Annotated in this window: 112 protein-coding genes and 5 pseudogenes (2 of these 117 cut by a window edge); 63 read left to right on the forward strand and 54 right to left on the reverse strand. The window is 68.2% G+C overall.

What is annotated here, in order from left to right; all coding sequences use genetic code 11:
- Both IGS68_RS30450 and IGS68_RS36390 read left to right on the forward strand, forming a co-directional pair.
- Positions 1 to 157 carry the final stretch of an IS1380 family transposase gene (locus IGS68_RS30450; RefSeq protein WP_201081947.1) on the forward strand. 1,190 nt of this gene lie to the left of the window's left edge, so only the last 157 of its 1,347 coding nucleotides appear in the window; the start codon falls outside the window, past its left edge; its stop codon occupies positions 155 to 157.
- Between the two features lie 265 nt (positions 158 to 422).
- Positions 423 to 647, forward strand: a pseudogene (locus IGS68_RS36390) (transposase); the annotation flags it as partial.
- Positions 648 to 774: 127 nt separating this feature from the next.
- On the opposite strand, the gene IGS68_RS30460 reads toward IGS68_RS36390, so the two are convergent.
- The 3 genes and pseudogenes from IGS68_RS30460 to IGS68_RS30470 form a co-directional block, all read right to left on the reverse strand.
- Positions 775 to 1,953 carry an IS256 family transposase gene (locus IGS68_RS30460; protein ID WP_201081951.1) on the reverse strand — a complete coding sequence of 393 codons (1,179 nt, stop codon included), beginning with the start codon at positions 1,951 to 1,953 and terminating at the stop codon, positions 775 to 777.
- Between the two features lie 59 nt (positions 1,954 to 2,012).
- Positions 2,013 to 2,474 (reverse strand): annotated as a pseudogene (locus tag IGS68_RS30465) (helix-turn-helix domain-containing protein); the annotation flags it as partial.
- A gap of 135 nt (positions 2,475 to 2,609) precedes the next feature.
- Positions 2,610 to 3,441: pseudogene (locus tag IGS68_RS30470) on the reverse strand (IS5 family transposase).
- Positions 3,442 to 4,062: 621 nt separating this feature from the next.
- Here IGS68_RS30470 and IGS68_RS30475 point away from each other — a divergent pair.
- Positions 4,063 to 4,224: a hypothetical protein gene (locus IGS68_RS30475; RefSeq protein WP_201081952.1), complete on the forward strand. Its 162-nt coding sequence runs from the start codon at positions 4,063 to 4,065 to the stop codon at positions 4,222 to 4,224.
- 38 nt (positions 4,225 to 4,262) lie between these two features.
- On the opposite strand, the gene IGS68_RS30480 is transcribed toward IGS68_RS30475, so the two are convergent.
- The gene (locus tag IGS68_RS30480) at positions 4,263 to 5,468 is read right to left on the reverse strand and encodes a mandelate racemase/muconate lactonizing enzyme family protein (protein WP_201081953.1); all 1,206 of its coding nucleotides are present in this window, start codon (positions 5,466 to 5,468) and stop codon (positions 4,263 to 4,265) included.
- Between the two features lie 156 nt (positions 5,469 to 5,624).
- Here IGS68_RS30480 and IGS68_RS30485 point away from each other — a divergent pair, with 156 nt between their 5' ends.
- Complete coding sequence (locus IGS68_RS30485; protein ID WP_201081954.1) at positions 5,625 to 6,509, forward strand: phytanoyl-CoA dioxygenase family protein; 885 nt, start codon at positions 5,625 to 5,627, stop codon at positions 6,507 to 6,509.
- A 101-nt stretch (positions 6,510 to 6,610) separates the two neighbouring features.
- Here IGS68_RS30485 and IGS68_RS30490 read toward each other — a convergent pair whose 3' ends face one another.
- From IGS68_RS30490 to IGS68_RS30505, 4 genes are all read right to left on the reverse strand, one after another.
- Positions 6,611 to 7,885: a TRAP transporter large permease gene (locus IGS68_RS30490; protein ID WP_201082849.1), complete on the reverse strand. Its 1,275-nt coding sequence runs from the start codon at positions 7,883 to 7,885 to the stop codon at positions 6,611 to 6,613.
- A gap of 38 nt (positions 7,886 to 7,923) precedes the next feature.
- Positions 7,924 to 8,448, reverse strand: a complete 525-nt coding sequence (locus tag IGS68_RS30495) for a TRAP transporter small permease subunit (protein ID WP_201081955.1) — start codon at positions 8,446 to 8,448, stop codon at positions 7,924 to 7,926.
- A gap of 52 nt (positions 8,449 to 8,500) precedes the next feature.
- On the reverse strand, positions 8,501 to 9,523 hold the full coding sequence (locus IGS68_RS30500; protein ID WP_201081956.1) for a TRAP transporter substrate-binding protein: 1,023 nt from the start codon (positions 9,521 to 9,523) through the stop codon (positions 8,501 to 8,503).
- A 202-nt stretch (positions 9,524 to 9,725) separates the two neighbouring features.
- A complete protein-coding gene (locus IGS68_RS30505) occupies positions 9,726 to 10,754 on the reverse strand; it encodes a LacI family DNA-binding transcriptional regulator (RefSeq protein ID WP_201081958.1) in 1,029 nt (342 codons plus the stop codon).
- Positions 10,755 to 10,852: 98 nt separating this feature from the next.
- Here IGS68_RS30505 and IGS68_RS30510 point away from each other — a divergent pair, with 98 nt between their 5' ends.
- From IGS68_RS30510 to IGS68_RS30520, 3 genes are all read left to right on the forward strand, one after another.
- The gene (locus tag IGS68_RS30510) at positions 10,853 to 12,034 is read left to right on the forward strand and encodes a mandelate racemase/muconate lactonizing enzyme family protein (protein WP_201082851.1); all 1,182 of its coding nucleotides are present in this window, start codon (positions 10,853 to 10,855) and stop codon (positions 12,032 to 12,034) included.
- Positions 12,035 to 12,151: 117 nt separating this feature from the next.
- Complete coding sequence (locus IGS68_RS30515; protein ID WP_201081960.1) at positions 12,152 to 13,324, forward strand: enolase C-terminal domain-like protein; 1,173 nt, start codon at positions 12,152 to 12,154, stop codon at positions 13,322 to 13,324.
- 64 nt (positions 13,325 to 13,388) lie between these two features.
- Positions 13,389 to 14,318, forward strand: coding sequence for a dihydrodipicolinate synthase family protein (locus IGS68_RS30520; RefSeq protein WP_201081961.1), 930 nt, complete (start codon positions 13,389 to 13,391; stop codon positions 14,316 to 14,318).
- A gap of 141 nt (positions 14,319 to 14,459) precedes the next feature.
- Here the strand turns inward: IGS68_RS30520 and IGS68_RS30525 are convergent, their stop codons facing one another.
- The 14 genes from IGS68_RS30525 to IGS68_RS30590 form a co-directional block, all read right to left on the reverse strand.
- Positions 14,460 to 14,669 carry a hypothetical protein gene (locus tag IGS68_RS30525; RefSeq protein WP_201081963.1) on the reverse strand — a complete coding sequence of 70 codons (210 nt, stop codon included), beginning with the start codon at positions 14,667 to 14,669 and terminating at the stop codon, positions 14,460 to 14,462.
- 252 nt (positions 14,670 to 14,921) lie between these two features.
- Positions 14,922 to 16,019, reverse strand: coding sequence for a CobW family GTP-binding protein (locus IGS68_RS30530; protein ID WP_201081966.1), 1,098 nt, complete (start codon positions 16,017 to 16,019; stop codon positions 14,922 to 14,924).
- Positions 16,000 to 16,320, reverse strand: coding sequence for a hypothetical protein (locus IGS68_RS30535; RefSeq protein WP_201081968.1), 321 nt, complete (start codon positions 16,318 to 16,320; stop codon positions 16,000 to 16,002). The genes IGS68_RS30530 and IGS68_RS30535 overlap by 20 nt, the downstream gene beginning before the upstream one ends.
- A gap of 30 nt (positions 16,321 to 16,350) precedes the next feature.
- Positions 16,351 to 17,250, reverse strand: a complete 900-nt coding sequence (locus IGS68_RS30540; protein ID WP_201081970.1) for a polysaccharide deacetylase family protein — start codon at positions 17,248 to 17,250, stop codon at positions 16,351 to 16,353.
- A gap of 54 nt (positions 17,251 to 17,304) precedes the next feature.
- The gene (locus IGS68_RS30545) at positions 17,305 to 18,309 is read right to left on the reverse strand and encodes an asparaginase (RefSeq protein ID WP_371821925.1); all 1,005 of its coding nucleotides are present in this window, start codon (positions 18,307 to 18,309) and stop codon (positions 17,305 to 17,307) included.
- A complete protein-coding gene (locus IGS68_RS30550) occupies positions 18,306 to 19,058 on the reverse strand; it encodes an SDR family NAD(P)-dependent oxidoreductase (protein WP_201081974.1) in 753 nt (250 codons plus the stop codon). Before IGS68_RS30550 ends, IGS68_RS30545 begins: the two co-directional genes overlap by 4 nt.
- A 9-nt stretch (positions 19,059 to 19,067) precedes the next feature.
- Entirely contained in the window at positions 19,068 to 20,501 is a 1,434-nt protein-coding gene (gene hydA, locus IGS68_RS30555) for a dihydropyrimidinase (protein WP_201081976.1), read from the reverse strand.
- A 30-nt stretch (positions 20,502 to 20,531) separates the two neighbouring features.
- Positions 20,532 to 21,290: an SDR family NAD(P)-dependent oxidoreductase gene (locus IGS68_RS30560; RefSeq protein WP_201081978.1), complete on the reverse strand. Its 759-nt coding sequence runs from the start codon at positions 21,288 to 21,290 to the stop codon at positions 20,532 to 20,534.
- A 17-nt stretch (positions 21,291 to 21,307) separates the two neighbouring features.
- On the reverse strand, positions 21,308 to 22,225 hold the full coding sequence (locus IGS68_RS30565; RefSeq protein WP_201081980.1) for an NAD-dependent epimerase/dehydratase family protein: 918 nt from the start codon (positions 22,223 to 22,225) through the stop codon (positions 21,308 to 21,310).
- A 29-nt stretch (positions 22,226 to 22,254) separates the two neighbouring features.
- Complete coding sequence (locus IGS68_RS30570; protein ID WP_201081982.1) at positions 22,255 to 23,922, reverse strand: ATP-binding cassette domain-containing protein; 1,668 nt, start codon at positions 23,920 to 23,922, stop codon at positions 22,255 to 22,257.
- The gene (locus IGS68_RS30575) at positions 23,919 to 24,767 is read right to left on the reverse strand and encodes an ABC transporter permease (RefSeq protein WP_201081984.1); all 849 of its coding nucleotides are present in this window, start codon (positions 24,765 to 24,767) and stop codon (positions 23,919 to 23,921) included. The genes IGS68_RS30570 and IGS68_RS30575 overlap by 4 nt, the downstream gene beginning before the upstream one ends.
- 14 nt (positions 24,768 to 24,781) lie before the next feature.
- Complete coding sequence (locus IGS68_RS30580; protein WP_203104332.1) at positions 24,782 to 25,822, reverse strand: ABC transporter permease; 1,041 nt, start codon at positions 25,820 to 25,822, stop codon at positions 24,782 to 24,784.
- 75 nt (positions 25,823 to 25,897) lie between these two features.
- Positions 25,898 to 27,529, reverse strand: coding sequence for an ABC transporter substrate-binding protein (locus IGS68_RS30585; protein ID WP_247881438.1), 1,632 nt, complete (start codon positions 27,527 to 27,529; stop codon positions 25,898 to 25,900).
- 67 nt (positions 27,530 to 27,596) lie between these two features.
- Positions 27,597 to 28,148, reverse strand: a complete 552-nt coding sequence (locus IGS68_RS30590; RefSeq protein WP_201081986.1) for an ureidoglycolate lyase — start codon at positions 28,146 to 28,148, stop codon at positions 27,597 to 27,599.
- A gap of 269 nt (positions 28,149 to 28,417) precedes the next feature.
- Here IGS68_RS30590 and IGS68_RS30595 point away from each other — a divergent pair, with 269 nt between their 5' ends.
- Together IGS68_RS30595 and IGS68_RS30600 are read left to right on the forward strand one after the other, a co-directional pair.
- Complete coding sequence (locus tag IGS68_RS30595; protein ID WP_201081988.1) at positions 28,418 to 29,116, forward strand: FadR/GntR family transcriptional regulator; 699 nt, start codon at positions 28,418 to 28,420, stop codon at positions 29,114 to 29,116.
- A 427-nt stretch (positions 29,117 to 29,543) separates the two neighbouring features.
- Positions 29,544 to 29,963, forward strand: a pseudogene (locus IGS68_RS30600) (transposase); the annotation flags it as partial.
- Between the two features lie 53 nt (positions 29,964 to 30,016).
- Here IGS68_RS30600 and IGS68_RS30605 read toward each other — a convergent pair.
- From IGS68_RS30605 to IGS68_RS30620, 4 genes are read right to left on the reverse strand one after another with little or no spacing between them, the layout of a single operon-like run.
- Positions 30,017 to 30,544 (reverse strand): MarR family winged helix-turn-helix transcriptional regulator, encoded by a 528-nt coding sequence (locus IGS68_RS30605; RefSeq protein ID WP_247881439.1) that lies wholly within the window; start codon positions 30,542 to 30,544, stop codon positions 30,017 to 30,019.
- Between the two features lie 56 nt (positions 30,545 to 30,600).
- On the reverse strand, positions 30,601 to 31,737 hold the full coding sequence (locus tag IGS68_RS30610) for a xanthine dehydrogenase family Fe-S subunit (RefSeq protein WP_201081990.1): 1,137 nt from the start codon (positions 31,735 to 31,737) through the stop codon (positions 30,601 to 30,603).
- Positions 31,737 to 32,567 (reverse strand): FAD binding domain-containing protein, encoded by an 831-nt coding sequence (locus IGS68_RS30615; RefSeq protein WP_201081992.1) that lies wholly within the window; start codon positions 32,565 to 32,567, stop codon positions 31,737 to 31,739. The genes IGS68_RS30610 and IGS68_RS30615 overlap by 1 nt, the downstream gene beginning before the upstream one ends.
- Positions 32,564 to 34,930, reverse strand: a complete 2,367-nt coding sequence (locus IGS68_RS30620) for a xanthine dehydrogenase family protein molybdopterin-binding subunit (RefSeq protein WP_201081994.1) — start codon at positions 34,928 to 34,930, stop codon at positions 32,564 to 32,566. The genes IGS68_RS30615 and IGS68_RS30620 overlap by 4 nt, the downstream gene beginning before the upstream one ends.
- 520 nt (positions 34,931 to 35,450) lie before the next feature.
- On the opposite strand from IGS68_RS30620, the gene IGS68_RS30625 reads away from it, so the two are divergent.
- The 13 genes from IGS68_RS30625 to IGS68_RS30685 all read left to right on the forward strand — a co-directional run bounded on the left by IGS68_RS30625 (position 35,451) and on the right by IGS68_RS30685 (position 47,834).
- Entirely contained in the window at positions 35,451 to 36,542 is a 1,092-nt protein-coding gene (locus IGS68_RS30625) for an ABC transporter substrate-binding protein (RefSeq protein ID WP_201081996.1), read from the forward strand.
- Between the two features lie 39 nt (positions 36,543 to 36,581).
- Positions 36,582 to 37,424, forward strand: coding sequence for an ABC transporter ATP-binding protein (locus IGS68_RS30630; RefSeq protein WP_247881440.1), 843 nt, complete (start codon positions 36,582 to 36,584; stop codon positions 37,422 to 37,424).
- The gene (locus IGS68_RS30635) at positions 37,421 to 38,221 is read left to right on the forward strand and encodes an ABC transporter permease (protein ID WP_201081998.1); all 801 of its coding nucleotides are present in this window, start codon (positions 37,421 to 37,423) and stop codon (positions 38,219 to 38,221) included. Before IGS68_RS30630 ends, IGS68_RS30635 begins: the two co-directional genes overlap by 4 nt.
- A 30-nt stretch (positions 38,222 to 38,251) precedes the next feature.
- On the forward strand, positions 38,252 to 39,091 hold the full coding sequence (locus tag IGS68_RS30640; RefSeq protein ID WP_201082000.1) for an alpha/beta fold hydrolase: 840 nt from the start codon (positions 38,252 to 38,254) through the stop codon (positions 39,089 to 39,091).
- Between the two features lie 31 nt (positions 39,092 to 39,122).
- Positions 39,123 to 40,448 (forward strand): amidohydrolase/deacetylase family metallohydrolase, encoded by a 1,326-nt coding sequence (locus IGS68_RS30645; RefSeq protein WP_201082002.1) that lies wholly within the window; start codon positions 39,123 to 39,125, stop codon positions 40,446 to 40,448.
- Positions 40,449 to 40,489: 41 nt separating this feature from the next.
- Positions 40,490 to 41,596 carry an ABC transporter substrate-binding protein gene (locus IGS68_RS30650; RefSeq protein ID WP_201082004.1) on the forward strand — a complete coding sequence of 369 codons (1,107 nt, stop codon included), beginning with the start codon at positions 40,490 to 40,492 and terminating at the stop codon, positions 41,594 to 41,596.
- Positions 41,597 to 41,603: 7 nt separating this feature from the next.
- Positions 41,604 to 42,458, forward strand: coding sequence for an ABC transporter permease (locus tag IGS68_RS30655; protein WP_201082006.1), 855 nt, complete (start codon positions 41,604 to 41,606; stop codon positions 42,456 to 42,458).
- Positions 42,459 to 42,463: 5 nt separating this feature from the next.
- Positions 42,464 to 42,796 (forward strand): Rieske (2Fe-2S) protein, encoded by a 333-nt coding sequence (locus IGS68_RS30660; RefSeq protein ID WP_201082008.1) that lies wholly within the window; start codon positions 42,464 to 42,466, stop codon positions 42,794 to 42,796.
- Entirely contained in the window at positions 42,793 to 43,665 is an 873-nt protein-coding gene (locus tag IGS68_RS30665) for an FAD binding domain-containing protein (RefSeq protein WP_201082010.1), read from the forward strand. The genes IGS68_RS30660 and IGS68_RS30665 overlap by 4 nt, the downstream gene beginning before the upstream one ends.
- Positions 43,662 to 44,141, forward strand: a complete 480-nt coding sequence (locus IGS68_RS30670; protein ID WP_201082012.1) for a (2Fe-2S)-binding protein — start codon at positions 43,662 to 43,664, stop codon at positions 44,139 to 44,141. Before IGS68_RS30665 ends, IGS68_RS30670 begins: the two co-directional genes overlap by 4 nt.
- 3 nt (positions 44,142 to 44,144) lie before the next feature.
- On the forward strand, positions 44,145 to 46,445 hold the full coding sequence (locus IGS68_RS30675) for a xanthine dehydrogenase family protein molybdopterin-binding subunit (RefSeq protein WP_247881441.1): 2,301 nt from the start codon (positions 44,145 to 44,147) through the stop codon (positions 46,443 to 46,445).
- Positions 46,442 to 47,347: an ABC transporter substrate-binding protein gene (locus IGS68_RS30680; RefSeq protein ID WP_201082014.1), complete on the forward strand. Its 906-nt coding sequence runs from the start codon at positions 46,442 to 46,444 to the stop codon at positions 47,345 to 47,347. The genes IGS68_RS30675 and IGS68_RS30680 overlap by 4 nt, the downstream gene beginning before the upstream one ends.
- Before the next feature lie 328 nt (positions 47,348 to 47,675).
- Positions 47,676 to 47,834 (forward strand): hypothetical protein, encoded by a 159-nt coding sequence (locus tag IGS68_RS30685; protein ID WP_201082015.1) that lies wholly within the window; start codon positions 47,676 to 47,678, stop codon positions 47,832 to 47,834.
- Between the two features lie 186 nt (positions 47,835 to 48,020).
- On the opposite strand, the gene IGS68_RS30690 is transcribed toward IGS68_RS30685, so the two are convergent.
- Genes IGS68_RS30690 through IGS68_RS30710 form a run of 5 tightly spaced genes read right to left on the reverse strand, consistent with a single transcriptional unit; the run spans position 48,021 to position 52,921 of the window.
- A complete protein-coding gene (locus tag IGS68_RS30690) occupies positions 48,021 to 49,172 on the reverse strand; it encodes an ABC transporter ATP-binding protein (protein ID WP_201082016.1) in 1,152 nt (383 codons plus the stop codon).
- A 1-nt stretch (position 49,173) separates the two neighbouring features.
- Positions 49,174 to 50,094 carry a polysaccharide deacetylase family protein gene (locus IGS68_RS30695; protein ID WP_247881442.1) on the reverse strand — a complete coding sequence of 307 codons (921 nt, stop codon included), beginning with the start codon at positions 50,092 to 50,094 and terminating at the stop codon, positions 49,174 to 49,176.
- A 36-nt stretch (positions 50,095 to 50,130) separates the two neighbouring features.
- Complete coding sequence (locus IGS68_RS30700; protein WP_201082017.1) at positions 50,131 to 50,928, reverse strand: ABC transporter permease; 798 nt, start codon at positions 50,926 to 50,928, stop codon at positions 50,131 to 50,133.
- Positions 50,928 to 51,773, reverse strand: a complete 846-nt coding sequence (locus IGS68_RS30705) for an ABC transporter permease (RefSeq protein ID WP_247881443.1) — start codon at positions 51,771 to 51,773, stop codon at positions 50,928 to 50,930. Before IGS68_RS30705 ends, IGS68_RS30700 begins: the two co-directional genes overlap by 1 nt.
- Positions 51,774 to 51,787: 14 nt before the next feature.
- A complete protein-coding gene (locus IGS68_RS30710) occupies positions 51,788 to 52,921 on the reverse strand; it encodes an ABC transporter substrate-binding protein (RefSeq protein WP_201082018.1) in 1,134 nt (377 codons plus the stop codon).
- Between the two features lie 269 nt (positions 52,922 to 53,190).
- Between IGS68_RS30710 and IGS68_RS30715 the strand changes: the two genes are divergently transcribed.
- The 8 genes from IGS68_RS30715 (at position 53,191) to IGS68_RS30750 (ending at position 59,398) form a co-directional block, all read left to right on the forward strand.
- Entirely contained in the window at positions 53,191 to 53,856 is a 666-nt protein-coding gene (locus IGS68_RS30715; RefSeq protein ID WP_201082019.1) for a TetR/AcrR family transcriptional regulator, read from the forward strand.
- On the forward strand, positions 53,849 to 54,592 hold the full coding sequence (locus tag IGS68_RS30720) for an SDR family NAD(P)-dependent oxidoreductase (protein ID WP_201082021.1): 744 nt from the start codon (positions 53,849 to 53,851) through the stop codon (positions 54,590 to 54,592). Before IGS68_RS30715 ends, IGS68_RS30720 begins: the two co-directional genes overlap by 8 nt.
- A gap of 61 nt (positions 54,593 to 54,653) precedes the next feature.
- Entirely contained in the window at positions 54,654 to 55,658 is a 1,005-nt protein-coding gene (locus IGS68_RS30725) for a dimethylarginine dimethylaminohydrolase family protein (protein WP_201082023.1), read from the forward strand.
- 37 nt (positions 55,659 to 55,695) lie between these two features.
- A complete protein-coding gene (locus IGS68_RS30730; RefSeq protein WP_201082025.1) occupies positions 55,696 to 56,148 on the forward strand; it encodes a hypothetical protein in 453 nt (150 codons plus the stop codon).
- A 28-nt stretch (positions 56,149 to 56,176) separates the two neighbouring features.
- The gene (locus tag IGS68_RS30735) at positions 56,177 to 56,632 is read left to right on the forward strand and encodes a hypothetical protein (RefSeq protein WP_201082027.1); all 456 of its coding nucleotides are present in this window, start codon (positions 56,177 to 56,179) and stop codon (positions 56,630 to 56,632) included.
- Between the two features lie 39 nt (positions 56,633 to 56,671).
- Positions 56,672 to 57,793, forward strand: coding sequence for an ABC transporter substrate-binding protein (locus IGS68_RS30740; protein WP_201082028.1), 1,122 nt, complete (start codon positions 56,672 to 56,674; stop codon positions 57,791 to 57,793).
- Positions 57,794 to 57,830: 37 nt separating this feature from the next.
- A complete protein-coding gene (locus IGS68_RS30745; protein ID WP_201082030.1) occupies positions 57,831 to 58,652 on the forward strand; it encodes an MBL fold metallo-hydrolase in 822 nt (273 codons plus the stop codon).
- Positions 58,649 to 59,398, forward strand: coding sequence for a class II aldolase/adducin family protein (locus tag IGS68_RS30750; RefSeq protein WP_201082032.1), 750 nt, complete (start codon positions 58,649 to 58,651; stop codon positions 59,396 to 59,398). Before IGS68_RS30745 ends, IGS68_RS30750 begins: the two co-directional genes overlap by 4 nt.
- Before the next feature lie 274 nt (positions 59,399 to 59,672).
- Here IGS68_RS30750 and IGS68_RS30755 read toward each other — a convergent pair whose 3' ends face one another.
- The 8 genes from IGS68_RS30755 to IGS68_RS30790 are packed head-to-tail and all read right to left on the reverse strand — an operon-like array spanning position 59,673 to position 66,557.
- The gene (locus IGS68_RS30755; protein ID WP_201082034.1) at positions 59,673 to 61,313 is read right to left on the reverse strand and encodes a complex I subunit 5 family protein; all 1,641 of its coding nucleotides are present in this window, start codon (positions 61,311 to 61,313) and stop codon (positions 59,673 to 59,675) included.
- Complete coding sequence (locus IGS68_RS30760) at positions 61,310 to 62,773, reverse strand: complex I subunit 5 family protein (protein ID WP_201082042.1); 1,464 nt, start codon at positions 62,771 to 62,773, stop codon at positions 61,310 to 61,312. The genes IGS68_RS30755 and IGS68_RS30760 overlap by 4 nt, the downstream gene beginning before the upstream one ends.
- Positions 62,770 to 64,230 carry a complex I subunit 5 family protein gene (locus IGS68_RS30765; RefSeq protein ID WP_201082045.1) on the reverse strand — a complete coding sequence of 487 codons (1,461 nt, stop codon included), beginning with the start codon at positions 64,228 to 64,230 and terminating at the stop codon, positions 62,770 to 62,772. The genes IGS68_RS30760 and IGS68_RS30765 overlap by 4 nt, the downstream gene beginning before the upstream one ends.
- Positions 64,227 to 64,535 carry an NADH-quinone oxidoreductase subunit K gene (locus IGS68_RS30770; protein WP_201082047.1) on the reverse strand — a complete coding sequence of 103 codons (309 nt, stop codon included), beginning with the start codon at positions 64,533 to 64,535 and terminating at the stop codon, positions 64,227 to 64,229. Before IGS68_RS30770 ends, IGS68_RS30765 begins: the two co-directional genes overlap by 4 nt.
- Complete coding sequence (locus IGS68_RS30775; protein ID WP_201082049.1) at positions 64,529 to 65,458, reverse strand: hydrogenase subunit MbhD domain-containing protein; 930 nt, start codon at positions 65,456 to 65,458, stop codon at positions 64,529 to 64,531. The genes IGS68_RS30770 and IGS68_RS30775 overlap by 7 nt, the downstream gene beginning before the upstream one ends.
- Entirely contained in the window at positions 65,448 to 65,744 is a 297-nt protein-coding gene (locus IGS68_RS30780; protein WP_201082051.1) for a cation:proton antiporter, read from the reverse strand. Before IGS68_RS30780 ends, IGS68_RS30775 begins: the two co-directional genes overlap by 11 nt.
- Positions 65,734 to 66,072 (reverse strand): monovalent cation/H+ antiporter complex subunit F, encoded by a 339-nt coding sequence (locus tag IGS68_RS30785; protein ID WP_201082053.1) that lies wholly within the window; start codon positions 66,070 to 66,072, stop codon positions 65,734 to 65,736. The genes IGS68_RS30780 and IGS68_RS30785 overlap by 11 nt, the downstream gene beginning before the upstream one ends.
- Positions 66,069 to 66,557: a Na+/H+ antiporter subunit E gene (locus IGS68_RS30790; protein ID WP_201082055.1), complete on the reverse strand. Its 489-nt coding sequence runs from the start codon at positions 66,555 to 66,557 to the stop codon at positions 66,069 to 66,071. Before IGS68_RS30790 ends, IGS68_RS30785 begins: the two co-directional genes overlap by 4 nt.
- 61 nt (positions 66,558 to 66,618) lie before the next feature.
- Here IGS68_RS30790 and IGS68_RS35800 point away from each other — a divergent pair.
- Both IGS68_RS35800 and IGS68_RS30795 read left to right on the forward strand, forming a co-directional pair.
- Positions 66,619 to 66,834: pseudogene (locus tag IGS68_RS35800) on the forward strand (hypothetical protein); the annotation flags it as partial.
- A 236-nt stretch (positions 66,835 to 67,070) separates the two neighbouring features.
- Positions 67,071 to 68,306 (forward strand): diaminopropionate ammonia-lyase, encoded by a 1,236-nt coding sequence (locus tag IGS68_RS30795; protein ID WP_371821926.1) that lies wholly within the window; start codon positions 67,071 to 67,073, stop codon positions 68,304 to 68,306.
- Positions 68,307 to 68,363: 57 nt separating this feature from the next.
- Here IGS68_RS30795 and IGS68_RS30800 read toward each other — a convergent pair whose 3' ends face one another.
- Entirely contained in the window at positions 68,364 to 69,194 is an 831-nt protein-coding gene (locus tag IGS68_RS30800) for an IclR family transcriptional regulator domain-containing protein (protein ID WP_201082057.1), read from the reverse strand.
- A gap of 175 nt (positions 69,195 to 69,369) precedes the next feature.
- Here IGS68_RS30800 and IGS68_RS30805 point away from each other — a divergent pair, with 175 nt between their 5' ends.
- The 7 genes from IGS68_RS30805 to IGS68_RS30835 all read left to right on the forward strand — a co-directional run bounded on the left by IGS68_RS30805 (position 69,370) and on the right by IGS68_RS30835 (position 75,477).
- Positions 69,370 to 70,338 carry a thiamine pyrophosphate-dependent dehydrogenase E1 component subunit alpha gene (locus tag IGS68_RS30805; RefSeq protein WP_201082059.1) on the forward strand — a complete coding sequence of 323 codons (969 nt, stop codon included), beginning with the start codon at positions 69,370 to 69,372 and terminating at the stop codon, positions 70,336 to 70,338.
- Between the two features lie 81 nt (positions 70,339 to 70,419).
- Positions 70,420 to 71,433 (forward strand): alpha-ketoacid dehydrogenase subunit beta, encoded by a 1,014-nt coding sequence (locus IGS68_RS30810; protein WP_201082061.1) that lies wholly within the window; start codon positions 70,420 to 70,422, stop codon positions 71,431 to 71,433.
- Positions 71,430 to 72,554: an acetoin dehydrogenase dihydrolipoyllysine-residue acetyltransferase subunit gene (locus IGS68_RS30815; protein ID WP_201082063.1), complete on the forward strand. Its 1,125-nt coding sequence runs from the start codon at positions 71,430 to 71,432 to the stop codon at positions 72,552 to 72,554. The genes IGS68_RS30810 and IGS68_RS30815 overlap by 4 nt, the downstream gene beginning before the upstream one ends.
- Before the next feature lie 54 nt (positions 72,555 to 72,608).
- The gene (locus IGS68_RS30820; protein WP_201082065.1) at positions 72,609 to 73,172 is read left to right on the forward strand and encodes a VOC family protein; all 564 of its coding nucleotides are present in this window, start codon (positions 72,609 to 72,611) and stop codon (positions 73,170 to 73,172) included.
- Between the two features lie 31 nt (positions 73,173 to 73,203).
- Complete coding sequence (locus IGS68_RS30825) at positions 73,204 to 73,881, forward strand: amino acid ABC transporter permease (protein WP_201082068.1); 678 nt, start codon at positions 73,204 to 73,206, stop codon at positions 73,879 to 73,881.
- Positions 73,882 to 73,885: 4 nt separating this feature from the next.
- Positions 73,886 to 74,599, forward strand: a complete 714-nt coding sequence (locus tag IGS68_RS30830; protein WP_201082070.1) for an amino acid ABC transporter permease — start codon at positions 73,886 to 73,888, stop codon at positions 74,597 to 74,599.
- Between the two features lie 59 nt (positions 74,600 to 74,658).
- Positions 74,659 to 75,477 (forward strand): transporter substrate-binding domain-containing protein, encoded by an 819-nt coding sequence (locus IGS68_RS30835; protein WP_201082072.1) that lies wholly within the window; start codon positions 74,659 to 74,661, stop codon positions 75,475 to 75,477.
- 47 nt (positions 75,478 to 75,524) lie between these two features.
- On the opposite strand, the gene IGS68_RS30840 is transcribed toward IGS68_RS30835, so the two are convergent.
- Positions 75,525 to 76,328, reverse strand: coding sequence for an SDR family NAD(P)-dependent oxidoreductase (locus IGS68_RS30840; RefSeq protein ID WP_201082074.1), 804 nt, complete (start codon positions 76,326 to 76,328; stop codon positions 75,525 to 75,527).
- Between the two features lie 121 nt (positions 76,329 to 76,449).
- Between IGS68_RS30840 and IGS68_RS30845 the strand changes: the two genes are divergently transcribed.
- Positions 76,450 to 77,682 (forward strand): M20 family metallopeptidase, encoded by a 1,233-nt coding sequence (locus tag IGS68_RS30845; protein ID WP_201082075.1) that lies wholly within the window; start codon positions 76,450 to 76,452, stop codon positions 77,680 to 77,682.
- A gap of 8 nt (positions 77,683 to 77,690) precedes the next feature.
- On the opposite strand, the gene IGS68_RS30850 is transcribed toward IGS68_RS30845, so the two are convergent.
- Complete coding sequence (locus tag IGS68_RS30850) at positions 77,691 to 78,434, reverse strand: SDR family NAD(P)-dependent oxidoreductase (protein WP_201082076.1); 744 nt, start codon at positions 78,432 to 78,434, stop codon at positions 77,691 to 77,693.
- A gap of 113 nt (positions 78,435 to 78,547) precedes the next feature.
- On the opposite strand from IGS68_RS30850, the gene IGS68_RS30855 reads away from it, so the two are divergent.
- Entirely contained in the window at positions 78,548 to 80,029 is a 1,482-nt protein-coding gene (locus IGS68_RS30855) for a gamma-glutamyltransferase (RefSeq protein ID WP_201082077.1), read from the forward strand.
- A 296-nt stretch (positions 80,030 to 80,325) separates the two neighbouring features.
- Here IGS68_RS30855 and IGS68_RS30860 read toward each other — a convergent pair whose 3' ends face one another.
- A complete protein-coding gene (locus tag IGS68_RS30860; RefSeq protein ID WP_201082078.1) occupies positions 80,326 to 80,661 on the reverse strand; it encodes a type II toxin-antitoxin system PemK/MazF family toxin in 336 nt (111 codons plus the stop codon).
- Entirely contained in the window at positions 80,658 to 80,870 is a 213-nt protein-coding gene (locus IGS68_RS30865) for an antitoxin MazE family protein (RefSeq protein WP_201082080.1), read from the reverse strand. Before IGS68_RS30865 ends, IGS68_RS30860 begins: the two co-directional genes overlap by 4 nt.
- 236 nt (positions 80,871 to 81,106) lie before the next feature.
- Between IGS68_RS30865 and IGS68_RS30870 the strand changes: the two genes are divergently transcribed.
- From IGS68_RS30870 to IGS68_RS30940, 15 genes are all read left to right on the forward strand, one after another.
- A complete protein-coding gene (locus IGS68_RS30870; protein WP_201082083.1) occupies positions 81,107 to 81,439 on the forward strand; it encodes a hypothetical protein in 333 nt (110 codons plus the stop codon).
- A gap of 158 nt (positions 81,440 to 81,597) precedes the next feature.
- Positions 81,598 to 82,671, forward strand: a complete 1,074-nt coding sequence (locus IGS68_RS30875; RefSeq protein WP_201082085.1) for an IS630 family transposase — start codon at positions 81,598 to 81,600, stop codon at positions 82,669 to 82,671.
- A 343-nt stretch (positions 82,672 to 83,014) separates the two neighbouring features.
- Entirely contained in the window at positions 83,015 to 84,661 is a 1,647-nt protein-coding gene (gene bchE / locus IGS68_RS30880) for a magnesium-protoporphyrin IX monomethyl ester anaerobic oxidative cyclase (protein ID WP_201082866.1), read from the forward strand.
- Positions 84,633 to 85,223, forward strand: a complete 591-nt coding sequence (gene bchJ / locus IGS68_RS30885) for a bacteriochlorophyll 4-vinyl reductase (protein ID WP_201082087.1) — start codon at positions 84,633 to 84,635, stop codon at positions 85,221 to 85,223. The genes bchE and bchJ overlap by 29 nt, the downstream gene beginning before the upstream one ends.
- Before the next feature lie 21 nt (positions 85,224 to 85,244).
- Positions 85,245 to 85,580, forward strand: a complete 336-nt coding sequence (locus tag IGS68_RS30890) for a hypothetical protein (protein WP_201082088.1) — start codon at positions 85,245 to 85,247, stop codon at positions 85,578 to 85,580.
- A gap of 39 nt (positions 85,581 to 85,619) precedes the next feature.
- Positions 85,620 to 86,525 carry a MurR/RpiR family transcriptional regulator gene (locus tag IGS68_RS30895; protein WP_371821961.1) on the forward strand — a complete coding sequence of 302 codons (906 nt, stop codon included), beginning with the start codon at positions 85,620 to 85,622 and terminating at the stop codon, positions 86,523 to 86,525.
- A gap of 48 nt (positions 86,526 to 86,573) precedes the next feature.
- On the forward strand, positions 86,574 to 87,230 hold the full coding sequence (locus IGS68_RS30900; RefSeq protein WP_201082089.1) for a cysteine hydrolase family protein: 657 nt from the start codon (positions 86,574 to 86,576) through the stop codon (positions 87,228 to 87,230).
- Positions 87,230 to 88,564, forward strand: a complete 1,335-nt coding sequence (locus tag IGS68_RS30905; protein WP_201082090.1) for a type I glutamate--ammonia ligase — start codon at positions 87,230 to 87,232, stop codon at positions 88,562 to 88,564. The genes IGS68_RS30900 and IGS68_RS30905 overlap by 1 nt, the downstream gene beginning before the upstream one ends.
- Positions 88,564 to 89,325, forward strand: coding sequence for an N-formylglutamate amidohydrolase (locus IGS68_RS30910; protein ID WP_201082091.1), 762 nt, complete (start codon positions 88,564 to 88,566; stop codon positions 89,323 to 89,325). The genes IGS68_RS30905 and IGS68_RS30910 overlap by 1 nt, the downstream gene beginning before the upstream one ends.
- 157 nt (positions 89,326 to 89,482) lie before the next feature.
- Positions 89,483 to 90,649, forward strand: coding sequence for an ABC transporter substrate-binding protein (locus tag IGS68_RS30915; RefSeq protein WP_201082871.1), 1,167 nt, complete (start codon positions 89,483 to 89,485; stop codon positions 90,647 to 90,649).
- Positions 90,649 to 91,398, forward strand: coding sequence for an ABC transporter ATP-binding protein (locus tag IGS68_RS30920; protein WP_201082093.1), 750 nt, complete (start codon positions 90,649 to 90,651; stop codon positions 91,396 to 91,398). The genes IGS68_RS30915 and IGS68_RS30920 overlap by 1 nt, the downstream gene beginning before the upstream one ends.
- Positions 91,391 to 92,098, forward strand: coding sequence for an ABC transporter ATP-binding protein (locus tag IGS68_RS30925; RefSeq protein WP_201082095.1), 708 nt, complete (start codon positions 91,391 to 91,393; stop codon positions 92,096 to 92,098). Before IGS68_RS30920 ends, IGS68_RS30925 begins: the two co-directional genes overlap by 8 nt.
- 4 nt (positions 92,099 to 92,102) lie before the next feature.
- The gene (locus IGS68_RS30930; RefSeq protein WP_201082096.1) at positions 92,103 to 92,993 is read left to right on the forward strand and encodes a branched-chain amino acid ABC transporter permease; all 891 of its coding nucleotides are present in this window, start codon (positions 92,103 to 92,105) and stop codon (positions 92,991 to 92,993) included.
- A gap of 7 nt (positions 92,994 to 93,000) precedes the next feature.
- On the forward strand, positions 93,001 to 94,029 hold the full coding sequence (locus IGS68_RS30935; protein WP_201082097.1) for a branched-chain amino acid ABC transporter permease: 1,029 nt from the start codon (positions 93,001 to 93,003) through the stop codon (positions 94,027 to 94,029).
- Positions 94,026 to 94,694 carry a cysteine hydrolase family protein gene (locus tag IGS68_RS30940; protein ID WP_201082098.1) on the forward strand — a complete coding sequence of 223 codons (669 nt, stop codon included), beginning with the start codon at positions 94,026 to 94,028 and terminating at the stop codon, positions 94,692 to 94,694. Before IGS68_RS30935 ends, IGS68_RS30940 begins: the two co-directional genes overlap by 4 nt.
- Here the strand turns inward: IGS68_RS30940 and IGS68_RS30945 are convergent.
- From IGS68_RS30945 to IGS68_RS30960, 4 genes are all read right to left on the reverse strand, one after another.
- Positions 94,646 to 95,479, reverse strand: coding sequence for a hypothetical protein (locus IGS68_RS30945; RefSeq protein WP_201082099.1), 834 nt, complete (start codon positions 95,477 to 95,479; stop codon positions 94,646 to 94,648). The genes IGS68_RS30940 and IGS68_RS30945 overlap by 49 nt on opposite strands.
- 256 nt (positions 95,480 to 95,735) lie before the next feature.
- Complete coding sequence (locus tag IGS68_RS30950; RefSeq protein WP_201082100.1) at positions 95,736 to 97,940, reverse strand: xanthine dehydrogenase family protein molybdopterin-binding subunit; 2,205 nt, start codon at positions 97,938 to 97,940, stop codon at positions 95,736 to 95,738.
- A gap of 40 nt (positions 97,941 to 97,980) precedes the next feature.
- On the reverse strand, positions 97,981 to 98,967 hold the full coding sequence (locus IGS68_RS30955) for an FAD binding domain-containing protein (RefSeq protein WP_201082102.1): 987 nt from the start codon (positions 98,965 to 98,967) through the stop codon (positions 97,981 to 97,983).
- Complete coding sequence (locus IGS68_RS30960) at positions 98,964 to 99,461, reverse strand: 2Fe-2S iron-sulfur cluster-binding protein (protein ID WP_201082104.1); 498 nt, start codon at positions 99,459 to 99,461, stop codon at positions 98,964 to 98,966. Before IGS68_RS30960 ends, IGS68_RS30955 begins: the two co-directional genes overlap by 4 nt.
- Positions 99,462 to 99,661: 200 nt before the next feature.
- On the opposite strand from IGS68_RS30960, the gene IGS68_RS30965 reads away from it, so the two are divergent.
- The 4 genes from IGS68_RS30965 to IGS68_RS30980 all read left to right on the forward strand — a co-directional run bounded on the left by IGS68_RS30965 (position 99,662) and on the right by IGS68_RS30980 (position 104,604).
- Entirely contained in the window at positions 99,662 to 100,435 is a 774-nt protein-coding gene (locus IGS68_RS30965) for a helix-turn-helix transcriptional regulator (RefSeq protein ID WP_201082106.1), read from the forward strand.
- 366 nt (positions 100,436 to 100,801) lie between these two features.
- The gene (locus tag IGS68_RS30970) at positions 100,802 to 101,422 is read left to right on the forward strand and encodes a (2Fe-2S)-binding protein (protein WP_201082108.1); all 621 of its coding nucleotides are present in this window, start codon (positions 100,802 to 100,804) and stop codon (positions 101,420 to 101,422) included.
- 3 nt (positions 101,423 to 101,425) lie between these two features.
- On the forward strand, positions 101,426 to 102,427 hold the full coding sequence (locus IGS68_RS30975) for an FAD binding domain-containing protein (protein WP_201082109.1): 1,002 nt from the start codon (positions 101,426 to 101,428) through the stop codon (positions 102,425 to 102,427).
- Complete coding sequence (locus IGS68_RS30980; RefSeq protein WP_201082110.1) at positions 102,424 to 104,604, forward strand: xanthine dehydrogenase family protein molybdopterin-binding subunit; 2,181 nt, start codon at positions 102,424 to 102,426, stop codon at positions 104,602 to 104,604. The genes IGS68_RS30975 and IGS68_RS30980 overlap by 4 nt, the downstream gene beginning before the upstream one ends.
- A 249-nt stretch (positions 104,605 to 104,853) precedes the next feature.
- Here IGS68_RS30980 and IGS68_RS30985 read toward each other — a convergent pair whose 3' ends face one another.
- A complete protein-coding gene (locus IGS68_RS30985; protein ID WP_201082111.1) occupies positions 104,854 to 105,759 on the reverse strand; it encodes a LysR family transcriptional regulator in 906 nt (301 codons plus the stop codon).
- A gap of 330 nt (positions 105,760 to 106,089) precedes the next feature.
- Between IGS68_RS30985 and IGS68_RS30990 the strand changes: the two genes are divergently transcribed.
- From IGS68_RS30990 to IGS68_RS31000, 3 genes are read left to right on the forward strand one after another with little or no spacing between them, the layout of a single operon-like run.
- Complete coding sequence (locus tag IGS68_RS30990; protein ID WP_201082112.1) at positions 106,090 to 106,329, forward strand: hypothetical protein; 240 nt, start codon at positions 106,090 to 106,092, stop codon at positions 106,327 to 106,329.
- Positions 106,311 to 106,505: a pentapeptide repeat-containing protein gene (locus tag IGS68_RS30995; protein ID WP_201082113.1), complete on the forward strand. Its 195-nt coding sequence runs from the start codon at positions 106,311 to 106,313 to the stop codon at positions 106,503 to 106,505. Before IGS68_RS30990 ends, IGS68_RS30995 begins: the two co-directional genes overlap by 19 nt.
- Before the next feature lie 52 nt (positions 106,506 to 106,557).
- On the forward strand, positions 106,558 to 106,920 hold the full coding sequence (locus IGS68_RS31000; protein ID WP_201082114.1) for a PilZ domain-containing protein: 363 nt from the start codon (positions 106,558 to 106,560) through the stop codon (positions 106,918 to 106,920).
- Between the two features lie 86 nt (positions 106,921 to 107,006).
- On the opposite strand, the gene IGS68_RS31005 is transcribed toward IGS68_RS31000, so the two are convergent.
- The 5 genes from IGS68_RS31005 to tnpC form a co-directional block, all read right to left on the reverse strand.
- A complete protein-coding gene (locus IGS68_RS31005) occupies positions 107,007 to 107,222 on the reverse strand; it encodes a hypothetical protein (protein WP_201082116.1) in 216 nt (71 codons plus the stop codon).
- Positions 107,223 to 107,249: 27 nt separating this feature from the next.
- Positions 107,250 to 108,011: an ABC transporter ATP-binding protein gene (locus IGS68_RS31010; protein WP_201082117.1), complete on the reverse strand. Its 762-nt coding sequence runs from the start codon at positions 108,009 to 108,011 to the stop codon at positions 107,250 to 107,252.
- A complete protein-coding gene (locus IGS68_RS31015) occupies positions 108,008 to 109,000 on the reverse strand; it encodes a FecCD family ABC transporter permease (RefSeq protein ID WP_371821962.1) in 993 nt (330 codons plus the stop codon). Before IGS68_RS31015 ends, IGS68_RS31010 begins: the two co-directional genes overlap by 4 nt.
- A gap of 44 nt (positions 109,001 to 109,044) precedes the next feature.
- On the reverse strand, positions 109,045 to 110,070 hold the full coding sequence (locus IGS68_RS31020) for an ABC transporter substrate-binding protein (protein ID WP_201082119.1): 1,026 nt from the start codon (positions 110,068 to 110,070) through the stop codon (positions 109,045 to 109,047).
- A 466-nt stretch (positions 110,071 to 110,536) separates the two neighbouring features.
- Positions 110,537 to 110,914, reverse strand: the 3' portion of a protein-coding gene (gene tnpC / locus IGS68_RS31025; RefSeq protein WP_201082120.1) for an IS66 family transposase. It continues 1,209 nt past the right edge of the window; 378 of the gene's 1,587 nt are visible here — the last part of the coding sequence; its start codon lies beyond the right edge, outside the window — the gene reads right to left on this strand; it ends in the stop codon at positions 110,537 to 110,539.

The following is a 110,914-nucleotide window of genomic DNA, read 5'->3' on the forward strand; positions in this document are numbered from 1 at the left end:
GGTCGCCCAGTTCGACACGTTGCGTCTGCGTTTGATCAAACTGGCGGCCCGGATCGTCGAGACCAGGCGGCAAATCCTCGTCCACCTGCCCACCGCCTGCCCGGAGCAAACTATCCTGAGCCTGCTTCTGGAGCGGGTTCCTCGGCTCGTCACCTGAACGCCGGGGCCGATTGCCCCACTCCCGCCCAACCCGCCAACCTCAAGACCTCTCACCATCATAGCGCCGCCCAATCGGCGCTACGGCCAACTCTTGCCTGCACAGCCAAAAATTGAAGAAGGGCAGAAAACGTCAGAAAGCTTTCCGGCTTGGCGCATAAATGCGGCTAATAGCCAGGTAAGAGCTGGCTCAGGAAATCTGAACATCGGGATAAGTGGAGTTTTTGCCTGAAAGCGGCCAGTATGCGTGCCGGACAGGAGAAGCAATGACAAGACGACAACGTCGGAACCACACACCGGCCTTCAAGGCGAAGGTGGCCTTGGCCGCCGTCAAGGGCGAGAAGACGCTGTCCGAGTTGGCGCAGCAGTTCGACATTCATCCCAACTAGATCACGCAGTGGAAGGCGCAGCTTCTCGACGGGGCAGCCGGGGTATTTGGATCGGACAGTCGCGGCGACAGTCAGGGGCCGGCGGTGGATCTGACGGTTCTGTCAGATCTCGGGGCGGCTTGCCGGGAAAGGGGTTGGCGGCTAGGTTCCGGGGCACGTTTTGCGAGACGAGAGAGCCACCATGAACGGGACTATCGGGAATTTCGTGCTTGGCGGGGCGGGTTCAGTATCAGGCGGTCATCGCCTTTGCGAACCGGTCGCCGAAGATGACAGCCATCTGGGCTTTGGCGGCCGTCCATTCCCGGGGCGGCATCTTCCAGTCTTTCTCCGCGCGGTTCAAGACGAGAAACAGGAGCTTCAGCGCGGCCTCGTCATTGGGGAAATGCCCCCTGGCCCGGACCGCCCGGCGCAGCTTTGAGTTCAATGCTTCAATGGCATTGGTCGTGTAAAGGATACGCCGGACCTCGCGCGGGAAGGCAAAGAAGGGGATGACCTCCGGCCACGCCCGCCGCCAAGCCTTGCCGATGGCCGCGTATTTTTCGCCCCAAGGCCCGGTCTCAAAGGCGGTCAGAGCCATCTCGGCGGCCTTGTCGTCGACAGCGTCGTAGACCGTCTTCAGGGCGGCGGCGATAGCCTTGCGGTCCTTCCAGGACGCAAACTCCATGCTGTGGCGCAGCAGATGAACGACGCAAGTCTGAACAATCGTCTCCGGATAGGCAGCCGCGATCGCCTCGGGAAAGCCTTTCAGCCCATCGACAACGGCCAGCAGGATGTCCTCCACACCCCGGTTCTTCAACTCGTTCAGGACGCGCAGCCAGAACTTGGCGCCGTCGGCCCGCACGCCGATGGCGACATGGATGGCCTTGTTGCGGACCAGACCTTCGTCGCGGATCTTGACCCGGATGGCATCCAGGAACACCAGGGGGTAGATCGCCTCCAGCGGCCGGTTCTGCCAGGCCGTCACCTCCTCGATCACCGCGTCCGTCACCGTGGAGATCAGGTCGGCCGACACCTCGATGCCATAGAGCTCCCGCAGGTGTCCCGTGATCTCCCGGGTTGACATGCCGCGTGCGTACATTGAGATGATCTTCTCGTCGAAGCCGGGGAAGCGCCGCTGGTACTTGCCGATCAGCGCCGGATCGAACGTCCCCGACCGATCGCGGGGAATGGACAGACCCATCGAGCCGCCATCGGTCAGCACCGTCTTGTGGCCGTAGCCGTTGCGACGGTTGCCGCTCTCATCTCCAGCCAGATGATGATCCAGCTCCGCCTTCAGCGCCCGCTCCGTCAGCGCCTTTTTCAGCTGGTCGAGCAGGCCGTTCTGGTCGAATGCCGTCTTCGCATCGGCTCCAGCCAGCAGCTGGTCAAGGATCGCGTCGGGAATAACAGGATCTTTGCGTCGGGCCATTCAGGGTCTCCTTCTGTTTCAGGATAACCCCGCCAAGCACGAAATTCCCGATAGTCCCGGTCGGTCTTGGGGTGGATCGGCCGGGGCTTCAGCCAGGAAAAGCCCATCCGGCGCAGCACGGCGTGCATGCCGCCCTGGCTGTAGTCGGCGCCGAAGTGCCGCAGCGACAACGCGCGGATATGGGACAGCCGGAACTCGACCACACCGTCGCGCTCGACCTGCGGACCGTCCGCGATCAGGGCGGCCAGTTCCGGGAGCAGTTCCTCGGCCAGCAGGCAGGGCCGCCCAGGCCGGGCACGGTCGCGCAGGCCCGAAACACCCGCTTCGTTGAAGCGGTGAACCCAGTCGCGCAGGGTCTGCCGATCCATTCCCCCGATGCGAGCGGCCTGTTCGCGGCTGACACCATCGAGCACCGCCGCCAGAGCCAGAAGCCGGCTGGATACCCGACCATCCCGCTCCAGACGGGCAAGGCGTCGCAACTCGCTGGCCTCGATGTCTCGTCGGATCGCAACAGCCACCATCATGTCCCTCCGCAGATCAATGCGGTGAAACCGAATCACAAACTGTCCGATCCCACAAGCCCCGGTAGAAGCCTCTCGCCAGAACGGTGCGGCCTCCTCAAGAGTCATCATTTACTGAATTCGGTATAAGAGTGCCTAACATAACCATCGTTCGACAAAGCGGAAGGTGATGAGGGCTGCGGCGAGGTGGTTGAAGGCGGCAAAGATATCGATCCGGCGTTCGTAGCGCACGGAGGTCCGCCGGAATTGGGCGAACCATGCCAAGGTGCGTTCGACCTTCCAGCGGTGCCGGCCCAGGCGCTCGGTGCTGTCGATGCCGCGCCGCGCGATCCGGGGAATGATGGCGCGTCCGCGCAACGCACGCCGGCAGCGCCGGAAATCATAGCCTTTGTACCGCTTTCAGCGTTAGCTAAAGCTCCCGCATGCAGCTTGGCGGGACGGCGGCGGGGCCGGCCGGCGCACTGGCGGATGGGCGGGATGGCATCGACGGTGGCCTCCAGCATCCGGCTGTCGTGGATGTTGGCGGCCGACAGGGTCACGGCCAGCGGGATGCCGTTGGCGTCGATGACGACGTGGCGCTTCGAGCCCGGCTTGCCGCGGTCGGTCGGGTTCGGCCCGGTCTCCCGGCCCCCCTTTTTGCCGGGACGCCGGCGCTGTCCAGCGCCGCCCGGCTCCAGTCGATCGCGTTGGCCTTGCCCAGCCGGTCCAGAAGAACGTGGTGCAACCTCTCCCAGACCCCTGAGGCCTGCCAGTCGCGCAGCCGCCGCCAACAGGTCATGCCCGAGCCGCAGCCCATCTCCTGCGGCAGCATCTCCCACGGAATGCCACTTCGCAACACGAACAGGATGCCGGTCAGCGCCGCCCGGTCATCGACCGGCGGCCGACCGCCTTTCGGACGGGGCGGACGGGACGGCAACAGCGGCGCCACGACCGCCCACAGCTCATCGCTGACAAGGGGTTTCGCCATGCCCGTCAGATAGGCGGCGTCAGCCTCTCATCAAGGTTTTGTTAGACGCTCTAAGCGGCAACGCTTCCTGATCGTCCATCTCGACCAGGGGCGCTCCTTCAACCACCAGCCAGACGATCAAGGGAGTTGCAAGGTCGGAGATGCGCAGCCTCTCGTAGAACGACGAGGAGGTGGAATAGCCACGATTTGCTATAACTGGTGCGGTGGGTACGTACACGACCAAACCTCTATGCATAACCTCTTGTATCATTAGTGGTAACGTTATACGAAGTTTGTCCGCACAACAATCCGTTTCAGTTGTGCAACTTTCCAAATGCACGACCTTTTTTTCGGAGAGATCGTGGTTAACTAACGTCAATTGGCTACAATCTGGTGATTACCACAGTCTGCGGATTCAGATGATCGCTCATGAGCGGCAAAGGCACCTTTGAGAGTCTGTTTGTAGACCTCAGGCGCTGATTTCCTGGGGCACAAGGCGGATGAGGCGGTGCGACAGGATTGGGATGAAGGCGATCTCAGCTATCGGGGCGAGCGGCTGTCCAAGACCGGCAAGGCATACGGCATTACCCTCCGACCCAGCGTCGGCGGTCATGGCGGAACCTTCATTCCGGAGGGTATTCGGTGGGTCCCGAGCGCTCGTTGGGCTGGATTAGCCGCTATCGCCGGTTGAGCATCATCTTCGAGCGGACCGAGGGGCATCTCGTCGCTTTCATCGAGATCGCCTTCATTCCAATCCTCTCCCGCCGCCTCATCCGTCTTGTGCCCCAGGAAATCGGCGCCTGACGCCTGCAAACAGACTCCGACATCGCGAGCTTCCTTTCTCATGCCGCCGTGCGCCGTACGGTCGCATCGGCTCGCCGCTGGATCTCCGGGATCAGCTTGGTGCCCAACCCCGGACCGGTCATCGGGTAGACCTGCCCGTTCTCGATCCGGGGCAGTTCCGTGACGAGTTCCTTGTACCAACCTGTGTAGTAGGCCCGCACCGTCTCCTGGATCAGGGCATTAGGCGCGTTCAGCGACAGGTGGACCGAAGCCGTCAGGACCACCGGTCCGGTGCAGTCGTGGGGAGCGATGGGCAGATGGTGGGCCTCGGCCATGGCGGCGATCTTCCGGGCCTCGGACAGGCCCCCGACCCAGCTGAGGTCGAGCATGATCACGCCGGCGGCGTTGCGTGCCATCAGGTCGCGGAAGGCGAAGCGGGTGGCCAGCGTCTCGCTGGCGCAGATCGGCACCCGGGTGACCGCCGCGAGTTGGGCAAGCGCGTCCATGTTGTTCATGCGGATCGGATCCTCGTACCAGAATGGCTTGAACTCGTCGAGCGCCCCCACGATGCGCTTGGCCGTCGGCAGGTTCCACAACGAGTGGAATTCGACCATCACATCCATGCGGTCGCCGGCCGCCGCTCGGATCTTCCCGAACGGCTCCAGCGCCCGCGCCAGATCGGCGTTGGAGATGTACAGTCCGTTGGACGCCTCGGCCGCCGGATCGAACGGCCAGATCTTCATGCCGGTGATGCCCTGGTCCAGCAGGCTGAGCGCCAGTTCGTCAGCCCGCTCCAGGAAGGCCTGAAGGTCCTCGTACGGTCCTTCGGAACCGGCCGACGGCAGTCCCCAGTTCCGGGTCAACTGGCCCTTGTTGCCTCGCACGTAACGGTATCCGGCGCAGGTGTTGTAGATCCGGATCGATGGCCGCGTCAGTCCGCCCAGCAATTGGTGGATCGGCTGGTCCACGGCTTGGCCGAAGATGTCCCACAGGGCGATGTCGACTGCCGACGCGCCGCGCATCTCGGCCCCGGTACCGGAAAACCCCAGATAGTTGCCGAGTAGCGTGCGGGAATGACGGTCGATCTGCAAAGCGTCGGCGCCGAGCAGGCGGGGTGCCGCGGTTTCGTGGATATAGGCCGCCACCGCGTCGGCGCCGAAGAAGGTCTCGCCCAGCCCGATCAGCCCCTCGTCGGTATGGATATGCAACCAGAGCAGGTTGGGAAACTCCGCGAGCTGGATGGTCTCGATCTCGGTGATCTTCATCGGCAAGCCTCCTTGGGGCTGTTTTTCGAAATGCGGGAACGATGATGCGCAATCCGCCTTGCCAGTCCGGATGATTGCTTTATGATAACGTTACCAAACAGGGATGTCATTAAAGCGGCGCGGGCATGTCGCGCCGGGTATCGGCAGGGAGGAACGATGATTTCGGAAACGGATATCCGCTCCTATGCGGACAACGGCTTCCTCGTGGTTCAGAATGTGCTGTCCGCGCAGGAGGTCGCGGCCTTGCGCGCGGTGACGGACGAGTTCATCGCCCGCTCGCGCGAGGTCAGCAGTCATGACGCCGTCTATGACCTGGAACCGGGCCACAGCGCCGCCGAGCCGCGGGTGCGCCGGATCAAGACGCCGCACCTGCAGCATGCGGTCTATGACGGCATCGCCCGCCATCCCCGCATCCTTGGAATCCTGCGGAAGCTGGTCAGCCCGGCGATCCGCTTCGACACGTCCAAGCTCAACGTAAAGGCGGCGAACTACGGAGCCGCGGTCGAATGGCACCAGGACTGGGCCTTCTATCCCCACACCAACGACGATCTGGCCGCGGTCGGCGTCATGATGGACGACTGCGAGGTGGAGAACGGCCCGCTTCTGTGCATTCCCGGAAGCCACCGCGGGCCGGTGCTCGACCATCATTCGGACGGCGAGTTCTGCGGCGCCATCGATCCGTCGGCGACGGAGATCGATTTCGGCGCGGCGGTTCCGCTGACCGGCCCGGCGGGAAGCATCAGCATCCACCATGTCCGGACGATCCACGGATCGGCCACGAACGTCTCGTCCAAGCCGCGCCGCCTGCTGCTCTTCCAGTACCGCGCCGCCGATGCTTGGCCGCTGGTCGGCTCCCAGCAGCCGTCCTGGGAGGAGTGGCAGGCGTTGATGCTGTGCGGCGACGACCCCCTGCTGACCCCGCGGTCGACCGCCGTGCCGGTCCGCCTGCCGCTGCCGCCATCGCGTCATCAGGGCTCCATCTACGAAAATCAGCGGACCTTGAAGAACGCCTATTTCGCCAAGTCCAAGGTGGCCGTCTGACCGGCGGCGGTTCATCGTCAACCGTCCCGGTGATCGGGTGGCAGGCGGTAGGGCCTCGACGCTGAGGATTCGAAGCTGCCGGGCCCCGCGGCCCGGCAGTCTTATCGCATCAGGCTCGGAAGCAGCGTCGCGATGCCGGGAAACAGCATGACGAGCATCAGCGCCGCGACCTGGAGCAGGATGAAGGGCAGCAGGCTGCTGAAGATCGTGTGCAGTTCGATCTCCGGCGGTGCGACGCTCTTCAGGTAGAAGGCCGCCGGGCCGAAGGGCGGGGTCAGGTACGACACCTGCATGTTCATGCAGAACAGAACGCCGAACCACACCGGATCATAGCCCAGCGCCTTGATCACCGGCACGAAGATCGGCATGGTCAGCAGGCAGATGCCGATCCAGTCCATGACGAAACCCAGCACCAGCAGAATCCCCATCATCACCAGCAGGATGCCGAACGGCGGGAGCGGAAGGTCTCCGATCGTCTGGCGCAGGTAGGTCGTGCCGCCCATGATGTTGTAGATGCCGATGAAGGCGTTCGCGCCCAGAGTGAGCCAGATGATCACGCCGACCGTGATCATCGTCCGCATGGCTGATTCCCGAAGCATCCTGAAACTCAGCTCGCCCCGAGCCGCCGCGGCGATGATGGCGCCCAGCGCTCCCACGCCCGCGGACTCGGTGACCGAGGCGATGCCGCCATAGATGCTGCCCAGCACCCAGATCACGACCAGGATCGGCAGGATCAGGCCTTTCAGCAGTTTCATCTTCTGCCGGAACGGAATATCCAGCTCCGCGCGCGGCGGGCGCGGGGCCAGCGCCGGGTTCAGGATGCAGCGGATCATGACATAGGCGATGTAGAACGCCGCGAGCAGCAGTCCCGGCAGCGCCGAGGCGAGGAACAGTTCGCTGATCGACACGCCGGCCGTCAGTCCATAGACGATCAGGACGACCGACGGGGGTATCATGGTGCCGAGCGACCCCCCGGCGCAGATGATCCCGATGGCGAGCTTCCTGTCGTAGCCCAGGCGCATCATCTGGGGCAGGGCGATCAGGCCCAGCAGGACGATCTCCCCGCCGATGATTCCGGTCATCGCCGCCATGACCACCGCGACCAGGGTCGTCTGCACCGCGACCCCGCCCGGCAGGTTCCCGGCGAACAGGCGCATCGCGTCGTACAGGTCCCTTGCTACTCCCGACCGCTCCAGGATGCAGGCCATCAGGACGAACAGGGGGATCGCCACGAAGACATATTCGTTGACGAAGCCATAGACGCGGCTCGCGACGAGCGGCAGCCCGGCGGGACCCAGCCAGGCCAGCGTGCAGCCGATCGCGAGGCTCATCGTGATCCACGCCAGGGGCACGCCGGCGATCATCAGGCCGATCATGATGGCGACGATGAGAAGGGAAATGGTTCCGATATCCACTAGATCGGCCCACCTTCTCCAGGGGTGCCCTTGCCGGCCGGCGCCACCGCGCCGCGACCGGTGAGTTCCCGGGCCACGAGGATCAGCAATTGAAGCAGCACGAGGACCGCCGCCACGGTGATCAGGGGCTTGATGATGGCCGGCGTCGGGGCATCCCAGGCACCGCCGGTGCGCTCGCCGATGGTGACGGCGCGCAGGCCGGACTTCCACGACGCCGCGATCAGGCCGGCCATGGCGAAGATGCCGACCAGATGGCCGAAGAGCTTCATCACCCGTTTGACGCGCGGCGGGACGACGTCCTGGAGGCTGGTCACCGCGATGTGCGCCTCGGCCTTGGTGACGGTGCCGCCGGACAGCAGATATCCGACGGCGCACAGGAGGATGGTGAGGTCGAAGGACCAGGATGTCGGGGAATTGAGGATGTACCGCATCAGCACCTCGTAGGCGATGACCGGCACCGAAAGCATATAGAACCACGCCACGACCCCACCGAGGAGGTCGTTCAGCCGTTCGATCCAGCGCATGGAGATCTCCCTGGAAGGGGAGCCCGGCCGTCGGGCCGGGCGGTCGGTACGGTCACTCCTGGAGCAGGCCGATCCCCTTCATGAATTTCACCTGCGCCGCGTAGGCCTTCTCTGCCAACGGATCGCCCTGCGCGTAGTCGCGCCACGCCTCGACCGCGATCGCGCGGAACTTGTCCCGCTCGGCCTGCGGCCAGTCCACCACGTCGATTCCCGCAGCGAGGTCGCGGGCGACGAGCTGGCGGTCGTTGATGTCGTTGCGCATGCGCAGGTCGTCGATCATCGCTCGGTACCAGACGTCGAGGATTGTCTTGTGCGAGTCGCTGAGCGCGTCATAGGCGGCCTTGTTGACCGTGAAATGGATCAGCGGCATGGAGTGGATACCGGGATAGACCGGGTGCTGGGCGATCTTGTTGAAGCCCAAGCTGTCGTTCATCGTGTAGGTCGAGAAGTCGGCCGCATCGACCACGCCCTTGTCGATGCCGGAGAAGGTCTCCGCCGCCGGCAGCACGACGACCGACGCGCCCGCGCGCTTGAAGACTTCCGATGCCAGCCCTTCCGGTGCCCGGACCTTCTTTCCTTTGAAATCTTCGACACTCCGGATCGGCACCTTGGCCACGAAGGCTTCGCGGGCGATCGGGCTGCATCCGATCACCTGGACAGTGCCGTCGGTAAACTTGTCGTAGGCTTCCTGAAGCAGTTCGCGGCCGCCGCCGTGGTAGCAGAACATGCTGATCTGCTCGGGGCGGTCATACCCGGCGATCAGGTCGCCGAGGATGGAGAACGCCTTGTTGCGTCCGGTGAAGTAGGTGGTGGCGGTGATGTCGCCCTGCAGGATGCCCTGTCCGATGGCGTCCATGGTCTCGTTGTAGGGGACGACCGATCCGACGGGCGTCAGCTCGATCGTCAGCTTGCCGTCGGTCATCTCCGCCAGCCGGGGCAGCCAGTACTTCTCGATATCCGTATAGAAGGATTCGCCGGCGGTCATCGATGTTTGGACACGCCAGGTCTCGGCCTGGGCCGAGATCGTCGTGGCCGCCAGGGCCATGACGGACGCCAGACACGCGACGGCAAACATGGAACACCTTGTTTTCGGCATTTTCCCCTCCCGTTATTTGTTGTTTGACGGCTTTGGTCGGCGCAGTTCCTCCCGCTGCTTTCCCTGCCGAACCGGATCGGGCCTGCCTGCCGGCCCGGATCAGGGATGACCGCGCCGTCTCGCTCGTTTCATCCTCAAAGATAACAATGGTAACGTCAACAATGAATATGGTGGAATGGTGTCAGCGGGAACTGCGCGGAGCCGGCCCGCAGGAGCTTCGAAGAACCACCTGCGAGGGGAGGATCACCTGCTGAGGAGCTGCGGCCTGGGTGGTCAGCCGGCGCAGCATCAGGTCGGCGGCCAATTGGCCGATTTCGTTGAAGTCGCGAACGATGCACGTGATCTCGGGGGTACAGACAAGGGCCATGTCGTCGGTATCGATGCCGATGACCGACAAATCGGCTGGCATCGCCCGGCCCAGGGAGCGCGATGCCAGGATCACGCCGCGCAGCAGGCGGTTGCCATCGGCTATGATGGCGGTCGGCGGGGTCGGCCCCTCGAGCAGCGTCAGGGCCGGTACGCTGCCGGCGGCGGTCGCTGCCGAAACCTGCACGACCGTCGCGCAGGATTCCGCGATCCCGGCCTCGGCCGCGGCGGTCCTGAAGGCGGTGGACCGCTCGATCACCGGCCGGATGCGCAACTCGGGTACCAGGAGGGCAATGCGTCGATGGCCGAGCTGGACCAGATAGCGCACGACTTCGCGCATCGCCGTGGCATGGTCGCAGATCACCGAATCGACCTCGGCGTTCAGCGGCAAGGTCCGGTCGAGCACCACCAAGGGCGTCTTGAAGCGGCGCAGGGCGGTCAGCAGTTCCGGGTCCGCCTCGTCGGACACGTACAGGACGACGCCGTCTACCTGCCTGGTCTGGAGCGCCGCCAGCGCCTTCGCCTCGCGCACCGGGTTGAGCGCGCTGCTGGCCAGAAGCATGCCGAAGCCGGCTTCCGCCAGCCGCCGTTCGGCAGCCTGGGCGACGGCGGCGTTCGGATAGTTGGTCAGGTCGGGCACCAGGAAACCGATCGTGCCGGTCAGGTTGGTCCGCATCGCCCGCGCCGCGAGGTTGGGCAGGTATCCCAGGCTGCGCATCGCTTCCTCCACGCGCAGGCGGGTGTCGGGGTGGACCAGCCCGGATCCGTTCGCCACCCGGGACACAGTGATGTTGGAGACGCCGGCCGCCTTGGCCACGTCCTTCAAAGTCGGGCGGTTCTGCATCCGGAAAACTGTCGCTTCTCGATGATGGGCAACCGGCGGGAAACGTTCCTGAAGCCGATCCTGCGGATAGCCGGTATTCAACAGCAAGGGTGAAGATGATGCAAATCGAAGCGGTGGATTTCTTCTATGTCAAGATGCCCGACGTGACGACGGAGGGCGACGGCAGCCAGGATGCGCTGCTCGTCAGGGTCGCGGCCGGCGGCCATGTCGGATGGGGCGAATGCGAAGCGGCGCCGCTGGTCTCCATCGCCAGCCTCGTCTGCCCGCGCAGCCACGGCGCCTGCCAGCCGGTCATCGCCTCGGTCCTGGGCCAGACGTTCGACACGGCCGCCGATATCGCCCGCATCGCCCGGCTGGTGAAGCGCAACAGCCTGGACCTGCTGCAGACCGACCACACGCTGTCGGGGATCGAGATCGCCCTGTGGGACCTGCTCGGCAAGCGTCGCCAGGAGCCGGTCTGGCGCCTCCTGGGGTTCGATCGCGCCTATGCCAAGAAGCCCTATGCTTCCGTCCTGTTCGGCGACACGCCGGAGGAAACCCTGGAGAAGGCCCGCGGCATCCGGGCCCGGAACTTTCAGGCCGCCAAGTTCGGCTGGGGCCCCTACGGTACCGGATCGGTCGACGCGGACCGCGACCAGGTCCACGCCGCGCGGGAGGGGCTGGGTCCCGACGGCATCCTGCTGATCGATGCCGGGACGGTTTGGGAGGACGACGTCCCAACCGCAGCCGCCAGGCTTCCCGCGCTCGCCGAAGCGAGGGCCGCATGGCTCGAGGAACCCTTCGTCTCCGGCGCGATCGAGGCCTATGCGGCGCTTGCCCGGCAGTCGACGGTCCGTCTCGCCGGCGGCGAGGGCTGCCATGACGTTCACATGGCCCGCCACATGATCGATGGCGCCGGTCTCGGCTTCGTCCAGATCGACACAGGGCGTATCGGCGGCATCGGCCCGGCCTTCGAGGTCGCGCGTTACGCCGCGGCCAAGGGCGTGACCTTCGTGAACCACACCTTCACGTCCAACCTGGCGCTCAGCGCGTCGCTCCAGCCGTTTGCGGGACTGGCCGGCCACGAGATCTGTGAGTACCCGATCGAAACCAAGCCGGTCGCGCGCGACCTGACGGTGGAACGGCTGGTTCCCGATGCGGACGGGATGATCAGGCTGCCCGACCGGCCCGGTTTGGGCATGGCGATCGACTTCGAGACCGTGCGCCGCTATCTGGTCGACGCGCGCATCGAGGTGGACGGCGCGACGCTCTACGAGACGCCGCCGGTGCCGGCCGATTGATCCGCCGGGCGCTTGCCGTTCGGCCAGGCTTATGATTACGTTACCATCAAGAAAATCATACCGGACGGCGCAGCCTCCACGAGGCTGCGATCGGGATCGGGGCGGGAGGGAGACCGGATGAAGATCATCGACGTGACCACGACCGTCGTGAACGCGGAGATGCGCAACTGGGTGTTCGTGAAGATCGCCACCGACCAGGGCCTGTACGGCTGGGGCGAGGCGACCCTGGAATGGAAAACCCGGGCGGTGGTCGGCGCCATCGATGACCTGAAGCCCATTCTGCTGGGCTGCGATCCCCGCGATATCCGGCAGAATGTGCGGGCGCTGGTCAAGCACGGCTTCTGGAAGGTGGGCGCCATCGGCATGACCGCGATCAGCGGCCTGGAACATGCCATGTGGGACATCTTCGGCAAGTCGGTCGGGCTGCCGGTCTGGCGCCTGCTGGGCGGCAAGGTGCGCGACCGGGTACGCATATACACCCATCTCGGCCTGGGCGACATGCGCGCCGTCTATGGCGCGCTGGAAGCGGACCGGCTCGCGGATTCGGCCGCCAGCCTCGTCGCGCTGGGCTATACGGCGTTCAAGGTCGTGCTCTCCCCCTATACCCACCATACCGTGACGGGCGAGGGACTTCGGCTGGTTGAAACGACCATGGCGGCCTTGCGCAGGACGGTCGGCGACGATGTCGAGATCATGCTCGATTTCCATGGCCGACCGGCGTCGGCAAAGGCTGCGCTGCAGTATGTGCGGGCGGTCGAGCCTTTCCGGCCGATGTTCGTCGAGGAGCCGATCCAGCCGGGCGACGTTCAGTCCCTGGCCGAGATCAAGCGGGCCGCCGTCTGTCCGATCGCGACCGGAGAGCGCCTGATCGGCCATGACGAGTTCGAGCCGGTCATTGCCGCCCGGGCGGTCGATATCGTCCAGCCGGACCTGAATCATTGCGGCGGCCTGCTCGAAGCGCAGGCCATAGCGGCTGCCGCGTCGGTCGCGAATATCGGCGTGGCGCCGCATAATCCCAATGGCCCGATCGCCGCCGCGGCGGCCCTGCATTTCGCAGTCGCCACGCCCAACCACGTGATCCAGGAAGTCATGGACAAGTCCGTTCCCTGGTACGACGAGGTGCTGGTGCAGACCCCCGTACGGCGCGAGGGCGCCTGGTGGCTTCTGCCGGACGCCCCGGGCATGGGCATCGAGGTCGATGAGGCGGCGGCGGCCCGCCATCCCTTCGAGCAGGAAGTCTTCGCATCCCTGGAGGCCGTGATGGACGACGGCACCATCGTCGACTGGTGATCCGCCGCCGCATCGTCCGCCGTACCTTTCCGCCGATCGCCAGTCCGTCGCCAGAGGAGTCGCCATGTCCACCATCCCAGGGACCGGTTCCGATACGCTCGCCGGCATCCATCCAATCCTGTACGCCTTCTTCAACGCCGACGGCACGCTCGACCGGGGAGCGATGCGCCGTCAGGTCGACGCCCTGATCGCGATGGGCGCGCACGGCATCGCCGTGCTGGGACTGGCGACGGAGGTCCGCAGCCTGACGCCCGCCGAGCGCCGCATGCTGATGGACTGGACCGCCGAGGATGTCGGCGGCCGGGTTCCCCTGGCGGTGACCATCTTCGAGCCCACGGCCGAGGCTCAGATCGCGGCGGCGCGTCACGCCCGCTCGGTCGGGGCGGACTGGCTGATCCTCCAGCCGCCGCCGGGTGGCGGCACACCCGAGGACGACCTGGTCAATTTCTTCAGCACGGTTGGATCAGCCGTCGATCTGCCGTTCGCCATCCAGAACGCGCCCGAATATCTGGGGGTCGGGCTGACCGCGCCGGGGTTGCGGACCTTGGCGTCGAGGTGCCCGCGGTTCCGCCTGCTGAAGGGCGAAGCGTCGGCCGTCGCCATCGCCGCCCTGATCCGGGAGACCGGGGGTCGGCTCACCGTTTTCAACGGCCGGGGCGGGTTGGAGATCGTCGACAATCTCGCGGCCGGCTGCGCCGGCATCATCCCGGCCCCGGACGTCGCCGATCGCCTGATCGGGATCCACGCCGCCTTCGCGGCCGGCGACGAGCACGGAGCGAGGGAGCGTTATGCCGAGATCCTTCCGGTGATCGTCTTCGTCATGCAATCGATCGATAGCCTGCTGATCTACGGCAAGCTGCTTGCTGCCCGGCGGCTCGGCCTGCGCCCCCCGGTCCAGCGGAACCCGGTCCAGCGGAACCCGGCGTTGAAGCCGACCGCCTTCGGCCTAACCTGCCTGGATCGCTGGACCAGTCAGCTCGGGCGGTTCGAGTAATGCCGCATTCAGTGTCTGTTTGTAGATGTCAGGCGCTGATTTCCTGGGGGGTGCAGGGCGCACCAAGCGGCGGGAAAGGATCGAAATGAAGGTGATCTCGATAAAAGCGATGAGGTGTCCCTCGGTCCGCTCCAGCAATTCTCATTTTTGGTTCTGAGAGGATTTTCGCCCGGTGAAATGGAGCGTCGAAAGGGTTGAAGGGCGAGGTCTGCCGGGCCGGGCCGATAAGAGGGGCTTGGCCCTGGGGTCGGCGATGGCCTCGAGCAGGGCCTGCCAGCTTGGAAAGACGAGGTAGGCTGTGATGGTGCGCAGGTGTTTGAAGAAGCAGTATTTGGCGCCGCGGGCGGCCACCGCGGCGCTCCAGGCGCGGACACACAGGGATGCCACGGTGTGGAACGCAAACGCGAGCAGGTTGAGGCTGACCAGCAGGTTGGACAGGGTATGCTGAACCGCGCCGGGATTCCCGGAGGCCGAGTTGGTTGAGTCATGCCGCCATCCCGAATGGCAACATGCTGCGACTCCTGGTCGGAGAGGTGGATCAGGCCGCGGCTCTTGGGTGGCCGAAGGTCTTGAAGCGCATGCTGCGTCGCCGCAAGCGCGTAATCAACCACCCACGTGTCGTTCGAGCGTCTCGCCCGGTCTACCGGCCCTGGCCTGCGGATCAGTGAAGGCGGTGAAGGATCTCTGCACGGTTGCAGGGTCCAAGCCCTGCGCAATGACGACGATCCGCGTGGCCGGAATGCCGTCGGGCCAGGCGCCGAGGTGAACCGGCTTGTGGATGAGATGTTGCACTCCCTGGACGACGACGGGAGTGTCCACTCCCCGGATCCATAGCAGTCCCTTGAGGCGAAGCACTTCCGTTCCGTGGCGGTTGAGCAGCATCGACAGCCAGAGCCCGAAGCGGGCCCAGTCGAGCGGCTTCTCCGCCGTCAGCAGGAACGCCCGGACGCCGCCGTGGCGGTTCACGTCAGGATGGCCGTGCCGGTGATGGTCTTCACCGAGCTCCGAGGCCAGCCAGCGTGCGACTTCGCCCCGGCGGGCTTCGGCGTCGTGGATGTCGTCAAGGAACAGCGACACGTCCGGCGTCCGGGATTCGTCGAGCCGGACCCTGTCCGCCGTCGGGTTCAGCGCGGCCAGGCGGCGTTCGACCAGATCGACTGTCCAGGCGTCCGCCAGATCGATCTTGGACAGGATGAGCCGGTCAGCAGCGGCGGCCTGGCGGACGGATTCCGGGTGTGCGTCCAGGTTCCGCTCGCCGTTGACGGCATCCACCACCGTCACGATGTTGCCGATCCGGAAGTGATGGCGCAACGCCGGGTCGGCCACCAGGGTCGCGACGATCGGCGCCGGGTCGGCCAGCCCGGTCGTCTCCAGGATCAGCCGGCCGAAGGCGGGCACCCGCCCGGCGGCACGCCGCCGGTCCAGGTCCAGGAGAGCTTCCTTCAGGTCGCCTCGGATCGTGCAGCAGATGCAGCCGCTCTTCAGGAGGACCACGTCCTCGTCGATCTCCTCGACCAGGAAATGGTCGATCCCGACCTCGCCGAACTCGTTGATCAGGACCGCCGAATCCCTCAGTTCCGGCCGGGCGAGCAGGCGCTTCAACAGCGAGGTCTTGCCGGAGCCGAGAAAGCCGGTGAGGATGTTGACCGTCACCGGCGGCGGCGCGCTGGCGGCCAAGGCGTCAGCCACGGCGGCCGGCATATTGCCGTGCCTCCATCGCCTCGATCACCGCCGGGTCAAGCGGGTCGCAGGTCCGTCCGGTGAGCCGCTCGGCCTCGGCCCAGACGGCGCCGAACTGTTCGACCACGGCGGACTTCCCGGTCCGGCCAGTCAGGGTGTAACGGTTCGCCCATTCCGTCAGCTTGAGCCCGTAGAGGGCAAGCACCTCGTTGGCGACGGCGGCGCGCCGCCTCCGCTCGGCCGATGGGGAAAGCGCCGCACCTTCCCCCAGGCCGTCGGTCCAGTGATCGGCAGCCCCGAACGTTCCGCACAACCCGCACATGGCTTCATCGCCTCCCGTATCCGCTTGCCGTCATGAGTGGGGCCGCGCCGTGCCGGACTTGGGGAACCGGCGGGCGAAGTCCTCGGCGATCGTCTCCATGGTCACGAACTTCACCCCGTCGTGGCCCTTCAGGTGGTCGAACAGCCGCTGGTGCATCTGAAGGACATGCGGCTTGCCCGAGACGTCGGGGTGGATCGTCAGCGGGAACACGGCATAGTCGTAGTTCTCGTACACCCAGTCGAACTGGTCGCGCCACGTCTGCTCGATGTCGCGCGGGTTGACGAAGCCGTGGCTGTTCGGCGCCGCCTTGATGAACATCATCGGCGGCAGGTCATCAAGGTACCAGGACGCCGGGATCTCGATCAGGTCAGTTTCCTCGCCGGAGACGTAGGGCTTCATCCAGGCCGACGGATGCTGCGAATAGTCGATCTTCGTCCACTGGTCGCCGACCGTCACGTAGTAAGGATGATGGTCGTTGTGCATCAGGGAATGGTCGTACTTGATCCCCTTCTTCAGCAGCAGCTCGTTCGTCTTGGAGCCGAACTCCCACCACGGCGCCACGTAGCCGCGCGGCGGCTTGCCCGACAGCTCGGCGATCAGGTCCACGCACTTGTCGAAGATCGCCTCCTCCTGAACGGGGGTCATGGCGATCGGGTTCTCGTGGCTGTAGCCGTGCATGCCGACCTCGTGCCCCGCGTCGGCGACGGCCTTCATCTGCTCGCGGAAGGTCTCGATCGAGTGGCCGGGCATGAACCAGGTGGTCTGGATGCCCCATTTCTCGAACATGCGCAGCAGCCGCATGCTGCCGACGCGCCCCGCGAAGACGCCGCGGGAGATGTCGCACGGGCTGTCCTCGCCGCCGTAGGAGCCGAGCCAGCCCGCGACGGCGTCCACGTCGATCCCGTAGGAAACCAGGATTTCTTTGGCCATCTGTCTGTTCTTCCCTGCAATTTGATGTCTGTTTCGAAAATACCGACGGCGGCTTCAGTCCCCGCGAAGCCGCATCTGCCGCCGGATCTCCTGCGGGTCCTTCCCCGCTCCCAACAGCAGCGCCAACAGAATCCGCGCCTTGATGCCGCTGAGGTCGCCGCAGAAGATCGCGCCGGCCGCCGCGAGGTCGGAGCCGCCGCCGGCGCCGTAGATCGGCTCGACCCGCCCCTGCGGAGAGCGTGAGGTGACGGCGACGGGGATGCCCCGGCCGATCGCCTCGACCGCGGCTTCCGTCACCTCCGGCGTCGCGTTGCCGCGTCCGAAGGCTTCCAGGACCAGGCCGCGGGCGCCGTTCGCGACCGCCGCCCGGACGAACGCCGCGTCGGAACCCATGACCAGCTTGATCAGGTCCACGCGGGCCTCGATCCCGTCGGCGGCGATCGGATCGTGCCGGATGGTGCGGCGGTGCAATCGGACGCGGCCGGCATCGACCTCGCCCAGCTTGCCGTGCTCCGCCGACGCGAAGGTGCCGAGCCGCGACGCGTGGGTCTTGGTCGCGTCCCGGGCCGCGTGGATCTCCTGCCCGAAGACGATCAGCGCGCCCAGCCCGCGGGCCTCGTCGCACGCGGCGACACGGATGGCATCGGCGAGATTGCGCGGGCCGTCCGAATCCGGCTCGTCGGCATGGAGTTGCGCGCCGGTGAAGACGGCCGGCTTGTCCGACCTAACGGCCAGGTCGGCGAGCCAGGCGCTTTCCTCCATCGTGTCGGTACCGTGCGTGACGACCACGCCGGCGACCTCCGGCTCCGCCAGGATCGCGTCGATCCGCCGCCCCAGCCGGAAAGCCATGGGCAGGTCTATGCGGTAGCTGCCGACATTGGCGAACTCCTCCGTCTTCACCTCGACATCGGGGGCGAGCGGTCCGAGCGAGGCGATCAGCTCACCGCCCGCGACGTTGCTGACGACGGACGCGTGCTCCGCGCTGTAGCGCGAGGCGATCGTTCCGCCGGTGCTGAGAACGACGACATGTGTCACCGGGTCTCTCTTCCCTTTCCTCAATACCGTCCGACGAGCAGGCCGCCGTCCACGACGATGACCTGTCCCGTGATGTAACGGGCGGCGGGCGATGCGAGGAACAACGCGACATCGGCAATTTCTTCAGGCTCGCCGACGCGGCCCATCGGGATGTAGTCGGCCGCGGCCTCCAGCCCGGCTGGACCGAGCGAGTGGACCTCCGACAGAGCCTGGGCGGTGCGGATGTATCCGGGTGCGATGCCGTTGACCCGGACGCCGTCGCGTGCCAGTTCGACCGCGAGGCCGCGGACCAGCCCGACCACGCCCGACTTCGCGGCGGAATAGTGGACGTGCTCGTTCCAGCCGTAGGCGACACCCATGATCGAGGACATTGCAATCACGCTGCCGCTGCGCCGCTCGCGCATGCCGGGAGCCGCCGCGCGCACGATCCTCATGACCCCGCCCAGGTCGATGTCGAGGGTGTGGTTCCACTTCTCGTCGGTCAGGTCCGCCAGCGGGACCTTGTGCGCGATGCCGGCATTGGCGACCACCACGTCGATGCCGCCATGGGCGGCAGTGACCGAGGCGACGATCGCTTCCGCCCCGGCGGTATCGCGCACGTCCAGCCGGTGGAACTCCGCCCGCCCGCCGGAGGCGACGATCCCGGCCGCAGCCTCCGCCCCCACGGCGTCGAGCACGTCGGTCAGGACGACATGATAGCCGGCGGCTCCGAAGGCTGTCGCCGTGGCACGGCCTATCCCGATGCCGGCTCCCGTTATCAGTACAGTCGGCATGATGTCACCTCAGATTTCACGGCCATGCGCAGGCACCGCATAGGGCGACAACCCTCGTTTCAGGAACCCGCCGTCGCCCGGTTCGCCGACGATCCGGCCCTCCTCCGCGACCAGCATGCCGCGGAGATACGTGGCGACCGGCCAGCCGGTGACCGCCATGCCCTCGTAAGGCGTGTAGTCGGCGCCATGGTGCATCAGTTCCTGCCGGATCGTTTCCTTGCGGTTGGGGTCCCACAGGACGAGGTCGGCGTCGAAGCCGGGCGCGATCGATCCCTTGCGCGGGTAGAGCCCGTACATCTTGGCGTGGTTGGTCGAGGTGAGCGCCACGAACTCGTTCAGGCTGATCCGTCCCTCGACCACGCCCTTCGAGTACAGGATCGGAAGCCGCGTCTCGACGCCGGGGATGCCGTTCGGCACCCACCGGAACGAGGTCCGCGCCTTGGGATTCAGCTTGCCCTGCTCGCCCTCGTAGTAGAACGGGCAATGGTCGGAGGAGAAGGTCTGGAACACGCCCGTGCGGATACCCTCCCAGATTGCCTCCCAGCTCGCGTGGTCGCGCGGCGGCGGGGAACAGACGTATTTGCCGCCGGTCTCGTCCATGTTGAGACCCTTCAGGTCGTCCGCCGTCAGCGCGATGTACTGGGGGCAGGTCTCGCCATAGACCTTAAGGCCCTTGCGCTGCGCCCAGCGGATCTGCTCCATCGGTTCGCGGCCGGAAACATGGACGATCATGACCGGCACGTCGGTCAGCTCGGCATGGCTGATGGCGCGATGCGTCGCCTCGCGCTCGACCGACTCGGGGCGCGAGACCGCGTGGTAGTAGGGCGCCTTCCTGCCGGCCTGCTCCAGCCGCTCGGTCATGAAGCGGATCGCGTCGTAGCCTTCGCAATGGACCATGACCAGCGCGCCGCAGCCCCGCGCGCAGTCGAACACCTCCAGCAACTGGCGGTCGTTCAGCACCAGGTCATCATAAGTCATGAAGACCTTGAACGAGGTGTAGCCGTCGTCCACCAGCGCCGGCAGCTCCTGGCCCAGGACGCTGGCGGTCGGGTCGCTGATGATCAGGTGAAAACCGTAATCGCAATAGCTCCTGCCGTCGGCCTCCTTGTGGTAGTCGGCGACGCTGGCGCGTAGCGACGCGCCGCGCGGCTGGAGCGCGAAGGGGATCACGGTGGTGTTGCCGCCGGCGATGGCGGAGCGCGTGCCGGTCTCGAACCCGTCCGCCATGGCGGGGCCGCCGAACGCCGGCTGGGCCAGGTGGACGTGGCTGTCGATGCCGCCCGGCATCACCAGCAGGCCGGAGGCATCGACCCGGGCCGCACCATCCTCCAGCCGGTCGGCGACGGCCGCGATCCGGCCGGACCGGATGCCAACGTCGGCCCTGACCGTGTCCGCAGCGGTCACGACGGTGCCACCGCGGATGACCAGATCGAAATCACTCATCACGAATCTCCCTTCAGTCCCGTTCCCGCGTCAGACCATCACGTCGCCGCCGTTGGGCGACAGCGTCTGGCCGGCATAGAAGGCGCCCGCCGGGGAGGCGAGCAGCAGTACGGTGGGGGCGATCTCCTCGACCTGCCCGAAGCGGCCGATCGGAAGCTGCGCCTTCTTCATGGCGCGCCATTCCTCGGTCAGCCCCATCAGCAGCTCCGTCTCGACCGGGCCGGGAGCGATCGCGTTGACCATAACGCCGTGGGGCGCCCCCTCGTAGGACAGCGCTCGGGTGAAGCCGACGATGCCCGCCTTCGCGGCGCAGTAATGCGCCAGGCCGGGAGCGCCCTTGTAGGCGAGCTGCGAGGCGAAATTGATGACGCGGCCGTAGGACCGTTCAACCATCCCCCCGAAGAAGGCATGGGTGACCAGGAAGGTGCCGCGCAGGTGGACGCCGATCATGCGGTCCCAGTCGGCGACGGTGATCCCGGTGAAGGGCTTGTCGCCGCCGATGCCGGCGCAGTTGACCAGGATGTCCACCTGCCCCAGCCGCTCCTTCGCCCAGGCAGCCATGGCCGCGACATCCGCCTCGTCCGCGACGTCGCAGTGCATTGCGTGGACGGTGAAGCCCTCGCCGTCGAGCCGGGCGGCCAGCGCCCCGGCGTTGGCCTCGTCGCGGTAGTGGCACAGCGCCACCTCGGCACCGTGGCGGGCGAACAGCTCGACCACGGCGGCGCCGATGCCGCGGCTGCCGCCCGTGACCAGCGCCTTCCGGCCGGCGAGACTGAAAATGGCCGTCATGTCCCTTTTCCTCCTGTTCAGGCGGTCGCCCGGCCGTGGAGCCAGTCCGCATAGGCGCGCACGCCCTGTTCGAATGTCATGTCCGGCCGGAAGCCGAGATCGCGCTCGACGGCGGAGATGTCGAAGCGGCGCTGCACATCGTCCACGGGATCGGCGCCCTCCCCCAGCTCGATGTCGGCATCCGGCAGGATGCCGCGGACGATCTCGCCGATCTCGGCCAGGGTCAGGTAGCTGCCGCCGGTGACGTTGTAGGTCCGGCGCGGGAGGTCCGGCTTGTCGAGCGCCATGACCAGCGCCCGGGCCGCGTCCTCCACATGGATGAACTGGCGGTGGAAGCCGCGCCCGAACGGGATGCGGGTCGGACGGCCTGCGAGCGCGTCCGTGATCATGGTCCGTACGACGCAGTCGGTCGTCCGGCGCGGCCCGTAGACCCAGGACAGCCGAAGGCTGACGCCGTCGACTCCGTACTGCTTCGCGTAAGTGGAGACGAGCTGCTCGCCCGCGACCTTGCTGGCGCCGTAGACGCTGCCGGGGATCATCGGCACGTCCTCCGGCACCGGGCCCTCCGGCGTGTCGCCGTAGGCGCTGGTGGAGGAGCAGAACACGAAGCGGGCGCCGTGGATGCGCGCGATCTCCAGCACGTTGGCGGTGCCGACGATGTTGACCTGGACCATGGAATGCGGGTTGTCGCGCGCCACCATGGGGCCGGAATGGGCTCCGCAATGGACGATGCCGGTGATGCGGTTCTCGACCGCGAGGGCGTGCAGGCGGTGCACGTCGCCGACGTCGCAGACCGTGACCGGCAGCCCGTCGGAAGTTGCGGACACGCGGTCGACCGGCAGGACGCGGCTGCCCCGGCCTTCGAGAAGGATACGGACGGCGTTGCCGATCAGGCCGGCGGCGCCGGTGACCAGGATCGTGGACTCGTCGCTCATGTCGTACTTGTTCCTTATGCCTGAGCCCCTCATGCCTGAGCCATCGCGTGGCGACTCAACGCGCGGGTGCGCTGCGCCTCGCTCTGTTCGATCGGAAGTTCGGCCGCCAGCAGGGCTTTGGTGTAGTCCTCGGCCGGGCGGGCGAAGATCGTCTCCGTCTCGCCGTGCTCGACGATCTTGCCGTTGCGCATCACGGCGACGTAGTGGGCCAGCGACCGGACGGAGTTGAGGTCGTGGGTGATGAAGAGCGCCGACAGGCCCATGTCCCGCTGGAGGTCGCGCACGAGGTCGATGATCTGGGCGCGGACCCGGATGTCCAGCGCCGTCGTCGGCTCGTCGAACACGACGAAGTCGGGACCGGTGGCAAGCGCGCGCGCGATGCCGATCCGCTTCTGCTCGCCGGCCGTCAACTGGTGCGGATACGCCGCCGCCAGCGACGCGGGCAGGCGCACCATGTCGAGCAGCTCGCGCACCCGCCTGGCGCGGGCGGCCCGGTCCATGCCGGGGCTGAGGCCGAGCGGCTCCGCGATCAGGTCCTCCACCGGCCAGCGCGGGTTGAGGGCCACGTAGGGTTCCTGGAACACCATCTGGATGCGCCGGCGGAGCGGCCGGAACCCGCGCTCCGACAGGGTCGTGGTGTCGGTTCCGTCGAACAGGATGCGCCCGCCGTCGGAGTCGAGCAGGCGGACCAGGCACTGTCCGGCCGTCGTCTTGCCGGAGCCGCTCTCGCCGACCAGGGCCAGCGTCTCCCCCGCCGCGACCGAGAAGGAGATTCCGTCCACCGCCCGGACGAGCTTGCCGTTGCCGACGGGGAAGGACTTCTCCAGCTTCTCGACCTCGAGCAGCGGCTTTGGCGGTGCGGAGGCGGCGGTGCCGAACGCCCCCATCGGAGTGGGCCGGACCCGCGCCGCGTCGAGCAGCACGGCGCTGTACTGCGCCTCCGGCTTCTCCAGGAAGCGGCCGGCCGGCTTCAGCTCGACGATCCGGCCGTCGCGCATGATGGCGATGCGGTCGCAGTAGTTGGCGACCACACCGAGGTCGTGGGTGATGATCACGGCGCCGAGGCCGAGGTCGCGGCACCGCTTGACCAGCAGGTCGAGCACCTGGACCTGGATCGTGGCGTCGAGACCGAGCGTCGCGTCGTCGGCCAGCACGATCTGCGGTTCCGCAATCATCGCCATGGCGATGACGACGCGCTGCGCCATGCCGCCCGAAAGCTCGTGCGGATAGGCGTGGGCGCGGCGTTCCGGATCGACGATGCCGACCCTGGCGAACAGGTCGACCGCCGCCTTCCAGGCGCCCCGGCGGCTGCCGCCCTTGTGCGCGCGAAGGACGCGGGCGACCTGGGCGCCGACCTTCTCGACCGGGTCGAGCAGCGCCTTGGCGTTGGTGCCGATCAGGGCGATCCGGCCGCCGCGAAGCTCGCGCTTCTCCCGCGGCGTCATGGACGGCACGGACCGGCCGGACAGGCGCACGTCACCGCCCGTGATCCGGCCGCCCTCGGGCAGCAGGTCGATCAGGGCCCGCGCGAGGACGGACTTGCCGGCCCCGGTCTCGCCGACGATGCCGAGCACCTCGTCGCGCCGCAGGGTGAAGCTGACATCGCTCAGGACCGTCCGGTCGCCGAACGCGACCCTCAGCTTTTCGACGTCCAGGAGGACGCTGGAATCGGGGGCGTGAGAATCGGGGGCGGTCATTGGCGGGTCCTCGTCGTCGGGTCCGACAGGTCCTTCACCGCGTCGCCCAGCAGGGCGAAGCACAGGACCGAAAGCACGATCGCGAGGCCGGGGAACAGCGACACCCACCAGACGCCCAGGATCATCTGCTGAGCACCGCTCGAGACCATCAGACCCCATTCCGGCGTCGGCATCCTCACCCCGGCGCCGATGAAGGACAGGCCGGCGGTCAGCAGGATCGCCATGCCGATGCTGATCGACACCTGGACGATGGCCGGGGTCAGCGCGTTCGGCAGGATATGCTGGAACATGATCGAGAAGTCGGTGGCGCCGCTGCACCGCGCAGCGCTGATGAAAGGCCGCTCGCGGAGCGACAGCACCTCGGCCCGGATCAGCCGGGCGAACATCGGGGTGAACAGCACGGCCAGGACGATCGCGACGTTCCAGATCTCCTGCCCCATCACCGAGACCAGCGCCATCCCCAGCACGAACACCGGAAAGGACTGGATGAAGTCGAACAGGCGCATCATCAGCGAGCTGACGATTCCCCGGTAGTAGCCGATCAGCAGGCCCATCGGCACGCCCAGGGCTAAGGCCAGCGCCACCGCCGAGATGCTGATCAGCAGGTTGATCCGCGTCGCGTGGATGATCCGCGAATAGATGTCCATGCCGGACACGTCGGTACCGAACCAGTGTTCCAGCGACGGCGGCTGGAGCGAACTGAGCGGGTCGGCCTCGACCGGCGAGTGGGTCGACAGCACCGGCGCGAACACGATGGCGGCGACCTGCAGGGTCAGCAGGACCAGTCCGGCCAGGGCCGCCGGGTGGCGCCTGAGATAGGGGAGAAGGCTGCGGAGGGAAGCCATGGCGGATGTTCTCCTCACACCTTGATCCGCGGGTCGGCCAGCTCGTAGAGGATGTCCACGACGAGATAGACGATCAGGATGAAGCCGGCCGCGACCAGCACGAAGCCCTGGAGCGCCGGATAGTCGCTGTTGATCACGGCCTGGACCGCGTACTGCCCCAGCCCGCCCCAGGCGAAGATGGTCTCGACCAGCACGGCGGCGCCGAGAAGGAAGCCGAACAGGAAACCGACCAGGGTGATCACCGGCGGCAGGCTGTTGCGCAGCGCGCTGCGGACGATGGCGCGCTGGGACAGGCCGCTCGCCCGCTGGTGCCGGATGAAGTCGCTTCGCCAGATGTCGTTGAAGCTGGTCTTGGTCATCTTCATCAGCGCGCCGGCATTGACGATGGTCAGCGTCAGGACCGGCAGCAGCAGCCGCCCGGCGGAGGACTGGAAAGCGGTCCAGTCGCCCGCGATCAGGCTGTCGATCGTGTAGAAGCCGGTGACGCCCGGCGGCGCGGAGACCATCGCGTCGATCCTCCCGAACGGAGCCGGCACGGCGCCGGCGAGGTAGAACAGGAAGAAGATCAGCAGCAGCCCGACCCAGAAATCCGGAATGGCCCCCGCCGCGAGGCCGTAGACCTGCGAGAACCGGTCGACGATTCCGCCGCGGTGGACGACCGACAGGACGGCGAGCGTCACGCCGACGATGACGGTAAGGATCATCGCATATGTGATGAGTTCCAGAGTTGCCGGAGCCCGCTCCATCAGGTCGACCGTCACCGGATTGGAGGTGAACAGGGAAACGCCGAGGTCACCGTGCAGAACATTGCCCATGTAGGCGATGAATTGCTCCCAGATGCTGCGGTCCAGGCCGAGCCTTTCGCGCAGCGCCGCAATGCTGTCCGGCGTGGCCGTGTTGCCCAGCATCAGCAGGGCCGGATCACCCGGCAGCATCCGCACCAGCAGGAAGGTCACGAGCATCACGCCGAACATCTGCGGCACGATCAGCGGCAGACGGGTGGCGACGATGCGCAAGGGACGCGGCAGGCCACGCCAGAAGCCTTGAAGGTTCATTGGTTCGCCAACTGGGATGCGGGGAGGCGAAGGCTGGGTCCAAGCCTCCGCCGGGCCGGTATCAGTGTGCCGTGCTCAGTTCTTGGTCCAGTCGAACCAGGCGTTGCCGTTGGGCGTGTACCAGGAATAGCCGCCCAGGTTGGACCGCGTCGCGACCTGATAGCCGGGATTGACCAGGAAGACCCAGGGCGCGTTCTCCACCGTGATCTGCTGGACCCGCTTCATGCCTTCGAGGCGCTTGGGCTCGTCGGTGCTGATCAGGGCCTGGTCGATCAGCTTGTCGACCTCGTCGCTTTTGAAGTGCGAATAGTTGATCAGCGAGGCGCTGTTGAGCCACAGGTTCGCGACGTAGGCGGCGTCGGGCACGATCGCCATGTCGCGGAAGAAGTACATGGGGATCGTGCCCTTGCTGTAGCGCTCGACCAGGGTCGAAGCCGGCAGCTTGGACAGGGTGATGTCCACGCCCGCCCTGGCGAAGGCCGACTTCAGGATGACGGCCATCTCCTCTTCGAGCTGGTCGCCGGTGCGATAACCCAGCTCGGTCTTGAAGCCGTCGGGGAAGCCCGCCTCGGCGAGCAGGCTCTTGGCCTTCTCGACATCGGTGGTATAGGTGAAATACTGGTCGGTGAAGCCGGGATAGATCTCGGAAATCGGGCTCCTGGTCGGCCGCGCCGTGTTGAAGTAGACCGCCTTCAGGATGTCGTCGCGCGGGACCAGGTAGTTGAGCGCCTGCCGCACCCGGACGTCGTTGAACGGCGGCGTGTCGTTGTTCATCTCGACACGGTGGATGTAGTTGCCGAACACCTTGTTGACCTTGACGTTCGGCATCTTCTCCAGCAGCACCAGCTCGCGCGGCAGCAGGTATTCGGCGACGTCGACGGAGCCGGCCTGGAGCGCCGCGACCCGGTTGGCCGAAGTCGGCATCTCGCGGAAGATCACCCTCTTCAGCTTCGGCGCGCCGCGGTAGTAGTCGGGGTTGGCTTCGTAGACGATCTCCTGGCCGGGCGAATACTTGGTCACCCGATAGGGACCGAAGGACGCGCTGTTGGTGGCGAGCCAGCGCTGCGCCCACGGATCGTCGGCCGTGACGTGCTTCCTGATCTCGACCGCATCCAGCATGCCCAGGTCGCTGTTGATCCACAAACGCTCGATCAGCGGCGAGGAATTGGGAATGCTGACCTTGACGGTATAGTCGTCGACCTTCGAGAAAGCGCTCTCGAACGACGTGATCTTAAGGATCTGGGTCATGTACCAGTGGAAGTTCGCCTTGAGGTTCCAGCCCCGTTCGAACGACCACATCACGGCGTCGGCGTTCAGCTCGTTCCCGGCGGCGCTCTTCACGCCCTTGCGCAGGTGGAAGGTGATGGACTTCATGTCCGGCCCGACCTCCCAGCTCTCCGCCAGGGCGCCGACGATCTTGCCGAAATCCTCGTAGGTGACGCCGTCCTCGCCCTTCTTGGGCGCATAGGCCAGCAGGCGCTCGTAGACATTGCGGCGCAGTTCGTGGACCGCCTCGGTCGGCGGATACTCCTGGTCCAGCGATTCCGGCGTCCGGGGACCGGCGACGACCAGCGTGGACTTGGCGTTCTGCGCCTGGGCGGGGGTGGCGGCGGGCGCCGACGCGAGCGCCAGCGACGCCGAGAACAGCAGGCCGGACAGAACCTTGGCGGACGGGTGCCACTCAAACATGGTGCCGAGATTTTTCATGAAGCTCCCCCTATAGTCGTTCGGTGGTGGTGCGGGGCGCGGCAGCCGCGGCCCGGTGAACGATCGCTCAAGACGGACCCGAGGCGGTTTCCGGGGAAACCACCACATCGAAAGGCTCGACGGCGGGGAAACGGCGATCGTCCGGAGTGCCGTCCTCGTGGATCAGCAGGACGAAGGTTGCGGGGTCCCCGAACGACGCCATGCCGATGTGCCAGACGCCCACATGATAGTTGATGCCGGTCGGATGGCTGACGCGGAACGCGGTCAGCGTCGACGGGTCCGGCTTGCCGGTGCCGTCGTCGTGGGCGACAACGACGATGTAGTCGCGGGCGTCCAGCGGAATGAACGCTTGGGCCGAGAACGGATGACACTCCATCTCGGATACCCGCAGTTCCGTCGGGACGGCGTCGCAGCGGACGAGCGCCACGTTCGTCCGTGCCTGCGGGCGCAGATTGCTGAATGTGGCCGCGAGATCGATCCGGCCCGTTTCCGCCGGCCCCTCCGGCAGATCACCGAACGGACCGAGTGCCTCGGCGGTAACCGTCCGAACCTGGCCAGTCCGGGTCGTGAAATCTTGGAACATATCGGAATCGGCCTTTTGCCTTACCGGTAAGACCACATAGCATCATCATATGCCGGTATGCGGCGCAATAAAAATCTGCACTATGCACAATGATTCTGCAGTATGCCCAAGTAAATAGCGCTTTCGGTCCATTTTCTAGGCGGTATCGTGGCAAACGAGCGGGACGATATGAGATCGGACCGGTCAGACCAATCAACGCGGCCGGTCCAGAAGCCTTGTGCCGGTTCCGCGCTTTGCGATATGGCTTTCTCCCTTTACGGGAATCAGGAATAGCAGGCTCGGTGAAAGGCAAGCTCGGTGAAGGAATGACTCCACTCAACGGGGCGCGAGCGCCGGTTCCGCAGACCATCGTGTGGCGCATCCAGGACATGATCCAGTCCGGCGAGATCAAGCCGGGGGAAAAGCTGCCCTCGCAGCGGGACCTCGCCGTCCGCTTCAGCATCAGCAGGGCGTCGCTCCGCGAAGCCATGAGCGTCCTGGAAACGCTGGGCTCGATCCGGATCGAGCCGGGACGCGGCGCCGTCGTCTGCGCCGAAGGCTCGCAACCCGGCTGGCGCTTCGGCAACCGCATCCCGAAGGAGGACGTGTTCCAGGTCCGTCTTCACGTCGAAGCCTATACGGCGGGTCTCGCCGCGCCGCGGATCACCCAATCGGAAGTCGATGAGCTGCGCAGGACGATCGGGGAGATGCGCACCTGCTTCGAGGAGGGTCAGTTGGAGGGCGTTGCCCGGACCGACCTGCACTTCCACACGGCGATCGTGACGGCGGCTGGAAACCGGGTCTTCACCGACATGTACCAGAGCTTTTCGGCGATGATCCTGGAAAGCCACCGGGCGCCGCTGACGGCTCGCGACCGATTGTACGAACCGGTGGCGGAGCATGAGAGCATCGTGGCCGCGCTGGAGCGGCACGACGCCGAGGGTGCGGTCTACCACATGCGCTACCACTTGATCCGGGCCGCCGGCCGCAGCGGCATCGACGAGGACCTGTGCAGGTCGTGGTAATACCCCGCTCCTCTCATATCGTAGGACCGCCCGCTCACGGATGAGCTGGCTCCCGGAACTGAGACAGGTGATTTCGTGAGAGGCCTGCTGTTCCGAAAAACAGAGGGTGTTGAGGTGAGGACGAGATCAATCTGAGCAATGGGACGATGTGAGATTTAAGGCCGATCGATTTCCGACATGATGATGCTGTGGTGCACGGGGGCCGAAGAGCACGGATTCCTCCCCTGGCTCGGTGATCTTCAAGCGGCGGGGACGGGGTCTGAGGTCGAGCATTCGGTTGAGGATGCTGACAGCGATGCGGGCTTCGGCTTCCTGCGCTGGCCGGTTGTGCGAGCGCAAAGCGTTGCGTTGGTGCACGGATGCGGCGGTTGCCCGTGCGTATGATGCTGGATAGAAGCAGGTCCTTTTCTGATCGCCCTGCCTGAGCATGCCGCACAAGTACAATGCCGACCGCCGCCACCGGATTCCGAGAACCCGCTACAAGGTGACGAACTGGCAAGCCTACGAGGCTGGCCTGCGCCAGCGCGGCTCGCTGACGATCTGGTTCACCGAGGACGCGATCGCCGCTTGGCAGGCACCGCGGCGGACCACGCCGGGCGGCCAGGCGCGTTACTCGGACCTTGCGATCGAGACAGCGCTGATCCTAAGAGTGGTGTTCCGCCAGCCGTTGCAGCAGACCGAGGGGCTGGTCGGTTCACTGCTCGGGCTGATGGGGCTGGACCTGCCGGTGCCGGACCATTCGACGTTGAGCCGGCGGGCCGGGACCTTGGCGGTGGCTCCTCAGCCCCGGGGGGCGAGCGGACCGGTGCACCTTCTGGTCGACAGCACCGGGGTGAAGCTCAGCGGGCCGGACGCAACGTGAAATGGCCGCCGGAAGTCCGCCGATCCAATGGTCCCTCGTCAGCTCAGCCGCAACGGGGCGCGTCCGACATCGTTGTTGGCGTCGACCAGACGCTTCAGGGTGTCGATGAATGCCTGCCGCTCGTGAGGCGGCAGGGCATCGATGGTGCGCAGATGGGCCCGGCTCGCCCCCTCCGCCAGCCGTTCCAGCGTCAGCCGGCCGGCGTCGGTGAGTGTCGCCAGCCTCATGCGCCGGTCGTCGGAGGCGATCCGGCGATCGATCAGGCCGCGCTTGCTGAGGCGGGCGAGCACGTCGGCGATGTTCGTCCGGTCCAGTCCGACGGCCTGCGCCAGCGCCGTCTGGTCGGCGGTGCCCAGGTGGTCAAGCGTCGTCAAGACGCTGTACTGGACAGGCGTTATGTTTTCCCCGGCGCATTCCTCCGCGAACAGGGCGACATGGATCTGGTGGAGGCGTCTGATCAGGAAGCCCGGCCGCTCGAAGATCGGCAGAGAGCGCCAGCGGTCGGGTGGCTCCGGTGTGTCGCTCTGGTCGGGCATGGGGGCGGAGGTGTCGGCGGGTGGTGGCATGTGACCGGCTTGCTCGTCGGGAGACGCACCATAGGCCATGGAAGCCGGCCGCACCATCACCACCCGATCGTCTTCCTGAGTCGTGCCAGCAGGGCGCCCAGGACCAGCCCGATGCCGCTGGCAGGACCCGCGGCGGCGGCGGGCTCTCCCCGGGCCAGCGCGGAGAAGTTGGCGGCGAAGTCCGACAGGAGCCTGTCGATCACGCCGGAAACGATCGCCGGCCGGCCGAACTGCGCCAGCGGCCCTTTCAGCCGGTAGGTCAGCTCCACCTCGACCCGGCTGCCGCCGTTGTCGTCCGGCAAGACGCGGAAATCCATCGCGCCGTCGGCCGACGACCGGCTGCGGGTGTCGCCGCCGCGCCCCCGGACAGTTCCGGATCGGGCGGCCTCGTCGAAGCCGACGGCCGCCTTGCCGGCGAACGCGGTGCGGATGGGACCGATCGCGACCGTGAAGGTACCGTCCAGCACGTTCTCCTCCGGCGGTCCGGCCAGCTTCGCTCCGGGCAGGCAGGCGACCACCGCGTCGATCCGCTTGACCAGTTCCCAAAGGCGGTCCGGCGGAAGGTCGAACGGGATCGAGCGTCCGAGCGTGACGCCGTCCTTGATCGCACCGGAAGCATCGAGGGGTTGGGATGCCGGATCGGGAGCCTGCGGGGGGGCCGTCCGGGTCCGCCCGGCGGCGACGGTCCGGGGTGCCGGTCCGGTCCGGGAGATCGGCTGGACCGGCGCCGGGACGGGGTCGGCCAGGACGTCCCGGATCGCCTCGACGATGCCGGCGTAGCCCGTGCATCGGCACAGATTGCCGGCCAGCTCCTCGCGGATGCGATCTTCGTCGGCGTCGGGCAGGCGGCGGACGATGTCGTAGGCGGTGACCAGCATTCCGGGCGTGCAGAAGCCGCATTGGAGCGCGTGGCGGCGCGAAAAGGCATCGCGCAGCCGTCCCATCAGCGGGTCTTCGTCGAAACTCTCGATCGTCCGGACCTCCGCGTCCGCGCAGGACGCGGCGAAGGTCAGGCAAGACCGGACCGGGCGCCCGTCCACCATCAAGGTGCAGGCGCCGCAGACCCCGTGCTCGCAGCCCACGTGGGTGCCGGTCAGCAACTGGTCCTCGCGCAGGAAATCGGCGAGATGGGTGCGCGGCTCGACCTCGGCCGAGACGGTCCGGTCGTTGACGCGCAGGGTGACGGCGTTCATCAGGCTGCTCCCCGGTGCGGCCGGCCGGCCGCGATGGCGATGGCCTCGCGCAGGGCGACGGCATGGAGGGCGAGTGTGCGGGCGGGCCGGTCGGGCAGGGCGCGCCGCAAGGCTTCCTCGGCGGACAGGGTTCCGGACAGCACGGCGCCGGCGTCGGGCAGCAGGATCGGCGGCCGCTCGATCGCGCCGGCCACCAGCCGGACTTCCCCGGTCCGGTCGTCGATCAGCACGGCGGCGCTGGCCTTGGCGAACTCGCCCACCTTCCGGGTGAACTTCCAATAGCCCCAGCGCGCCTGCGGGCCGCGCTTGGCGATGCGGACGCCGGTCAGGATCTCGCCCCGGCGGAGGGTCGTCGCGAAGGGGCCGGCGATGAAGGTCGCCAGCGGTTCCACCCGGACGGCGCCGGCCGGGTCGGCGACCACCGCTTCGGCCCCCAGGGCGGTCAGGGTGACCACCCAGTCGGCCGCCGGGTCGGCATGGACGAGGCTGCCTCCCAGGGTCCCGCGGTTGCGGACCGCCCGGTAGGCGATGCGTCCGGCGATCTCCCGCAGCCAGCCGCCGGTGGCGTCGGGGACGGCTCCGTCCTCGATCTCGGCATGGGTGACCGCGGCGCCGTAGAGGAGGCGGTCGCCCTCGTCGGTCACGGCGCGCAGGTCGGCGGCCCGGGAGATGTCGACCAGGTGCGCCGGGCGCGCCAGCCGCAGGTTCAGCATCGGTCCCAGCGACTGGCCGCCGGCGACGATCCGGGCCTCCGGCGACCCGTCCCCGGTCAGGGCCGCGGCTTCGGCGGCGTCACGGGCCGTCGTCAGGTCGAAGGGCGCGGGCTTCATGCCGCTTCTCCCAGGCGGGCCTTGCGCTCCGCGGCGTCGAGGGCCGCCATCACCCGTTCCGGCGTGATCGGCAGTTCCGCGACGCGGGCGCCGAGCGGCCGCAGCGCGTCGTTGACCGCGTTGGCGATGGCGGCGGGCGGACCGATCGCGCCGCTCTCCCCGATCCCCTTCTGGCCGTACCGGCTGAGCGGCGACGGCGTCTCCATGTGGAGGATGCGGATCGCCGGAACCTCGGCGGCACCGGGCAGGTGATAGTCGGCGAGGGTGGCCGCCATCGGCTGGCCGTCGGCGTCGAAGCGCATTTCCTCGAACAGGGCGGTGCCGATGCCCTGCGCCGCGCCGCCCAGCACCTGCCCGTCCACCACCATCGGGTTGATCAGCGTGCCGCCGTCCTCGACGATGACATAGTCGAGCAGCCTGACTTCGCCGAGCGCCAGATCGACCCGGACGGTGACGGCATGGCACGCATAGGAGAAGGTGCCGGTATCGCGGACCGTCCGGTAGCCCTGGGTCACCTCCAGGCCGCCGGGATCGACGTCGGGCGGCAGATGCTGGGGCGCCAGGTACCACAGGCGCGCGATCTCGCGCAGCGGGATCTCGCCGGCCCCCGCGCGTGCCACGCCGTCCGCCAGCACGACGTCGTCGGGAGCCGCCTGGAGCAGGTGTGCCGCGATGTGGCGGATGCGGTCGCCGAGCTTGGCCGACGCGGCGGCGACGGCGCCGCCCGCCATCACGATGCAGCGGGATCCCCAGGTGCCCGTGGAGTAGGGGGTCAGCGCCGTGTCGCCATGGACGACGCGGACCGCCTCGGGCCTGATTCCCAGCTCCTCGTAGGCGATCTGGGCCAGCGTCGTCTCCAGGCCCTGGCCGTGGCTGTGAACGCCGACGCGCACCTCAAGGCCGCCGTCAGGGGTCAGGCGGGCCGTCGCCTGTTCGAACCCAGGCACCATGGGAATGCCCCAGCCATGATAGACCGAGGTGCCGTGGGCGCCCTGCTCGCAGAAAACCGAGAATCCGACGCCGATCCGGTAGCGGTCGTCGCCCTCCATCTTCTGCCGCTGCCGGACGGCGGACACGTCGATCGCCTCGACCGCGCGGCGCAGCGCCTCGGGATAGTCGCCGCTGTCGAAATACTTGCTGGTGATGCTGGTGAAGGGCATTTCCGACGGTTCGACCAGGTTGCGCCGCCGGATTTCCCACGGTTCGATGCCCAGTTCCTCCGCCAGCCCGTCCATCAGAAGCTCCATCGCGAAGCAGACGCCGGTACGCGCGACGCCGCGATAGGGCAGGATGGGCGGCTTGTTGGTCGCGACCGACCAGGTGCGGCAGCGATAGCCGTCCATGCGATAGGGACCGGGCAGGATGCTGGCGACCTGCGCCGCCTCCAGGCAGGCCGAGAACGGATAGATCGAGTAGGCGCCGGAATCGACGATCGCCTCGCAATCGACCGCCAGCAGCCGGCCGTCGGCGGCGGCGTAGCCGGTGATCTCGTAATGGTGCTCGCGGCAGTTGGCGCCCCCCGTCAGGTGCTCCCGCCGGTCCTCGATCCAGCGGACCGGGCGCCGCAGCCTCAAGGCGAGCCAGGCGGCGCAGACCTCCTCGGTCAGCAGCACGCCCTTGTAGCCGAAGCCGCCGCCGACGTCGGGAGCGACGATGCGGATGCGGGACTGGTCGAGGCCGAGCGAGGCGGACAGGCCGGTCCGCACGATGTGCGGCATCTGCGTCGCGGTATACAGGACGAGCTGTTCCGCGTGGTTGTCCCAGACCGCCACCACGCCGCGCCCCTCGATCGGCGCCATGCATTGCCGGGCCGTCCGGCAGGTCCGCCGGACTACCGCCGCGGCTCCCCGGATCGCCGCGTCGAAGCCGGTATCCACGGCCGTCTCGAGGAAGACGTTCTCGTCCCAGTCGGCGTGAAGCAGCGGCGCGTCGGCGGCGCGGGCACGGGTCATCTCGGACACGGCGGGCAGTTCGTCGAACTCGACCGACACGGCCTCGGCCAAGTCCTCCGCCAGGGCGCGGGTGGAGGCCACGCAGGCGGCGATCGGCTCTCCGACGTGCCGCACCTTGTCGGCGGCCAGGATCGGCTGGACCGAACTCCTGAAGCCGCGCAGCCCGGAATCCGCCCGGATGCCCGTCACGCCGTTCAGGTCGGCCGCGACGAAGACATCCTCCGCGCCGTCCGCCGGCTTGGAGATCGAGCGGATGCGGCCATGGGCGACGGGGCTGCGGACGAAGGCGATGTCCAGCATGCCGGCCATCCGGATGTCCGCCACGTAGCGGCCCCGTCCCCGCAGGTAGCGATCGTCCTCCAGGCGCGTGATCGACGCGCCCACTCCGTAATCCGTTCCCTTGCCAGCCATGTCGCCGTCCCTGATTGCATCGCGAACGGGGCGGAATGACGCAACAGGCGTGCCAACGGGCCCGCGGCGATGGAGGCGCGCCGCTGCTGGAACCGAGTGGATCCGCATCGGCGGGAAAATACTCAGTATACTGACGAATGCCTTCGGGATGAGCATGGCGTGCGCAGAATTCGACCAGCCGGCAAAGCCGGGAAGAGGCTTGTGAATACTGGGATATCTCGATTTCCGACCGACAACAGGCGCGACCTACCGACGCATGCGGCCAAAAGCTGCACATTGTAAAGGCGCAAAGTATCGGTTCCGGCTGAGTCCGGATCTGTGAAATCGAGCAACGATGCGGGTCAAGGCGTCTGGCACGGTGATTGCGACGCCATCCGCCATGGACAAATCGGATGCCATGCAAGGTCTGGCCGGGGACAGGGTCGGCTGGTCTTCGACGGTATCGATTTGAACGATGACCTTTCCCGGCTGGAAAAGGCCCGATCCGACCCGAAAGAAAATAGACGAAGCGAGGTGCGATGTGCGCGAATTTACTTCAAGCAGGCGGGATGTACTGAAGGCTTTCGGCGCCATTGCTGCGACTTCCGCATTCATTCCCCGTCCATCCGGCGCGGCGACGCGCAAGGTCTCGCTGACCCTGCCCTGGGTCGCCGAAGGCGGAAACCTGTTCGCCTATGTCGCGAAGGCCAACGGCTACTGGGCAGAGGGCGGACTGGAGGTCGAGATCGCCCGCGGCTACGGCTCCCTCGCCGCGTCGCAGGCGGTCGGGAACCGCCAGTTCGACTTCGGGCTCGCCGCCGCGTCGGCCGGCATCCAGCAATCGGCGAAGGGCCTGCCGGTCGTCCAGCTGATGAATTGCGGCTATGACTCCACGATGGGCGTCTGCTTCCTCGAGGATTCGCCCATCACCAGCCTGCGGGGACTGGAGGGCAACCGGCTGGGCGCCACGACCACGTCGGGGGAATACCCGTTCCTGCCTGCCTTCGCGGCCAACGCGGGCTTCGACCTGTCGAAGGTCGAGATCGTCCAGGTCGATGCCGCGGTGCGCCAGCGCATCCTGATCGAGAAGCAGGTCGGCGCGATTTCCGGCTTCGCGGTCAGCTTCCTGCCGGTCTTCGTCGCCAACGGCATCAAGACGCGCTTCACGCTGTACAGCCAGTATGGCCTGAGCTTCTACAACAACGCGCTGATGACCCAGCCGCAGCGCCTCGCGGAGGAGCCGGACGTCTGCCAGGCGATGGTGACGGGCCTGGCCAAGGCGATCCGGTTCTGCCTGCTCCAGCCCGACCAAGCGCTCGACATCTTCTTCCGCCAGGTGCCGGAAGCGGGGCTGACGCCGACGGGGCGCATCCAGGCCAGGGTCGGGCTCGGCATCTTCCGCATGTCGATGATGAGCGACGTCCTGCGCTCCAACCCGATCGGCTACGCGGTCCCCGCGGACTACGAGAGCATGACCGACCTGGTGATGAAGCATCTGGCGGCTGCCGGGGATACCCGCCCAGCCGTCGACGCGACCATGACCAACCGCTTCGTCGGGGGCGAGAGCCTGACCCCGGCGGAATTCGAGACGGCGCTCGCCGGGACGCGCGAGTTCACCGCCTACTTCCAGTGAATAACTGCCAGCGATGGGGTTTCCGATATGACTGCGGCCATGCAGACGATGGCGCCGGACCGCGCGATCCGGGTCGAACAGGTCCGCAAGATCTACGACACGGGGCGGGAGCGCACCGAGGCCGTCAGCGGCGTCAGCTTCGGCGTGGAGCGGGGCGAGTTCGTCGCGATCCTCGGCCCCAGCGGCTGCGGCAAGAGCACCCTGCTGATGATGTGCGGCGGGCTGGAGAGCACGACCTCCGGCAGGATCGAGGTCGACGGCGCGCCGATGACCCAGCCCCGGCCGAGCATCGGCGTGATGTTCCAGGACGCCTCGCTGCTGCCTTGGAAAACGGTGCTGGAGAACATCCTGTTCCCGATCAGGATCCTGAAACGCCCGCGCGCCGAGTATGTCGAGCGGGCGCGGTCGCTGATCGACATGGTCGGATTGCACGGTTTCGAGGACAAGAAACCCCACCAGCTTTCCGGCGGCATGCGTCAGCGCGTCGCGATCTGCCGCGCCCTGGTCTATGATCCGGACATCCTGCTGATGGACGAGCCGTTCTCGGCCCTCGACGCGATCACCCGCGACGAGATGGGGGAGGCGCTGCTCGACATCTGGGAGCAGTATACGAAGACGGCGCTGTTCGTGACCCACAGCATCCGGGAAGCGGTCCTGCTGGCCGACCGGGTCCTGGTGATGACCCGCCGGCCCGCGACCATCGTCGAGGACATCCGCATCCCGTTCGGCCGTCCGCGGCCGCGCGACATCGTCGGCGCGCCGGAGTTCAACGAGATCTGCGTCCACCTGCGCTCCCTGATCGAGAGCGGGCAGGGCGCGAACGGCGTGGGGAGAAGGGCGGGCGACGGTCCCGTGCTCCAGCCCGGGCGGAGGGGAGCATGAGCATCACCGCGTCCCCGGCGGATCGTCCGTCACCGCTCCCGGCGATCCTCCGTCGCAATTTCCCCGTCATCCTGCCGGTCGCCACGGCGCTGGCGGTGCTGGTCGCCTGGCAGGCGGCGGTCATGCTGTTCGACGTCCCGCGGGTCATCCTGCCGGCGCCGACCGAGATCGGCGCGCATTTCCTGTCCAACCTGCCGATGCTGCTCGATCATGCCCGCAGCACCGGGCTGGAAGCCCTGGCCGCCTTCCTCCTGGCGACCGCGGCGGGGGCGACCATAGCCGGCTTCATGGCCGCCTTTCCGGTGGTGCGCGAGACGCTCCAGCCGAACTTGGTCGCCTTCCAGCTCGTGCCCAAGATCGCGCTGGCGCCGATGTTCGTGATCTGGCTGGGGATCGACACGCCCTCCCGCCTCGCCTTCGCGGTGTTCCTCAGCTTCTTCCCGGTCGTGATCTCGACCACGGTGGGCCTGTCCAACACCGACCCGGTGTCGCTTCGGCTGTGCCGGTCGCTGGCGGCGAGCCCGGTCCAGACCTTCTTCCAGGTCAGGGTCCCCTTCGCGTTGCCCTACCTCTTCAACGGCATGCGCATCGCCTCGACCATGGCGATCATCGGCGTCGTCGTCGCGGAGTTCATCTCGTCCCGGTCCGGCCTCGGCTTCTACATCCTCTACGCCTCGTCGCGGATGGAGACGGTCGGGATCTTCTCCGCGCTGCTGATGCTCTGCATCGTCGGCCTGGCGCTGTTCGGCGCCGTCGTCCTGGCCGAGCGGATCGTCCGCCGGACCTATCTCGCCTGACCGGCGATCACCTTCAAAGGAGAGTGTCGGATGACCGGCGTTCCGTTTCCTTTTCCGGCCCGCCTGCCGGCCGACCGGATCGCGATCGGCGACATCGCCCTGGCCGCCTGCGTCGCGGGCGCGGGCCGGCCGATCGTCTTGATCCATGGACTGGGCTGGGACAGGAACCTGTGGCTGCCCCAGGTCGAGCGGCTGTCCGCCCGGTACAAGGTGATCGCGGGCGATACCCGCGGCCACGGAGACAGCGACAAGCCGGCCGGCCCCTATTCGATAGACCTGTTCGCGTCGGACTGGGCGGCCCTGCTGGACCGCTTGGACGTTCGCGGCGCCTGCGTAGTGGGGTTCTCGCAGGGCGGGATGGCCGCGCAGATCCTGGCGGCCCGGCGACCCGACCTGATCTCGGCGCTGGTCCTGGTCAGCACGTCGGGACGCTTCCCGGATGCCGGACGGGAGAACATGGAGAAGCGCCTCGCGGCGCAGGCGGCCGAGGGGCCTGAAGCCTCCGCCCGGGTCGCCGCCGAAAGCATCTTCTCCGAAGCGTGGCGCGCGGGCCATCCGGCGGAGCTTGAACGGTTCGTCGCCTGGCGGGCGGGGCAGGACCAGCAGGCTTTGGCCCACGCGATGCGCGCGACCTACGGCTTCGACGCCACCCCGTTCCATGCCGGCATCGGCGTGCCGACGCTGGTGCTGGCCGGCTCCGCGGACGGCCTGACGCCGGCCGCGGGCATGCGCGACATCGCCGCCGCGATCCCCGGGGCCGCCTATGCCGAGGTGCCCGGCGCCGGGCACATGATCCCGATCGAACGGCCCGACGCGTTCGACCGCGCGCTCGACGGCTTCCTCGATACCCATTACCCGGCCGCAGGCTGACGCCGCGCCGGTCCAACTGGAGGATTCCACCATGGAAGGCAACACACAGACCGGCACCGTGGGAGCGCTGCCGGGCCGGATCGACCTGATCCTGACGGGCGGCCGGGTGCTCGATCCCGCCGCGGGGCTCGACGGCATCATGGATGTCGGGATCGGCGGCGGCAGGATCGTCGCCATCGCGCCCAGCGTTGAGGCGGGGGACGCGCGGCGCGTGTCGGTCGAGGGATCGGTCGTGACGCCCGGCATCATCGACACCCATGCCCACGTCTACCAGCATGTCAGCGGGGACTTCGGCCTCAATCCCGACATGGTCGGCGTGCGCTCCGGCGTCGCGACGGTCGTGGACCAGGGCGGGGCCAGCGCACTGACGATCGACGGCTTCCGGCATTTCATCGTCGATCCGTCCAAGACGCGGGTGCTGAGCTTCGTCTCGGCCTATCTAGCGGGCGGCCTGCTCGGGCACAAGTACGTGGACCTGTACGGTCCGACCGGCATCAATGTCGGCGCGATCGTCAAGGCGGCGACCGACAATCCGGACCTGATCAAGGGCATCAAGGCCCATGCCGAGCCGGGCGGCTATTCGCGCTGGGGGGTCGAGTCCCTCAAGCTCGCCAAGCAGGCGTCGCGCGAGTTGAAGCTGCCCGTCTACGTTCATCTCGGCACCCTGTGGCCGGAGAAGCCGGGCGTCTCGGTGGACGCGAAGGCGATCATCGAGGAGGTCGTGCCGCTGCTCGACCCCGGAGACATCCTGGCGCATCCCTTCACCCGCTATCCCAGCGGCTTCGTGGCGCCCGACGGCAGCATCCATCCGCTGGTGCGCGAGGCCCTGGCGATGGGTGTCAGGATCGATGTCGGCCGGGGCGCCCATTTCTCGTTCGACAATGCCAAGGCGGTTCTGGACGGCGGCATCCTGCCCCACACCATCGGGGCGGACCAGCATGGCTACAACGTCAAGCTGGTGGGCGAAAAGCGCTGGTACCGCGGCATCTTCTCGGACACCGACCTGGCGCCGGACGACGCGCCGGTGGACGACAGCCCCTATTCGACCCCGCTCGGCATGCTGCACGCGATGACCGAGCTGATGGCGCTGGGCGTCGGGCTGCCCGACCTGGTCCGCATGGCGACCGCCAATTCCGCCGACATGCTGGGCCTGTCCGGAGAGATCGGCGTGCTGCGCCCGGGCGCTCCCGCCGACGTGTCGGTCTTCCGCGTCCTGGAAGGGGATTGGATGCTGGAGGACTCCAACGGGGTCAAGGTCCGGACCGACCGCTTCCTGAAGCCGGAGATGGTGGTCCGCGCCGGCGAGATCATCCGCGCCGACAGCCCGATCATCCCCGAATTCGCCGACGCCGCCTGACCACCGCAGCCGCCTGACCACCGCAGAAGGAGCCAACCGCCATGACCCGCTTCACGCCTCCCCTTTCCCGCCGGACGCTCCTGAAATCCGCCGCCGCCGGCACGGCGCTGGCCGCGATGGCCGGCCCGCTGTCGGCGCCGGCCCTGGCGGCCAACCGGCCGGTCAAGTTCACGCTGGCCTGGCTCGCCCAGGGAACGACGCTCTACGTCTACCTGGCCAAGGCGAAGGGCTTCTTCAGCCAGCGCGGCCTGGACGTCGAGATCTCGCGGGGCTACGGCTCGCTGCCGGCGGCGCAGAGCATCGCGGCCGGGCAGTTCGACTATGGCATCGTGATCTCCACCCCGCTGATCCTGTCGATCGCCAAGGGCCTGCCGCTGAAGGCGATCGCGACGGTGGACTATGACGCGACCATGGGCATGGGCGTTCTCCAGGACAGCCCGATCACGGCCGCGAAGGACCTGACCGGCAAGAAGATCGGCGCCGTCCCGGGATCGGCGGAATACCCGTTTTTCCCCGCCTTCATGCAGAAGGCCGGCATGCAGATGAGCGACGTCGAGCTCGTCCATCTGGATAACAAGGTGCTGGAACGGGCGATGACCGAGAAGCAGGTCGCCGCCATCATGGGCATCGGCTCGTCCAGCCTGCCGGTCATGCTATCCAAGGGCATCCCGGTGCGCTGGCTGCTCTACAGCTCGGTCGGCATGCGGACCTACGGCCAGACCATCGTGACCCGTCCGGAGGTGCTGGAACGCGACCCCGCCGTGTCCGAGGCGGTCGTGGACGCGCTGATGGAGGCCGTCGCCTATTCCATGAAGAACCCGGAGGAATCGATGGAGATCTTCGCCCGCGAGGTGCCGGAGATCGCTCTGACCCAGAACGGCAAGGAGTTCGTGCGCATCGGCCTGGGCCTGGCGCACCATACCATCGCCCGCTCGGAGGCGATGGAGCATGGCCTGGGCTGGGGCGATCCCGCCGTGTACCAGGAGATGATCGACCTCGTCATGACCTACGCCGGCGGCGAGGGCATGACCCGGCCGACGGTCGAGCAGGTCTTCACCAACGATTTCGCGGGCGAGTTCAAGCTGGAGCAGCCGGAGTGGCAGTCGGTCCAGGCACGATCCGCCGAATTCGGCAAGCTGGTATCCTGAGCGCCCCATGGCGGTCGATGTCAGCCAGGCTGCCGGGCGGATCGGGCGGGCGGTGTTTCCCGCCCGCCCGATCTCCTGGCGTCCGCACGGTCCGGCGATCCGCCGCGTCGTGCTTCCTCTCGCCTTCGTCGTGATCGTGTTCGCCGCCTGGGAAGCGGCGGTCCGGCTCTCGGGCGTTTCCTCGATGATCATCGTGCCGCCGTCGGCGATCCTGGGCGTCCTGTCCCAGCACTACGCGATCCTGATGCAGCATGCCCTTCCGACCCTGACCGAAACGGTCCTGGGCTTCTCCCTGGCGTCGCTGCTGGGCATCGTGCTCGGTACCCTGATCGCCTCGTCGGAGCGTATGCGGCAGGCGATCTATCCCAACATGGTGCTGTTCCAGGTGATACCGAAGGTGGCACTGGCACCCCTGTTCATCGTCTGGCTGGGCATCGGGATGCCGTCGCGCCTCGCCTTCGCGGTGTTCATCGCCTTCTTCCCGGTGGCCGTCTCCACCGCCGCCGGCCTGTCCGGGACCAGCCCGGCGGCCTTGCGGCTGTGCCGGTCGCTGACGGCGAGCCGCTGGCAGACCTTCGTCCATGTCCGGTTTCCCTACGCGGTGCCCTACATCTTCGCCGGGCTGAAGGTCGGCGTCACCATGGCCGTGATCGGCATCGTGGTGGGGGAGTTCGTCACCGCGCAGGCGGGGCTCGGCTACATCATCATGTTCGCCTCCTCCGCGGCGGAGACGGCGCTCGCCTTCGCCGCCGTGCTGCTGCTGTGCGCGGTCGGCGTGATCCTGTACGGGGTGGTGGCCGCGCTGGAAATGGCGGTGATGCGCAAGCTGGACGCGCCGATGTCGGCCGGCGACGTGGTCTGAGCGGCATGGACCTCGCCGCCAGCCGCGACCTGGAGGAGGGCGGGGCGGTCCTGGTGGCGGTCGGCGCCGGGACGGAAGCGCGCCAGCTCATCCTGCTGCGCGTCGGCGGCGTCGCCGCCGCCTATGTCAACGCCTGCCCGCACATGGGGATCATGCTGGACTGGGTAGCCGAGCGGATCACCGCGCCGGGCCGGCGGTGGCTGCGATGCACGGCGCACGGCGCCCTGTTCCGCCGCGAGGACGGGGTGTGCGTCAGCGGCCCCTGTGCGGGACAGGGGCTCCTCCGCGTGCCTGTGACGGAGCGCGGGGGTCGGATCATGCTGGAGGAAGCGTCTTGACCACACCATCGAACCTTCCGGCCCCGCTGGTCGGCCTGCGTGGGCGCCGGCGGATCGCTCCCTTCGTCCTGGCGCGCCCGGGCGGCGTCGCCGAGGCGATCGCCCTGGGGCAGGCACCGGGTTCCGCCTGGATGGGGGGAGGCGTCGACCTGATGGACGGCCTCAAGCGGGGCATGCCGCTGGATCGGCTGGTTCCGCTCGGCGCGTTGGCCGAACTGGGGACGATCTCGCGGTGCGAGGACGGGGTGCTGCGCGTCGGGGCCTTGGCGACTTACCAGGACTTGGCCGACAGCGCAGTGGTCCGGGAGGCCGCGCCCGACCTCGCGGCGCTGATCGGCACCGTCGCCAATTTCCGGATCCGGAGCAAGGCCACGGTGGGCGGCAGCGTCATGTCCGGAAACGGGCAGTACGACCTCATGCCGGCGCTGCTGGCGCTGGATGCCGTCCTGGTTCTCGCCGGGCCGGACGGCGATGCCCGCATTCCGGCGGCCGCCCTTGTTCCGGACGAGCCGCGCCTGCTGCGGGCGGTCGAGATCCCGGCCGGGGAGGTCACCCGCCTGCGGGTCGACCGGACGCTCCGGCCCGCCGTCTGCGTCTTTCTGGGTCTCGCTTTCCATGGTGGCGCGGTGGTCCGGCTGCGGGCGGCGGTGTCCTGCGCCCATCCACGGCCCGTACTGGCGGAACTGGGACCCGATCGCGTCGCCGCCGCCGATCCGGCGCGGGATGCCGCGGCGCTGGCCGCTGAACTCGCCGCCGGTCTCCCTTCTCCGGTCGATGACGGGACGGCGTCGGCCTCCTACCGGCGCCGGGTCATCCCGATCCTGATCCGGCGCCTGCTGGAGGCATCTTCGACGGAGCCGCAGGCATGACCGGAACCAGCTTCGTCCTGAACGGCCGGGTTCTGGCCCTGGATGCACCAGACAATGCGGTGCTCGCGGACCTCCTGCGCGACGTGCACGGGCTTTACGGGTGCAGGATCGGATGCGACCAGGCCGTCTGCGGCGCCTGCACCGTGCTGGTGGACGGCGCGCCGATGGCGGCCTGCTCCACCTTCGCGTTCGAGGTGGCTGGGCGGGCGGTCGTGACGATCGAGGGCATGGCGTCCGCCGACGGCACCCTCGACCCGGTGCAGCGGGCCTTCGTCGAGGAACGGGGCTTCCAGTGCGGCTACTGCACGGCCGGGATCATCCTGACCGTGCGGGCGCTGCTGGACCGGGATCCCGACCCGGACGAGGCGGTCATCCGGTCCTGGCTGGGAGCCAATGTCTGCCGCTGCACCGGCTACTCCGCCATCATTTCCGCCGTGCGCGCCGCGGCCCGCCTGCGCCGCGAAGAGGGAGCCTGAGCGATGGACGGCCGTTCCAAGGTCACGGGGGAGGTCCGCTACGCGGTCGACGCGGCGCTGCCCGGCATGCGCCATGCCAAGCTGCTGCGCAGCCCCCATCCCCATGCCCGCATCCTGCGCGTCGATGCCCGCCGGGCGCTGGCGCTGCCGGGCGTCGTGTGCGTCGTCACGGGCGAGGACGCGGCCCGGATGCCGGACCCGCGCCACGGCTTCTCGGTCCGCGACCAGCCCGTGATCGCGATCGACAAGGTCCGGTATGTCGGCGATCCGGTCGCCGCCGTGGTGGCGGCGGACGAGATGACGGCGCTGGCGGCGCTGGAGCTGATCGATGTCGACTACCAGCCGCTGCCGCCGGTCCCGACGATGGAGGAAGCGCTGGCGCCCGGAGCGCCGCTGCTGTTCGACGAGCCGCATCCCGGTCCGCCGCTGGGGGTCGGCGCCGGATCCTGGAGCCGCAACGAGCCGGCGCCGAACGTGCTGTACGAATACGGCTATACCCGGGGTGACGTCGCTGCCGATCTGGCCGGGGCCGCCCACGTGTCCACCGACAGCTTCGCGGTCTCCCGCATCGGCCACTACTACCTGGAACCCTATTCGGGCGTGGCGCGGGTGGAGGCGGGGCGGGTGGAACTGTGGTCCTGCAACCAGGATCCTTTCATGATCCGCGCCGACATCGCCCGCATGTTCGGGCTTCCGGTCAATGACATATGCATCCATTCGCCCATGATCGGCGGCGGCTTCGGCGGCAAGAGCTACTGCAAGCACGAGCCCCTGATCGTGCTGATGGCGATGAAGGCGCGGGCGCCGGTGCGGCTGGCCCTGACCCTCGACGAAAGCCTGCTGACCCTGACCAAGCATGCCGGGATCCTGACGCTGACCACCGGCGTCGATGCCGCCGGAAGGCTGGTCGCCCGGCGGTCGGAGCTGCGCCTTGACGGCGGCGCCTACGCCGATGCCAGCGCCATGGTGGCGCTCAAGGCGGGATATCGCATCACCGGCCCCTATCGCTGGAAATCGGTGCTGACCCGGGCGTCGATCGTCCGCACCACGACCGTCCCGGCGGGGTCCTATCGCGGCTTCGGCGGCACCCAGGCCAGCTATGCCTCGGAATGCCAGATCGACATGATCGCGCGGCGGATCGGCATCGATCCCCTGGAATTCCGCCGGCGCAACCTGCTGGAGGTCGGCGAGCCGTTCGCCCCCGGCGACAGCGGCATGGACAGCGACCTGAGGCGCGGCCTGGACGAGGTCTGTCGGCGCATAGGGTATCATGAGCGAAGGAACGGCGGTCGGAGCGGCGGCGCCGGCCGCGGCATGGGGCTCGCTGTCGGCATCAAGGACGGCGGCGGCACCGGCAACCATGCCCAGGCCATCGTGACCGTCAGCCAGGCCGGAGACGTGACGGTCAGCGCAGGCACGACGGAGATCGGCCAGGGAGCCGCGACCACCCTGTGCCGGATCGCGACCCTGGCCCTCGGCCTGCCGCTGGCGAACGCGCGCTACGCCCCGATCGACACCGACCGCACCCCGCTGAACAACGGGACGCATGTCAGCTGCGGCACCACGGTCACCGGAACCGCGGTCCAGCGCGCGGCGGAGGATGCGCGCGCGCAGATCCTGGGGTTCGCCGCCGGGCATCTGCAATGCGGTCCGGAGGATCTGGTCCTGGACGGCTGGGCGGTGCGGCGGGGCGGGGAGACGTTTCCGCTGGGTCCCATGATCGCCTCCTGGTTCGGCGGGGTCGGCCATGTCTTCATCGGGCGCGGCGCGATGAAGGTGCCGTTCGACGAGCGATCCCCGGTGCGGGCCCGCAACCTGTTCTGGATGCCGAGCTGGGCCGGGGCGGAGGTCGAGGTGGACCGGGCGACCGGCCGCCTGAGGGTCCTGCAACTGGTCGTCGGCGCCGACGCCGGCCACGCGATCGATCCGGCCTCGTGCGTCGGGCAGATCGCCGGCGCGGCGCTCCAGGCGTTCGGGCTGGCCATGTTCGAGGAACTGCGGTATCGCGGCGGCGCGGTGCCGGAGAACGCCGATCCCCGGGCCTACCGGGTGCCGATGGCGGCCGACCTGCCGGACCGGTTCGACTGCTTCGTGGAGGAGCACGGGCTGGGTCCGGGGCCGTTCGGGGCCAAGGGATTGGGGGAGAGCGGGATGCTGGCGGTCGCCGCGGCCATCGCGAACGCGATCGAGGATGCGACCGGCGCCCGCGTGACGCGGATCCCCTTCACTCCGGAACGGGTGCTGGACGCGCTCGACCGTCTCGATGCGGACACCATGCCGGAACGGCGGAGTGCGGCCGAATGAAACTGGCGATCCCGGACCTTGTCTCACCCTCCTATTTCCCGGCCATCGCGGCGATCGAGCTGGGGCTCTGCCGCAAGCACGGGCTCGACGTCGCGCTGAAGGTGATATCGCCGGTAGACGCGGCCTATCGGGCGCTGCGCGACGGAACGGTCGATTTCGTCGGCGGCTCGTCCCATTCCGCCGTGTCGGCATTCCCCGACTGGCATGGCGTGAAGCTGATCTGCGCCCAGTCCCGGGGGCTTTACTGGTTCCTCGTCATGCGGGCCGACCTGGGCCTGGACCGGGGCGATGCCGCCGGGTTGCGACGATGCCGGATCGGCGCCGCGCCCTGGGTGCGGCTGACGCTGGAACGGCTGCTGGCCGCGTCGGGCATCGACGGCGTGACGATCGTCCCGATCCCCGGCGCCGCCGGCGCGCGGGTCAATTACGGCGTGACCGCCGCCCGGGCTCTGGCCGAAGGGCTGATCGACGGGTTCTGGGCGAACGGCATGGGGGCGGAACTGGCCGTCCGGAGCGGCGAGGGCATGGTGTTTCTCGATCCCCGGCGCGGCGACGGGCCGGCGGAGTGCTTCGATTACACGACCGCGACCGTGGCAACGACGGACCGCCTGATCGAACGGGCGCCGGAAGCCGCCATCGGCATGGCCCGCGCCGTCGCCGAGGCGCAGGCTGTGCTGCGCGACGATCCCCAGGTGGCGACCCGTATCGCCGGAGCGCTGTTCCCGCCTGCGGAAACCGGCTTGATCGCCGAACTGATCCGGCGCGACCTGCCGTTCTACGATACCTGCCTGCCGGAGCGCTCGGTCGCCGGCATGATCGCCTTTTCGCGGGAAGTGGGCATTGTGTCCGGTCCGATCCCATACGACAGGATCGTCGCGGTCAGTGTCCGGAAGGCGGTGTGAGAGTCTGTTCGCAGGCGGGACGCGCCGGCCGGTGCTGGCCGGGATGCTACATTGAGGTGAATAGGGCTGACGCGCGGGACGGCGGCGGGCTTTGTCTGCGGCCGTCGCCAACAGTTATCGGACCAGCCGCATATGGGCACCGCCGTCAGACCCGCCAAGCTTTCGCCGGCCTCCTGGGATGCGTTCTCCGACGTCGATGCCTTCGTCGACGCGGTGCTGGCGGAACTCGCGGCCATGGCGGCGGACGGCACCCCGCGGACCCGCTCCGTGCTGAAGCCGCCACTGGCCGGAGCGGCGCTGCGCCAAGGCGATCCTGGCGATCTGGTGCGTGGCATTTTGCGGACTGCAGTGGCGCGCCCTCGGCTTGCTGTGCGACATCCCGTTCGGCACGCTGTATACGCTGTTCGCCCGCTGGACCCGGCTGGGTCTGTGGCGCCGGCTGCTCGACCGCCTGATCCGCCTTGTCACCCAGCAAATCAGAGCATGACGTCTACAAACAGACTCTGAAACCCCGTATTCGCCAGATCAAGACCGATGACTGCCGCGGACATAGCGCGATCTCCCTGATGAGGGTGACCCATCCATCAGGCGGCACTATCTTGCCCGATGCGGAGGCCGTTCATCCCATCACGTCGAGGCGGGCCGCAGGCCAGCGCCGCTCGCCTTATCCGGATCACCGGTCCTCGACCAGCACGCCGCCATCCCAGGGCCAAGCCAGCGCCACCGCCTCGCCGGGCTTCCTCAATACCCCCGCCCCAAAGGCCGGCGTGTGAGCCTCCAGCACGCCGAGCGGCGTCTCGACCACGTGGATGTGCTGGCTGCCGACGAAGGCCGATGTCACCACGCGCCCCTCCACCCGGTTGAGGTCGCCCGCCGCCGTGTCCGGCGCCAGCACCGACAGCCGTTCCGGGCGGAGCGCCAGCAGCGCCGTCCGGGCCATCCGCGGCTCGCCGTCCCGCAGGCGGTGGCGCAGGCTGGCGCCGCCGATGTCGATCGTCAGGCAGCCGCCGGAGACCGGCCCGGCCTGTCCCTCCAGGAAGTTCGCCCGGCCGAGGAAGTCGGCGACGAAGCGGGTGGCCGGCGTGTTGTACAGCGCGTCGGGCGTGCCGGTCTGCTGGACGCGGCCGTCGCGCAGGATGACGATGCGGTCGGACATCGTCATCGCCTCCTCCTGGTCGTGGGTGACGTTGACGAAGGTCGTGCCCAGCCGCTGGTGCAGGCTCTTCAGCTCGAACTGAAGCTCCGCCCGCAGTTTCTTGTCCAGGGCCGACAGCGGCTCGTCCAGCAGCACCACCGCCGGATCGAACACGAGCGCGCGGGCCAGCGCCACCCGCTGCTGCTGGCCGCCGGACAACTGCCGCGGCATCCGTTCGGCGAAGGCCTGGAGATGCACCAGGTCGATCGCGCGCTCGACCCGCCGGTCCAGCTCGGCGCCCCGGATACCCCGCAGCTTCAGCGGATAGGCAATGTTTCCCCGCACCGTCATGTGGGGAAACAGCGCGTAACCCTGGAACACCACGCCGAAGCCGCGCTTCTCCGGCGGCAACCCGCCGACCGGTTGCCCGTCCAGCAGGATGTCGCCGCCGTCCGGATCGACGAAGCCGGCGATCGCCATCAGGATGGTCGACTTGCCCGAGCCCGATGGCCCCAGCAGGCTCAGGAACTCGCCCGAGGCGATGTCCAGCGACAGCCGGTCGATCGCGGCGACCGAGCCATACCGCTTCGTCAGGTCGCGGATCGACAGCGCGATCCTGGGCCTGCCGCGGGGGGCTTCCGTGGGCGAGGGAGGCGGCACCGGGTCTGGAACGCTCGACGTCACCGCCATGTCAGCCTCGGCTCGGCGTCACGAGATGATCGACCGGCGCCGCCCAGAACGGCACAGCGTCGGTCCGGGGCGTCCATTCGCCCCGATCCACCAAGCCCTGGACATGGGCCGCGATCTCGGTCATCGGCGCGAACCAGACATCGCCCTTGTCCATCATGTGCCGGATCAGCCGGGCCATCGCGTCGGCCCGCGCCAGCCGGCCCGAGACGAACGGGTGCCAGACCGAGATCCACAACCCGCCATAAGCCCAGGCCGCGTCGAACTCGGCGCGGAACACCTCCATGGCGCGCTCCGGCGCCTGGATCGGCATCATGTAGCCGAATTCCTTCATGTTGACGTACTGCACCCAGTCGTCCAGCGCGAAGTCGGAGGGCAGTTCGACCAGCGTCCCCTTGGACGATCCCAGCAGGTACGGCACGTCGTCGCCCAGCAGCGAGGCGTCATAGGTGAAGCCCCGTTCGACCAGCAGGTCGGGCGTGTGTTCCGACAGGGCGTAGGCCGGCGCCCGGTATCCCGTGGGGGGCGCCCCCACCACCCTGTCGAAGGCCTCCAGCGCGCGGTCCAGCACGCGCGCCTCGTCGCCGGGCGACAGGGTGTTGGGCCGCTCGTGCAGCCAGCCGTGATGGCCGATCTCATGCCCCGCCTCGACCAGCGCCTCGATCGCGCGCGGATAGGCCTCGATGCACCAGCCCGGCACGAACACCGTCTGCTTGATTCCGTAATGGCGGAAGATGTCGATGATCCGGGGGATCGCCACGAAGGGGCCGTAGCGCAGCGCCGACGAGGTCGCCAGCCGCGATGGCGCCGCCTCTCGGTGGTTCAGGTGCAGCAGGCTCTCCACGTCCATGTCGAACGAGAAGCACACGGCGCAGCGGGCGCCGTTGGGCCAGGGCGGCGGGTTCTGGATCAGGGGCGGAAGCATGGGGTCCTTCAAGTATTTCGGGCGGATATCTCGGGCTCAGGTGGTTCGGGCGGGACGGCGGAGCGTGACGACGATCGCGGCGAGGACTCCCAGCGCGGTCAGCGCCATCAGCACGACCGCCACCGCAGCAACCGTCGGATCGACGCTCTCGCGGATGCCGTCCCACATGCGGCGCGGCAGCGTGTAGACGGCCCGGCTCGACACGAACAGGGTGACGACGATCTCGTCCCACGACACGACGAAGGCGAAGACGGCGGCGGTCGCGACGCCGGTGCGGATGTTGGGCAGGATGACGTCGACCATGGTGCGCAGCGGCGTGGCGCCCAGGCTGCGGGCGGCCTGCTCCAGCCGTGCGTCCAGCATGGACAGCGATGTCGTGACAGCGATGATCACGTAGGGGATCGCCAGGATGGTGTGGGCCAGCACGACGCCGGCCCAGGTGTCGTAGAGCCCGATGGCGACCCAGGCGCGGTACAGCGCCAGCGCGCTGACGATCGGCGGGAAGATCATGGGCGCCAGCATGAGGGCGCCGACCAGCCCGGCAAGCCACGGCCTCACCCGCCACAGCCCGACGGCGCAGGCGGTGCCGAGGCAGACCGCCAGCACGGTGGAAGCCAGCGCCACGCCCAGGCTGTCGGCGATGCTGGACAGCCACGGCCCCGACGTGAACAGCGTCTCGAAGTGGCGTGGCGACCACGCTCCCTGGGGCAGCGCGATGAAGCGGCTGTCGTTGAACGCGACCGGGATGGTGACCAGTCCCGGCAGCAGCAGGAACAGGGCGATCACCCAGGCGACCGCGAAGATCATGGGCCTAGCCCAGCCCCGAAGATCCATCACGAGGCTCCCAGCATCCGGCGCACGCCGGTGACGCGGCTGACGATCGCGATCAGCGCCAGCGTCGCCACCAGCAGCACGACCGACAAGGCGGCGGCCAGGCCCCAGCGCAGCGTCTGGAGCACGGAGATGCTGACATACTCGCTCAGCATCACGACCCGGCCACCTCCCAGGATGGCGGGCGTGACGAAGAAGCCAAGGCCGAACACGAAGACCAGCAGACCGGCCCCGAACAATGCCGGCAGCGTCAGCGGCAGGTAGATGTCGGTGAAGGTTCGGAACGGCGACGCGCCGACGCTGCGCGCCGCCATCATCAGGCGGCCGTCGAGCCCCCGCATGGCGGCGAAGATCGGGAAGACGGCATAGGGCACCAGGTAATGGACCATGCCGATCACGACCCCGAGCTCGTTGCGCACCAGCGGCAGGGGTGCGGCGATCAGCCCCGATCCCAGCAGCGCCTCGTTGACGATCCCGTTGTTGCGCAACAGGATCAGCCACGCCAGCGCCCGCACCAGCACCGACAGCCAGAACGGCACCAGCACGCAGAGCAGCAGGGCCAGCCGCTGCCGCTCGCCCATGTGGGCCATGGCGTAGGCGACGGCGTAGCCCAGCGCGACCGCGATCGCCGTGGTCAGCCCGACGATCCGGAAGGTCGTCAGCAGGATGCGGTGGATGCTGTCGGTCGCCGCGACCTGCTCGTACCAGCGGAGCGTCGGCCCGTCCGGCCCGCCGAACGACAGCGCCACCAGCTGCCCGATCGGGATCAGGAACAGCCCGCAGACCAGCAGCGCCGCCGGCAGCAGGAACCCGACATAGGGCTCCCCGGACAAGGGCCTCTTCGCCACTTCGGCGTCCCCCGTCAGCCGGAGATGCCGTCGATCCAGCGTTCCACGGCCGCGTCGTAGTACATCTCGTACCACTCCTCGCTGCGGATCGCCTGGACCGCGACGTTGTCGGCGTAACCGGGATCGATCCGGCGCAGTTCGGGCGGCAGCATCGCGGAGGCCGCCGGGTTGGACGGGCCGTTGCCGAGCAGCTGGAGCAGCTTGATCTGCCGGGCGGGGTCGAGCATCGACGCCATGAACTTCTGCGCCGCCTCCGAGCCGGCCGGATTGCCTTTGGGGATCACGAAGGACGACGGGCAGAAGACGCCGTCGTTCCAGGTCCAGGTCACGGCGCCCTGGGTGTCGCGCTCCAGGATGCTGGCCCGCGTGTTCCAGATGTTGCCCATCACGACCTCGCCATCCAGGAACATCTGCTGGCTGCTGGCGCCGGATTCCCAATAGATCACGTCATCGCCCAGCGAGCGCGCCTTGGCGATGGCGCGGTCCAGGTCGGCCGGGTACAAGGCGTCCCGCTTGACGCCGTCGCCCAGCAGGCAGGCCTCCATGGCGCCCATCTGGTATTTCCACATGGTCCGCTTGCCGGGATACTTCGCGGTGTCGAAGAAGTCGGCGTATGTGGGCGGCTTGTCGGGGAACATGTCCTTCCGATAGGCCAGCACGAAGCTGTAGGTGTAGTTGGCGATGCCGTGCGGCCACGCCCAGCCGTCCCGCACCAGCGACTTGTCGACCACGCCGTAGTCGACCTCCTCCAGCAGGCCCTGCTTGCCCAGCTGGTTGCACAGGAAGCCGTCACCGTCGCAGATGTCCCAGCTCACCGAGCCGGATTCGACCATCGCCTTGATCTTGCCGGCCAGCGGGCTGCCGCCATCGACCCGCACCGGGATACCGGTGTCGGCGGTGAACGGCTTGCCCCAGGCCTCGCCCATGCCGGCCACGGCGTCACCGCCGAAGTTGCACAGCACCAGCTCCGCCGCCTTGGCCGCCGCCGGGCTGGACCCGAACGGCAGCGCCCCCAAGCCGGCGCCGACCGCCGGCAGGAGGCCGGCGGCGCCCAGCACCTTCAGGAAGTCGCGGCGGGCGAGGCGGCCGGCCCGCAGCGCGTCGGCGGCGATCTCGACCAGGTCGTCGTTGAATGTGGATCTCGTCATGTGAATTCCCTCATCTCCCAGCGGACGCCACCTGATCGACGCCCCGCGCGTGGTTCCCGACGGACGAACCCGTTCCCTGTGCCAGTTCCTTGCGCCGACCGGATCGCGAGCGTCCGGCGGGCTCCCCCCGTCGTGATCCGCGAGGGGTGTTTTCGGCGCCAATGCTCGGGTGGGTGCAATTTGAAGTCAAGTCTAAAAAAAGAGTCGACTCCAAGTTCGGCTCGCGTATCATCCCTCGTGTTGGCGGTGGATCGAGGGTGGTTTTTCCGATGGCTGGTCTGAGGGCGCGGCACCGGCAGGCCCGGGTCGAGCAGGTTCTGAACGTCGCGTCCGAGCTGTTCGCCTCCCGGGGCTACGAGACGACGCGGATCGAGGAGATCGCGGAATCGGCCCAGGTGGCGCCCGCCACCGTCTACAACTATTTCACGACCAAGGCGAACATCCTGACGACGCTGGCGGTGCGCCACGTCCGGGCGTCCCTGCCGGAACGGCGGGCCCTGGTGCGCGATCCGCCCGCCGATCCGATGGAGGCGATCCGGGCCTTCGAGAAGCTGCTGGCCGACCAGGCGCTGCGCACCCTCAGCCGGGAATGCTGGCGGGCGATCCTGTCCGCCCCGTACCGGGAGCCGCGCGGCACCGCCCATCGCGTGTCGCTGCGCTTCCAATGGCTGATCAAGCGCCACTACGTCCTGATGCTGACCGGCTTCCAGGAGCGCGGCACCATCAAGAAGGAAGTCGACCTGGAGGTGCTGGCCGATCTGGTGACCGCCATCGGCACCTATCACTTCAGCCGCCTCGTCTCCGACGACGCGATGTCGATCGACGACCTCAAGGAGGCGGTGGAACGGCACCTCGACCTCGTCTTCGCCGGGGTGATCGCCGAACCCGGGCCCAGGCCGAAACCAGCATCGAGGAGGAAGAAACGGGATGAGTGAATTCGCCGGCCGGGTCGCGATGGTGACGGGAGCGGGCAGCGGGATCGGCGAGGCGACCGCCCGCCTGTTCGCCGCCGCCGGGGCTCGGGTCATCGTCCAGGACATCGATCCGGAGCGCGTCGCCACCACCGTCGCCGCCATCAGGCGGGCAGGCGGCGAGGCGGTCGGGGCCGCCTACAGCGTCGCCGACGAGGACAGCCTGCGCCGCAGCGTCGAGGAGGTTGGCGGGGTGGATATCCTGGTCAACAACGCGGGCGTGCCGGGCTTCAACGCCGTCATCGAGGATATCGACCGCGCCGCCTACGAACGCCTTTTCGAGATCCACGTCTGGGGCACGCTGGCGGCGACCCGCGCCGTGCTGCCCGGCATGAAGGCGAAGGGTTACGGCCGCATCGTCAACATCGCCTCCAACCGCGGGCAGGTCGGGTTCGAGCGCTCCAGCCACTACGCCGCCGCCAAGGCCGCCGTGATCGGTTTCGCGAAGTCCTGGGCGCGCGAGTTCGCCCCCCACGGCATCCTCGTCAACGCGCTGGCGCCGGGTGTCGTCCGCAGCGGCATGACGCTCCGCTACGGCCAGGAGGCGCTGGACGAGGAGGCCCAGCTCAACCTCGTCAAGCGGTGGGCCGAGCCGGACGAGATCGCGGGCTGGATCCTGTTCGTCACCGGTCCGCGCGGCGGCTTCATGACCGGGCAGCTCGTCTGCCCCAACGGCGGCGATCCGATCGTCGGCATCTGAAATCCAGCACCTCCGGCTCCGCGCGGATCGCCGGAGCGACCGAACAAGGAAATCCCGTGCCATGAGCGTGATGACCGAGAACGATTGGCGCTATAACCAACTGATCAAGGTGTTCCCGTCCGAGGCCGAGCCGGCCTTCGAGGACCCGGCCCAGCTGACGCGCTGGTGGGGCAGGCCGTGGGGCTGCACCAACGATGTCGGACGCCTCCGCGTGGTCCTGATGCACCGCCCCGGCCCCGAGGTCGGGATCGTCGACACCTCCAAGCGCCTGGAGATGGGCGCCTTCGGCGACATCCAGGAAGGATGGTACTGGCGCGGCGCCCAAGGCCCCGACCTCGCGGGGATGCAGGCCCAGCACGACGCCTATGTCGCGGTGCTGAAGGCCGAGGGGGTCGAGGTCGTCATGCTCGACGGCCCGGCGCCCGGCCGGATGAAGTCCTGCTACACCCGCGACGCCGTGATCGGCGTCGGCGGCGGCGCCATCGTGACGCGCCTCGGGCCGCGCATCCGGCGGGGCGAGGAGGTCCCGGCGACGCGGACGCTGGCGGCGCTCGGCTGTCCCATCCTGCGGACGCTGTCCGGCACCGCCGTGGCCGAGGGCGGCGGCTTCGCCTGGCTCAATGACAGGACCGCCGTGTTCGGCGTGTCGTCGCGCGGCAACGAGGAGGGCGCCCTCCAGATCGAGGAGGTGCTGCGCTCGCAGGGCGTCGAGCTGATCCGGATCGACCTGACCGGCTACCGCCTGCACATCGACGGCGTCTTCCTGATGATCGCGCCCGATCTGGCACTGGTCAATCCGGCGCAGCTCCCCTTCAGCTTCCTGCAAAGGCTCAAGGCGCTCGGCATCGAGACGATCGAGGTCCACCATGAGGACAACCCCTGGATCATCAACGGTCTGGCGGTCGCTCCCCGGCGCCTGATCATCACGGAAGGGGCGTCCGGTTACACGCTCGACCGCCTCGCGTCCCGCGGCGTCGAGGTGATCACGGTCCGGTACGATCTGGTGTGCTCGGGCGGCGGCGGGCCGCACTGCTCGACCGCTCCCCTGATCCGCGATCCCGTCTGATCCCGCCGGCTCACCCCTGACACGCAAGGAGGGGCCGATGCCCTTGACCACCGCGGACCACGACCGCGTCGTCCGCTTCGTCGCCGCCAACCGCTTCCCGTTTCCGGGCCAGACCGATTGGCCCGTCGGCTACATCACCATCGCCAATTTCGGCTCCCACGTCATCGACACCCCGGACGGTCCGATCTCGCCCGACATCGTCATCCTGGACGAGCGGGGCGAGCCCTGCCGCCTGGGCGAGGTCGAGACCGTGATCGACGCCGCCGCCGTGGCGCGCTGGGCCGCCTGCTCCGCCATCGCAGACACCCTGAACGAGACGGGCGTCAGGAATCTCTTCGTCTACGTCCCGCGGGGCTTGGCGCCCGACGCGCTCCGCGAACTGGACCGCCACGCCATCTCGTTCGCGGGCCTGCGCGAGTGGGAGGTCGATGGCGACGCCGTGCGGGTGACACCCTTCCTGACCCGCGGCGACCGCTACGACCATCAATGAAGTGACCATCGATAGGACGACATCAGCCATGCCCAGCAGCCAGCACGACGCGGTCGTCCGCCACGTGGCGCGGACCCGCTTTCCCTTCCACGACCAGACCGACTGGCCCGCCGACTACGTCACGCTGACCAACGTCGACCGTCCGACCCGCTCGATCCCGTTCGAGGGCGCCGAGCACTTCCCGGACATCGTCATCGTCAACACCCAGGGCGAGGTCCGCGAGATCGGCGAGGTCGCGGAGACCCTGGACGACGCCCCGGTGGCGGCGTGGCGGACCTGTTCTCTGACGGCGGACAACCTGACGGAGACGGGCGAGCGCCACTTCTTCCTCTACGTCCCCGCCGGCCAGGAGGAGGCCGCCGTCGCCTTGCTCGACCGTCACGGAATCTCCTTCGCGGGCGTGCGCGGCTACGCGGTCGATGCCGCCGGCGCGGTCGCCATCGTGCCCCACGTCACCCGCGGCGATTCCAAGGACCACCGCTGAATTCCCAACGCTGACCCCCCTCACAAGGAGACCGGCCCCATGTCACTCAAGGCCTTCAAGCTGGACAGGCTCCAGATCGGACTGGACGACCTCAGGGCGGGGCGCATCGAGCGCCGCGATTTCTTCAAGCTCGCGGGCGCGCTGGGCCTGTCCGTGCCGCTGGCGGGGGCCGGCCTCGGTGCCGGTGACGCGCTGGCCCAAGCCAAGGAGATCGTCGTCTCCAACTTCGGCGGCGACGCCGCCACCTTCATGGCGGAAGCCTGGGGCGCCCCCTTCGCGAGGGACAGCGGCACGCCGGTCAGCATCGTCGGCGGCGCTCCGCTGCCCGGCAAGATCCGGGCCCAGGTCGACGAGCGCAACGTCATCTGGGACGTCTGCGACGCCGACGGTTTCATCGCCATCGATCTAGGGCGCAAGGGCTACCTGGAGCCGATCGACTACTCCGTCGTCGACAAGTCGATGATCCGCGAGGGCTGGGCCTGGGAGCACGGCATCGCCAATTACGGCTTCAGCTTCGTCATCGCCTACGACGCCGGCAAGATGGGCGGCAAGGCCCCGACCGGCTGGGCCGACTTCTACGACGTCGAGAAGTATCCCGGCAAGCGCACCCTGTGGAAATACATGATGGGCGCCGCCGAGGGCGCCCTGCTGGCCGACGGCGTGGCGCCCGAGGACCTCTATCCGCTCGACATGGACCGGGCCATCGCCAAGATGCGGACCATCAAGGACCACCTGATCTTCTGGGACAGCGGGTCGGAGAGCCAGCAGATGTTCCTGGACGGCGAGATCGTGATGGGCTGCATCTACAGCACGCGTTCCAGCGTGCTCGAACGAGACACCGGCGGCAGGGTCAAGTGGATCTGGGACGGGGCCAACTACTGTCCGGGCGCCTGGGTCGTTCCCAAGGGCAATCCGGCCGGCGCCGAGGTCCAGAAATTCATCGCCTCGACCCTGATCCCGGAACGCCAGATCTTGCTGCTGGACAAGCTGGGCAATTCCCCGTCCAATCCCGCGGCCTCGGCGCTGCTGACCGCCGAGCAGCGCCGGATCGACCCCGGCTATCCGGAAAACCTCGCCAAGCAGGTGATCCGTGACGAGCTGTGGTACGCCGACCACTACGACGACGCGCTCAACAAGTGGATTGACGCCATCGCGGGCTGACGCCCGTTTGACATCATCCTCCCTGAAGGAGACCGCGATGACCGGAACCCTGCCGGTGGCCGATCCCTGGTTCACGATCGAGGAGGTCGAACCCGGCGTCCACCGGATCACCGAACCCCATTGCCACCGTCTGGTCCGGGCCAATAGCCATCTGGTCAAGGGCTCCGCGCGCGATCTCCTGATCGACAGCGGCATGGGCGTCGGCCGGCTGCGCGACGCCGTCGCCCCCCTGATCGACAAGCCGCTGATCCTGTTCACCACCCACGCCCATGTCGATCACAGGGGCGGCCACCGGGAGTTTCGCGATGCCGAGATCCTGGTCCATCCGGCGGAGGCCGATACGCTCCGGACCACCGCCGAGGTGGGCAGCCTGACCTTCGACCAGTTCGACCCCGACACACTGCGCGGGCTGGCCGGGGCGGGTTTCGACACCGGCGGCCTCCTGGTGGACGCGGTCCCGTGGCCCGGCTTCGACATCGCCGCCTGCCGCACCGAAGGGGTCGAGCCGACGCGGCTGGTGGGGGAGGGCGACGAGGTGGACATCGGCGACCGCCGTTTCCAGGTGCTCCACCTGCCCGGACACTCGCCCGGCGGCATCGCCTTGTGGGAGGAGGACACGGGAACGCTGTTCGCGGGCGACGTCATCTACGATGGCATCCTGATCGATGACTTGCCTGGTTCCGACATACGGGATTATGTGGAGACCATGCGCCGCCTGATCGATCTGCCGGTCGGCGTCGTCCACGGCGGCCATCGCGGCGAGTTCGGCGGCGACCGGATGCGCGGGATCGCGTCCCACTACATCGCCGGGCGGCAACGAAACAACCAACCACCAACATCGGAAACGGCACCGACATGATGCACGAAGCGGAAGAACGGCAACTGCGCGTCGATCTGGCGGCCGCCTACCGGCTGCTGGCCCATTACGGCATGGACGACATGATCTACACGCACACGTCCGTGCGGCTGCCGGGGGAGGGGCATCGTTTCCTGATCAACCCCTACGGCATGACCTTCGACGAGATCCGGGCCAGCGACCTCGTCACGGTCGACCTGGACGGCCAGCTTGCCGAACCCGGTCTGGCGGAGGACCTGAACCAGCGGGTCAATCCGGCTGGATTCACCATCCATTCCGCGATCCACATGTCCAGGCCCGACGCGCTCTGCGTCATGCACACCCATACCCTGGCCGGAATGACGGTCGCCGCCCTCAAGAGCCCGCTCCTGATGCTCAACCAGATGAGCATGGAGTTCTACGACGGCGTCGCCTACCACGCCTACGAGGGCATCGCGCTCGACCTGTCGGAGCGCGACCGCCTTGCCCGCGATCTCGGCGGCAAGCCCGCGATGATCCTGGAGAACCATGGCTTGCTGACTGTCGGCCGCTCGGTGGCCGAGGCCTTCTACCACATGTATTACCTGGAGATGAGCTGCCGCATCCAGGTCGCCGCGATGCAGACCGGTGCCGAACTGGCGATTCCGCCCGAACCGCTGGTGGCCCACGCCGCCGCCCAGTTCGAGGCCGGCGCTACGCCCAAGGGAACGCGGATGTGGCCGGCGCTGTTGCGGAAACTCGATCGCCTCGATCCCGGCTACCGGGACTGAGCGCCGTCACCAGCCTGCCGGAATTGAGCGCGTCAAGTTCTGCAAACATGTCCATGGCATTGCGGGCCGGGTGATCGCCGGGGTGCGGGGCAGCGCCACATCGTGACTCGGCTCAGACGAATGCCCCTGCGTTAGAAAGGGGTTTTCCTGAGACCGGCTGTCGGGTCCTGGTCGAGGGCGTCATCGCCGCTCCAAACCGGACCCACGCTGCTTGACCGTTCCGTCGGTGGCGCGCTGCGAAAACTCGCCGCCTGTGACGGCATCAGCCAAATTGTCAACCTAAAACAGCATTGAGACCGATGACCGCTGCCAGAAGGATGGCGCCGCCAATCTGCCACTGCGTCAGCAGCGCCTCCAGGGCGGCCAACCCGGCGGCCACTCGCACGGCGATCGGACGCTTCGGCCGTGCAAGGGCCGGAACAGGAGGCAGACGGACCCTCGGCATGGCTAGGCGATTGCGTAACGCCAGCAGGTCTCCGGGCGGCACCTGCGGAAGCGGGCGCCAGAGCAGCCAAGCAAGAACAGGCAGCGCGACAGCGATCGGCAGGACGCCATCGGCGATGGCCGGGGCGGACAGGGGATAGCCCGGCGCCTTACCTGTCCATCGATCCCACAGCAGCCAGGGCGCGGCGTATGCGCCGAGTCCGGCGAGGGCCGGCAGCGCAAAGGACGCGGACCAGAACCGTGCCGGCTGCGCTGCCGGCTTGGTGTGCCACAGCCGCCACAGGAACCAGCCCATCACCAGGGTCGTCGTCACCGAAGACAGGGTCAGGGCAAGGGCCAGTTCGGCAGGCAGCGCTGCCTTCACGGCAGCCTTGGTCAGCGCCCCGCCGGACAGCGGCACTCCCGCCAGCGACGCCGCGCAAAGCGCCGCTGCGCCCAGGACCAACCAATGATGGACCGGCTTCCAGGACAAGTACATGACGCCGACCAGCAGGAACAGCGCGCCCTTGGCCAGCCCGTGATGCAGCGCGTAAAAGGGCACCAGTTCGCGCGCCGCGCCGCCGGCGCCGATCAGCAGGATCATCAGCCCTATCTGGCTGACGGTGGAATAGGCCAGGATCGCCTTGGGGTTGGACTGGGTCAGGCCCCAGATCGCGCCTCCGAAGGCACCGGCAAGGCCCAGCACGACCAGCAGCTGACCCATCGCCCCCTCCGGGAGGAAGACGATCATTCCGACCAGCCCCGCCTTCACGATCGCCCCTGACAGCACCGCCGAGGCCGGCACCGGCGCTGCGGGATGGGCCAGCGGCAACCACAGATGCAGCGGCACGAGGCCCGCCTTGATGCCGAAGCCCACGATCAGCAGCGCGATGGCCAGCGGCGCCTCGGGCGCCCATGCCAAGGCCGCGCGCAGATCCGCGACCAGCAGGCTCTGCGCCGCCGCATTCGCACCCAGGAGCAAACCCGCCAGCAGCGCCACCTCGCCCAGGACGGCCATGACGATATAGACCCGCCCGGCCGCGAGCGCGGCCGCGCTGCGGTCGTGGACGACCAGCGCCCAGCCTGCCAGCGACACCGCCGCGAACGAGACGTAGAAGGTCGCGATATCCTGCGCCAGCAGCACCCCCAGATTGCCGGCCAGCGTCAGCCCCCACAGCCCCGCGAAGACCCCGATCCGCCGGTCCCCCGCCATGCGCTGCGCCGCCAGCCCGGCCAGCACCCAAAGCGCCGCCGTCATCGCCAGCAGCAGAGCGCGCCCCGGGTCCAGCCCGAGCGACACGCCCAGCAGCAGACCGGGCAGCATCGTCGTCTCCGACAGCGGGTCCAGCGCCAGCCACAGCGCGGGCAGCGGGGCTATCGGCAGCACCCGCAGCGTGGTTGCGCGCGACACCGGCAGCACCGCGATGCCCGCCAGCAGCAGCGGCCAGACCAGCACCAGGAACGGAAACAGCGGCCCGGTCCACAGCGTCATTTCAACCACTCCCGCGCGGCGATCAGCGTGGCCCAGCCAAGCGGGCTGAGCGCCGAGGCGGCCAGCAGCCCGACCCCGAGCGAGGCCAGCGCCGTCAGCACGGCAGGCACGATCATGCCCGGCGACTTCTCGTCGCCCTGCGCGTCCGCAGGGGCGGGCAGCACCCACAGCCTATACAGCAGCGGCAGGAAGTAAGCCGCGTTCAGCAGGGTCGATGCCGCGAGCACCCCCAGCACCCAGGGCGCACCCGCCTGCAAGGCGCCCATCCCCAGATAGAATTTGGTCACGAACCCGGCCAAGGGCGGCAGACCGATCATCCCCATCGCCCCGAGCGAGAAGGCCAGCGAGGTCCAGGGCATCCGCGCGCCCATGCCGTTCAGCCCGTGGATCTTCTTGACGCCCGCCCGCTCGGCGAAGATGCCCGCGCAGAAGAACAGGGTGATCTTCATCAGCCCCTGGTGGACCAGATGCACCAGCCCGCCGATCACCGCGAAGGGCGACGCCAAGCCCGCCCCCAGCAGGATATAGCTGACCTGGCTGACCGTCGAGAAGGCCAGCCGTTTCTTGATGTCATCCTGCTGCAAGGCCCTGACCGAGCCCCAGATGATCGTGACCGAGGCCAGCGCCGCCAGCGGCAGCCCTACGCCAAGCTCCACCGCGCGATCGATCCCGAACACATCGAAGGTCACGCGCAGCACACCGAAGGCCCCGGCCTTGACCACCGCCACCGCATGCAGCAGCGAAGACACGGGCGCAGGCGCCGACATCGCGGCAGGCAGCCAGCCATGCAAAGGCACCAGCGCGGCCTTGACCCCCAGCCCCGCGATGAAGAGGGCAAAGATGATCCGCAGTTCGGTGTCGCCCAACCGCTCCAGCGGCGCGGGCTGGGTGAACAGGATCGGGCCGGTGGTGGCCTCCAGCCAGACGATGGCCACCAGCAGCGCCGCACTGGCCGGCAGCGCATAGCTCAGATAGATGCGGCCCGCGCGCATCGAATCCTCGGTCTGGCGATGGATCACCAGCGGCCAGGTGGACAGGGTCAGCAGCTCGAAGAAGATGAAGAAGGTGACCAGCGACCCCGACATGGCCAGTCCCGTCGTCGCGGCGACGCAGAGACTGAAAAAGCCGAAGAAGCGCGACAGGTTCGGCGTATCGCCCAGATAGGCCACCGCATAGATCGTGGTCAGCAGCCACAGCACCGCCGACAGCGTCATGAACAGCAGCGCCAGAGCATCCAGATGCAGCGCCAGGAACAGCCCCGGCGCCAGCGGCATCTCCGCCTTGTAGATTGTGCCCTCGGCCACGGCCACCAGCATGACCGCGATCAGCGCCAGCTTCGTCACCGCGCCGCCGATGGACAGCCCGTTGCGCAACAGATGGGCGTTCTGCGGCAAAAAGAAGGTCAGCACCGCCGGCAACAGCGAGGTCAGCAGGATCAGAAGCGGAAGAAACGCGCTCACAGCCCCTCCACCGCGGTTTCCGGCCGGCCGATGTGAACAAGCTCGAACGGCACCGCCGAAAAGAGTCCCAGAAGGATCGCGGCCAACGCCAGGACAAGGGGCACCCACTCCTCCCACCGGGCGGGACGGTGCAGGACGACCGCCGGCTCGGGGGCAAGAAGCGCCTCGATCGGGCGATAGAGGTAGATCGCCGCCATCAGCCCGCCGCCCAGCAGGACGATTGCCCACCACCACTGGCCCGACGGGAAGGTCGCCGTCAGCAACATGTATTTGGCCGTGAAGGCGCCCGAAGGCGGCAGCCCCATCAACGAGATGGCGGCAAGGCCAAAGGCGAATGTCGCCACCGGCAATTCGCGCGCCAGCCCGCGCAGCGCCGCGATCGCGTCATCGCCGACGGCGCGGACGAAGAGGCCCGTGGAGAGAAACATCGAGGCCTTGGCCAGGGCATGGCTGACGGCATGGAAGATCGTGCCGCTCCAGACGCCGGCGGCCCAGGGCTGGGCGCCGCCCCCGCCTCCTGCCAGCGGAAAGATCAGGAACAGATAGCCGATCTGGGCGACCGTCGAATAGGCGATGATCGACTTCAGCCGGGTCTGTCCCATGGCGAGCAGCCCGCCATAGACGACCGCCGCCGCGCCAAGCGCGCCCAGCAGGACCAGCGCCTGCGGGTTGGCGATGTCGGGCATCGTCTCGAACCACAGCCGCACGATGATCAGGAACGAGGCCTTGGGCACCAGCGCAGACAGCATGGCCGAGGCGGGCGCGGGCGCCCCCGCATGAGCAGGCGGCAGCCAGACGTGAAAGGGAAACAGCGCCGTCTTGACCGCCAGCCCGGCGGTGATCAGCGCCAGCGCCAGCCCGTCGGCCGGTGCCGGCGCGCGACCATGGAGCAGCGCGATATCCAGCGTACCATGCCCGCCATAGATGATGACGACCCCCAGCAGATACAGCAGGGAGCCGATCAGCGCCCAGATCATGTAGCGCATCGCCGCCGCCAGGGTCGCTGGCTTGCCCGACAGCGCCACCAGCGCCACCGCGACCAGCGTCAGCAGTTCCAGCCCGACATAGAGGTTGAACAGATCGCGCGACAGGAAGATCGCGTTGACCGCCCCCCACAGCAGCAGCGCCAGCGGCCAGAAGCCAAAGGCCGCGCGGCCGTTTCCGGGGGCGAAGTCGCGCGCGGCCGAGGCCAGCACCGCCGTCATCACCAGCGCCGACATGGCCAGGAACGCCACCGCCAGCCCGTCGGCCGACAGGGCGATCCCCAGTGGCACCGGCCAGCCGCCCGGCACGAACCCCACCGGCCCTTCGGCCAGCACCCGCGCCGCCAGCACGATCGACGCGCCGAGCACCAGAATCGCGGCTCCGGCGCCCGCAAGCACGGCCATGCGCGGCAGGGCGACCGCCACCAGCGCCGCCAGCAGGGGGGCGGCCAGGGAAATGACGATCGCGCTCATCCGTGGTGACCCGTCTCGTCTTCGGGCAGCACGGCGCTGCCGCTTTCGCGCGCATGGGCCACCACAAGCCCGATCGCCAGCGCGGTGGCCGAGAGGGCGACCACGATCCCAGTGATGATCAGCGCCTGGGGCACCGGGTCGGGCGTGCTCCCGCGCGAGGCGAAGGCCCCGAAATAGAGAAAGATTCCCGAGCCGATGACGTTGAAGGCGACAACCCGGCGCAGAAGATGCTTGCTGGCGGTCAGGCCGTAAAACCCCAGCCCGATCAGCGCCGCGCCGGTCATGGCGAATGCGTCGATCAGCATCGGCGCCCCTCCGCGCCGCCGGGCCGCTCGCCGGGCGGCCCGAGCACCAGTAGCCCGAGCGTGACGGCGATCGACAGGGTCAGGAAGATCTCAATGCCGACGATGATCGGCTTGGCGAACGCCTGCGGATAGGTCAGGAACCCCAGCCCCGCCGCTAGCATGGCGATGCCCGTCAGCAGGAACACCCCCGGCCCGATCACCAGGCCCACGCGCCAGGCCGGCCGGTCCACCCGCGGCGGATCGAGGCGCCCGGCCATCGCGGCCAGGATCCCCATCGCGGCAAGGACGGTGCCGCCCTGGAATGCGCCTCCAGGCTGATCCGCCCCGGCCCAGACCAGATAGACGCCGACCAGCAGCCCCACCGGCGGCAGGAAACGCCCCAGGGTGGCCATCGTCCCGCCCTCGCGCGCGTGCTGGCGCAGGCCAAGCGGATTGGCCCAATCCGCGTCGCGCCCCAGCATCCAGACGCCGGCCAGCGCCGCCAGCAGCACGATGCTTTCCAGCAGGGTGTCCCAGGCCCGGTAGTTCAGCAGCACGGCGGTCACGGGGTTGCCGACGCCGGTCTCGGACAGGCGCTCGGCGACATCCGCGGTCAGGCCCGGAGCCTCGGGCGTCACGAACCATGCCCAGGCCAGCGTCGCCGACAGCCCCGCCGCCAGGAGCGCGGCCAGTGGCCGCACGGGCTGCGCGCCCCGCCAGGCCGGCAACCGCCCCGAGGCCGACAAAAGCAGTACGCCCGTCAGGCCCGCGCCGATGGCCCCCTCGGCCAGTGCCACATCGATGGCGCCGAGCCGAACCCATGCCACCGCGACCAGCAGGCCATAGACGACAAAGAAGACGATGCTGCGAAACACTTGCGTCCCGGCGATCGCAGCCAGCGCGGTGATAAGGATCAGCGCGCACAGAACAAGGTCAAGCATCATCGGCAGACCCGCCTCTCAGCAGCGCCGCGCGGGCGACCAGCTGCGCCACCGTTCCGGCCGCGACCAGCGCCAGCGCCCAGATCAGAACCAGCTTGGCGATCTGATAGGGGGATCCGGCCTGCAGGGCGACGCCCAGCACTACGAAGCCCAGCCCCAGATTGTCGGCCTTGGTCAGGGCGTGCAGCCGGCTGAACGTGTCGGGAAACCGCAACAGCCCGACCGTGCCCGCGATGTAGAACACCACGCCGATGCCGACCAGCGCGATGGTCAGATAGTCAAGCGTCATTCCCGGCCCTCTTCCCTGCATCCCTTGGCGCCAGCGCGTCCGGATCCACCTCCTCCTCTTCGGGATCGCCCAGCCCGTCGGCGCTGGCCGCCTTGACGAAGGCCACCGCCGCCAGCGCCGCCAGCAGCGCCAGTACCAGCGCCACGTCCAGCGCCGCCCAGCCGGATAGCGGCGCCAGCAGGACGACGACGCCCACGCCCGAACTGCCGGCCAGCTGCGCGGCCATCATCCGGTCCGCCCGACCCGGGCCGCGCCAGACCATCCACAGCGCCAACCCCAGCGACACCAGGATCAGCGTTGCGGCAAGGTTCAGCCAAGTCTCGATCATGGCGCCTCCTCGGGCAGGCCGATCATACGGGCGATTTCGCGCTCATTGGTGGCGATGCCGCTGTGATCGGCGTGACGATCCAGCACATGGACCAGCAGCTTGCCATCCTGCGCGCCGGCCACCAGCGTGCCCGGCATCAGCGACAGCTCGGCCCCGAGCGCCACGCGGGCGGTGTCAGGCAGGGCCACCGGCACCACGATCCAATCCGGCGCGATCGGCATTCGCGGCTTGAACGACCGCCAGGCCACGTCCACGCCCCCCATGAGCGATCCCAGAAGGAATTTCGGCAGGATAGCGATCAGCCTCAGCATGCCGAGGCGGCGCGAGGGCGGCAGCAGCGATAGGCTAAGCCAGACCGCGGCCGGGACGGTCAACGCCCCAAAAGCCAGCCCGCCGGGATTGCCCTCGGTCAACACCAACCAGATCGCGCCGAAGATCACCGTTCGGTTTACTGCTGAAAAGACCATCAGGCGCTGCCCGGCCATGCTTGCCCAACCTCCGATGACTGGCTCGGCGCAAGGCCGGCATACCCCGATTGAAGCCCCAATGTTTGTTTGTCGAAACGCTTTTCAATATTTCCGCCATCGGATCGCGAAGACCCGCTGCAAGGTGACGAACCGAGAGGCCTGCGAGGCTGGGCTTCGGCAGCGCGGCTCGTTGACGATCCGGTTCACGCTGGAGGCGATCGCAGCATGGCAGGCGGCGCCGCGGACCACGCCGGGCGGACAGGCACGCTACTCGGATCTCGCGATCGAGACATCGGGCGGCTCCCCCATGGAATCCCGTTCCCGTCGGGCCCGTCCGTCACGTGCCTTCGCCCCCTGTTTCGGGAGGGCTCGGCCTTCGCCGCCCTCCGCCGCTGTCCAGGCGGCCAGTCCGGGCACCGATCACGGGAGGTGTTGACAGGACCGGGAGGGATGGCCAAACTGAGTGTTTGATGAACAAAGTGTTCAACATACGAACATTTCTCTACTCCTGCCCCCGGAGCATGATCTGGAATGCCGATGGTTTCCCCCCGCCTGAACCGCCACGTCGCCCGTCTGCTCGTCACGCCAGGCTGTCCGCGGGAGCATCCTTACGGGAGCGACCTGCGGTCGATCCTGGGAGGCGACCGTTTCATCCGGGCCGAGCGGGAGATCACCGGCTGGCCCGGCTATCGCGCGACGCCGCTGCGCCGGCTCGACGGGTTCGCCCGGCTGGCCGGGCTCGGGGCCGTGTACTACAAGGACGAGGGAACGCGGTTCGGGCTCGGCAGCTTCAAGGCGCTGGGCGGCGCCTATGCCGTCTATCGGCTGCTGGCCAGGGAGGTGGCGGCACGGACCGGCCGGCCGGAACCGTCGGCTGCCGACCTCGCGGCCGATCGCGGCGGCATCCAGAAGGACATCACGGTGACTTGCGCCACCGACGGCAATCACGGCCGCTCGGTCGCCTGGGGCGCCCAGATGTTCGGCTGCCGCTGCGTCATCCATGTCCACGAGACGGTCAGCGAGGGGCGCTGCACCGCCATCGCCCGCTACGGCGCCGAGGTCCGGCGGACGCCTGGCAACTATGACGATGCGGTGCGCAAGGCGGCGGCGGATGCGGCGGCCAACGGCTGGCACGTGGTGTCGGACACCTCTTACGAAGGCTACATGGACGTGCCGCGCGACGTCATGCAGGGCTATGCCGTCATGGCCGAGGAAACGCTGCGCCAGCTCCCGGCGGGAACCCTGCCGACCCACGTCTTCGTGCAGGGCGGCGTCGGCGGGTTGGCCGCCGCCATGTGCGGCCACTTCTGGGAGCATCTCGCCGCCGCCCGCCCGCGCTTCGTGGTGGTCGAACCGGACCGTGCCGACTGCCTGTTCCGCAGCGCCGAGGCCGGCCGGCCCACCGCCGTCCAGGGCGACCTCGATACCATCATGGCGGGGCTGGCCTGCGGGGAGGTGTCGCTGCTCGCCTGGAAGATCCTGGAAGCGGGGACGGACGCCTTCATGACCATCCCGGACGAGGCCGCAGCCGACTGCATGCGGCTTCTGGCCGACGGCGTGGACGGCGATCCGCCGGTCGTCGCCGGGGAATCGGCCGTCGCCGGGCTGGCCGGCGCGCTCGGCGCGGCGCAGGCGCCGGAACAGCGCGCCGCCCTGCGCCTGGGACCGGACAGCGTCGTGCTGGTGTTCGGAACCGAAGGGGACACCGACCCCGACCTTTACCGCGCGATCGTCGGCCGGTCGGCTCGGGAGGTTCGCATCGACTGACCGCCGTCCCGGGATCGCGCCGCCAACGTCGGCGCGTCCGGGTTCCGGGCGGCCGGATCAGCGCATCCGGCCGCCGATATGGCGGGCGGCGAGGCGCAGCTTGGGCAGCACCTCGTCGATGGCGCGCTGCCGCACGTTGCCGCTCACCACCATGCTCACGTTGATCGCGGCGATGGCCATCCCCTGGGCGTTCAGCACGGGGACGGCGATGCCGCACATGCCGTCCTCGTACTGCTCGCTGACGAAGCACCAGCCGTTCCCGCGGTCATCCGCGATGCCTCGGCGCAGTTCGTCCGGATCGGTCACGGTGTGGCGCGTATAGGCTTTCAGCGGAGTGCGGGCGATGTAGCCCTCGACCATCTCCGGCGGCTGGGCGGCCAGCAGGACGCGCCCCATGGAATGGATATGGGCAGGCGTGCGGCCGCCGATGCTGGGGTCGAAGGTCAGGAAGCGGCGCGCCGGCACGCGCAGCACGTAGACCACGTCGTCGCCGTCCAGCACGCCCATCGAGCAGGTCTCCTGAAGGTCGGCGACGAGTTCCTCCATCACGGGCTGGGCGATGCTCCAGAACGGCAGGGATGACAGGTAGAGATATCCGAGCGTCAGGACGCGCGGCGTAAGGGAGAACTTCCTGCCCTCCATCCGGACGTAGCCGAGCTGTTCCAGCGTCAGGAGGATGCGCCGGGCCCCCGCGCGGTCCAGCCCGGAGGCGCGGGAGATGTCGGCGATGGTCGCCGGACTGCCCTGGCCGAAGGCCGTTATGACGGAGAGGCCCTTGGCGAAGGCCCGTACGAAGGCTTCCGGCTCGGATTTACCGCCTTTCCTGTCGCCGGAGCCGATCTTTTCCGGATCTGAGGCTGATTCAGCGTTTCGCGCGCTTGACACCATTCCCTTTGGACCCTTAGCATAATCAGAGAAAGAACAAGATGTTCATACAATGAACACAGCTACCGTGTCACGGTGTTTTTGTGAACAAATCGCGGGCATGTGCGTAACTAGGCATCAGCGGTCCGCATGCGGGCAGCGCATCGGGTGTCATGTCAGAACAGGGAGTTGAGAGTTCATGCAGTTAGCGCGAGAGGATCTGCTCAAGGCCTATCGGCAGATGCGCCTGATCCGCATGTTCGAGGACCGGGTCAGCCAGGAAGGGGCCACCGGCGACATTCCCGGCAATACCCACCTCTATGCCGGACAGGAGGCATCGGCCGTCGGCATCTGCATGCATCTGGACGACGGCGACCGGATCGGCTCCACCCATCGCGGGCATGGTCACTCCATCGCCAAAGGCTGCGACGCCGACGGCATGATGGCCGAGATCTTCGGCAAGGCCACCGGCACCTGCCGGGGCAAGGGCGGGTCCATGCACATCGCCGATCTCGGCAAGGGCATGCTGGGGGCCAACGGCATCGTCGGTGGATCTCCCCCGCTGGTGTGCGGCGCGGCGCTGGCGGCCCAGACCCTCGGCCTCGACCGGGTCGCGGTCGCCTTCACCGGCGACGGCGGCATCAACCAGGGGACGACCGCGGAATCCCTGAACCTCGCCATGGTCTGGAAGCTGCCGGTCATCTTCGCGGTCGAGGACAACGGCTTCGGCGAGGCGACCGCCAGCGACTGGGCGGTGGCCGGCGACATCGTGGAGCGCGCCAAGGGTTACGGGATGCCGGCCGAGCGGGTGGACGGCCTCGACTTCTTCGCGGTCCACGACGCGGCGGGCAGGGCCGTGTCCCGCGCCCGGTCCGGCGGCGGGCCGACCCTGCTGCATATCAAGGTGGCGCGCTTCTATGGGCATTTCAGCGGCGATCCCGACACCTACCGCACGCCGGAGGAGCGGGCCGCCATGAAGCGGGACCAGGATTGCCTGCGGATCTTCCGGCGCCGGGTGACCGAGGCGGCCCTGCTGGACGAGGCGCAGCTCGACGCGGTCGATGCCGAGGTCGCGGCGACGATCGACCGCGCTGTCGCCTCCGCCCGCGCCGCGCCGAAGCCGGATCCGAAGGAGCTGCTCACCGACGTCTACGTCTCCTATCCGTAGATCCCCGGGGCCGTGATCCCCAAGGCCGTGACCCGGCGATCCGGGACGGCCGAGACATTCCAGGTTCCAGGGAGGTGTGCCGTGGCACGCAAGTCATTCAGGCAGGCGCTGAACGAGGCGCTGCATTCGGAGATGGAGCGCGATCCGCGCGTCATCCTGCTGGGCGAGGACGTCACCGGCGGCAAGGGAGCCTCCGGCGAGCAGGACGCCTGGGGCGGCGCCTTCGGCGTCAGCAAGGGGCTGCTGGGCCGCTTCGGCCCTCGCCGGGTGCTCGACACGCCGATCACCGAAAGCGCCTTCGTCGGTGCCGCCGCGGGGGCCGCCATGAGCGGGCTGCGCCCGATCGCCGAGATCATGTTCGTCGATTTCCTGGGCGTCTGCTTCGACCAGATCTTCAACCAGGCGGCCAAGTTCCGGTACATGTTCGGCGGCCGCGCGGTCACCCCGCTGGTGATCCGCGCCACCTTCGGCGCCGGCACCCGGTCGGCCAGCCAGCACAGCCAGGCGCTGTACCCGCTGTTCACCCACATTCCCGGCCTGAAGGTCGTCATCCCCTCCAACCCCTACGACGCCAAGGGGCTGTTGATCCAGGCGATCCGCGACGACGACCCGGTGATCTTCCTGGAGCACAAGGTGATGTACGACGACATGGGCGACGTGCCCGACGGGTCGTACACGGTGCCCTTCGGCGAGGCGAACATCCTGCGCGACGGCGGGGACGTGACCATCGTGGCCTTCGGCCGGATGGTGACCATGGCGCTCGCCGCCGCCGAACGGCTGGAGCGCGACGGCATCGCCTGCACCGTCATCGATCCGCGCACCACCTCGCCGCTCGACGCCGACACGATCCTGGAATCGGTGGAGGAGACCGGCCGGCTGGTGGTGGTGGACGAGGCCTATCCCCGTTGCGGCATGGCCGCCGACATCTCCTCCCTCGTCGCCGAGGAGGCGTTCGAGGCCCTGAAGGCGCCGATCCTCAAGGTGACGCCGCCCCACACGCCCATCCCCTACGCCCCCGATCTCGAGGCCGCCTTCATCCCCTCCGCCGAGCGGGTCGAGGCGGCCGTCCGCAAGGTTTGCAGGAACAAGTCATGAGCGAGCGCATCCATCCCGTCACGATCCCCCGCTGGGGCATGACCATGACCGAGGGCCAGATCGCGGGCTGGCTGGTCGCGGTCGGCCAGCCGGTCAAAGCCGGCGACGAGATCGTCGAGATCGAGACGACCAAGATCACCAACGTCATGGAAAGCGCTGCGTCCGGCCTGATGCGCCGGCATCTGGTGGAGCCGGGCCGCTCCGCGCCGGTGGGCTCGCTGATCGCCGTCATCGCGGACGCCGACGTGCCCGACGAGGAGATCGACGCCTTCATCCGGGACCGGGCGACGGCCGGGCCGGACGGCGCCGCGGACGGCGACGCGGCAGCCGGGCCGCGCCAGATCACGGTGGCGGGCCGCGGGCTCGCCGTGCTGAGCGCCGGGACCGGCGAGGCGACGCCGCTGGTCATGGTCCACGGCTTCGGCGGCGACCTCAACAACTGGATGTTCAACCAGCCGGCGCTGGCGGAGGACCGGCCGGTCCATGCGATCGACCTGCCCGCCCATGGCGGCTCCGAGCCGCCGGCCGGCCCGCTCACGCCCGAAAGCCTGACCTCGGCGCTGCGCGCCGCGCTTGACGGCCTCGGACTCCCGAGAGTCCATCTCGCCGGCCATTCGCTGGGCGGCGCGGTCGCCCTCGGTCTCGCCCTGGACGAGCCGGAGCGGGTCGCCTCCCTGGTGCTGGTGGCGCCGGCCGGCCTGGGGCCGGAGATCGACCGCGACTATATCGGCGGCTTCGTCGCGGCCGAGCGGCGCAAGGAGATGAAGGAGGTGCTGGGCCGCCTGTTCGCCGACCCCGCCGCGGTGAGGAGGGAGATGGTGGACGAGGTGCTGAAGGCCAAGCGGCAGGACGGCGTGACCGAGGCGCTCGCCGGCCTTGCCGACTCCGCCTTCCCGGCAGGCGGCCAGGCGATCGACCTGCGCGGCCGGCTCGCCGAGCTGACGGTGCCGGTGCTGGTCGTCTGGGGAGCGGAGGACCGGATCATCCCGGCCGCCCAGGCATCGGGCCTGCCGGATCCCATCCGGGTCGAACGGATCGCCGGTGCGGGGCACATGCCGCACATGGAGCAGGCACCGGCGGTCAACCGCCTGCTGCGGGACTTCCTCGCGACCGCGGGCTGAGCCTTCGCCAGGGCTGCGCCTTCCCCAGACACGAGCGCCAACCGGAGACGTGCCATGTCGCCAGACACCGATCGACCAGCGGGCATTCCCGGCCTTTGGGGGCTGGACCATGTGGGGCTGACCGTCCCGGACCTGGAGGAGGCGGTGGACTTCTTCGTGACCGTCATCGGCTGCGAGCATGTCTACGACGGCGAGCCGGCCGGCGGCGACGGAGACTTCATGCGGGAGCGGCTTAACGTCCATCCCGAGGCCTCCTGCCGCTACTGCTTCCTGCGCTGCCGGAGCGGCCTGAACCTGGAGCTCTTCGAGTACAGCGCCCCCGACCGGCGGACCGAGCCGCCGCGCAACAGCGATGTCGGCGGCCACCACATCGCCTTCTACGTGGAGGACATGGACGCGGCCGTCGGACACCTGCGCGCCCACGGGGTGCGGATCCTGGGCGAACCGATGCTGATCGCCGAGGGACCGTCGGCCGGCGCCACCTGGGTCTATTTCCTGGCGCCGTGGGGGCTTCAGCTCGAACTGTGCTGCGCACCCGGCGGCAAGGCCTACGAGGGCACCGCCCGCCGCCTCCTCTGGCACCCCAAGTTCCCCGGGCGCGACCCGGTGCTTCCATGAGCGGTCCCGGCGCACGAGGAGGGTCCACCTGATGTCGTTCTTCGCCGAACTGGATTTCACGGTCGTCTGGGAATACCTGCCGGCACTGCTGAACGGGCTCCTGACCAACGTCACCCTGACCGTGCTGGGCTTCCTGGCGGGCGGCGTGGTGCTCGGCACCCTGCTGGCGCTGGCCAACCTGTCGCCGCTGGCGGTGCTGCGCTGGCCGGCCATGATGTTCGTCGAGCTGCTGCGCTCGACCCCGCTGCTGGTGCAGGCGGTCTGGGTCCATTTCGCCTTCCCCATGGTCACCCAAGTCCAGACCACGCCGTTCCAGAGCGCCGCCATCGCCCTGGTGTTCAACGTCGCGGCCTACTGCAGCGAGGTGATCCGAAGCGGCATCCTCGGCGTGCCCCGCGGCCAGTACGAGGCGGCGAAGGCGCTGGGCATGCCGCGGAGGGTGATGTGGTGGAAGGTGATCATGCCCCAGGCGTTGCGTTTGGTCGTGCCGCCCCTGGTCGGATCGGTCATCAGCATCTTCAAGGCGACGGCGATCCTGTCGGTTCTCGCCATCAACGACCTCATGCGGGTCGCCAGCCGCGTCAGTTCCTACACGTTCACCCCGGTCGAGATCTACACGGTGGCGGCCTTGCTGTTCTTCCTGACCGGTGCCGCGATCACCTATGCCGGCTCCAGGCTGGAGCACGGCCTGAAGCGGGGAGGGCGCTGACGCCATGGACTTCGACCTGGGCATCGTCCTGCGCAACGGGCAGCCCCTGCTGGAAGGATTCCGGCTGACCCTGCTGATCACCCTCGTGGCACTCGCCATCGGCATCGCGGGCGGCGCCGTGGTCTGTGCCGGCCGGCTGTCCCGCCGGTCCTGGATCCGCCGGATCGCAGGCGCCTACGTCACCTTCTTCCGGACCACGCCGGAGATGATCCTGATCTTCTGGGGCTATTACTGCCTGCCCCGGATCCTGGGCGGCGAACTGTCCAGCTTCTGGACCGGCAGCCTGGCGCTGGGCCTGGTCACCGCGGCCTATGCCGGCGAGATCTTCCGCGCCGGGGTCGAGGCGGTGCCGAAAGGCCAGTTCGAGGCGGCCGAGGCGCTCGGCCTGCCGAGGCTGGTGCGCTGGCGCTCCGTCATACTGCCGCAGGCCCTGCGCCAGGTGATCGGGCCGTTGATGAACTACTTCACCGAACTGGTGAAGAACACGACGCTCCTGTCCGCGATCGGGACCGGCGAGTTGGCGCTGCAGGCTTCGCTGCTGGGCGGCCAGACCTTCCGGTACCTGGAGTTCCTCACCGCCATCGCGGTCGGGTACTTCATCATCATCTTCCCGATCACCATGCTGTCCCGCCGCTTCGAGGTGCGGCCGGGGACGCCGACCGCCGCGCGCCCCCGCCGGCTCGGCGCCGCGACGATGCGGTCGCTGGTCGCCCGGTGACGGGCGGCGGCCATGACCAACGACGGAACAAGAACGACAGTCGAACAAGGGAGCCTCACGTGACGATCCGCAAATTGACGAACAGCCTCATCGGCGCGCTGGCCGGCATCGCGATCGGCTTTGCCGCCCTGTCCGCCTCGGCCCAGAACCTGATCCGGGAGATCCAGGAACGGGGTACGCTGAAGGTCGGCATGGCCGAAAGCCCGCCCTGGCAGTCGCCCAACCCGGCGAGCGGCGAGTACGAAGGGTTCAACGTCGACCTCGCCAAGCGGGTCGCCGAGATCATGGGGGTCGAGCTCCAGATCGTGCCGGCGACCTGGTCCACCCTCGTGCCGGGCCTGACCGCCAAGCAGTACGACGTGATCTTCGCCAACCTCTTCGCCACGCCCCAGCGTGCCCTGGCGGTGAACTTCACCGAACCCTACTCTACCTACGGCTTCCATGTCGTGGTGAACGCGAATTCCCCCGTCACTTCGCTCGACCAGCTGAACGATCCGTCCGTCACCTTCGTGGGCGTCAGCGGGACCGTCGAGGAGGCCTACCCCAAGGAGCTGTTCCCGAACGCGACGACCAGGGGGATCGTCGCCCCCGACGTGCCGGCCTGGATCGGCGAAGTGGCTTCCGGCCGTGCGACCGCCGCCTTCCTCGATCCCGGCACCTTCCGCATCCTGAAGGCCAAGAATCCCAACCTGGAAAAGCGCCTGCGCGTCCTGAACGGCGAAGACAACCTGGTGAAGCCGGTCGGCCTTGCCTACGCGGTGCGGCCGGAAGAGGCGCACATGCTCCAATTCCTGAACACCTTCATCCGCGACGTGGTCCGCAACGGAGAGACCGTGACGCTGCGCGACAAGTGGTTCGACCAGATGGCCCAGCGCTGATCCGGTGCGGCCGCCGGCCCCGCGACGGGAGCCGGCGGCCGTGAGGCTCAGCCGACCTGCCATCCGCCGTCCACGACCACGGACTGGCCGGTGACGTAGCGGCTGAGATCCGACGCGAGATAGACGTAAGTCCCCGCCAGATCATCGAGGGAACCAAGATGGCCTATCGGAATGCGGCTCTCCAGGGCGCCGCGCACTTCCGCCTCGCCGACGCCGCGAAGGCCGGCGCGATCGCGGAAAAGCTGCCGGATCATGTCCGTGTCCATCTGGCCCGGGCACACCGAATTGACCAGGATGCCGTGCGGAGCCAGTTCGGCGGCGAGGCATTCTGCCAGGCCGATCTGGCCGAACTTGGACGCGGCGTAGGCCGAGTTCTCCCGCCCGCCCCGCCTGCCGAAGAGGGACGAGGTCATGATGATCCGGCCGCCCCGGCCGCTGGCGATCATGGCGCGGGCCGCCACCGTCGCGGTGATGAAGGCGCCCGTCAGGTTCACGTCGAGGACGCGGCGGAACTCCGCCGCGCTCATGTCCACGCCGTGCTTCAGCGCCAGGATGCCGGCATTGGCGACCGCGCAGTCGAGCCCGCCGAAGCGCCCGATGGTGTCCTCCACCGCCCGGCCGGTCGCCGCGTCGTCGGTGACGTCGAGGGTCACCGCATGGATCCGGCCCGGTGCGATGGCCTCCAGCTCCGTGGCGGCCGAGGCGAGCCGGTCGGCCGCCACGTCGGCGACCGTTACGCGGGCGCCCTGCCGCACGAAGGCGCGGGCGACGGCGAGGCCGATGCCCTGCGCGCCGCCGGTGATCAGGGCGGTCTTGCCGTGAAGAAGTTCGCCGTTCGGTTCGGTGGACATTCTCTGCCTTTCCTTTGAGGTTTGTCAAAATTAGACAAGAGAAAAATCCACATATCTCAGTCTTTGGCAATGAAAAAGATCGAGAGCTTCAAATAAAACTAAAGTCAAAATGGTGATGGTAATGATCCCAACTCAAGTCGTCGATGATGACCTGATCCGGGAGGTCAGTCAGGCCGTCGAGGAGCGCCGGGGTGAACTGCTCGATCTGTGCCGTGCCCTGGTCGAGACGCCCAGCGCCAATCCTCCCGGCGACACGACGGGGGTGGCGGCGATCCTCGGGGCCTATCTCGCCGGCCAGGGCATCGCCAGCCGCACCGCCGGCCGCAGCGCGATCAAGCCGAACCTGGTCGCCGAGATCGCCGGCCGCGGGCAGGGCCGACACCTGATCTTCAACGTGCATCTCGACACGCTGCAACCGGGGAACGAGTCGGACTGGACCGTGCCGATCCATCGGATGACCCGGCGCGACGGGCGCCTCCACGGGCTCGGCATCGGCAACATGAAGGGGGCCGTCGCGGCGCAGGCGCTGGCGACCGCCCTGCTGGCCCGGCGGTTCGGCGACTGGTCCGGCCGGATCAGCTTCACCGCCGTCGCGGACGAGACGGTTTTCGGGCCGGACGGCGCGGCCTTCCTGCTGGAGGATGACCGGAGCCTGATCGGCGACGCGGTGATCTGCGGCGAAGGTCCGGGGCGGCTCGGCCTCGCCCTGGCCGAGAAGGGCGTGTGCTGGCTGGAGATCGAGGCGCGGGCGCCGTCGCGCCAGGGCATGCTGGCACGCCGCGGCGAATCCGCCATCGTCCGGCTAGCCGCGGTGATCGGCGAGCTGGATGCCTTGAACGAATTGCGGGTCGACCCGCCGGCGGAGATCGCCTCGGTCGCGCGCGACGGCGACGACGGGCTGCGCCTGTCGGTCAATCCGGGGACCATCGCCGGCGGCTATTTCGTCAGCCAGATGGCCCCGAAGGCCAGCGTCGCCGTCGATTTCAGGATTCCTCCAGGCCTGACGGTGGAGGCGGTCGAGGCCAGGGTCGCCGCGATCGTCGCCCGCTATCCCGACATGTCCTTCAGCCGCATCAAGGCTTGGGACCCCAACTGGACCGGTATGGCGACGCCGGTCGCCCAGGCGCTCGCGCAGGCCCACGGGCGGATCCGGGGTGAAACGGCGCGGACCGTCGTCCGGCTGCCGGCCAGCGATGCCAGCAGATGGCGGGCGCTGGGGGTGCCCGCCATCTGCTACGGACCGCAGGCCGACACGGTTTCCGGCGTGGACGACCATGTCCTGGAGCAGGATCTGCTGGATTGCGCGAAGATCTACACGCTGGCCGCCCTGTCCTTTCTGCGGCGGTCGTCGTGACCGGCGCGTCAGACCGCGGAGTAGCCGCCGTCCACGACGATCGAGCCGCCGGTCACGTAGCGCGCCGCGGCGGACGCGAGGAACAGCACCACCCCGGCGACGTCGGCCGGCTCGCCCTGGCGCCGCATCGGGATGCTCCGCACCAGCGACTGTTCCGCCGCGCCGGGATCGGGCTGGAACGACCAGAAAGGTGCGTTGAAGGGCGTTTCGATCCATCCCGGCAGGATGCAGTTGACCCGGATGCCGTCCGGCGAGAGTTCGTCGGCGAGGCTGCGCGCAAGGCCGAGGAGACCGGCCTTCGTCGCATGGTATGCCGGCATGCCGGCATGGCCCCGCAAGGCGCCGGTCGAGGACGTGAAGATCACGCTGGGGTTCCCCGATACCCGCAGATGAGGGGCGGCGGCCTGGGTCAGCAGGAAGGGGGCCCGCAGATTGACCGCGAGGCTGCGGTCCCAGGCATCGGCGGTCCAGTCGGCGAGCGGCGCGGAGCGAAGGATCCCGGCATTGGCGAAAACGGTGTCGAGCCCGCCGAACGCAGCCACCGCGGCCTGGACCGCCGCCCCGGGGGCGGCAGGATCGGCAAGATCGCAGGCGAAGGCCGCGCCCCGGCCCGCAAACTGCTCGCCGGCCGCCCTTTCGGCTCCGTCGCGGTCGATATCCGCCAGCAGGACGTCGTCTCCTTGCCTTCGGAATGCCCGCATGGTCTCGAGGCCGATGCCGGTGGCTCCTCCGGCGATGAGTATTCGTGCCATCTCTATTCCTTCGGCAGAGTTGCGTTGATATATATTGTACAATGGAGATGAAAGATCAATGATCATCTATTTAGATGAAGTAATTAGTGATTTTGACACCAGTGGGGACTGCCATGATCTTTGACATGTTCTCCAGCCCGGTCAGGCCGGCCCTGCGCGGCGAGAGGGGGGCGGTGTCAGCCGCCCATCCCTCGGCGACCGCGGCCGGGCAGTGGATGCTGGCCCGCGGCGGATCGGCCGCCGACGCGGTGATCGCCGCCCAGGCGGTGCTAAGCGTCATCTGCCCGGAAGCCGGCGGCCTCGGCGGCGACGCCTTCTTCATGGCGCGCGACGCCGCCGGACAGGCGGTCGCGGTCAATGCCGCCGGCGCGTCCGCCGCGGCCGCCGATCCCGCCGTCCGCGTCGGCGAGGACGGGTCGAGCGTGACCGTGCCGGGCATGGTCGCCGGTTGGGGAACGCTGCATGGGCGGTTCGGACGCCTGCCGCTGTCCGCTGTCCTGGAACCCGCCATCGTTCTGGCGGAATCCGGCTGCCGGGTCCGTCCCCAGCTTGCCCGCGCGGTCGATGCCCAGCGCTCCCGGCTGGTGCGTGCGGGTGCCGGGGACTGGGCTGTCGTCATCGCTTCCGATGCCGGCGCCGTGCTCCGCCAGCCCGAGCTGGCGCGTACCCTGCGGTCGATCGCGCAGGAGGGGCCGCGCTGGTTCTATGACGGACCGCTGGCCCGGACCATCGCCGGCCGCGTCTCGGCCTGCGGCGGCCGGCTGGATGCCGGTGACTTCGCCCGCCACGACAGTGTCGTGGTCGCGCCGGTCTCGCTGTCCTGGCGCGGCGCGACCGTCCATGTCCAGCCGCCCGCTTCCCAGGGCGTCCTGCTGGCGATGGCCCTGAAGGGCCTGGACCGTCTGGCCGATATCCCGGCGGATCGGCTCGACCATGCCTGTGTCGAGCTGACCGAAGCCGCGTTCGCGTTTCGCCATCGAGCGGGCGAGGGAGCGGCGTTGCTGGACGAACCGCTTGCGGTGGACCTGGACCGGGCGGCGCGGCGCGGCGGGCCTCGGGCCTACCTGCACACGGCCGGTGCCGCGGCGTCCGATGCGGACGGGCTGGTGATCTCATCCCTGCTCAGCGTATTCGACGATTTCGGGTCCTGCATCCCGGTACCCGAGGGCGGTTTCGTGCTGAACAACCGGGCGGCCGGCTTCACCCTGGCGCCCAACGATTTCGCGCCGGGCAAGCTGCCCGTCCACACGCTGGCCCCGATCCTCGTGGAGGCCGACGGCTTCTGCGCGGGGCTTGCGACCCCCGGTGCCGACGGTCAGGTCCAGACGCTGCTGCAGGTCCTGGCCGCGGTGTTCGTCGCCGGCGCCGACCTGGCGAGCGCCATCGACAAACCCCGCTGGCGCAGCGAGGGCGGAGAGCTGCTGATCGAGCGGGAACACCCGGCCGCGGAGCGGCTGGCGGCGTTGGGGCATGACCTGCGTCCCCTGCCGGCCGGCGACATGCGGTTCGGCGGGGTCGTCTGCGCCGGCCTTGCCGGGCAGGCTCCCTTCGCGGTCTCGGATTGGCGGCGGGAGAACTGGTCGGGCGTCGTCTGAGGGCATGTTTGGAGCGGGCCGGCCCCAGCCGATTTCCGGCGGCTGTCGGCGTCAACCCTGTCTTTGCCGGTGCCCTGGCGGCCAGCGGCGAGGGCGATGCCGGCCCAGTGCCTCCTTTGCTGGACCGGATCGCGCTGCCCCTCGTCACGTCATGGTTGGCAAAGGCCGTGACGGCGACAGGTTGAAAACCCCGATCTAAGACAAGGGCGCGAAGCCCGCCTTTCCCGGGCGAGCATCCCGTAAACTATTCGGTACGCTTTACTCCCTTCCGCACTTTCTGATTGTATGATGAACGATTACCCTGCAATCCCGAGAAATACCGGCAGGGCGCGATTGAGCTGGACCAGTTCGGCATCGCTCAAGCGGCCGAACACGGCCCCCATGTTTCTCCGCCTGACGGTCGCGATCTTGTCGATCATGAGCCAGGAGGTCTGGCGAAGGTTGTTGGCCGGCGCCGGATCGATGCGCAGTCTCAGCAATGGGGCGTCGATGCCGATGGAGGTCAGCAGCGAAACGGTCACGCTGTCGGTTTCCGGAAAATCGTTGGACTGGATGATCACCGCGGGCCGGGGCTTGCCGTCATAGTCGCCGCCGATCCGACCAGCGATGGTGACCAGATCGCCGCGCCTCACGGCCTGTCGCCAAGATCCTGGATATCTTCGAGGAAGTCCATGGTGTCGGCTTTGTCGGGTGCGGCGGCGACGGCACGGGACTGCCGCCGCGCCTCTTCCTTGAACGTGGGGGAGCGGACATCCGGCACCCAGATCTGGATCGGCCTCAGCCCCTGCGCGCGAAGCTGTGCCCGGTGGGTTCGGACACGGTGACGGACGGTCGAAGGCATGGCATATCTCCCCAGCTGTTACATGTAACATAGGCGGGCCGGGCAGGAATTCACATAGGCCGAAGTTCCCAGGATCCAGACCCGACATAGACATACGGCACCATGGTTGCGATCGTGAGTGAACCGCCCGAAGATCGGCCGCAGGGCGAAAACGCAACCGGGCCGGAGAATAATCGTGTGGGAGAAGTCCGTGGCGGTGAAGAGGAAGTTCGTAGCGATCGGATCCGGAGATCCCAGTGTCGAGTCCTGAGCGCTATCCGCTGACGCCGGACGGTCGGTACTTCGTGGTCCGGGGCCGGCTGTGGCGCACGAGCAATCCGGACCTCGATCCGGCCGAGCGTGAACGGCTCGTGCGCGAGCTGATGGCGGCCCGGCGAGCCGTCCGTGCTTCCAGAGGCGAGCCAGTCGCGCTGGCCACGGCACGGACCCACGTCGATGCGGCGAAACGGTCGCTGGGCGAACGTGGTCCGGCCTGGTGGACCGACGGATCTCCCGACTACAATCGGCACATGGCGGCGAACACTCCCTACGCGGCCTGGTTCGCTTCTCTCGGCGAGGAGCAGGCATGACGGGCTGGCGTCGTGCAGCCTCTTCGGCGCGTGGGCCTCGAGACCCCTGTGCTTGTGACCTGTGCAGCGTTGTCGCGGCACGTCCCGCCAGAGGGCGCCTAGTGCATTGACGCCGACAAGGGATTCACACAAGGGCGGCATTGTGCGAGTCTGGGGTCATGGCCCAGACAGTCAGCGTCATCGTCAGCCCTGAGGACCGCGCGCGGTTGGCCGCCGTCATCGGGGACCGCAGCCGCCCGCTCAAACACACGCAGCGGGCCCGTATCGTGCTTCTGTCGGCGGATCGACTGCCGGTCCTGGAAATCGCCCGGCAGACCGGGGTAAGCCGCCCCTCGGTTTGGCGCTGGCAGCGTCGCTTCGCCGAGAAGGGCGTGGACGTGCTGCTGCGCGAACCCAGCCGCAAGCCGGGCAAGGCTCCGGTCCCGGAGGAGACGGTTCGGCGGATCGTCGCCCTGACCTGCGCGGAACCGCCCGGAACGGCGACCCACTGGACCGGGCGGGCGATGGCCGAGGCGGTCGGTCTGAGCCTGCGCACGATCCAGCGGATCTGGGAGGCGCATCGGCTCCAGCCCCACCGCATCCGCACCTTCAAGCGGTCCAACGATCCGGCCTTCGCCGCCAAGGTCGAGGATGTCGTCGGCCTCTACATGGACCCACCCGCCCACGCGGTGGTCATATCCATCGACGAGAAATCGCAGATCCAGGCGCTCGACCGCACCCAACCGGGACTGCCGCTGAAGCCGGGAAAATGCGGAACCATGACCCACGACTACAAGCGCCACGGCACCACCACCCTGTTCGCGGCCCTGAACGTGCTGGACGGCACCGTGGTCGGCCGCTGCATGAGCCAGCACCGTCATCAGGAGTTCATCAAGTTCCTCAACGCCGTCGAGCGCGCCGTTCCGGCGGGCAGGATCGTCCATGCCATCCTGGACAACTACGCCACCCACAAGCACCCGAAGGTGCAGGTCTGGCTGGCCGATCACCCGCGTTGGGTTTTCCATTACACGCCCACCTCGGCGTCCTGGCTGAACGCCGTCGAGGGCTTCTTCTCGACCCTGACCCGCAAGCGCCTGAAGCGTGGCGTCTTCTCCTCCGTCCCCCAACTGGAGGACGCGATCCGCCGCTTCATCAAGGAGCATAACGGCAAGGCAAAACCCTTCGTCTGGACCAAGCCCGCCGAGACCATCCTGGAAAAGCTCAGGCGCCTTCCCGCTGCATCCCTTCAATGAGTCGCTGCACTAGAGCCGTGCCCGATCAGATGCGTTGCGCCATGGGCGCAACCTACGATCGTCAGTTCGCATCACCTCCGCCCTGCATCGAGCCGTAGGTTGCGCCCATGGCGCAACGCTGTGCGGCGGGTGGAACGGCCGGCTGCGACGTTCGAAGCGGTTCAACCTGATCGGGGGCCGCTCTAGGCCCGCCGCACGGATCCGCTCTCGTCGCTCCTGTCGCCCAGGGTCGTTCCCGGGTCGCGCAAGCGGCCCCGGCGAGCCGAACAGGGTGGTTGATCCATGTCATTTAATTTTGACATTTAATGATGTCAGAGTTTTTGGACATTCATGGGAGATCGCCATGCGTATCCTTCTCATTCATCCGAACTACCATTCCGGCGGAGCCGAGATCGCGGGCAACTGGCCGCCGGCTTGGGCGGCGTACCTGACGGGGGCGCTGAGATCGGCCGGATATTCCGACATCCGTTTCATCGACGCCATGACGAACGATCTGTCGGAGGCGGATCTTCGCGCCATCCTGGCGGACGAGAAGCCTGACGTGGTCGGCGTTACCGCGATCACTCCCTCGATCTACAAGGCGGAAAGCGTGCTCAGGCTCGTGAAGGATCTGCACCCGGACGCGGTGGCCGTCCTGGGCGGCGTCCATGGGACCTTCATGTACCAGCAGGTTCTCAGCGAGGCTCCCTGGATCGACGTGATCGTCCGGGGCGAGGGCGAAGAGGTCCTGGTCGATCTGATCCGTACGATCGACGAAGGCCGATGGCCGGCCGACCGTCAGGCCGTCAAGGGGATCGCCTTCACGGAGACCGGTCCGGACGGAAAAAGGATCGTCGCGACGCAAGCCGCCCCCACGATCAAGAATCTCGACGCCATCACGCCCGACTGGAGCATTCTGGAGTGGGAGAAGTACAAATACATTCCTCTGAATGCCCGCGTGGCTATTCCCAGCATGGCGAGAGGCTGCCCTTTCACCTGCTCCTTCTGTTCGCAGTGGAAGTTCTGGCGGGACTATCGCTTCCCCGATCCGAAGAAAGTGGTCGATGAGATCGAGACGCTGCACGATCGCTACGACGTCCGGTTCTTCATCCTGGCCGACGAGGAACCGACGATCAATAAGAAGAAGTTCATCGAGTTCTGTCACGAACTGATCGCGCGCGGCTTGCCGGGAAAAGTCCTTTGGGGAATCAACACGCGGGTGACCGACATCCTGCGCGACGAGAACATCCTTCCGCTCTATCGCAAGGCCGGCCTTATCCACGTGTCGCTGGGCACGGAAGCGGCGGCGCAGATGAAACTCGACCGCTTCAACAAGGAGACCAGGGTCGCCGATAACAAAAAGGCGATCCGCCTTCTACGGGAAGCCGGAATCGTGGTGGAAGCCCAGTTCATCGTCGGATTGGAGAACGAAACTGCGGAAACGCTGGAAGAAACATACAGGATGGCGCTGAGCTGGAAGCCGGATCTGGCGAACTGGGCGATGTACACCCCCTGGCCTTTCACGGCGCTGTTCCAGGAACTGCGGGATAAGGTCGAGATCTTCGATTTCGAGAAGTACAATTTCGTCACGCCGATCATCAAGCCGGAATCGATGGACAGATCCGAACTTCTGGACCGGGTCATGAGCAACTATCGGCGTTTCTACATGAGGAAAGCCCTGTTCTCATACCCCTGGTCGGGTACGGGACAGCGGCGGCGATACCTGTTCGGCTGCCTCAAGGCGTTTCTCAAATCCGGATTCGAGCGCAAATTCTACGATCTGGGCAAGGTCGGCTACTGGGGACCCCAGTCGAAGAAGAGCGTGGATTTCCATTTCGACCGGAGCCGCACCACCGCGCCGATCCAGGCGGACGACTGGCCATCGAGCGCCGGGCGGAGCGGGAAGACCAGGGCGGCGAAGGGGACGATGCGGGCTTCGGTCAAGGCTTGCGGCGGCGGCACGGAACAGATGGAGGACGCGGATGAATCCCGTTCCGGCCATCGGGCCTAATGCGGTCACCCGGATCGTCCCGGCGCTGACGCGGATGGGCCTCGACGGAATGGCGCCGCAAGTCTTCGCCGGGGCCGGCGTCGCGGGGTGGCTTGCCGATCCGCCGACGGCCATGGTCGACGAGCGGCTGGTCGCGGGCCTGCACCGGACCGTGCGCGCCCGGCTGCCTCCGGACCAGGCACTCCTGGTGCTGGCGGAGGCCGGCCGCCTGACCGCCGACTATCTGCTGTCGGCCCGCATTCCCCGGTCGGCGCAAGCCGTCCTGAAGCTGGTCCCGTCATCCCTGTCCGCGTCGCTGCTGGTCGGCGCGATCGCCGCGCATGCCTGGACCTTCGCCGGCTCCGGGCGGTTTTCGGCGCGCAGGGGAAAGCCGCTGTTGCTGGAAATAAGGAACAATCCGCTATGCCTGGGCGATCATGCGGCAGCGCCCGTCTGTTCGTGGCATGCCGCGGTGTTCCGCAGGTTGTTCGAGGTGCTTGTTTCGTGTGACGTCCAGGTCGACGAAGTGGATTGCGAGGCCTGCGGCGGCGATGCCTGCCTTTTCTCAATCGCCTGGCCCTGAGTTGTCGAGGCCCGGGACGACGTGCTTTGGGGCGAGGACGGCGACCAGGGCATGTGGAGGCGGAAGAGCCCGTTCAAGGGGCGTCAGTTCACTTCGGAGGTGATCCTGTGGGCGGTGCGCTGGTACCTGCAGTTCCGCCAGCGGCCAAAGCCCCCGGCCCGGACCCTGCGCGCCCGGAAGGTCGCGGCGGCCGTCGAATGTGGAGCCGTCAACAGGATGACCAACTTCGGCATGCCCGCCTCCTGCATGTCCGCCCGAACCAAAGTCACCAGGCCCGAAACCGTCCGCCAGACAGGCGAATTGCGCACCGGTGCCCGTCAAAGGTTCTTCATCGTTGACATGAACTGGGGTTTCTGAAAGAAATCTTTCAGAATATGGCAAGGCATGACCATGGACGTGCGGCTTCTCGACGTGCTGACGAAATCGGGATTGGCGCTGACCCCGTCCGAAGCCAAGATCGTCCAGGTGCTGCTGACAGATTATCCTTTCTCCGGTTTCGGAACGGCCACCAGTCTCGCGCGCAAGGCCGGCGTCAGCGATCCGACGGTGACGCGCCTCGTCGCCAAGCTCGGTTTCGGCGGTTTCCAGGATTTCCAGTCGAAGCTTCTGGCCGAGGTCGAGGCGCACCTCCATTCCCCGTTGCTGATGATGGACGCCAAGCGTCCCGGCGCCGTCGAGAGCGCCGCGCAGGGATACCTGGAGTCGGTGACCCGCAACCTCGAGAGGACCCGGACCGCCGTCCCCCTTCAGAATTACGACCGGGCGGTCGGCATGCTCTGGGAGACGAAAGGACGGGTCGTCCTGCTGGGCGGGCGGTTCAGCCGAAGCCTGGCGGCGATGCTTGCCGGGTACCTGATCCAGTTCCGCTCGGGCGTGCATGACCTGGGCACCTTGGCGCCCGAGAAGTTCGACATCCTGGTCGACCTGGGCAAGAGAGACCTGCTCGTCGTCTTCGATTACCGGCGCTACCAGTCGGACGTGGTCAGCTTCGCTTCCCAGGCCGCGAAGCGCGGAGTCCGCATTCTCCTCTTCACCGACGTCTGGCTGTCGCCGATCGCGGCGTTCGCTGCCGTCACCATGGTGGTGCCGGTGGAGGCGGATTCGCCTTACGACACGATGGCACCCGCCGTCGCGCAGATGGAGGCCGTCGTTGCCCACGGGATCAGCCGCTACGGCGACCTCGACCGGACGCGGATCGAGATGTTGGAACGGATCCGCAGCGCCAACGCGGTGACGCTCGGCGATCCATCGGACGGACCGACCGCCGGTGCGCCGGCTTCGCCCGGCGATGACCAAGCCTGACGACCGGACACGGACCACCAGGAACCCGAACCCTACCGGAGCACCGCCATGACGGAAACCATAACTCGCCGAGACGCGCCTTACGAATCCGGCAGGACGGCGCTCCTCCTCGTCGACATGCAGCGCATCTGGCTGGAACCCGGCCTCGATCCGGCGCATCCGGACCGGACCGCCGACCACTACTTCCACCGGGAAACCGCGGGTCGCGTGATCCCCAACCAGCAGCGGCTGCTCGGAAGCGCCCGCAAGGCCGGTGTCGAGGTGCTGCACACCATCATCCGGAGCCTGACCGAGGACGGCCGCGACCGTTCGCTCGACCACAAGCTGACGCCGATCCATATCCCGCCCAGCTTGGAGGAGGGCCTGCCCCCGCCGGAACTGGCGCCCGTCGGCGACGAGATCCTGCTGCCCAAGACGTCGTCCGGCGTCTTCAACTCGACCAACATCGACTACCTGCTGAAGAATCTCGGCATCCGGTATCTCGTGGTGGCCGGAATCCTGACCGACCAGTGCGTCGACATGACGGTCCGGGACGGTGCCGACAAAGGCTATCTGGTCACCTGCGTCTCGGATGCCTGCGCCGCGCCGACGCCGGAGCGGCACGGGAACGCCCTGAAGGCCTTCGGCGGCTACTGCTGGGTGACGGACACCGAAACGGTCGTCTCCCGTTTCGACGCGCTCGGTTCGGTCCGGGGAGCGGCGTGATGGGCGAACAGGCGAACATGTTTCCGGGGACGCCGCTGGTCAGCGTCGTCACGACGGATCTGGCCGCCATCACGCGGGGCCGGCCGCTCCCGGCCGGGCGCCTCGACCGGGTGGCGGAAGCGGGGGTCGGCTGGGTGCCGGCCAATCTCTGCCTGACCGCCTTCAACTCGATCTCCGATCCGAACCCCTGGGGCTCGACCGGCGACCTCCGCATCCTGCCGGACTTGGCCGCACGCTACACGACCGCGCGGACCGGTTCCCCGACGCCCTTCGACATGGTCATGGGCGACATCGTCGAGCTTGACGGCACGCCCTGGCAGGGCTGCCCGCGCACTTGGCTGAAGAATGCGCTCGCAGCGCTCGAGCAGGCGACCGGCCTCCGCGTGCTCGCGGCATTTGAGCAGGAATTCCAGCTCGCCGGCGAGGGGACCGCGGCGCACGCCTTCTCGTTCGAGGCGCTGCGCCGCGTCGACCCCTTCGCGCCGCGCCTCTTCGCCTGCCTGGAGGAGGCCGGCATCGATCCGGAGATGGTGCTTGCCGAGTACGGCGACCGGCAGTTCGAGATCACCCATGCACCCGCCGACGCCCTGACGGCCGCCGACCGCGCCGTGGCGATCCGGGAGCTCACCCGCGAGGTCGCCCGCGTCCTGGGAACGCGGGCCAGCTTCGCCCCTAAGCCCGATCCCGAAGGCGTCGGCAACGGGGTCCATATCCATTTCAGCCTGTTCGGCCCCGGCGGCGCGCCGGCCACGTATGACGCCGGCGGCCCGGGAGACCTGTCGGAGGCGGCGGGCGCCTTCTGCGCCGGCATCCTGCGCCACCTTCCCGCCCTCACGGCGCTGACGGCGGCCAGCGTGCCGTCCTACCTGCGCCTCAAGCCGCACAGTTGGAGCTCGTCCTATACCTGGCTCGCGGAGCGCGACCGCGAGGCGGCTCTCCGCATCTGCCCGACTGTTTCGATCGGGGGACGGGACCCGGCGAAACAGTTCAACATCGAGTTCCGGGCCGCCGATGCGACCGCCAATCCCTATCTGGCGCTGGGCTCCCTGGTCCTGGCCGGCCTTGCCGGCATCGCCGCAAAGCTGCCGACGCCACCGCTGGTCACGGGCGACCCGTCGGTCATGGACGAGGCCGAACGGGCCGGGAAAGGGCTGGTCCGGCTGCCGGAAACGCTCGACGCGGCGCTGGCGGCGTTCGATGCCGATCCCGTCGTGCAGGGCTGGTTCACCCGGCCGTTCGCGGAGAGCTATGTCGGCGTGAAACGGGCCGAGATCGCCCATCTGCGCGGCAAGTCGCCCGCCGAGGTCTGCGAACTCTACCGGGCGCTCTACTGATGCGGGATAGCGCGGCGGACTGGCCCGACGCGGTCGAAACCGTCAACCCGTCGGGGGCCTCCGAGATCGTGCTGATCTGCGAGCATGCGTCCAACCACATCCCGCAGGAGTACGGGCGGCTCGGTCTGTCCGATGCCGATCTGCGGACCCATATCGCCTGGGACATAGGCGCCGCCGAGGTGACGCGCCGTCTCGCCCGGACGCTCGACGCGCCGGCGTTTCTCGGCACCTATTCAAGGCTGCTCATCGACCTGAACAGGCCGTTCGAGAGCCCCGCCAGCATTCCCGCCCGGTCGGAGGCGACCGACGTCCCCGGCAACATCGGGCTCGACAGCGCCGAGATCCGCCGGCGCCGGCGCATCGTCTTCAGCCCGTTCCATGACCGGATCGCATCGTTCCTGGACCGGCGGCGGGCCGTCGGGCACCCGACCCGGATCGTCACGATCCACAGCTTCACGCCGGTGTTCCTGGGCGTGGCGCGGCCATGGCACGCGGGCATCCTGTTCGACCGGTCGGGGGACTTCGCCCACGACGTCATCGAGAAACTGGCCTGCGGCTCCGGCCTCAACGTCGCGGCGAACCAGCCCTACGTCGTCGACCGGGAGGGCGACTACGCCGTCCCGGTGCACGGGACCGACCGGGATCTTCCGGCGATCCTGGTCGAGATCCGCAACGACCTGATTTCGAGCGCCCGCGGGATAGCCGACTGGAGCGACCGGCTCGCCCCCGTGCTGCGGTCGTCGTGCGACGGCCGGAGCTAGCGACCAAAGTGGTATCACTCCTGCGATGCGGAAGTATGTGAATCAACAGAATACCCGGATTGCGGAGAGACTGAAAAAATCATTTCATAACCGGGCCATGCGCTTCGGCGACGCCACGGAAGAGCGAAAAAGGACAGGTATACACATGACCGGGATCATGAAGAGCTTGATCGGCGCGGCGGCCGCGGCCGTGCTCGTCACGGGCGGGTCGGCCGGGGCCGCCGACGACAAAATCATCATCGGCGGGGCGCTGTCGCTGACCGGCATCCAGGCGCCGCTCGACACGCCCGGCTTCAAGGGCGCGCAGGTCGCGGTCAAGTACCTGAACGACAACGGCGGCCTGCTCGGCAAGCCGGTCGAATTCATCAACATCGACGGCAAGTCCGATCCCGTCACGGTCGGCAACGTCGCGGTCGAACTGGTCGACCGGGGCGCCCAGATGATCCTGGCGCCCTGCGACTTCGACTTCGGCGGCCCCGCCAGCCGCGAAGCCCAGTCGGCGGGCATCGTCGGGCTCTCGACCTGCGCGTCGGACCCGCTCTACAGCGCCTGGACGCTGGGCGACAAGCAGTTCACGCTGTCCATGTGGAACACCACCATGGGGGCGGTCGCCGCGGATTTCGCGATCAAGGAGAAGGGCTGGAAGACGGCCTACGTCGTGACCGACCAGTTCATCGCCTACACCAAGTCCCTGTCCAAGTACTTCGTGGCCCAGTTCAAGGCGGACGGCGGCGAGATCCTGCTGGAAGACACCTACACCAACGGCGACAACAACTTCTCGGCCCAGCTCGCCCGCCTGAAGGCGCTGGGCAAGAAGCCGGATGTCGTCTTCGTGTCGTCCTACGGCACCGACATCGGGGTGATCATCCGCGCGCTTCGCGAAGTCGGCTACGACGCGCCGGTGCTCGGCGGCGACGCCTACGACGATCCGGCGCTGCACGCGGCACTGGGCGAGCAGATGGGCAACGACGTCTATTTCGTCACCCACACCTGGATGGGTCCCGAGGCGCATCCCGACATGCCCAAGTTCATCGGGCTCTACAAGCAGATGTTCGGCGAGGAACCCGACACGTCCTTCGTGGCGACCGGATGGGATTCCGTGATGCTGCTGGCCGAAGCCGTCAAGGCGGCCGGCTCGACCGACGGCGAGGATGTCGCCGAGGCGCTGGAGGAAGGGGAGTTCAAGCTTCTGACCGGCGACCTGAACTACGGCACCGCGGAGGAGGGACATGCGCCCGACAAGGCTGCCGTGCTGATCGAGCTGAAGGGCGGCAAGCCGCAGTTCCTCGGCTGGCGCCGTCCCGCCAGCGTCCCGGCTCCCTGATGCCCGGTTCCGCGTCCAAGGAAGTTTCTCTCAAGGCAATCGATGTCGCCGTCGAGTTCTCCGGGCTCCGCGCGCTGGACGGCGTCTCCCTGACGCTGTCCCCGGGAGAGATCGTCGGGCTGATCGGTCCGAACGGGTCCGGCAAGACGACCCTGATCAATGCGATCACGGGGCAGGTGCCGCTTGCGGGGGGCAGGGTCCTTCTCGGCGACCGCCAGCTCTCCGGGCTGGCGCCGCGCGACATCGCCCTGCTGGGGCTGTCGCGCTCCTTCCAGATCGTCCGCCTGTTCAACAACATGACGGTGGTCGAGAACGTCGAGGCCGGCGCGCTGGCGCATGGCCACGGCCTGCGGGAGGCGCGGGCCAGGGCGGAGGCGCTGCTCGACGAGTTCGGGCTGGGCGCGCGCGCGGACGATCTCGGCGGCAATCTCAGCTACGGCGACAAGCGGCGCGTCGAGATCGCGCGCGCCCTTGCGGCCGATCCGTCCTTCCTGATGCTCGACGAGCCGGCCGCCGGCATGAACGAGGCGGAGACGGAAACGCTCCTGCACAAGCTGTCGGCGCTTCCCAAGGACCGGGGCCTCGGGCTGCTGATCATCGACCACGACATGGGCCTGATCATGAGGCTCTGCGACCGCCTGCACGTTCTGGCCTTCGGCCGGACCATCGCCGAGGGCAAGGCCGCCGACATCCGGAACGATCCCGCCGTCATCGAGGCCTATCTCGGGTCGGAGGCCGCGCATGCTTGAGCTGGCCGACGTCGAGGTCCGCTACGGCGCGATCCGCGCCGTGCGGGGCATCACGCTGACGGCCGGGCGCGGCGAACTGGTGGCGCTGCTGGGAGCCAACGGCGCCGGCAAGACGTCGACCCTGATGTGCGTCGCCGGCGCGCTCAGGGCGGCGGCCGGAACGATCCGGCTGGACGGCAGGGACGTCACGTCCGCCGCGCCGGAGGCCATGGTGCGCAACGGCGTCGCGACGGTGACCGAGACCCGAGACGTCTTTCCCGACCTGACCGTCGCCGAGAACCTGACGCTCGGCAGCTACGTACGCCGGTCGGACCGCGGCGGCGTCGCCGAGGACCGGGAGAGGATGTTCGCCCTGTTTCCCAGGCTGGCCGAACGGTACGGCCAGCCGGCGGGGACGCTGTCGGGCGGCGAGCAGCAGATGCTGGTGATCGCACGGGCGCTGATGTCGCGGCCCAAGGTGCTGCTGCTCGACGAGCCGTCGCTCGGCCTCGCCCCGGTGATCGTCGATCAGATCTTCGACATGATCGGCGTCCTGAAGCGGTCGGGCCTGACCATCGTGCTGGTCGAGCAGAACGCCGCCAAGGCCCTCGCCGTCGCGGATCGCGCCTACGTGATGCGGCTCGGCCGGATCGCGGCCTCCGGGTCGGCGGCCGAGATCGGCGCGACGACCGATCTCGGCGCACTCTACCTCGGGGGATGAGGTCTTGACCTTCGCCATACAGTTCACGATCGACGTGCTCAGCCTCGGGGGCGCGTACGCCCTGATGGCGCTGGGCCTGGTCATCGTCTACGGAATCCTGAAGCTGGTGAACTTCGCCTACGGCGAGCTGATCATGGTGACCGGCTACGCGCTGTTCCTGACCGGCGGCTCCGGGCTGCCCTGGATCGTCATGGCGGCGGTGGCGGTGGCGATGGCCGTCGCCACCGGCATCCTGACCGACTACATCGCCTTCCGCCCGGTGCGCGCCAAGTCGATCACCGCCGTCCTGATCACCTCCTTCGCCTTCTCGACCCTGCTGCAGAACGCCGCGCTCCTGTTCATCTCGCCCCGGCCGCGCAACGTGCCGCTGCCGGAGCTCTTCACCCGGACGGTCGAGATCGCCGGCGTCGTCACGCCGATCCGGAACCTCGTGACGATCGCGGCCGCGGCGGTGCTGCTCGGGGTCTTCGCCTGGGCGATGCGCCGCACGGTGCTGGGCATCGCCATGCGGGCGGCGGCGACCAACTTCACCATGGCGCGGATGCTGGGCATCCCGGCCAACCTGATCATCTCGTCCGCCTTCGCGATCAGCGGGCTGCTGGCCGGCGTGGTCGGAATCCTCTGGATCGGCAGGATCGGGTCGGTCGTCCCGGGGATCGGATCGGAACCGCTGCTGATCGCCTTCATCGCGACCGTCATCGGCGGGATGCGCAGCCTGGAGGGCGCCGTTCTCGGCGGTTTCCTGCTGGCGCTGATCGACACGTCGCTGAACTACCTGCTCAGCCAGGAGCTCCTGAAGTTCCGCGACGCCTTCACCTTCGGCCTGGTCATCCTGATCCTGCTGTGGCGGCCGGAGGGCCTGCTCAAGGGTCCCGCCACCGGACAAAGGACGTGAGGGCACCATGACACGGCATTTCCTCACCGCCGCGATCCTCGGCGGCCTCGTCCTCCTGCTCGTCGGGTGCGCCGAGATCCTGGGCATCCGGGTGTTCGACCGGATCGCGATCAACCTGTGCCTCTCCCTGATCCTGGTCCTGGGCCTCCAGGTCTTCATGGGCAACTCCGGCATCCTCTCCTTCGCGCATGTCGGCTTCATGGGGGTCGGGGCCTATACCTCGGCGCTGCTGACGATCCCGATCCAGATGAAGGGCATGGCCCTGCCGGACCTCTACCTCGTCCTCAAGGGCGTCCAGCTCTCGCCCTATCTCGCGATCGGGGTCGCCGGACTGGTGGCGGCCGCGGTGGCGGCGGCGTGCTCCTATCCGCTGATGCGGCTTTCCGACGCCGCCGCGGTCATCACGTCCTTCGCCCTGCTGGTCGTCCTGCACACGGTCATGACGAACTGGAGCAACGTGACCAACGGTCCCCGGACGCTGTTCGGCGTGCCGCGCGCCACCGACCTGATCCTGGCGGCCGGCGCCGCGATCGCGGCCGTGGCCGGGGCGCTGGCCTTCAAGGAATCGCGGACCGGCCGCCTGCTGAGGGCGAGCCGCGACGACGAGGTCGCCGCCGGGGCGCTGGGCGTCCACATCCCGCACCTGCGCTGGCGCGCCTTCGTGCTGGCGGCGCTGTTCGCCGGGATCGGCGGCGCGCTCTGGGGGCATTTCATCACCTCCTTCTCGCCCAACGCCTTCTACCTGCGCGAGACATTCGTGATCCTGGGAATGCTGGTGATCGGCGGCGCCAACACGGTCACCGGAGCCGTCGTCGGAACCTTCCTCGTGACGGGCGCCTTCGAGGGGCTGCGGTCGCTGGAGGGTGCCCTGAACAGCGCCAGGATCTTCAGCGACCAGGTGATCGGCCTGACCGAGGTCGTCCTTGCCATCGCCATGATCGCCATCCTGATCCTGCGGCCGGGCGGCCTGTTCCCGTCGCGCGAGATCGGCGCCATCATCGTGAGAGCCATAGCGAAACGGGAACGATCGACATGAGCTGGAAGACCGCCTACCGCTCCTTCTACTACGCCACCGCCGAGGAGCCGGACGACATCCGGCTCGATCCGGCAACGACCGCGCTCCTGGTCGTGGACATCCAGACGACCTACCTGGAAGACAAGGAGACGCCGGAGGAAACCGAACGCTGGCGTCCGTTCTTCGAGCATATGCGGAACACCGTGATCCCCAACAACCAGCGCCTTCTGGCCGAGTGCCGGAAGCGCGGCGTCGAGGTGATCTTCGCCCGCATCGCCTGCCTCAAGGACGATGGGCGCGACCGGTCGCTGAGCCAGAAGAAACCCGGCTTCAACTACCTCCTGCTGCCCAAGGACCGTCCCGACGGGCAGATCGTGCCGGAACTGGCGCCGCAGGGCGACGAGATCGTCGTCATGAAGACGACCGACAGCGCGCTGACCGGGACGAACCTGCGTCTCCTGCTGCACAACATGGGCATCAAGGACGTCATCGTCTCCGGCATCTTCACCGACCAGTGCATCTCCTCGACCGTGAGGAGCCTCGCCGACGAGAGCTACGGCGTCGTGGTCGTCGACGACTGCTGCGCCGCCGCGACCCTGGAACTGCACCGTCGGGAGCTGGAGATCATCAACATGATCTATTGCCATGTCGTGCAGCTCGACGAGGCGCTGGGCTTCTTCGGGTGACATCGAGCGCGGTTGTCGGGCAGGCATCGCCCTTGATGGACCGGCCTGCCGCCCAAGACTCCCGCGACGCCGCCGGCGAGCGCCAAAGCCGTGATCATCAGGGCCAGTGGAGCAGGCTCGGGCACCTCGACGGCGATGCTTTCCAACGTGGCGGTGTAGCTGAGAAAGGTGTTGAAGACCGTCGGGCGGTCCGGCGTGACGGGGAAGAAGGCGTCGGCTTGTACGAAGTCGTAGAAGGTGATGCAGAACCTGTCCGCGGTCCGGACGCACTCGTAGCGGGCCGCCTGGTCGAAGACGACAATGTTCTCGTCGTCCGGAAAAAGGCTCATGCCCAAGCGGTAACCGAAACTTGCCCTGGCATCCGTGATCTCCGTGAGATCGACGGACGTGGTCGGCCCGATCGCGACCGTCTGGGAGAAGGCAGGGGACTGGGGGACGACCGGGGTCGTGATGGTCGTCCGGACCGTGGCGCCCAGGCGAACGGAAGACGATCCGGGCGATGACAGGTCCAGCGAGGCGGAACCGAGAAGTCCGGCGAGAATGGACCCGCTCTCCGGAATCAACAACTCGCCATCGGCAATCCCCCCGCCCGTCGAGGATTCGATGACGAAAGGTCCGGAGATGATCTTGTTGTCGATGAAAGCGCCTTCGGGCAGGTTCTCGAAGGTGAAACTGAGGATGGGAAGTCCTACGATCCCCCGGCCGAACAGGGGAGCCGACATGGCGGCCGGAGAAGATCCGGCGAGCACCAGAAGCGACAGCGCGATGACTTTGACGGCAACCACGGCACACCTCCGGCCGGCTGTTCGCCGCCTGCTTCGGTCGCGGCCGGCATTCGGCGCAGTATCGATCGATGTCGACCGGCCGGGGTCATGCTCATCGGTCGATCTGCCGATCGGAGATGTCGGGTCCGGGCTGCGCGTACCATGAACGGCGTACCGCGGCGACCGCCGGGCCGCCGCGGTACGCCGCGGTCGCGGATGGGGCACGGGATCCCGGTCGAACCGCGCCGGGGTTCCCGTGCCCTGCCGGCTTCCGGTGCTATCGGACCGGCGGTAGGCCGGCCAGAAGCTTGTCCGGCGTGATCGGGTAGTCGCGCACCCGCACGCCGCAGGCGTCGTGGACCGCGTTGGCGACCGCCGCTCCCGCCCCCGAGATGCCCGCCTCCCCGAGACCCTTGGCGCCCACCGGGTTGGCCTGGCGGTCGATCTCCTCGATGAAGAAGACCTCGATCTGCGGGACGTCGGCGTTCGCCGGCACGTGGTATTCGGCGAGGTCGCGGTTGACATAGGCGCCGGTCCGCGGATCGACGACAGCATGCTCGTGCAGGGCGTAGCCGATTCCCCAGATCATGCCGCCGATCGCTTGGCTGCGCGCGGTGCGGTGGTTCAGGACGCGGCCGCAGTCGAACACCGCCAGCATCCGCCGGACCCTGACCTCCCCCGTGACGGCATGCACGGCCACCTCGGCGAACTGGGCGCCGTGGGTGGACTGGCTCCAGGAGGCGGAGTTGCTCCCCGGTTCGATCGTGCCGAGGCCTTCGATCGGCGATGCGCCCACGAGTTCGGACAGGGCGACGCGCCGGTTGCCCGCGATCGCGTGGCCGTCCTTGAGGGTCATGTCGGCGGAAGCGGCGCCCATGCGGCGGGCCAGCTCGGCCACGATGTCCTCGCAGGCGAGCGCCACCGACGAGGCGCTGGACGCGGCCCCGAAGGAGCCGCCCGAACCGGAGCCGGACGGGTATTCGCTGTCGCCCAGCCGGACGTCGATTCCCTCCACCGGAATGCCGAGCGCCTCGCCGGCGACCTGGGCCAGGATCGTGTAGGTGCCGGTGCCGAGGTCGGTCATGTCGGTTTCGACCGCCGCGCGCCCGTCCGGACCGAGACGGACGCGTGCGGTCGCCTTGGCCAGGAAGTTGACCCGCGAGGCGGTCGCCATGCCGTGGCCGATCAGCCAGTCGCCTTCGCGCCGCCGCTCGCGTTCGGCCCAGCCGAACCTGCGGGCACCCTCGTCGTAACAGTCGACGAGCCGTCGGGTGGAGAACGGCTTTCCGGTGGACGGATCGACCGACGGCTCGTTCAGCTTCCGGAACTCGATGGGATCGAGGCCGAGCTTCTCCGCCATCTCGTCCATCGCGCATTCCAGCCCCAGCATGCCCACCGCCTCGCCCGGTGCCCGGACGGGTCCGCGGGCGGTGAGGTCCACCTGGGCCGTGCGGGTCGTGAAACTGCGGTTGGCGCCGGCATAGAGCGCCACCGCGCCGAGGGCGACCGGCTCGAAGAACGCCGAGGCGCCGGCCTTCTGCCCGACCAGGCTGTCCTGGCCGATCGCGGTCAGCCTGCCGTCGGGGCCGGCGCCGAGGCGGATCCGCTGTATGGTCTCGCTCCGGCCATAGGTGGCATGGAAGGTCTGCCGGCGCGAGAGGGCGACCTTGACCGGGCGGCCGAGCCGCCGCGCCGCGACGGCGGCGAGGAGCATGTCGGCGGTCGCGGTCTTGCCGCCGAACCCGCCGCCGATGAAGGGCGACAGGATCCGGATGTCCTCGGGCCGGATGCCGAGCGACCGGGCGATGATGGCGATGCCTCCGGTGACGAGCTGGACCGGCGCGCGCAGCGTCAGCCGGTCGCCGTCCCAGGACGCGATGCTGCCGTAGGGCTCCATGGCGGCGTGGACCTGGGTCGGCGTGGTGTAGGTCACGTCCAGCGTCACCGGAGCCTCACGCATCGCCGTCTCGATGTCGCCGACGACGGTGTCGGGCAGCAGGGCGCCCTCGGGCGTCGCGAGCGCGTCGTCCTGCCCGTCCCGGATGTCGAAACGTCCGGGGATCGCCTCGCACCTCACGGTGACGGCCATGGCTCCCGCCCGCGCCGCCTCGAAACTCTCGGCGATCGCGACCCCGACCACCTCGCCGTAGCTGCCGATGGTGCCGTCGTACAAGGGCGCGTCCGGACGGCCGAAGACGGGCGTGTCCCGCGGCAGCGAGCCGTCGCCGGCGATCACGTCGATCACGCCGGGCAGCGCGCGGGCCGCCGCGGTGTCGATAGACGTGACGCGCCCCTTGCCGACCGGCGCCGTCACGGCGACGCCGTAAGCCAGGTTGCCGACGGGATGTTCGAGGGCGTAGGTGGCCGCGCCGGTGACCTTCGCGATCCCGTCGATCCGGGGGACGGGCCGCCCGAGCACGCCCTGGACGCCGCGGTCCAGGGCCATGCCGGCATGCTTCGAGTTCATCTGGTACCGGGTCATGGTGCACTCCTCCAGTGCCGGGGAGAGGAAGCCGGGGCGGTCATGCCGGCGTCCCGGTCAGGTCGCGCAGGCAGGCGACCAGCGTGCGGCGCGCGAGCGGGATCTTGAAATCGTTGCCGCCGTGCCCTCTTGCGTCGGCCAGCAGGGCGTCCGCCGCCGCCTCGAACGTCTCGGCGGCGGGTTCCCGGCCGATCAGGGCCCGCTCCGCCGCCGGGTCGCGCCACGGCATGGTGCCGAGCCCGCCGAACGCCAGGGCCGCCCCCGCGATGCGGCCGTCCCGCACGTCAACCGCACCCGCCACCGACACCAGGGCGAAGGCGTAGGAGGCGCGGTCGCGGACCTTGCGGTAGAGCTGGCGGCCGGGCGGGGGCGGGGGCAGCTCGACCCGGGTGATCAGCTCGCCGGCGGACAGAACCGTCTCCACGTGCGGCGTGTCGCCCGGCAGGCGGTAGAGGTCGGCAAGGGGGATGCGCCGCTCCGTCCCGTCCGGCCGCAGGGTGACCAGGGTGGCGTCGAGCGCCCGCATGGCGACGGCCATGTCGCTGGGATGGCTGGCGATGCAGTGCCCGCTGGTGCCGAGGACGGCCATGATGCGGTTGAAGCCGCCGATCGCGTCGCAGCCGCTGCCGGGGACGCGCTTGTTGCAGGCGGCGTCCGTGTCGTAGAAGTAGTAGCAGCGGGTGCGTTGCAACAGGTTGCCGCCGGTCGTCGCCTTGTTGCGGAGCTGGCCGGAGGCGCCCGCGAGCAGCGCCTGGCTGAGCATCGGGTAGCGGGAGATCACCCGCCGGTCGGCCGCGAGGTCGCTGTTGGGGACCAGGGCGCCGATGGAGAGGCCGCCGTCGGCCCGTTCCTCGATGTCGGCCAGGGGCAGGCGGCTGATGTCCACCAGCCGGTCCGGCGTCTCCACCTGCAGCTTCATCAGGTCGAGCAGGTTGGTGCCGCCGGCGATGAACCGCGTGCCCGGCGTGGCGAAGCCGGCCGCGGCCGCCTGCGGGGTGTCGGCCCTGGAATACTCGAACGTCCTCATGACTCCGCTCCCGCCGCGTCGCGGATGGCATCGACGATGCCGGGATAGGCCGAGCAGCGGCAGATGTTGCCGCTCATCCGCTCCGATATCTCGGCGTCGTCGAGCCGGACGGAACCCGGATCGGCGGTGACGTGGCTGGGCCAGCCCTTGCGGACTTCGTCCAGCATGCCGACCGCGGAGACAATCTGGCCGGGCGTACAGTAGCCGCACTGGTAGCCGTCGTGGCGGATGAAGGCGGCCTGCACGGGATGCAGCGCCTCGGCCGAGCCGATCCCCTCGATCGTGGTGATGTCGTCGTCCTGGTGCATGACGGCGAGCGTCAGGCAGGAATTGATCCGCCGCCCGTTCACCAGCACCGTGCAGGCGCCGCACTGGCCGTGGTCGCAGCCCTTCTTGCTGCCCGTCAGGTCCAGGTGTTCGCGCAGCAGGTCGAGCAGCGAGGTCCGGATGTCCGGATCCAGGTCGTAGGAGCGACCGTTGATCGTGAAATGCATCGGAGTCACCCTTGTGGTGGATGTCCTGGAACGCTGGCGGCTTCTGTTGGCTCCGCCGCCGGTGTGACCGTCCCGGATTGGTCACCGCGTTCCGCACCAACATTGGGCAGGTGCCGCCCGCGGAGAAGGCCTGGTATTATCCTGGGACAGGGGCGTCCCATGCTGGGATCCGGCCCGTCGTCGAGGAGCGTGCCGCGACCATGGCGGACCCGAGCAGAAGCGAGCTGGCCGATTTCCTGCGATCGCGGCGGGAACGCCTCACTCCCGAGGAGGTCGGGCTTCCCAACGGTCGCCGCCGCCGCACGCCGGGCCTGCGCCGCGAGGAAGTGGCCGAGCTGGCCGGGATCGGCGTGGATTGGTACGTCCGGCTGGAGCAGGGAAGGGATGTCAGCCCGTCGCTGACGACGATCGACGCGCTGGCGCGCGTCCTGCGCCTGGGCAGCGCCGAGGCGGCCCACCTGCGCGCCCTGGCTCGCCCGGCCGGAGCCGCCGCCTGGCAGCGGGAGACGGTCCCGGAGCCGCTTCGGCGCCTGATCGAAAGCCTCAACCTGCCCGCCTACATCACCGGCCGGCGCTGGGACATCCTGGCCTGGAACGACGCGGCGTCGGACATCTTCGGTTTCGACCGGATGAAGGAGGAGGACCGGAACGGCGTACTCTATATCCTGACCGACCCGGCCGCCCGGCACTTGCTGGGTGCCGCCTGGGCCGACGAGGCGAGGCGCATGGTCGCGCAGTTCCGCGCGACGCACGACCTGCTCGCGGGCGATCCCGCCTTCCTCGACCTGCTGGAGCGGGCGCGGGCGGGCTGCCCCGAGATCGCGGAGTGGTGGCCGGAGCACGACGTCCGCGATGCCGGGGGCGGGCGCAAGGTCATGAACCATCCCGAGCGGGGGCTGCTGCGCTTCGAGTACGCGACTTTCCAGTCGACCGACGATCCGGCGCTCAAGCTGATCCTGTACACGCCGGTATGAGACCGTTCCGGCGTATCCTCACGCCAGGAGGCGGACCGGGTCCTCGCCGCCCGCGGTCGCCGCTCCCAGGCGGCGGTCGGCGCTGACGCCCCGCGCAACCGCTCAGCCGGCCCCTCCCTCTTCCGGGGCGGACCCTTCGGCTCGCGGGTCCGGGTGCGCGAGGGCGCGATCGACATGGCTTCCGCCGACCGCCGCCGTCACCGCTACGTCATCCGGCCCATCCCGATTGCGAAGCACAGCTTACCGGTCTGAGCAGGACATGGCGGCTTATCCTGCCGGACGCCGTGAATTACTGTCGATCAGCCGCGACCTCAAGGCGCCTGTCCCACAGGCGGCCCATGTCTTGCCCTCATCCAGGGAGTTCAGATGTCGAACCCGCAAGATAGGCAATTTCTCGAAATCACGCGCCGACAGGTTCTGGAAGCCGGAGCCGCCGTGTCGTTGACCGGCACGATGCTGTCGGCATCGGGGCATGCCCAGCAAGCCGGCCCGCGGACCTCGCCGGAAAACGGCATGACCGTCCGCGTATCCTTCAACGTCAACGGCCGCCGGACGACGTTGGAAATCGATGCGCGGGCATCCTTGCTGGACATGCTGCGCGAGCGGCTGGGCCTCGTCGGTGCCAAGAAAGGCTGCGATCATGGCCAGTGCGGCGCCTGCACGGTCCTGATGGAGGGCCGACGGGTCGTGTCCTGCCTGACGATGGCCGCCAAAGCCGATGGCCGCGACGTTACCACCATCGAAGGCATAGCCGGGCCGGACGCCCTTCATCCCATGCAGCAGGCGTTCATCGATCACGATGCCTTGCAATGCGGGTACTGCACGCCCGGCCAGATCATGGCTGCGATTTCCTGCGTCAGGGAAGGTCACGCTTCGACGCCGGAGCAGATCAAGGAGTACATGAGCGGGAACATCTGCCGGTGCGGTGCCTATGCCGGCATCGTCGCGGCGATCGAACAGGCCGCTCCCCGGATCGAGCGGAGCTGAGCCATGAAACCGTTGTCCTATGTTCGCGCCGGAACGGCCCGTGAAGCGATCGAAGCCTTCGCCGCCGCCGGGGAAGGGGCCCGCTACATCGCCGGCGGCACCAATCTCTACGATCTGATGAAACTCGGCATCGAGCAGCCGTCGCACCTGATCGACATCGCCGCGCTCGAAGGCGCCGACCGGATCGATACCGGCGGCGATCGGCTGTTCTTCGGGGGCGCGGCGCTGATGGCGGACGTCGCGGAGGATCCGGTCGTACGCCGCGACTATCCCGTGCTGGCGGACAGCCTCTCGAAGGCGGCCTCCCAGCAACTGCGCAACATGGCGACCGTCGGCGGCAATCTGCTGCAACGGACGCGCTGCGCCTATTTCAGGAACGGCGCGAACGGCGCCTATCCGTGCAACAAGCGGGTGCCGGGCTCCGGCTGCGCCGCGATCGGCGGGCTTGATCGATCTCAGGCCGTGCTGGGGGCAAGCGAGGCTTGCAACGCCGTGTCTCCCGGGGATTGGCCCGTCGCGCTGACGGCGATGGATGCCGCGATCGAACTGCAAGGCGCCGACGGGACGCGGGTCATCCCGATTTCCGAACTCTATCGGCCGCCCGGCGGAACGCCGCATCTCGAATTCAGCCTCAGCCGGGAGGAGATCGTCACGGGCATCTCGGTGCCGAAGACGCCGGCCGGCCGGAACTCCACCTATCTGAAGGTACGTGACCGCGAATCCTACGCATTCGCGCTCGCTTCCGCCGCGGTGGCGCTGGACATGGACGGGGACCGCGTGCGCCAGGCGCATGTGGCGCTCGGCGGGGTGGCCACCCGGCCCTGGCGGGCACGCGGGACCGAGGCTCTCCTGCGCGGCCGGGACCTCGACCGGGAGCTCGCGCTGGATGCGGCCAGGGCGGCCTTTGCCGATGCCCGGGCCGGTCGCCACAACGCCTTCAAGATCGAACTCGGCGCGCGAACCCTTGCCGACGCCATCATGACTGCCGGGAGCAGGACCCCATGACACCGAACCGCACCGCTGACCGTCCCAGGTTCGATGCCCGTGAAAAGGTGCTCGGCCGTGCCTTGTATGCCGCCGACCAGGCGTTTCCCGGGCTGCTTCACGCGATGACCGTGCCCGCGACGATCGCCAAGGGCCGGATCCTGTCCATCGATACTGCCGCGGCCCGCGCTGTCCAGGGGGTCGTGCGTATCTTCACGCATGACGATTTCTCGCGGATCAGGACGACGCCCGCGACCCGCGGCGCCTATGGGCAGCCGGGAAAAGGCTACCAGCCCATGACGGTACCGCAGGTCCGCCACCGGGGCGAACCGGTCGCCCTGGTGGTCGCCGAGACGCTGGAGGCGGCGATCGAAGGAGCGGAAGCCGTGACGGTGCGCTATGCCGAAGAGCCTTTCAGCGCGCTGATGGAGGACGGCCTTGCGGGCCCGGAGGCGGAGGTCGCCCGCCAGCACCGGTCCGGCGATGCCGAGGCCGCCTTCGCCGGTGCCGCCCATGTCGTCGATGTGGAGTATCTGCATCCCCAGCAGCACCACAATCCCATCGAGTTGATCTCGACGACCGCCGCCTTCGAGGGCGGTACGCTGCGGATCTACGAGGGAACGCAGGCCGCGGCGGCCTTCGCCGGCGGACTGGCCGGCATGATGGGAATGGAGCCTCAGGCGCTTCGAGGCGTCAGCCCGTACACGGGCGGAGGGTTCGGCCAGAAGAACGGCGTCCAGGAGCAGAGCGTGCTGGTGGCGAGCGCCGCCCTGCTCCTTCGCCGCCCGGTCAAGCTCGTCATGCCGCGGGGCCAGCTGTTCCACACGGCATCCTATCGTCCGCGCAGCCGGCATCGCGTCCGCCTCGCGGCGGACGGCAGCGGCCGCCTGCTGGCCGGCATCTATGAAACGGTGCAGCAGAATAGCCGGTATGACGGATTCGCCAGCGATCACGGCGCCAATCCGCCGCGCATGTATGATTATGGCGCATGGCGGGGAAGCGAGCGCATCATTCGGGTCGACAGCCAGACGCCCGGACATCAGCGCGCCCCGTACGAGCATCCGGCCAGCTATGCCACCGAATGCGCCATCGACGAACTCGCCGGGGCGCTCGGCATGGATCCCGTCTCGCTGCGCCTCGCCAATGACGCCCGGCGTGATCCGATCACCGGCAAGCCCTTCTCCTCCCGCCATCTTGCCGAATGCCTGAGGCGCGGGGCCGCGCTGTTCGGCTGGGACCGGCGGAGGAGCGTGCCCGGCACGCTGGCGGCAGGCAACGGCGACCTCATCGGCCTCGGCGTCGCCTGCGGCAGTTACAAGGCCGCGATGACGCCATCGGTCACGACGCTCCGGCTCTCGGCCAGCGGCAGATGCGAGATCGCGACGTCGGGCCACGAAATGGGGCAGGGCTTGCGCAGCGTCATCGCCGAGGAGCTGATCGACGTCCTCGGCGCGGACCCCGGCAGGATCGAGATCAGGATCGGTGACACCGGCCATGCGCCCCAGCATCTCACCGCGGGTTCCTGGGGCGCGGGAAGCGCGGCGCCGGCGGCTCGGGCCGCCGCCTTGAGGCTGCGCGAGGAGCTCGTCCTCTTGACCGGGGCGGCGCTGTCGGAAGAGCCCGTCCATGTCCAGCTCGCCCGGACCCGGCGCCCCTTCCTGGAAGTGACGGTCGATACCGTGCCCCTTGGCAAGGACCGGCAGGCGATCGAGCAGCTGAGACGGGGCGTCCTCGCCACGACCGGGCCCGAATATCCCGACTTCCTCGCATTCAGCTGGATCGCGCATTTTGCCGAAGTCCATGTCGAGCCCTCGACGGGGCGCGTGCGTGTCGAGAGGGTTGTCAGTGTCGCCGACTGCGGACGGGTCATGAACCGCCGCACGGCGGAAAGCCAGGTCCGCAGCGGCGTGGTCTGGGGCATCGGTGCCGCCCTGCGCGAGGTCGGCGAGATCGACCCGCGGTTCGGCGGCGCGCTCAACAACGACCTTGCGGAATATGTCGTGCCGGTGAACGCCGACATAGGCGCGATCGATGTCGATTTCATCGACGAGCCGGACATCCAGCTCAACATATCGGGCGTCAAAGGGCTCGGCGAGGTGGCCATGGTCGGCGCGGCCGCAGCCATCGTCAACGCCGTCCACAACGCGACCGGAAAAAGGATCCGGCATTTGCCGATCCGCGTCGAGGACCTGCTCTAGAGCGGTCCCCGATCAGGTTGAACCGCTTCGGTCCTCGCAGCCGGCCGTTCCACTCGCCGCCCTGTGTTGCGCCATGGGCGCAACCTACGGCTCGATGCAGGGCGGGGGTGATGCAGGCCCGACGATCGTAGGTTGCGCCCATGGCGCAACGCATCTGATCGGCTGCCCCAGGCGGATCGACCTGATCGGGCACAGCTCTAGGCCCCGCAGCCGACCACGCCCGAAGGCTGGCGCGCCGGTGCGTTCGCGTCAGCCGCCGGCCTGCCAGTCGTAGGCCTTCATGTGATCGAGGAACGCCCGCATTGCCGCGCTCGGAAGGCGGCGGCTGGGGTAATACAGGAACCAGTGCGGCAGGGTGGGGCTCCAGTCCCGGAGAAGCTCCACCAACCGGCCGCCGCGGATATGGGGCTTCGCATAGTCGTCGAGTACGTGGGCGATGCCCCTGCCGGCCAGGGCGGCCTGAAGCTCGTTATGCACGGTGCTGAACGTCAGGCGTCCGGCGGGGGTGACCTCCAGCTCCTCGTCCCCATCGACGAACCGCCAGGCCGCGAGGGTGCCCCCGGGAAACCGGCGCCTTATGCAGTCATGGTCGACGAGATCATGCGGCGTTCTCGGCAGGCCCCGCCGGTCGATGTAATCCGGTGAAGCCACGATCGCATATCTGAGCGATGGTCCCAACGGGATCGCGATCATGTCCTGCGCCAACTGCTTGCCGAACCGGACGCCGGCATCGAAACCCTGTTCCACGATGTCGATCACCGCCGCATCGCTGACGATCTCGATCTTCACCTTGGGGAAGACATCCATGAAGTCGAACACGAGGGGGCATAGGAGATGATCGACGGCCGGAGCCGGCGCATTGATCCGCAAGGTTCCCGATGGACTGTCCCTCAGCTCATCGATCTCGGCGATCGCAAGCTGGATATCGCCCAGGGCCGGGGCCAGGCGATCAAGGAGGCGCTGCCCTGCCTCCGTCGGCGATACGCTCCTCGTCGTCCGATTGAGGAGCCGGATCCCGAGGGACTCTTCCAAGGCGTTCATGGTTTGGCTCAGGGCCGATGACGAGACGCCCCGTTCGAGCGCCGCGGCGCGAAAGCCGCCACAGCGTACGATCGCCGCGAACACGTCGAAACTGTCCAGTCGAACCGGGTTCATTGCGAAGTGTGCCTAATCAAGATAATCATGTTTGGCGATCTTATCAGCGCAATCACGCCGTGTCATGGTCGTGTAGCCGGCAGTGCGCCCTGATCGCCGTGTCTTCCCGATATGGCTCGGTCCGCCGGGAGGCGAAGCCTCCGGCGGGTTCGGTGCGGTCCGGTACCCGGTAGGCCGGGTTCACGGTTTTTTAGTATTCTAATGTTCAATTTGTCATACGGCTTGTCCGCTCGAGCGGGGGTCGATGCCTGTCATCCGGAGCCGGTCTCAATAGACGCCTGTATGGTCCGAGGCGGTGCGGCATTTCCAGTCACTCCTCCGGGCGAGCCCATGACGAATCACGTGAGAATCGACAATCTGGGCATCGGGTACCGGACGCTGACGGCCGGCGAGATCGAACGGGCGCTCGCCCTGCATCTGCGCTACGTACAGGGGCAGCGCGGCGGCATGCGGGTTTGCCTGAAGTTCTGCGATCTCTCGAGAGCCAACCTGGCGGGCCGCATCCTCGCTGGTCGACGAACTTCGGCAAGGCGCGCCTGGTCCGCGCGAACATGGCCGGCGCCGACCTGACCGAGGCGCGCCTGCAAGACAGCGACCTGATGCAGGCGGACCTGCGAAACGCGATCCTGCGCGGGGCCGTGATGACGGACGCGGTGATGACCCTGGCGGACCTGCGCGGTGCCGACATCCGGGACGCGGACTTCCGCGGCGCCAGGGACCTCAAGCTCTCCGGGCCGATCGCCTGACGCGGGCGGTGATGGCGCGGGAGGACCTAGATCGGCAAGCAGGAGGCAGCACATGGTTCTGGATCCACCGCCTGAGCGTCGCCGGGCCCCGCGCCACCTGGGCGATGGCTACCCGCTCCGGATCGGCCGTCATTCGGCCCGCCTCGTCGACTGGTCGGCGACCGGCGTCGGCCTCCAGGTCAAGGAGGAGGTCGACGGATACCGGATCGGCGACCCGACGACGCTCAGCATACACAGCGAGCTGACCCATGGCGTTGCCGTGTTTCCTGCCGTCATCCGGCGCGTCGATGCCGCGGAACGCGTCGTCGGAGTCGACTTCGCCGAGGACGCCGAGACCGCGGTGCGATTCCTGGTGGCCACCGTCGGCGACGTCTCCGAGGCCGTCCCGGAGGACAGGGGCGGCGAACCGCGGTAGAAGCCTCGGCTTCCTGCTCGTCCGCTGCACGGCCCGCTGCCCGAAGTGAACCGTACCGGGTTGACCGGAGGCCGGTTCGGTTCGGTTCAGTCACACCGCCATGGCAACGTGCTCGCTTTGAGCATGGTGGCGCGCCTCGGCGGCAGGGAGCGTCCGAGGTCGAGCATGCGGTTCAGGACGATGACGGCGATCCGGGCTTCGACCTTCCGGGCCGACCGGGTGGGCGAGCGCAAGGTGTCGCCGATGAAGCTCTCGTATCGGCTCAGCGCGCCCTCTGGCCCGGTCCTGGATCGTCGGCTCAAGGTCGGACGGTAGCCGGGCGGCGTGCCCTAGCGCACATAGTGGATATGGGGCCGCGCCGAGTGGTCGTGCCGCTCGATGCGCGCCTCGACCGAGAAGACGCTCCTCAGCAGGTCCTCGGTCAGCACGTCGGCCGGGTGTCCGGACGCGACGACCCTGCCCTGCCTCAGGACGACCAGCCTGTCGCAGAACATGGCGGCGTGGTTGAGGTCGTGAAGCGCGATGATGCTGGTCACCGGAAGGCCGGAAACGAGCCTGAGGAGGCCGATCTGGTGCTGGATGTCGAGGTGGTTGGTCGGCTCGTCGAGGATCAGCTCCCTGGGCGTCTGCGCCAGCGCCCTCGCGATGTGGGCGCGCTGCTTTTCGCCGCCCGACAGGCTTTGCCAGGGGTCGTTGCGTTTCCCCGTCATGCCGGCCTTCGCCAGCGCGTCCTCGACCGCCTCCTCGTCGGCCGACGACCAGCCCGAGAACATGGAACGGTGCGGAAACCGGCCGAGCTTGACGACGTCGACGACCTTCAGGTTGGCGTTCGTCGTCGCGTGCTGCTCGACGAAGGCGACGCGCTGGGCGATCGACCGGCGCGAGATCGCCCGGACATCCTCCCGGTCGAGCATGACCCGACCGGAATGCGGCTGCTTCAGCCCGGCGAGCAGGCGCAGGAGCGAGGTCTTGCCGGACCCGTTCGGCCCGAGCAGGCCGAGCATCTCGCCCGGTCGGGCCTCCAGGGAGACCGCATCCAGCACGGTCTTGCCGGCGATCCTCCACGTAAGCTGTTCGGCAGCGATGCTCATGACGCGCGCTGGAACCGGTAGAGGATGAGCGAGAAGAAGGGCACTCCCACCAGTGCCGTGACGACGCCGACCGGGAGCGTCTGCTGCGGAATCAGGACCCGCGACGCGATGTCCGCCAGCACCATGAAGATAGCGCCGGCGATCGCGCAGGCCGGCAGCAGCCGGATATGCGTCGGCCCCACGAAGTAACGTGCGGCATGCGGCACGACAAGGCCGACGAAGCCGATCGAGCCGACCATGCTGACGATGGTGGCCGTCATCAGCGCGGTCAGGGCGAAGAGCGTGATCCGCGCCCGACCGACATTGACCCCGAGCGCCGACGCCGCCTCGTCGCCGAAGGCGAAGGCGTCGAGGATCCGCGCGGCCATGAGGCAGGCCGCGAGGCCCAGGCCCACGACGATGGAGACCAGCACGAACTCGGGCCAGCGCACTCCGCCGAAACTGCCGAGCAGCCAGAACATCACGTCGCGCGCCTGCTGCGCATTGCCCGTGGTCGTGACGATGTAGGACGTGGTGGCGTTGAACAGCTGGGATGCGGCGACGCCGGCCAGGATCGTGCGGTCGGCACCGCCACGCGTGCCGTTCGACAGCAGCGCGACGAACAAGAAGGCCGCGAAGGCTCCGGCGAAGGCGCCCATCGACAGCGAGAAGGCTCCGGACCCGATTCCGAGGATGACGATCGCGACAGCGCCGGAGGAGGCGCCGGCCGAAATTCCGAGGACATAGGGTTCGGCGAGCGGATTGCGCAGGAGCGACTGCATGATCGCCCCCGACAGCGCCAAGCCGGCGCCGCAGAAGGCCGCGACCAGCGCCCGGCTGAGCCGGTAGTCCCAGATCACGGTCTCATGGATGCGACTCAGTTCGACCGACGTCCATCCCAGCCGGTTGGTCACGGCGGACCACGTCGTGGAGAGGGGGATCGGCAGGTCGCCGATGCCCACGCTGATCCCGACGACGAGGGCGATGGCCAGCAGGGACGCCAGGAACATGCCTCCCAGGGCGGTCAGCCGGCCGGTCACCTGCCGTGTCCCGGTCACTTCACCAGACCGAGCGTCTTCAATTGCCCGGCCACCTGCTCGGCCCCGTAGAGGGTGCGGACGGTCGGGTTCATCGCTTGGCCGTCCATGACGACCATGGCCTTGTTCTTGACCGCAGGCATTTGGCTGACGGCCGGGTCGGTGGTCAGGAACTTGATCTTGGCTTCCGACCTGTCGAGGTCCCACCTGTTGCGGTCGAGGCTGGCGACGACGATGACGTCGGGATTCGCGGCTATGATGCCCTCCCAGCCGAGCGTCGGCCATTCGGCTTCCGTCGTGATGGCGTTGGTGCCGCCGAGCAGATCGACGATGAAGCCGGACGCCCCGTTCTTGCCGCCGAGATAGGCGTCGGCGGACGGCGACGGGCTCGAGAACCAGAAGACGTAGGAGAGTTTCCGGTCGGCTTTCGGGGCGGCGGCGCGGAGTGCCGTCTCGCGCGCCTTGAAATCTGCGATCAGCTTTTGGCCGCGATCGGCGACGTCGAAGATCCGCGAGAGCTCGTCGATCTCCCTGTAGAGCAGGTCTATGTTCCAGAGCTGCGCGCGGCTGCCGTACACGTCCTTGGCGCCTTGGGTATCGAGGCATGTGCTGGGCGACAGGTAGGTCGGGACGCCGACCTTGTCGAAATCCCCGCGCTTGGCGACCTTGCTGTTGGGGCCGAGCAGGCTGGGCAGCGCCGCCGCGACGAAATCCGGGTCTTCGGCAAGGATGGATTCGAAGGTCGGGAACTCGACGGTCAGGAGCTTGACCTTCGCGTTGGCCTCGGCAAGCTGGGGCAGGACCGCGCTGGGCCAGAAGGCGGTGCCGACCATCCTGTCCTCAAGGCCGAGGAGCAAGAGGATCTCGGCGCTGTTCTGGCCAAGGCCGATCGCCCGCGCCGGAGCCTTCCGGAAGGTGACCTGGGTTCCGCAGTTCTCGACGGTCAGCGGATAGCGCGTCGGGTCGGCGAACGAGGGGGGCGCGCCGAGGCCGATCATGGCGAGCAGGCCGGCAACGGTCAGGAGTGATTTCAACGGGTTCATGGGAGTGTCCTAAGCCGGGTGGTCCTCACGGTGGGGCGACGATCGTCCGCCTGCTGCCGCGGACTGAACCGTCGCGCCCGGCGACGGCACGATGCCCGAAGAAACAGGGAATGTTTCCGGGGCATCCCCCCTGAGCCCTCGGCCCCGTGGTGCCTTCGGATGGATCCGCCTGGAGGCGCACATCCAATAATGCGACTGCGTCGCAGAAACAAGTGGTTTCTGTCCGTCGGCGAAGGCCCGGCCGGGCGGCGCGAACGCAGCCCGGTCATCCGCCGTTCCCGGATCGCCGCCCCGCCTATCGGGCCGGCCGCCGCGCCGCCGCGATGGTGCCGGCTCGGGCAACGGGCGCCGACTTGCAAAGTAAACCAGCGACGAAGGCACCTACTCGAGCGCCGTCACGCGCGCAGATTCCCGATGGTGGGCAGCGGGAGGATTTGCCGATGGGAGAGACCTCGGCGCGGCCGGATCAGGCGGCGGCAGTGTGAGGAGCGATGTTCATGCGGCCTGGATCGGCGGAACTGCTGGCGTCGGGCGGTCGCCAGTTGAACGGCAGCAAGGTATCGAGCGCCTGGATCTTGATCCGTCCGATCCGGCCGATGACGTCGGTCAGGTAGGCTTCCGGGTTGATCCCGTTCAACCGGCAGGTTTCCACCAGGCTGTAGATCACGGCGGCGACTTTGCCGGCAGCATCCGAGCCGATCACGTTCCAGTTTTTCCTGCCGATGGCTATGCCGCGCAACGCCCGCTCGGCCGTCAGATTATCGATTTCCAGCGTGCCATCGGCGGCGTAGCGCGCCAAGGCATCCCACTGTGCGTTCATGTAGCCGAGTGCCTTGGCCAGTTC

The sequence above is a fragment of the Skermanella sp. TT6 genome (assembly GCF_016653635.2).
In the GTDB taxonomy this organism is placed as follows: domain Bacteria; phylum Pseudomonadota; class Alphaproteobacteria; order Azospirillales; family Azospirillaceae; genus Skermanella; species Skermanella cutis.

Coding starts and splice junctions, on each gene's coding strand:
- IGS68_RS30830 (WP_201082070.1), top strand. CDS start 73,886: ATGGACTTCGACCTGGGCATCGTCCTGCGCAACGGGCAGCCCCTGCTG.
- IGS68_RS30755 (WP_201082034.1), bottom strand. CDS start 61,313: ATGACGCTGTGGACCGGGCCGCTGTTTCCGTTCCTGGTGCTGGTCTGG.
- bchE (WP_201082866.1), top strand. CDS start 83,015: ATGCGTATCCTTCTCATTCATCCGAACTACCATTCCGGCGGAGCCGAG.
- IGS68_RS30660 (WP_201082008.1), top strand. CDS start 42,464: ATGGACCTCGCCGCCAGCCGCGACCTGGAGGAGGGCGGGGCGGTCCTG.
- hydA (WP_201081976.1), bottom strand. CDS start 20,501: ATGAGTGATTTCGATCTGGTCATCCGCGGTGGCACCGTCGTGACCGCT.
- IGS68_RS30670 (WP_201082012.1), top strand. CDS start 43,662: ATGACCGGAACCAGCTTCGTCCTGAACGGCCGGGTTCTGGCCCTGGAT.
- IGS68_RS30595 (WP_201081988.1), top strand. CDS start 28,418: ATGACTCCACTCAACGGGGCGCGAGCGCCGGTTCCGCAGACCATCGTG.
- IGS68_RS30560 (WP_201081978.1), bottom strand. CDS start 21,290: ATGACGGCCATTTTCAGTCTCGCCGGCCGGAAGGCGCTGGTCACGGGC.
- IGS68_RS30695 (WP_247881442.1), bottom strand. CDS start 50,094: ATGCTTCCGCCCCTGATCCAGAACCCGCCGCCCTGGCCCAACGGCGCC.
- IGS68_RS30975 (WP_201082109.1), top strand. CDS start 101,426: ATGAAACCGTTGTCCTATGTTCGCGCCGGAACGGCCCGTGAAGCGATC.
- IGS68_RS30710 (WP_201082018.1), bottom strand. CDS start 52,921: ATGACGAGATCCACATTCAACGACGACCTGGTCGAGATCGCCGCCGAC.
- IGS68_RS30635 (WP_201081998.1), top strand. CDS start 37,421: ATGAGCATCACCGCGTCCCCGGCGGATCGTCCGTCACCGCTCCCGGCG.
- IGS68_RS30905 (WP_201082090.1), top strand. CDS start 87,230: ATGGGCGAACAGGCGAACATGTTTCCGGGGACGCCGCTGGTCAGCGTC.
- IGS68_RS30730 (WP_201082025.1), top strand. CDS start 55,696: ATGCCCTTGACCACCGCGGACCACGACCGCGTCGTCCGCTTCGTCGCC.
- IGS68_RS30515 (WP_201081960.1), top strand. CDS start 12,152: ATGAAGATCATCGACGTGACCACGACCGTCGTGAACGCGGAGATGCGC.
- IGS68_RS30645 (WP_201082002.1), top strand. CDS start 39,123: ATGGAAGGCAACACACAGACCGGCACCGTGGGAGCGCTGCCGGGCCGG.
- IGS68_RS30790 (WP_201082055.1), bottom strand. CDS start 66,557: ATGGCCGGGCAGCGCCTGATGGTCTTTTCAGCAGTAAACCGAACGGTG.
- IGS68_RS30605 (WP_247881439.1), bottom strand. CDS start 30,544: ATGCCACCACCCGCCGACACCTCCGCCCCCATGCCCGACCAGAGCGAC.
- IGS68_RS30530 (WP_201081966.1), bottom strand. CDS start 16,019: ATGCCGGCCGCCGTGGCTGACGCCTTGGCCGCCAGCGCGCCGCCGCCG.
- IGS68_RS30650 (WP_201082004.1), top strand. CDS start 40,490: ATGACCCGCTTCACGCCTCCCCTTTCCCGCCGGACGCTCCTGAAATCC.
- IGS68_RS30915 (WP_201082871.1), top strand. CDS start 89,483: ATGAAGAGCTTGATCGGCGCGGCGGCCGCGGCCGTGCTCGTCACGGGC.
- IGS68_RS30575 (WP_201081984.1), bottom strand. CDS start 24,767: ATGGCTTCCCTCCGCAGCCTTCTCCCCTATCTCAGGCGCCACCCGGCG.
- IGS68_RS30985 (WP_201082111.1), bottom strand. CDS start 105,759: ATGAACCCGGTTCGACTGGACAGTTTCGACGTGTTCGCGGCGATCGTA.
- IGS68_RS30520 (WP_201081961.1), top strand. CDS start 13,389: ATGTCCACCATCCCAGGGACCGGTTCCGATACGCTCGCCGGCATCCAT.
- IGS68_RS30570 (WP_201081982.1), bottom strand. CDS start 23,922: ATGACCGCCCCCGATTCTCACGCCCCCGATTCCAGCGTCCTCCTGGAC.
- IGS68_RS30700 (WP_201082017.1), bottom strand. CDS start 50,928: ATGGATCTTCGGGGCTGGGCTAGGCCCATGATCTTCGCGGTCGCCTGG.
- IGS68_RS31015 (WP_371821962.1), bottom strand. CDS start 109,000: ATGTTCCTGGCGTCCCTGCTGGCCATCGCCCTCGTCGTCGGGATCAGC.
- IGS68_RS30925 (WP_201082095.1), top strand. CDS start 91,391: ATGCTTGAGCTGGCCGACGTCGAGGTCCGCTACGGCGCGATCCGCGCC.
- IGS68_RS30980 (WP_201082110.1), top strand. CDS start 102,424: ATGACACCGAACCGCACCGCTGACCGTCCCAGGTTCGATGCCCGTGAA.
- IGS68_RS30940 (WP_201082098.1), top strand. CDS start 94,026: ATGAGCTGGAAGACCGCCTACCGCTCCTTCTACTACGCCACCGCCGAG.
- IGS68_RS30615 (WP_201081992.1), bottom strand. CDS start 32,567: ATGAAGCCCGCGCCCTTCGACCTGACGACGGCCCGTGACGCCGCCGAA.
- IGS68_RS30990 (WP_201082112.1), top strand. CDS start 106,090: ATGACGAATCACGTGAGAATCGACAATCTGGGCATCGGGTACCGGACG.
- IGS68_RS30565 (WP_201081980.1), bottom strand. CDS start 22,225: ATGAGCGACGAGTCCACGATCCTGGTCACCGGCGCCGCCGGCCTGATC.
- IGS68_RS30865 (WP_201082080.1), bottom strand. CDS start 80,870: ATGCCTTCGACCGTCCGTCACCGTGTCCGAACCCACCGGGCACAGCTT.
- IGS68_RS30460 (WP_201081951.1), bottom strand. CDS start 1,953: ATGGCCCGACGCAAAGATCCTGTTATTCCCGACGCGATCCTTGACCAG.
- IGS68_RS30580 (WP_203104332.1), bottom strand. CDS start 25,822: ATGAACCTTCAAGGCTTCTGGCGTGGCCTGCCGCGTCCCTTGCGCATC.
- IGS68_RS30480 (WP_201081953.1), bottom strand. CDS start 5,468: ATGAAGATCACCGAGATCGAGACCATCCAGCTCGCGGAGTTTCCCAAC.
- IGS68_RS30910 (WP_201082091.1), top strand. CDS start 88,564: ATGCGGGATAGCGCGGCGGACTGGCCCGACGCGGTCGAAACCGTCAAC.
- IGS68_RS30780 (WP_201082051.1), bottom strand. CDS start 65,744: ATGACGCTTGACTATCTGACCATCGCGCTGGTCGGCATCGGCGTGGTG.
- IGS68_RS30500 (WP_201081956.1), bottom strand. CDS start 9,523: ATGTTTGCCGTCGCGTGTCTGGCGTCCGTCATGGCCCTGGCGGCCACG.
- IGS68_RS30610 (WP_201081990.1), bottom strand. CDS start 31,737: ATGAACGCCGTCACCCTGCGCGTCAACGACCGGACCGTCTCGGCCGAG.
- IGS68_RS30825 (WP_201082068.1), top strand. CDS start 73,204: ATGTCGTTCTTCGCCGAACTGGATTTCACGGTCGTCTGGGAATACCTG.
- IGS68_RS30675 (WP_247881441.1), top strand. CDS start 44,145: ATGGACGGCCGTTCCAAGGTCACGGGGGAGGTCCGCTACGCGGTCGAC.
- IGS68_RS30745 (WP_201082030.1), top strand. CDS start 57,831: ATGACCGGAACCCTGCCGGTGGCCGATCCCTGGTTCACGATCGAGGAG.
- IGS68_RS30490 (WP_201082849.1), bottom strand. CDS start 7,885: ATGATCGGCCTGATGATCGCCGGCGTGCCCCTGGCGTGGATCACGATG.
- IGS68_RS30630 (WP_247881440.1), top strand. CDS start 36,582: ATGCAGACGATGGCGCCGGACCGCGCGATCCGGGTCGAACAGGTCCGC.
- IGS68_RS30535 (WP_201081968.1), bottom strand. CDS start 16,320: ATGTGCGGGTTGTGCGGAACGTTCGGGGCTGCCGATCACTGGACCGAC.
- IGS68_RS30655 (WP_201082006.1), top strand. CDS start 41,604: ATGGCGGTCGATGTCAGCCAGGCTGCCGGGCGGATCGGGCGGGCGGTG.
- IGS68_RS30680 (WP_201082014.1), top strand. CDS start 46,442: ATGAAACTGGCGATCCCGGACCTTGTCTCACCCTCCTATTTCCCGGCC.
- IGS68_RS30510 (WP_201082851.1), top strand. CDS start 10,853: ATGCAAATCGAAGCGGTGGATTTCTTCTATGTCAAGATGCCCGACGTG.
- IGS68_RS30850 (WP_201082076.1), bottom strand. CDS start 78,434: ATGGCACGAATACTCATCGCCGGAGGAGCCACCGGCATCGGCCTCGAG.
- IGS68_RS30845 (WP_201082075.1), top strand. CDS start 76,450: ATGATCCCAACTCAAGTCGTCGATGATGACCTGATCCGGGAGGTCAGT.
- IGS68_RS30970 (WP_201082108.1), top strand. CDS start 100,802: ATGTCGAACCCGCAAGATAGGCAATTTCTCGAAATCACGCGCCGACAG.
- IGS68_RS30620 (WP_201081994.1), bottom strand. CDS start 34,930: ATGGCTGGCAAGGGAACGGATTACGGAGTGGGCGCGTCGATCACGCGC.
- IGS68_RS30855 (WP_201082077.1), top strand. CDS start 78,548: ATGATCTTTGACATGTTCTCCAGCCCGGTCAGGCCGGCCCTGCGCGGC.
- IGS68_RS30740 (WP_201082028.1), top strand. CDS start 56,672: ATGTCACTCAAGGCCTTCAAGCTGGACAGGCTCCAGATCGGACTGGAC.
- IGS68_RS30540 (WP_201081970.1), bottom strand. CDS start 17,250: ATGGCCAAAGAAATCCTGGTTTCCTACGGGATCGACGTGGACGCCGTC.
- IGS68_RS30725 (WP_201082023.1), top strand. CDS start 54,654: ATGAGCGTGATGACCGAGAACGATTGGCGCTATAACCAACTGATCAAG.
- IGS68_RS30805 (WP_201082059.1), top strand. CDS start 69,370: ATGCAGTTAGCGCGAGAGGATCTGCTCAAGGCCTATCGGCAGATGCGC.
- IGS68_RS30995 (WP_201082113.1), top strand. CDS start 106,311: ATGGCCGGCGCCGACCTGACCGAGGCGCGCCTGCAAGACAGCGACCTG.
- IGS68_RS30965 (WP_201082106.1), top strand. CDS start 99,662: ATGGCGGACCCGAGCAGAAGCGAGCTGGCCGATTTCCTGCGATCGCGG.
- IGS68_RS30875 (WP_201082085.1), top strand. CDS start 81,598: ATGGCCCAGACAGTCAGCGTCATCGTCAGCCCTGAGGACCGCGCGCGG.
- IGS68_RS30550 (WP_201081974.1), bottom strand. CDS start 19,058: ATGCCGACTGTACTGATAACGGGAGCCGGCATCGGGATAGGCCGTGCC.
- IGS68_RS30795 (WP_371821926.1), top strand. CDS start 67,071: ATGCCGATGGTTTCCCCCCGCCTGAACCGCCACGTCGCCCGTCTGCTC.
- IGS68_RS30920 (WP_201082093.1), top strand. CDS start 90,649: ATGCCCGGTTCCGCGTCCAAGGAAGTTTCTCTCAAGGCAATCGATGTC.
- IGS68_RS30690 (WP_201082016.1), bottom strand. CDS start 49,172: ATGGCGGTGACGTCGAGCGTTCCAGACCCGGTGCCGCCTCCCTCGCCC.
- IGS68_RS30735 (WP_201082027.1), top strand. CDS start 56,177: ATGCCCAGCAGCCAGCACGACGCGGTCGTCCGCCACGTGGCGCGGACC.
- IGS68_RS30750 (WP_201082032.1), top strand. CDS start 58,649: ATGATGCACGAAGCGGAAGAACGGCAACTGCGCGTCGATCTGGCGGCC.
- IGS68_RS30900 (WP_201082089.1), top strand. CDS start 86,574: ATGACGGAAACCATAACTCGCCGAGACGCGCCTTACGAATCCGGCAGG.
- IGS68_RS30775 (WP_201082049.1), bottom strand. CDS start 65,458: ATGATGCTTGACCTTGTTCTGTGCGCGCTGATCCTTATCACCGCGCTG.
- IGS68_RS30950 (WP_201082100.1), bottom strand. CDS start 97,940: ATGACCCGGTACCAGATGAACTCGAAGCATGCCGGCATGGCCCTGGAC.
- IGS68_RS30495 (WP_201081955.1), bottom strand. CDS start 8,448: ATGCGCTGGATCGAACGGCTGAACGACCTCCTCGGTGGGGTCGTGGCG.
- IGS68_RS30960 (WP_201082104.1), bottom strand. CDS start 99,461: ATGCATTTCACGATCAACGGTCGCTCCTACGACCTGGATCCGGACATC.
- IGS68_RS30720 (WP_201082021.1), top strand. CDS start 53,849: ATGAGTGAATTCGCCGGCCGGGTCGCGATGGTGACGGGAGCGGGCAGC.
- IGS68_RS30585 (WP_247881438.1), bottom strand. CDS start 27,529: ATGAAAAATCTCGGCACCATGTTTGAGTGGCACCCGTCCGCCAAGGTT.
- IGS68_RS30505 (WP_201081958.1), bottom strand. CDS start 10,754: ATGCAGAACCGCCCGACTTTGAAGGACGTGGCCAAGGCGGCCGGCGTC.
- IGS68_RS31000 (WP_201082114.1), top strand. CDS start 106,558: ATGGTTCTGGATCCACCGCCTGAGCGTCGCCGGGCCCCGCGCCACCTG.
- IGS68_RS30955 (WP_201082102.1), bottom strand. CDS start 98,967: ATGAGGACGTTCGAGTATTCCAGGGCCGACACCCCGCAGGCGGCCGCG.
- IGS68_RS30485 (WP_201081954.1), top strand. CDS start 5,625: ATGATTTCGGAAACGGATATCCGCTCCTATGCGGACAACGGCTTCCTC.
- IGS68_RS30785 (WP_201082053.1), bottom strand. CDS start 66,072: ATGATCGAGACTTGGCTGAACCTTGCCGCAACGCTGATCCTGGTGTCG.
- IGS68_RS31020 (WP_201082119.1), bottom strand. CDS start 110,070: ATGAACCCGTTGAAATCACTCCTGACCGTTGCCGGCCTGCTCGCCATG.
- IGS68_RS30770 (WP_201082047.1), bottom strand. CDS start 64,535: ATGCTGATCGACGCATTCGCCATGACCGGCGCGGCGCTGATCGGGCTG.
- IGS68_RS30935 (WP_201082097.1), top strand. CDS start 93,001: ATGACACGGCATTTCCTCACCGCCGCGATCCTCGGCGGCCTCGTCCTC.
- IGS68_RS30820 (WP_201082065.1), top strand. CDS start 72,609: ATGTCGCCAGACACCGATCGACCAGCGGGCATTCCCGGCCTTTGGGGG.
- IGS68_RS30765 (WP_201082045.1), bottom strand. CDS start 64,230: ATGAGCGCGATCGTCATTTCCCTGGCCGCCCCCCTGCTGGCGGCGCTG.
- IGS68_RS30715 (WP_201082019.1), top strand. CDS start 53,191: ATGGCTGGTCTGAGGGCGCGGCACCGGCAGGCCCGGGTCGAGCAGGTT.
- IGS68_RS30840 (WP_201082074.1), bottom strand. CDS start 76,328: ATGTCCACCGAACCGAACGGCGAACTTCTTCACGGCAAGACCGCCCTG.
- IGS68_RS30815 (WP_201082063.1), top strand. CDS start 71,430: ATGAGCGAGCGCATCCATCCCGTCACGATCCCCCGCTGGGGCATGACC.
- IGS68_RS31010 (WP_201082117.1), bottom strand. CDS start 108,011: ATGAGCATCGCTGCCGAACAGCTTACGTGGAGGATCGCCGGCAAGACC.
- IGS68_RS30800 (WP_201082057.1), bottom strand. CDS start 69,194: ATGGTGTCAAGCGCGCGAAACGCTGAATCAGCCTCAGATCCGGAAAAG.
- bchJ (WP_201082087.1), top strand. CDS start 84,633: ATGAATCCCGTTCCGGCCATCGGGCCTAATGCGGTCACCCGGATCGTC.
- IGS68_RS30640 (WP_201082000.1), top strand. CDS start 38,252: ATGACCGGCGTTCCGTTTCCTTTTCCGGCCCGCCTGCCGGCCGACCGG.